The organism is Leisingera sp. ABM4_103 (assembly GCF_056158685.1).
Window position 1 is genome coordinate 2,996,550 of record NZ_JBSWTU010000005.1, and the last position, 113,490, is coordinate 3,110,039.

The following is a 113,490-nucleotide window of genomic DNA, read 5'->3' on the forward strand; positions in this document are numbered from 1 at the left end:
AGAAATCAGTCGCTTGCCGTCAAATTGGACGGACCCGGAATATCGGTGGATAGAACCATGAAGAGACGGCTTCCCCCTTTCGCTGCAGTTAAGGCTTTTGAGGCGGCGGCGCGCCACTGCAACTTTCAGCTGGCTGCCGAGGAACTGGGCATCTCGGCCTCAGCCGTCAGCCATCAGGTCAAGGCGCTGGAGGATTTCGTGGCGATGCCACTGTTCATCCGGCGCAACAACCGGCTGATCCTGCGTGAAGAAGGCCAGGCCTATTTCGAACGCCTGAGTGTTGCGCTGGATGGGATCGAGATGGCGACAGATGTGCTGGCGCGCTCAACCGGGCGGTCGCAGCTGACGCTGAACCTGTTCCCATCGCTGGCCGATGTGTGGCTGATTCCGCAGCTAGGGGATTTTCATCAGAAGCACTCCGATATCGCCGTCCGGCTGAGCACCTCCGAGCTGGCGGGAGATAGTTTGAACCGGGAGGCGGATTTTGCCCTGGTCTATCTGCCGAAGGAGAACGTGCCGGAGAATGCCGCGGTGCTGTTTTCCGATGATATCGTGCCGGTGGCGTCGCCGGAGTATCTGGCGGCGCACGGGCAGATCGAAGGCCCGAAGGATTTGCTGCAGCACACCCTGATTGCCAGCCTGTCGGAAGATGAGGAATGGAAGACCTGGTTCGAGGCGCAGGGGGTCGCGGATCACCGCAATGCCCAATACTTGGAGCTGGACATGTGCTCCAGCTGCCTGAAAGCGGCCAAGGAAGGGCTGGGAATCACCATGGGCCGCAGGCCGTACCTGGATCATGATCTGGCGGCCGGCCGTCTGGTGGCGCCATTGCCGGCGGTTGTTTCCACCGGCTGGTGCTTGGCGCTAGTGACCACCCCCCGCGGCGCTGGCTTGCCGTATGGACCGCGCTTCCGGAATTGGATGATCACGGTGAGCGGCGAGTTCGGGAAATCCTGGGCGGCGCTTGGTTGAGCCAGGCAGGCTGCGGGACACATTACTGTACGATTGAGCAATAAGGATTGCGCGGGGTTAAGTTTCGTGCTTACTTATTGTACAAGTGAACAGTAGATAGCTCTCCGCAGGAAGGAAGCCATGACCCGAACCTCTGCACGCAGACGCGCCCGCGGCGGCGCCCGGCCGGACCGCAGCGGCGGTGCTGTGACCCAGTCGCCCTGGACCCAGGTCCGCTACCGCACCGCCCCCACAAATGTGCTGAGTGCCGATCAGGTGGAGGCGATCCACGAGGCCTCGCTGACGATCCTGGAGGAGATCGGCGTCAAGGTGCTGGACCCGGAGGCGCGGCGCTATCTGCAGGAGGCCGGGGCCAAGGTGGACCACGGCGAGGAAATGGCCTGGCTCGACCGCGGGCTGGTGGAAGAGAAGCTGAAGCTGCCGCCGTCGTCCTTTACGCTGCACGCCCGCAACCCGGCGCGCAATGTGCAGCTGGGCGATGACTGCGCGATCTTTGCCTCAGTCGGCGGCCCGGCCTTTGTCTCCGATCTCGACAAGGGGCGGCGTCAGGGCACCTATGCGGAGATGTGTGATTTTATCCGGCTGGTGCAGAGCCTGAACATCCTGCATCAGGAGGGCGGCGGCCCGTTCGAGGCGCTGGATCTGCCGCAGGAGAGCCGCCACCTGGACCTGCATTTCGCGCAGATCACCCTGACCGACAAGAACTGGCAGCCCTGGGGGCTGGGAGCCGACCGGGCCCGTGACGGGCTGGAGATGGCGGCGATCTCCTTGGGCTGCTCGCGCGAGGACTTGATCGGCAAGCCGGTGTTCACCACCGTGATCAACACCAACTCGCCGTTGCAGATCGACGGGCCGATGGGGGAGGGGCTGATCGAGATGGCCAGGCATGGCCAGCCGGTTATCATCACGCCCTTCACGCTGGCGGGGGCAATGTCGCCGGTGACGATTGCGGGTGCGCTGACCCAGCAGAACGCCGAGGCGCTGTCTGGCATCGTGCTGGCGCAATGCGTGCGGCCGGGCACTCCGGTGATCTATGGCGGCTTCACCTCCAACGTGGACATGAAGACCGGCTCACCGGCCTTTGGCACGCCGGAATACACCCTGGCGGCGCAGGCCACCGGGCAGCTGGCGCGCCGCTATGGCATCCCGTTCCGCTCCAGCAATGTGACCGCCTCCAACGCGGTGGATGCGCAGGCGGCCTATGAAAGCCAGATGTCGCTGTGGGGCGCGATGAGCGGCCATGTGCATCTGCTGAACCAGGGGGCTGGCTGGCTGGGCGGCGGGCTGGTGGCCTCCTTCGAGAAGCTGATCATCGATGCCGAGATGCTGCAGATGATGGCGGCGGCGCAGCAGCCGTTCGAGGTGTCCGATGCCGCCATCGGGCTGGATGCGATCCGCGAAGTGGGCCCGTGCGGCCATTTCTTTGGCACCCAGCACACGCTGGACCGCTATGAAAGCGCCTTTTACACGCCGCTGGTGTCGGACTGGGACAATTACGAGAACTGGACCGACCGCGGCAGCAAGGACACCGCGCAGCGCGCCAACGGGATCTGGAAGCAGATGCTGGCCCAGTATGAGCAGCCGCCGATCGATGCGGCCATCGAAGACCAGCTGAAGGACTACATGGCCCGCCGCAAGCAGGAGATCCACGGCAGCGCGGCCTGACCTGCAAACATCTCTCCCAGCCTTGTGCGGCAGCGGAGCTGCATGAGGTCTTACTGCCCGGCTTCCCCATGGCCGGGCAGCTTTTTTATGGGGTGCTGCAGGCTGCTTGTGCCTGGCACCCCCTTTCCGCACTCCTTCCGGAATTGGCCCTCAGCCGCAGGCTGCGGCTGCGCTGCCTTGCGGCGCATATGGCGGCAGGCGCGCGCAGTCCGGAAACGAAAAGAACCGGAGCAGGCCCGATTGGCGCTGCTCCGGTTCGCGGGGCTGGATGCGGTGAGGATAGTGCCCCAGCCCCTTCCGGTACTGGCGGCGTGTCAGCTGCGCATCCGCAGGCCCTCGGGGTCGACCGGCGGGGCGGTCAGCAGGCGCGCCTTGCACCGTTTGCCCACGATGTCGATTTCGTATTCTGCGGCTGGGTCGATGGCATTGGGGTAGAGGTAGCCGAGCGCCAGGCTGGTGCCCGCGCAATAGCCGTAGCCGCCGGAGCTGGTGTAGCCCGCCAGCTTGCCATTGAGAAACACTGGCTCGCCGCCGTAGGCGTCGGCCTCGCCCGCATCGACAGCGAATTGCACGAAGCATTCCCGCGGCCCGGCCTCTTTGGCGGCCAAAGCGGCCTCGCGGCCGATGAAGTCCCCCTTGCCGTAGCGGACAAAGCGCGCCAGCGCGGTTTCATGGGCGTAATAGTCGGAGGTAAGTTCCATGTTCCAGCCGGCAAAGCCCTTTTCCAGCCGCAGCGCCATCAGCGCGTGCCCGCCTGCGAGGGTCAGACTGTGGGGTTCGCCCGCTGCCAGGATCTCCTCGAAAAGCGTGCGCTGGTATTCCATCGGCATGTAGATCTCGTAACCGCATTCGCCGGTGTAGGAGACCCGGATGACAAAGGCGCCGGGGCAGGGGCCCAGCCCCATCTCGCGGCCCGACAGGAAGGGGAAGTCGGCGCTGTTGAAGCTTACGCCCGGGGCGACGGCAGCCATGATGGCCTTGGCGTTGGGGCCGGCCACATGCAGGCCCGCATAGCGGTTGGTGAGGTTTTCATAAGCGACGCCGGTTTCGGGCATGGTCTCCAGGAACCAGCGCTCGTGGATTTTCTCCATCGACCCGGAGCCCAGCACCAGGCAGCTGTCCGCGCTGAGGCGGGTGACAGTGAAGTCGCCGATTACCTTGCCCTGATGGCTGAGCATCGGGCAGAGCGCTGTTTTACCTATCGCCGGGATCCTGTTGGCCATGATGCGGTCCAGATAGGCCACGGTACCGGCGCCGCTGAAGCGGTATTTGCCATAGCTGGTCAGCTCGAACAGGCCGGCGGTCTCCCGCACGGAGTGCGCCTCCCGGGCTACGGCTCCGAACCAGGCGGGGCGCTCGTAGGAATAGCTCTCCTGGCGCTCGGCGTCGTTTGCCGCGTACCAGTAGGCGTCTTCCCAGCCGCAGGTCTCGCCGAAGACCGCGCCTGCGGCTTTCAACCGGTCGTAGATGGGCGAGGTCTTCACCGGGCGGGCTGCCGGGAAGGTCTGGTAGGGGTAGATCCGGCGGGAGCGGTTTTCGTACCAGTATTTGGTCATCTGCTTGGCATAGCGGCTGCCGGCATAATCGCCGTAGCGGGCCACGTCCCAGAAGCTGACGTCCAGCGAGGGCTCGCCGTCGATGATCCATTCCGCCAGCACCTTGCCGATGCCGCCGCCCTGGTTGAAACCGGTCATCACGCCGTTGGCGCAGAAGTAGCCGGGCTTGCCGGGGTAGGGGCCGATCAGCGGGCCGAGGTCGGGGGAGAAGATCATCGGGCCGTTGATGACGCTCTTGATGCCGGCGTCGGCCAGGCTGGGGATCAGTTCGACCGCCTGCAGGAATTCCTCCTCCATGCGGCTGAGGTCGTCGGGCAATAGCTCGTGGCCGAAGTCCAGCGGGGTGCCGTCTTCGGCCCAGTGGATGCATTTGCTCTCATAGGCGCCGATCAGCAGGCCCTTGCCCTCTGGGCGCATGTAGAGGTTGGCATCGGCGTAGGAGAGCAGCGCGTGATCGCTGCCGATTTCGGCCATTTCGGGGATTTCTTCGGTGATCAGGTAATGGTGCTCGACCGGCATCAGCGGCAGCGTGATGCCTGCCAGTGCCGCCACTTCGCGGCCCCAGAGGCCGGCGGCATTGACCACGTAATCGGCGGTGATGGTGCCGTGTTCGGTCACCACGTCCCACTTGCCGTCGTGGCGCTGGTTGGTTTCCAGCACCGGGGTGTGGCGGTGGATGGTGGCGCCGTAGTTGCGCGCTGCCTTGGCGAAGGCATGGGTGACGCTGGCTGGATCGCAGTAGCCTGCGGTCTTTTCGTGCAGGATCGCGGTCAGATCATCGGTTTTCAGCGTCGGCGCCAGCTCCTTGGCGCGTTCCGGGGAGATGAACTCGGAGTCAATGCCATAACGCTTGCCGAAGGCATGGGCGATGGCGAGCGTCTTGACCTCTTCCTCATCCTTCGCGACCAGCAGCTCGCCGTTGTAATGCAGGCCGCACTCCTGGCCGCTTTCACGCTCCAGCTCCGGGTAGAGGTCGATGGTGTACTTTTGCAGAACAGCAGCATTGCCTGGGGCAGTCAGGGTGAACAGGTTGCCGGCCGCGTGCCAGGAGGAGCCTGCGGTCAGTTCCTGCCGTTCCAGCAGCACCACATCCTTCCAGCCCCGTTTGGCCAAGTGGTAGAGGATGCTGCAGCCGACGACCCCGCCGCCGATAATGACCACTCTTGCTTTTGTTTCCATTACGCTCGCCCTGCCGTCGCTGAGGTTTCGGTTGAAAAACTGTCGAGCAGGGGGCGGGTGAACTCAAACAAATTAAATTGCGGGGTCCTCAAATTTGATTCTGCGGCCGAATCCGACGGTGTAATTTTCTTGGTGACGAACGAAATTTATTTAGTTGAGATGAATCCATTGCTGCCGGATCGTTAGGGGACCACGACCCGACGGCCGGGCAGGGAACGGCATCACGGCAGCTCGCAGGACAAGGCCGTTCCGGGTGCCAGGGCGGCAGTTGGTCACCGGAGTGTCCAATTCTAGCGCCTGCAAGATTCTGCGGTGCCTGCTGAAGATACCTACACGGCGCTTGGGAGAAATTGGGGCGCTTTCTCCAACCGGAATTAGCGTCGATGCCAGGGAGGATTGAAAATTGTACATTCAAAGCGAAGCTGGCAAAGGCCTGGCGCTCAGCGCCCCGGCTTCGCTTTATGTGGGGCTGCTGGTGGCTGCGCCGCTGGGGATCCTGGTGGCCTACAGCTTCTGGACCCAGACCTATGTCGAGATCGACAAGACGCTGACCTGGGCCAACTATCTGGAGGCCGCCACCGACCCGCTGGTGCGCCATCTGATGCTGCGCTCGATTGCCATTGCCGGTGCCGTGACCATGGCGACAGTGGCGCTGGCCTATCCGATTGCCTATTTCATCGCCTTCCGCACCCGCAAGAAAACCCTGTGGCTCTTGCTGATCACCATCCCGTTCTGGTCAAGCTACCTGCTGCGGGTGTTCAGCTGGAAACTGATCCTCGGCTTCAACGGGGTGATGAACTCGGCGCTGATCTCATTGGGGCTGATCGAGGAGCCGCTGACCTTCCTGCTGTACAATGAATTCGCGGTGGTGCTGACCCTGGCCCACGCCTGGGCACCCTTTGCGATCCTGCCGATCTATGTCTCGCTGCAGAAGATCGACCGCTCGCTGCTGGAGGCCGCCACCGACCTCGGCTGCTCCAAGCTGGAACGCTTTGTCCGCGTCACCCTTCCCCTGACCGTGCCCGGCATCATCGCTGCCAGCCTGATCATCTTCATCCCTACCGTCGGCGACTACGTGACCCCGTCGCTGGTTGGCGGCTCGCAGGGCAAGATGGTCGCCAACCTCATCCAGGTGCAGTTCGGCCCGGCCAACAACTGGCCCCTGGGCGCCACCCTCTCACTGGTGGCCATGGCCTCGGTCGGCTTTGTCGCCATCCTGTTCGTCATCCTGGCCACCGCCCTGGGGAGGAGGATCCGTTGAGCACACCGATGAGCGAACCCCTGAACAAACCGCTGAACCCTGATGTCAGCAAGCCCCGGCGCAAACCCTTCCGCTTCCCCTGGCTCTTGGTCTATGCCATCGGCTACCTGATTTTCCTGTACCTCCCGGTGCTGCTGCTGCCGCTGTTCTCCTTCAATGACGGCACCATCGTGGCCTTTCCGATGAAGGGCTTCACGCTGAAGTGGTACGCCCAGCTGGGCGAACAGGACACGCTCTTGCAGGCGATGGCCAACTCGCTGATCGTTGGTGCGGTGACCGCAATTGTCGCCACCTCTCTGGGGCTGTTCGCCGCCCGCGCCTATGTCCGCTACCGCTTCAAGGGGCGTGAGCTGTCGGAAGGGCTGGTGATGCTGCCGCTGGTCATTCCCGGCATCATCGTGGCGTCGTCGATGCTGGTGCTGTTCATCTCGCTGGGGCTGAAGCCGTCGCTGACCACGGTGATCCTGGGCCACGTTTTTGTGGCGCTGCCCTTTGCAGTCTCGATCATGAAATCGGCCTTCGACGACTTCGACCAGTCGCTGGAGGAAGCCGCCTTCGACCTTGGCGAAAGCGTCATCGGCACCTTCCGCCGGGTGACCCTGCCGATCGTGGCGCCGGGGATTGTCGCCAGCCTGCTGGTCACCTTCACCGTGTCATTCGACGAGTTTGTGCTGGCCTTCTTCCTGTCGGGCAACCAGCCCACCCTGCCGGTCTACATCTGGAGCCAGATCCGCTTCCCGGCCAAGCTGCCGAACACGCTGGCGCTTGGCTCCTTGCTGCTGCTTGCCTCGGTGCTGCTCTTGCTGACCGCCGAATACTTCCGCCGCCGCTCCACCAAATCCGCCTGATGAAGGATACGCAGATGACCAGTCAGAACATCATCGAAATCTCCGGGGTGGAAAAGCGCTTTGGCACCTTTGTGGCGGTGCGCGACCTGAACCTGGAGCTGAAGGAAGGCGAGTTCTTCTCGCTGCTCGGCCCCTCCGGCTGCGGCAAGACCACGGCGCTGCGGATGATTGCAGGCTTTCAGGACCATGATGCCGGCACCATCCGCATCGCGGGGCAGGAGATGGCGCATATTCCGGCCAACAAGCGCCCGACCAACATGGTGTTCCAGTCCTATGCGATCTTCCCGCATCTGAACGTCGGCGACAACGTTGCCTTTGGCCTGCGCAAGCTGAACCTCGGCAAGGCAGAGGTTAAGGACCGCGTCGCCGAGGCGCTGGAAATGGTCGAGCTGGGCGGCCTGCAGTCGCGCAAGGCGGATGAACTGTCGGGCGGCCAGCGCCAGCGGGTGGCCTTGGCCCGCGCCCTGGTGATGCGGCCCAAGGTTCTGCTGCTGGATGAGCCTTTGTCGGCGCTCGACAAGAACCTGCGCGAGGCGATGCAGCTGGAAATGCGCCGCCTGCAGCAGAAGCTGGGCATCACCTTTGTGATGGTCACGCACGACCAGTATGAGGCGATGACCATGTCCGACCGCATCGGCGTGATGTTCGCCGGCAAGCTGGAGCAGGTCGACCGCCCCGAGGTGCTCTATGCCCGGCCCTGCAACCGCCGGGTCGCGGCCTTCATCGGCGGCATGAACTTTCTGGATGCGCGGGTGACCGCTGACAATGGCAAGTCGGTCAATGTCGATCTGCAGGGCTTTGGCCCGCTCACCATCGACGTGAACCCCAATGTGCTGGCCCGCAGCCCCGACCTGCTGGCAGGCATCCGCCCCGAACAGCTGGAGATCAGCGCCACCCAGCCGCCCGGCTATGACGCCTGCCTCCAGGGCAGCGTCAGCGACATCGCCTTCTACGGCGAGAGCGTCCACTACTACGTGCGCGCCGACGGGGTGGAGGAGCCGATCTCCGTCGCCGTCCCGAACTACTTCCACACGGTGGATCACAAGCGCGGCGACCGCGTCTGGCTGGGGGTGCAGAACGCCTCGGTCATCGACCTCGGCGCGCGGGAAGCATGAGAATAACAGGGAGGAAGGAAATGAAACATTTTGCTTTGGGGCTGACGGGCGCTCTGGCCGCCGCCACCGCTTTGACCGTCCCGGCCGGCACTGCCCAGGCCGGGGCCGGCAGCCTGTCGGTCTTCGACTGGTCCGGCTATGAGGACCAGGGGTTTTACGGCGACTATGTCGAGAAATACGGCGGCGCGCCCAGCTACACCTACTTCGGCAGTGTCGAGGAGGCCTTCACCAAGCTGCAGTCAGGCTTTGCCGCCGACATCGCCCACCCCTGCACCGACGCGCTGCGCAAATGGGTGGCCGCGGATCTGATCAAGCCGATCGACACCTCCAGGATCGACAACTGGGACAAGCTGCTGCCGCAGATCAAGGATGTGGACGGCGTCACCATCGACGGCCAGACCTACATGGTGCCGTTCGAGTGGGGCAACACCGGGCTTATCTACCGCACCGACCAGATCGACGAAGCGGACGTCTCGCTGCAGCTGCTGGCCGATCCCGCCTACCAGGGCAAGATCGCCATCCCTGACGCAGCTTCCTCGGCCTATGCGATGGCGGCGCTGGCCACCGGCGCCTCCAGCTATACCGACATGAGCGAGGAAGAGTTCCAGAAGGCCTCCGATTTCCTGCGCCAGATCCATCCCAACGTCCGCTTCTATTGGTCCGACGCGGGCCAGCTGGACCAGGCCATTGCCAGCGGCGAGGTGCTGCTGGGCTGGGGCTGGAACCAGTCGGAACTGAACCTGATCTGGAACGAAACCCCGGCCAGGATGATGCGCGACGTGGACAAGGGCATCGCCACCTGGGTCTGCGGCTATGTGCATCTGAACTCCTCCACCCAAAGCGATGAGCAGGTCTATGACATGCTGAACGCGCTGAGCGCCGAGGACAGCGGCAAATACATCATCGAGAACTGGGGTTATGCCCATTCCAACGCCGAGGCCTTCAAATCCGCCGACCAGGAGCTGATCAAGACCTATGGCTTTGCCGATGTGGACAGCTTCTTTGACGGCAGCCTGTTCTTTGACGCGGTCAACCCTGAGCTCGAAGGCCGGATGCTGAAGGAATTCGAACGCATCAAAGCAGGCTTCTGATCCCCGCAAGCGGCGGGCCATGCGGCCCGCCGTCCTGCCGTTTTTTCCGCTAGAACCTTCTGCCAGCTAATTGCCAATCAATGCGCGTACACGTCAGTCGTCCGTACTTGTTTTGGCGGCGCAGGGAAGCTCAGAGCCGGCATCACGTTGTTCAACGGCGGTTTTAACACTGATTGGCCTTGTTGCACAAATCGGGTGAGGGATTCATTGCGTGAATCCAGCAAGGTAGCTGGGATGCATGAGCAGTTGGGCTCCTACGAGATACAAGTCCACGAACTGGTCGTCTTGCAATGGAGCGCTGAAGCAACGCGGATGCTCTGAGCATCTGGTTTGATCCGAGGATGATCTGGACGCCGCCGCCGGCTGGCAAGCGCGGTCGCCGGTGCCAATTCAGCAACGCCGCGATCCAAACCTGTCTGACCCTGAAAGTACTGTTCGGGATGCCACTGAGGCAGACGACGGGATTCGTGCAAAGCCTTCTGCGGCTGGTCGGTCTGCACTGGGCCGTGCCGGAATTCAGCACACTGTGTCGCCGCCAGCGGCAGCTGAACGTGGCTATCCCGCACCGTGGCGGTGTGGGTTCGTTGAATTTGCTGATCCCCTCTCGGGACATTGCTGCGCAATGCCCTGCCGGGAAGCGGACAGCACCGGCATCAAGGCCGAGGGTGAGGGCGAGTGGAACGCCCGTAAGCCCCCTCTCGCACATGCTATGCATGTGCTGCCGGGCAGCGGGTGGCCCCAAGCGGCGCATCTGGCGCAAGGTACACATCGGCATCGATGAGGAAACGCTGGAGGTTCGGGCCGTCGAAGCCACCGGAAGCAACATCGGCCCCTCCCGGCAGATTTGCCATGCAAATCGCCTGCCGGGCAGTGGATACGCCCATTCTGCCTGATCTCCTTGATCAAATCCCGGCAGGCGAAGAGATCAGTTCCGTGACCGCGGACGGGGCTTACGACACTTGCAAATGCTACGAGGCGATCGCCGCCCGTGCCGCCGCCGCTGTTATCCCGCCCCGCAAGAATGCCACGCCCTGGAAGCCAACGAGACCGGGCGCGGTGGCACGAAACGAAGTCCTGCGAGCATCATAGTATCTCGGCCGCGCCATCTGGCGACGGTGGAGCGGATATCACAGCCGGAGCCGGGTCGAGTTGAAGATGAACTGCATCAAGCCGCTCGGCCAATCCCTGATGGCAAAAGACTTCGAACGCCAGGCCGCCGAACTGCAAGTTCGTATCGCCGTTCTGAACGGCTACACCGCTCTCGGTATACCTGTTACATTGCCCGTATAGCAAATCCGTCCGGGCAACGGGCCCTGCGGTCAGCCCCGGATTTGTACAACAGCGCCCAACCGATACACTAGGCAGGCGCGTCTGCACATGCCTCGCCTGCTCAGTGACATCGGGTCGAGTTACATCTCGGGCGAGTTGGCCGATTGGCTGGAAGGCCGGCAGATGGAGCAAGTCTGCGGTGCCCCATATCACCCGCAAACCCAGGGCCAGATCGAGCGCTGGCACCAGACCCTAAAGAACCGCATCCTGCTGGAGAACTGCGTCCTGCCCAGCGATCTCAGGCAGAAAACCGACGCCTTCGTCGAGCATTACAAGCACCGACGAAACCACGAGAGCCTGCCGAACCTCACCCCGGCCGATGTGTACCTTGAGCGCTGCCAGACCATCCTAAAACAAGGAGAAAGTATCAAACGAAAGACTATCGAAACCCGGCGCTTGCTTCACCGAAGATCCGCAGCAAAATCAAACCAACCAGATGAGTCAGACCCTCTCTTAGCTCAGGCGGCCATCTGTCCCAAAATCTCTGACGACGGACATGTGAACCCACCCTGCCAACAAGTCTGAAACATAGCACTTGTGTCGGCCTGCAATCTCATTTCGTCATCAGCCCCGGCAGCCATGTGCCTACGGCGGGCTGCCACACAATCAGTGCCAGCACAGCCAGCTTGATCACCAAGAAGGGCGTGACAGCGGCATAGATATGCTTCATCCCGATGCCCTCGGGGGCGACCCCCCGCATCACGAAGAGCAATAGCCCGAAGGGTGGAGTCAAGAGGCCGATCTCCATGGTCAGCAGATAGACAACACCAAGCACCAGCTCGTTGATGCCCATCTGCGCTGCCAATGGCACAAACACCGGCACGGTCACCATCAGCATCGAGACCTGATCGACAAAGCAGCCAAGCAGCAGCAGGATCACGATCATGCCGACCAGCACTGTGGTGGGGGTCGGATCCACCGCGTTGATAGCCTTGATCAGCCCATTAGTGGCACCGCTGAAAGATAGCACCTGGGCAAAGGTCTGGCTGGCGGCCATGATGAACAAAATCATCACCGACAGCTTCACGGTTTCCATCAGCGCCCTGCCAACTTTTTCAAAAGACAGCGACCGGTAGGCGGCGCCGGTGGCAAGCGCGGCCAGACAGCCGAGCGCGGCAAACTCCGTTGGGGTTGCGAACCCCAGCAGCAGGCTGCCGATCACCACGGCGAACAGCAGCGACAGCGGCGCCACATAGATCAGGAAGGGCCGCCAGCGCTGTCCCAGGGTCATCTGCGGCAGATCGTCGGGCGGTGCCGCCTTCGGGTCGAGCAGGCTGCGGGTCACGATATAAACCACAAAGGCCGCGGCCAGCAGCAGCGCAGGCATGACACCCGCCACCAGCAGGCCGGCGATGGAAATCCCCGCCAGGCTGCCGACCAGAACCGCCAGCGCTGACGGCGGGATGAGCATGGCAATGGCGCCCGAGGCCATGATCGGCCCCATTGCCATGGTCGGGTGATAGCCGCGCTGCAGCATCCCTGGCATCAGGGTCGACCCCAGCATGGCGGTATTGGCGATAGTCGATCCGGACAGGGCAGCAAAGATAGTGCCCCCGAACACGGTGACCACCGACAGCCGCCCGGGCACCCGTGTGACCACCCGCTCGATCGCATCGATGGCGCGGTGGGCGATGCCGGTCTGGAACAGGATTTCCCCCATCAGGATGAACAGGGGGATCGGTGCCATCTGGAAATTGGCCACCGACTGGGTCGCGTTGCGCGCCAGCTGCAGCAGGCCGCGGTCGCCGCCCAGCACCTCGTACGCGCCGATCATGGTGACGGTGATGAAGGCAAAGGCCACCGGCAGGCCGATCAGCAGCAGCCCGGCCAGGCCGCCCAGCATCAGCGATAGGGTGAGGATCCAATCCATCGGCAGTCCTTTCAAAGACCGGAGAGCGGCGTGTCTTCCGTCGCGGGGCAGAAGATTTTGCGCAGGAATTCGAGCGTGCACAGCGCCATCGACAGCGGCAGCACCGTCAGCGTCCACCATTCGGGAAAGGTGAAGGCGGTGCGCACCATGGAGCCGCGGGCGAAGGACTGCATCAGCGCCTGCATCCCGGCCCATCCCAAGACGGCACAGGTGGCGGCGCCCAGCAGGCAGGCGGCCAGCACCACCTTGCGGCGGGCGCGCGGCGGCAGGCCGTGGGTCACCAGGTCGACCTGCACATGGGCATTCTGGCGCAGCACCCAGGGCGCGCCGAGAAAGGCTGCAGCCATCAGCCCGTATTCGATGGCATCAAGCGCGCCGTAGATCACCGGCAGTCCAAGGTTGCGCAACAGGACATTGAGCGGGATCACCAGGGTGATTGCGGCGAGGATGGCAGCGCTGAGCACGGCCAGGCCGGTGAGCAGGGTGCCGAAGCTGCGGTCAAAGCGGATCATGGGGAAAATTTCGGGGCGGCACCAGGCCGCCCCGGTCCCGTCACTTGAGCAGGCAGGCCTGCAGCTGCTGTGCCAGCTGCGGGTCTGTCTTCGTCACTTCGCCCCAGCCTTCGGCCTGGGCGGTCGTGCTCCACAGTTTGCCGTTCTCGCCCTCCAGGGTGATGGTCTTGATCCCGGCATCGGCCTGGGCTTTGGCCTCGGCCTCGTTGCGGGCGATGTTCTCGGCGTTCTGCTCCTCGATCCAGGCGGCGCCTTGTTCCAGCAGGGCGCGCTGCTCATCGCTGAGCCCGTTCCAGCTGTCGAGATTCACCAGGAAGTTCACGTCCACCTGGTAGAATCCAGGATCGACGCGATAGGCGGTCTGCTCGTGCCAGCCGAGGTCCAGCACGCCCTGGCTGGGCCAGCCGTAACCGTCGATCGCTCCGCGCTCCAGCGCGGTATAGACCTCGCCCGGTGCCGTGCGCACCAGGGTGGCGCCCAGTTTTTCGAACATGGCGCGGTAGACCGGCGTGGTGCGGATGGTCAGGCCGGTCAGATCCGGCCCCTCCAGCGGCTTGGTCAAATATAGATGATAATTCATGTGATCACCCACGCGGGCGAGGTATTTCACACCCATCTGGTCCTGGTGGATCTGGTCGATCAACTCGTAGCAGCCATTGGCGCGCTGGTCCTGAATGGTGTTCTGCGCCAGGTGCAGCGCGTCGCCTGCGGGCAGCAGGTTCGGGTAGTAGGCGGTGGTGTTGTTGGCGATGTCGACGATCCCCGCCTGCACCGCATTGCCCAGTTCAAAGGGCGGCACGGCTTCGGGGCCGCCGAGCAGGTCGATCTGAACGACTCCCTCGCCGTTTTCGTTCACCCAATCAACGAACGCTTCGAAATCTCGGGAAAAAGTTGTCCCGGTGGCAAAGGCGGTCACCGCTTTCAGCGTGACCTCCCCGGCCTGCGCGGAAGCGGCGGCGAGTGTAGTAGCCCCCAGAAGGGCGGCTGCGGCAAATCTGCGGATGGTCATGTCGGTCTCCCTGGCTGTGTGGCGGCGCGCGGACCGGGCGGTTTGCAGTCCCTTGTTATTCCGGACGCCGTGGGAAAAGCCTAGGTTTAGGCTGTCTCACCTTCAAGCATGAAGTTTTAAGCTTCAAGTAAGTTTATATGTAAACGCATAAAAATTCTTCGTGCGGCGGCTTCGGCGCGGCCTGAGAGGGCAAGTGATTCGGGCTTTCTGCGGCCGCGGACAGCCGGAAAAGACGTCCGCGGCCGGCTGCGGTTATGCCGCAAAGCTCTCCACCGTCTTTATTGCCCCGTCCAGGGCCTCTCCCTTTTCGTCCTGCAGGGCGGCCTCGCGCAGGCGGGCGACCCATTGGGGGCCGTCTTCGCGGTCGGCCACCAGTGCCGCGCCCGCCAGTACCCTGTCGAACTTGGAAAGGCCCCGGGCGTGGGTGTCGGAGTAGCCCTTGATCAGGCGGCGGCAGCGGATCACCTCCACCGCCATGCCATAGCTGTGCGGCAGGTGGCCGAGCGCGGTGGCAAGCCACTGATCAAGATGCGCCTGCTCCTGCGCGTGGCGCAGAGTGCGGCGGCGCCAGAACTTGAGCCCGCCCAGCGCGTAGAGCATCAGGAAGCCGCGCAGGCTGTCGGTGCGGATGCGGCGGCCCTTGCCGAAGAGTTTCTCCAGCCGCGCCATCTTCCGCGGGCTGGCCTCGACCCTTGCTCCCAGCCCGGCGGGCAGGAGGCTCGCGATCTCCTCGGCCCGCGGGTGCAGGTAGTCGGTGAGCGTCATCAGCTTGCCGTCCGCCTTCATCTCGCTCTCGATCCGGCCAAAGCGGCTGGAACGGGTCTTGAGGTCGGCAACCCGGATCACGTCGTCATAGGCCATTGCATTGGCGATGTATTTCGCAGCCTCGCGGCTCAGCTCATAACCTTGCTCGGCATTGTCCTGCGCCAGCACCTCGCCGAGGCGGGAGAGGTATTCGCGGCCATAGGCCAGGTCCTGGAACTCCACCACTTTCTGCAGGCCGGGCAGGGCCATCTCCTGCACCGCCTCCGGCATTTCCGCCACGCGCGCGGCGAGCTTTTGCCACTTGCGCAGCTTGGCCGCGGGTCCTCGCGGTTGCGCGGGGGTGGCTTGCGCGGGGGCTTCCGCGGGCCGCGGCTCGCCCTGCTGCGCCAGATCGAAGCCGGCGGCAAAGGCGCGCAGGCTGGGCTCCACGCCCTTGCCAGCGGCGCGGATCGCATCTTCGAAGGCCGAGCGCGGGAAGGGCAGGGCGCCGGAGCCTGCAAGCGCACCAAAAAGCGAGGCGGAAATCACCGATCCGGCCCCGGTGGCGGCGCGCTCCATGTCGGCCATCACCAGCTTGCGCGCCGCGGTCTCCGCTGCTGCGCGCACTTCGGAAGCATCCGCCATGCCGTCGCCCGGCACCATCTTCTCCGACACTGCCAGCGCGCGGTGGGTGGAGGCGATCAGCGTGGTGCGGTCCGGTGTCACAAAGCCGCGCAGGATCGACCGGCCGGCCTCCATCATCTCCGCCGCGATCATGATATCGACGTCGCCGGGCGCGGGCGCGAGAGAGAACACCGGGTTCTCGACCGGGCCCGGCGCCATCTCGATGTAGTAGATCGTCGCACCGGTTCGCTGGGCCACGCCCGCGACGCTGGTGGCCTGCGCGTGGTAACCTTCAGCGCGGGCCAGCGCCTCGATCCAGCTTGTCAGCACCCCGCCGCCCTGGCCGCCAACGGCGAGGATGGCGAGCTTGATCACCTCGGCGGCTGCGGGCTGGCTGCCTTGCGGGTTGATGGGCAGTTCCAACGTCATCAGGCGGCCTCCCCCGCATTTTCGCCGGCGAAGGTGAGCTGCCGGGCGCTGCGGCGTGCCTGCAGCCAAGCGATCACCTTGCTGCGCAGGCCCGCCCGGCGGCGCTCCCGCTCGGAGGGGTTATGCACCACCCGCGCCTCGTAAAAGGAGGGGCAGAGGATCGCCGCATCGGCCACCTCGCCGCAGTTACCGCAGCCGACGCAGGTCTGGTCGATATGCGCAACCGGGTCGTCGCGCAGCGGGTCGTCCAGCTTCTTCAGCGACAGCGACGGGCAGCCCGAAAGCCGGATGCAGGCGTGGTCGCCGGTGCAGACGTCCTGATCGACGCCAAAGCGGGGGATCTCCACCCGCGCGCCGTCCTTGATCGCCTTGTTGCGCTGCGGCTTCTCGCGCCGCTGCCGGTTCAGCATGCATTCCGAGGAGGCGACGATCACCTTGGGGCCGTCGTAGTCGGTCGTCAGCGCCTCGCGGATGGTGGCGCGCATCTGTGTGACGTCATAGGTCCGGTCGATCTGCCGGATCCATTTGACGCCGGCACCTTCCAGCGCCTTGGTGATCGGGTTGTTGGTCGACTTGCTGGCGTTCTTGGCGCGGCTCGACGGAATGTCCTGCCCGCCGGTCGCGGCCGAATAGTAGTTGTCGACGATGATCGCCACGCTGTCCGACTTGTTGAACACCATGTTGCCGATCGAGGTGCTGAGGCCATTGTGCCAGAAGCCGCCGTCGCCCAGGATCGAGATCGCCCGCTTCTCGCCGCCGCCGTCAAAAGCCGCGTTGGAGGCTGGGCCCAGCCCGTAGCCCATGGTCTGCCCGCCGATTTCAAACGGCGGCAGCGCGGCAAACAGGTGGCAGCCGATGTCGGCGGAGATCTGGTGCTTGCCCAGTTCCTGCTCGACCAGCTTCATCGAGGCAAAGATCGGCCGCTCCGGGCAGCCGGTGCAGAACCCCGGCGGGCGGATCGGGACGGTTTGGCTCAGATCCGGGATCTCGGGCGCGGGCGCATTGGGGGCGCGCACCTGGCCGGGCAGCAGGTGGGCGGCGTATTTGCGGAAGAAGTCATCCAGCCCGTCCATCATCACCTTTCCGGTGTATTCGCCCGCCTTGGGGAAGATGCCCTTGCCCTCAAGCTTGGTCTGGCTGCCCGCCTTGAACAGCATGTTGCCCAATTGCTGTTCGATGAACTCCGGCTGGCCCTCCTCGACCATCAGCACCGCGTCCTTGCCCGCGCAGAAGTCCAGCAGATCGCCGTGCACCAGCGGGTAGGCCACGTTCATCACGTAAAGCGGCACCTCGGTATTGCCGCTGAGATCGGCCAGCCCCAGCCGCTGCAGTGCGCGGATCACGCTGTTGTACATGCCGCCCAGACAAATCAATCCGACTTTGCCGTCCTGCGGTCCGAAGCGTTCATTCAGCCCGTTCTCAAGAATGAATTTCTCCGCCGCGGGCCAGCGGTTTTCGATCTTGTCGTGCTCATGCTGATAGGACATCGGCGGCAGGACCACGCGTTTGAAATCGCGCTGCGGATTGGCCAGCGCGTCGCGCACAGTGAGCGGCGGGCGCATATTGTCGCGGCACTCGAAACTGCCGGTCACATGGCACGAGCGGATCCGCACCATCATCATCACCGGTGTGTTGGACGCCTCCGACAGGGCAAAGCCGTCGCCCACCGATTTCACGATCGACGGAAGGTTGGGGCGCGGGTCCAGCAGCCAGAACTGCGACTTCATCGCAAAGGCGTAAGACCGCTCCTGCATGATCGAAGAGCCTTCGCCGTAATCCTCACCCACGATCACCAGCGCGCCGCCGGTGACGCCCGAGGAGGCGAGGTTGGCCAGAGCATCGGACGCCACGTTGACCCCGACAGAGCCCTTGAAGGTAACCGCACCGCGGATCGGGTAGTGGACGGAGGCGGCAAGCATCGCCGCGGCGGCGGCTTCCGAGGCGTTGGCCTCATAGCGCACGCCGAGTTCGCCCAATAGCTCCTCGGCATCGGCCAGCACATCCATCAGATGCGAGATCGGCGCGCCCTGATAGCCGCCGACATATCCCACCCCATTCTCCAGAAGAGCCTTGGTGATGGCCAGGATGCCCTCACCGGTGAAGGTGCTGCCCGCCCCCTTCCGCAGATGCTCAACCTCAGCCTTGAATGATCGTTCGGCCATTTGCGCCTCCGTGGATTTCCCAGAGAGAGGTTTCCGGGGTCAAAACTGGTTCACACGCACGTTGCGCAGGATCTTCTGCAGCGTGGCGGTAAAGGCGCGCTGTTCGTCCGGCTCGATGCCCTTGAACATCTGCGTGCAGGCCTCTGCCACATGCGGCCATAGCCCCTCGTGGGTTTCCCGGCCGTTTCTGGTCATGAAGATGCGGGTGGCGCGGTTGTCGTCGGGATCTGACTTGCGCTCTATCAGGCCGTCGCGTTCCAGCGCGTCAAGGGCGCGGCTGAGGGTGGATTGCTCCACCACAGCATAAACGGACAGGTCGCGGATCAGCAGCCCGTCCAGCACCGAGAGAACCGCCAGCGTGCGCATCTTGGCGGTGGTCAGCCCGTGTGCGGCCATTTCCTCCCGCAGGGCGGCGTTGTAGCGGCCCATGATGCGGTTCATCAGGTAGGGCGGAAAGTTTTCCAGTCCAATTTCCCCCAGCCGCGGCAAGGGTTTTCTCTCTTCTGCAGGTGCGTGCGGGGGGGCGGTTTTTTCTGTCGTCATGCATTCATCCTTCCTGCCGGCTTCAGGCCGGGCCGGCTGCCCGGCCGTTGATGCCGGTCCGGGCGCCATGTGGGGCGCGGTGCCCGCCAGGCTCAGCTCCGCGGCACCAGGGCCAGGGCCCGGATCGGGCTGCCGGTGCCGCGCTTGATCTTGAGCGGGGCCGCAATCAGCAGCGCGCCCTTGGGCGGCAGCTTGTCCAGATTGGCAAGAGAGGCAAGGCCGAAGCAGTTGTCGCGGTGCAGCAGGTTGTGGGCAGGGTAGGGCGGTTCCATGCGGCCGGCCTGGCCGGCGTCGGTGCCGATGCACTGGCTGCCCCAGCCGACGATTTTCTTCGACAGCAGGTATTCGACCGCATCCGGGGTCGGCCCGGGGCTGTGCGGGCCTGTGTCGTCTGTGTTCAGGAAGGCCTGTTCGTCGTGCGCGCGCTTGTCCCAATCGGTGCGCATCACCACCCATTCGCCCTCGCTGATGCCGCCGTGCTCTGCCTCCCATGCCCTGATAAGGTCTGCGGTCAGCAGGAAATCCGGGTTTTCGGCGCTCTCCTTGGAGCAGTCTATCACGTTGACCGGCGCCACCAGGCGCTGCACGTCCAGCGTGTCGGTATAGCCGTCGCTGTATTCCTTGCCGGTGATCCAGTGGTGCGGGGCGTCGAAATGGGTGCCCGAGTGTTCGCCCAGAATCATCCAGTTCCAGGCGAAAAACGGGCCGTCCTCGTCATATTCGCTGATTTTGTGGATTTCGACCTTGGGCGTGTTCCTGGCGAAGTCCTCTGGAAGGCGCAGGATCGGCGTCTCGGGGCCCAAAGTGCCGGAGCAGTCCACCACTTCGACCTTTCCCGACAGGATCATGGCGCCCAGACCGTCCAGTGCATTGGCTGCAGTCATGTTGTCTCTCCTGTTGCGCGCGGTCTGTATGCCGCTTCGTGCTTCCGGTGAAGCACTTCTAAACAGGATATACATGTGTTTGCAAGTTTCCAAGAGGGTGAGATTCTGGCGCTGCCCCTTGGCAGTGCGTTTCGAGCGGATCGATTGCGGCAAGCGGCGGGTTTCCGGGCTGCGCAGCGCGGCAGGCCGCAAGGGGCTGGCGTGTGGGGCAGGCGGGTCCCGCGCTTGGCCTGATTTCCGCTGCGGCCTGGTGGTGGCGGTTCTGTCTGCTTTTTGCTTAATTGCAGTAATTTGCGTCCGGTTTGAGTGGTGCGGTGGCCTTTGATGCCGCATCCAGCTGCGCTGCCGTGATGGTTCCAGGAAAGCTGCTCCGATAAGCAAGCATTGAGAAACGGCGCTCGCAAATCTCATTTGCACGACACATCGGCGGCGCAAGCCGTGGAGAGCCGCTAATGTGATATGTCGTGGTGCGGGCGCGTCTCCTTTCGGGCGGATTGCTGTCAGGGGTATTTAACATGCGTATGCATGCAGTATTGCGAGGCTGATGCGTTGGTCTTGCACTGGCATCCGTCCAGGGCTTTGCCTGTACGCCATACGGTCCGTCACTTAGTGGTCGAACGGCATTGTTAAACTAGGACTTGGTTTGCGGCATGTGAACCTGACACGCTTTAGTGCTGTCAATCGGCATGGAGCTTTGACCCCCTATAGGCATCCAAACATGCATGCCTGTTCACACATGACCGGCTGTCCTCGTCGCCAGCCATCACAATCCAGTTCTCAAAACCTTTTCAGAACGCCTTCGATCCGCGGGAACACCGCACACGGTCATCATCACTGCGGTCGCCCGAGAGCTGGTTGCATTCATAAACGCACTCGTCAAAGTGTGCCGGAAATGGTCGCCTCAGGCCACCTGAGAAATACAGTTGCTAGGACGAACCGGCCCTACCGCTTCATCACGACCGGCCCCACGCTGCGAGGCCGCGTGTCTTGGACGGCTGCGGGGCGCGCGGCGCATCAGTGCGAAAGCGACGCCGCTTGGGACAAATGCTCTGGCGACAGGGGTTTGCACAGGAACTTCTTAATCAATGGGACCTCGGCGGCGCGGTCCAGGTCCACCGGATTGACCGTGGTGCTGACAATGACAACAACAGGCACCGGATCCAGTGCCTGAATCTGACCGGCGTTTTGTTCAAGAAATTCGAACCCGCCAATGGGCGGCATGTTGATGTCCAGAAAGATGAGCTCCGGCGGCCGTCCGCCATCCTGGAGAAACTCCATCGCTGCCAGCGGCCCGTCAGACAGCTCGAAATTTTCGAACACCTGCGACCTGCTGATAATGCGTTCCGCGAACTTCCGGTCCATCCTGTCATCATCTTGGACCTGTCGCATTTTAGTGTCGCCTCAATTGCTTGTTTAGGCCAATTTCCGCTCAGCACCCGCCAGTCATCGAACCGTGGCTTACCATAGCTGTTGGGAAAGTAGAGTCCCAACCGAGCCGTCTGCTCGCCGGTCGATCTAAACAAGCTGCTCACCACGCCTCCTGGAATTCAGAAGCCTGGATCAGGCCGGAGCAGCAGCTTTAACCAAATCAATGAGTTTAGAATTTACGACATCAATCCGGTTGGCCGCAGGTTCTTTGAACAGGGTATTCTGGGTTGATTGTCCAAGCCGCGCTAAGCGGCGGCCCAGTCACTCCTGCACGTGCTCCCAGACTTGCGAGATTACGACGGAACCCTCCCCAACTGCGGATGCTACTCGTTTGACCGATCCGGCACGGACATCCCCAACGGCGAACAGCCCCGGGCATGACGTTGCAAAGGTTGAGGTTGTTCCAGCCTGAGAGCCCGTCAAAACAAAGCCCTTTTCGTCCAGCTGACAGGTGTCTGCCAGCCAGCCGGTGTTGGGAGCCGCACCGACCATGATGAAAGCGGCAGGGCAGTCCAGCTGCCAATCCGTTCCGTCGCGGTCGACAGTGACGCTGTTCATGGCATCGCCGCCATGCAGGCTCTTGAGTTGTGACCGGTAGTGGATGGTGATCCGAGGATCAGCGTTCAGCCTCGACAGCAGGTAGTCGGACATCGACGCGGCCAGACTATCCCCGCGCACCAGAACATGAACATGTTTCGCAGTCCGCGACAGGTACATTGCGGCTTGCCCGGCCGAATTGCCGCCCCCCACAACGATGACGTCGGAGTCCTTGCAGTAACGCGCCTCCATCTCGGTCGCGGCATAGTAGATGCCAAGCCCTTCAAATCCCTCTAGCCCCTCCAAGGGCAGCCGCCGGTATTGAACACCCGTTGCAACGACAACTGTTCTGGCGCACAGCTGTTGCTCATTATCCAGCGTCACGCAGAAGATGCCGTCTTTGCGATGCTCTAACCGGGTGGCGCGCCTGGGCCTGAGGAAGCGAGCTCCAAACTTCATGGCTTGAACCTCACCGCGCCAAACAAGGTCGGCCCCGGAGATGCCTGTCGGGAACCCCATGTAATTCTCGATCCGGCTGGATGTGCCGGCCTGGCCGCCAACAGCAAGGTCTTCCACCAGAACAGCGGAAAGCCCTTCTGCCCCGGCGTAGACCGCCGCCGCCACGCCCGCTGGCCCGCCGCCCACAATCAGCACGTCGACGGTTTCATCGCATTCAAATGCCTGCTCAAGGCCCAAAAGCTGCGCAACCTTAGCCGGCGTCGGGTCGTCAACGACACGGTTGTGGCCGAATACCACGGCTGGTTTTTCCCCGATAAGGCGGCAAGTTTGCCTGACATCATCGGCGTCGGCCGATCCCAGTTCCAAGGTCTGGAAAGGGATTTTGTTTCGGATCGCAAACTCGGCAATACGGCGAATGTTGCGGTCCTGGTCGACGCCGATGAGTGTGAGCGAGCTGTCCCCATCCTCGATCTGCCGCCGTCTGCGTGCGGCAAAAACCGAAATCACGATGTCCGACATTTCCGGGATGCGGGACATCGCATCCAGCATCAGATTCCGGGGGACCGCAATGACACGGGTATCCTCCTTGGCGCGCATCGGCAGCGTATACGCACCGCCGCTGAGGAAGGCGATTTCTCCCAGGAACTGCGTTGGCCCGAGGGAGTCCGGCAGGTAGGCCTCCCTGGTGTAGGGATCGATCACTTCAATTCTGCCGTCCAGAATGTATAGAAACGTGTCCATTGGATCGCCGACTTCGGCGATAATCTGGCCAGCTGAATATGTGAGTTCGTTTCCCAATTCCCTCAAGGTGTCGACATGGCTTTGATGCAGGGGCGTTCGGGTCATTTCACGAAGGTTGGCTGCCAGACTTTCCATAGATCGGTCTCCTTTGGCTTGGCCCCGCCGTGCTGTCTGCGGATTTCTCGAACTTGTGCAGTTATAACCGCGATGAGAGGCGCCTCGAGATTGGAACCGCGTAGCTGGCGAACAGGTCTGCTCCCGTGCAAACTTGCTGAAACCAGCTTCGTTGGTGAACGGATGTAGCTCAGATTGGAAAGACTGCAAGCATCCGGCCTTCTTGGCAGGTGACGCGGTTCGGCTGCTATTCGCGTCAGCCGAACCGCATCAAAGCACTCTGAATGCGCGGTATTGGGAAGGCATGTCAGGATCCTGAAATCTTGTTCCGCTGAGCAGAACTATTCTTGTTTCGAGCCGGATCCCGACATGTTCTTTAAATTTCCAATGCTATTGGCACTACCGGCCACACAATATTGCAACTACAGTGTTTAGCGCTGCTGAGCTCCACTTCTCCTGATCGGTGCGTAACTGGTCGATGTCTTTATCATAGCTGTACGGGCTTGCCCGTAATATGCTCGATTTAGCGCTGCGGACTGGATCCCAAGCTAAGGTATGACCCGGTAAGAACTTACATTAAAATTCAACAGACGGGCAGTGACAGCTTGAGCTAGCGTCCGCGCAAGGCGCTGAAGGGCCCACGTCAACCTTTCGGCCACTGGGAACATCACACGCTGGTTTTAAATCGATGCGGTCCGATATCCATTATATGCTGACAACGACCTTGCCCACTGCCTCGCCTCCGGTTAGCCGCGCATAGGCGTCACCAACCTGCTCGAACGCAAACTCCTGTACGTCGACAACAGGTTTGAGGGCTCCGCCATCGGCGATCTTGGCCAATTCGCGCAGGATTGTGCCATGTGCCTCGCGGCCCTGATCATGAAGCATCGGGATGAGCATGAAAACGACGTGAATCGACAGCCCTTTGAGATGCGCGGATGTAAGATCGACAGATTGAAGAGCGAGGGTCGTCGCCACATGGCCGTTGAGCTTAGCTGCGTCAAAAGATCCCGGAAGGTTTGCGCCCCCGACCGTGTCGAACACAACGTCGAACCCTTCGCCATCTGTATACTCAGCTACCAGATCGGGCGTACTCTTCGCCTTGAAGTCGATCGGGGTGGCACCCAGCGATTGAATGGTCTGCAAGCGTTTCTGACCCGTGTCGGTTGCGTACGCATCCGCACCCCAGTGCTTGGCAATCTGCACAGCGATATTGCCGACGCCGCCGGATCCGCCTTGAACCAGGACTTTATCGTCTTGAGAAAGCCCGGCCCGGCTCAATGCCTCATACGCCGTTATCCCAACCAATGGTAAGGCTGCCGCCTCGCGCATGGACAACGCGGCCGGCTTATGAGCTATCAACCGTGCATCCGCCGCGATGTATTCAGCCAGCGCGCCTTGCAGGTCGGCGAGCCCTCCTGCGCAGCCATAGACCTCATCACCGATGCTAAAGTCCGAAACACCGGCGCCTACCTCCTCGACTGTTCCCGCAAAATCCATGCCAAGGATCGCCGGAAGCGCAGGCGCAAAGCCAAGATCCGTCCCCATGTTGCGGATCATTGTGTCAATCGTATTGACGCTTGTTGCGGCAATGCGGATCAGGACCTGTCCTTCCGCGGCAGAAGGCTTTGGCCGGTCGGCAACCTTGAACGGTGCAGTTTCGCCATATTGCTCGAGTATCATCGCGCGCATCGACGTGCTCCTGTGTCAGCTTCGGCTGTTGCAAGTATGACCTGAAAAATTACCGGCAAAAGCCTGAACATCGAAGTTCAGTTTTCGTCATTTCGATATAATAGACAGTGCGCTACTGAATCAGCCAATCAAGCTCGCAGCCATGGCGGGTCACTGCCTATGCGCTCGATAAGGAAATCAATCAGGGCACGTACCTTCGGTGAGATGACATTTGATTTTGGATAGACAAGGGCGAGCACAGCCTGGTCATCAATGACATAGTCAGGCAGCACACGTTCGAGCCTGCCAGCACGCAGATCGCGGTCTACTCCCCATAGCGAATTCATGGATATTCCCGCTCCGGCAACTGTTGCCGCTCTCTGACTTGCGCCGTCATCGACGATTAGGCGGCATCCTGCCGCTGCTGGGTCAAAGGCGGTTTCCTTGCCATCAAGACCGCGAAGCGGGCGTGGTGCATCATGGCGGAATCCGATCAAATGATGGTCCGCCAGATCGTCGGGCGTAACGGGGGATCCATGTTCGGCCAGGTATCCAGGAGCCGCCACAAGGATACGCGTATCGTCTGCGAGCTTTCGCATTTTGAACGATGAATCTGTCAAAGGCGCGCTTCGCAGCGCCAGATCGAACGATCCCTCTATAAGATCCAGCGGCAAATCAGACAGCCGGAGGTCAAGCTTCAAATCCGGATAGAGTGCGAGAAGTTCGGGAAGCAGGGGAGCTATGTATTCCTTGGCAAATGTGGACGAGGCTGCGAAGCGCAGCGTGCCCGCTATCCTTGGCTTACCCCGTCCCAAAGCTGCCAAACCCGCCTCGTGCTGCGCCAGAATTTCGCGAGCAAAAGGCAAAAACTCCGCGCCTTCAATCGAGATAGACACTTTGCGCGTCGAGCGATGCAGCAACTGCGTGCCAAGTTCGTGCTCCAGCTTCGCCAGGCGAGCGCTCGACGCGGCCGGCGCCATGCCAAGGGTACGGCCGGCTGCGCTGATGTTCAGCATCTCGGCCGAAAGCACGAAGAGGCGCAGGCTGTCTGTGTCCATTTGATTATATCTATTTTGTGAAAACTGAACTCAATATTGAGGCCTTTATGCCGTCTTCTCAACTGCCAACATAGGTGACGCAGCGGAAAGGAGAGCATGCCGCAGAGAGGAGAAAATTATGGAACCTTCAAAAGACCAGCAGATTTGGATGTATCGGACGATGGTGACCAGCCGTCGTTTTGATGAAGCGATTGGCGAGATCTACATGGAGGGCAAAGAGCCCAAAATGGATTTCTCCAAAGGCCCCCTGCCGGGCGAAATGCACCGCAGCGATGGTCAGGAACCGACCGCCGTTGGCGTCTGTGCGCACCTGAACGATGGCGACGTGGTGACCGGATCGCACCGCCCCCACCACGAGGCAATCGCCAAAGGAGTCGACCTCAACATGATGGCAGCAGAGATTTTCGGCAAAGAGACCGGCCTGTCCAGCGGCATGGGCGGACACATGCACCTGATCGATTCCGAAAAGAACTACAGTTGCTCTGGCATCATTGCCCAAGGCGTCGCGCCCGCGGTTGGCGCCGCACTAAGCCGGAGCATTCAGGGCGTTCCCGGTGTTGCTGTCGCCTTTATCGGCGAAGGCGGGGTGAATGAAGGGGCCTGGCACGAGGCCATGAACCTCGCAGCTGTCTGGAAGCTGCCTTTCGTCTGTGTGGTTGAAGACAATGGATGGAGCATTTCCACTCCGAAGAAGACTTCGACATCGGTTCAACGGAACAGTGATCGCGCCGCGTCCTACGGCGTCCCTGGTTACTATGTCGAAGGCAACGATCCTTACGAGATCTTTCGCGTCTCGGGCGAGGCGATTGAACGGGCCCGCCGGGGCGAGGGACCGTCAGTCATCGAAATTGAAACCTACCGCCTGGAAGGTCACTTTGTCGGCGATGATTTCAGCTACCTTCCCGATGGCGAGCTCGAAGAACAGCGCGGCAAGGATCCGATCCCGAAGATGCGGGAGAAGATGATCGCGGACGGAGTGGCGACGGCCGAAGAGCTTGATGCAATCGAGCAGGAGGCCAAAGCCAAAGCCGAACAAGCCGTCAAGTTTGGCAATGAAAGCGCGTATCCCTCGCCGCAATTCGCGCGCGATGCGGTCTTTGCAGCCTAAATCTCAAGGAGGATACAATGAGTACGCAAAAGGAGCGCGCGCTCACCAGCGCGCAAGCCATCGCTGAAACCCTCAAACAGGAGATGCAGCGCGACGAGAAAGTCTTCGTCATGGGCGAGGACGTCGGTACATTCGGCAGCCTTTACGGAAACACTCAAGGGCTTCTCGACGAGTTCGGCAAAAAACGTGTCCGTGACACGCCGATTTCCGAGACCGCGATCATTGGTGCTGCTGTGGGCGCGGCGGCAGACGGAATGCGCCCTGTCGTGGAGCTGATGTTCGTGGACTTCTTCGGTGTCTGTTTTGATGCGATCTACAACCTGATGGCCAAGCACCATTTCCTGTCGGGCGGAAAGGTCAAGGTGCCGATGGTGCTGATGACGGGGACCGGCGGCGGATACGCCGACGGTGCGACCCAGTCGCAAAGCCCTTATGCCGCCTTCGCGCATTTTCCGGGCATGAAGGTGGTCTCGCCGTCCAATTCCCATGATGCCAAAGGGTTGCTCACAGCGGCCATCCGCGACGACAATCCGGTTGTCTACATGTTCGACAAGCGGCTTCATGGACTGGCCTGGCTGTGGTCCGAAGACGCTGCCGCGGTCCATGTCCCTGAAGAGAGCTATACCGTGGAGATCGGCAAGGCGAAGGTCGCTCGCGAAGGCAGTGACGTCACCATCGTTGGTATCGGCATGGGCGTTCATAATGCGTTGAAAGCAGCGGATCAGCTCGCAAGCCAGGGCGTCAGTGCGGAAGTTGTCGACCTGATGAGTCTTGTGCCGCTGGATCGCGAAACGATCGGCAAGAGTGTCGCAAAAACCGGACGTCTGATCGTCGTGGATGATGACTACCTGAGCTACGGTATGACGGGCGAGATCATCGCCTCGGTCACTGAGCACGATATCACTATGCTCAAGTCCGCGCCAAAACGGATCGCTCACCCGGACGTTCCGATTCCTTGCGCGCGCGAGGCCGAAGCTGCGTTCCTGCCGGACGCGAACAAGATCGTCACCGCCTGGAGCGAGATGACAACGGCCTAGGCACGAGTTTGCCCCATGCGCCGCCGGCGTTCGAGACGTTGGGCGGCGCGAACTCTCTACCGCTCGTCCAGTGCAATCCTGAACTGGCGAAACCGGTCATAGCAAACACGTCCCTGATGGAGGTTCATTCCCATGACTGCCTACTCTGTTCTCGAAGTTACCCCGACCAACGAAGACTGGATCGAGGACTATCTGCCAACCGCCAACAAAGTGATTGCCCGGCACGGCGGAAAATACCTCGCCCGCACGGAAACTCATGAGGTTCTGGAAGGGGACAACCGCGAAGTTGGCCTGCGCATTGTTATTGAATGGCCATCGATGGATGCCGCCAGAGTTTTCGAGAACGATCCTGAATACAGGCCGCATCTTGAGACGCGCCTCGCGAACTCGCGCAGCCACCATGCGCTTATCGAAGGCAAGGATGACCTAAGTTGAGGAGTATCGCGCCCCCTATCAGTCGCGCCGGATGCACTTCGGACCGTGAAACGCGCAGCGGCAAGAAACCGCAGGTCAACGATTTGAATCGCGGGTTTCGCAATACGTTCCGATCCGGCCGGCTGAGTATCGGGCTCGTGGCGCCGATCGAGGCGTATCCAAATAGCTCGGTCCCCGCCCTTGAACGGCACGTCGAGCGGGCGCAGCTTGCCGACCGGCTTGGCTTTGCGGCCATCTGGGTGCGCGATGTGCCCTTCAACGTGCCGTCGTTCGGCGACGCCGGTCAGATCTTCGATCCGTTCACCTATCTTGGCCTGCTCGTCGGCAAGACGCAGCGCATTGCGCTCGGCACCGCTTCGATCATCTTGCCGCTGCGTCATCCCGCGCATGTGGCGAAGGCTGCGGCGACGGTGGACGCCCTTTCGGGAGGGCGTCTGCTGCTCGGTGTTGCGTCCGGCGACCGACCGGAGGAATACCCGGCCATGGCGGCAGATTTCGAGCAGCGCGGCGCGCTGTTCCGCCAGGCGTTCGAGTACATCCGCCATATGGCCGAGCCATTTCCCACGGTCGCAAACACCTTCGGTTCATTGAACGGAGGTGCCGACTTGCTGCCGAAACCTGCAGCCGGACGCGTCCCCCTACTCGTGACCGGCAGCTCCCGTCAGGACACCCGCTGGACAGCGGAGCATGCAGATGGGTGGATGACCTATCCGCGCGATCCAGCGGCGCAGGCGAACATTGTGCGCGTCTGGCGTGAGCAGGTTGCAGACGTAAGTCTCATGGTCAAACCGGTAATGCAGCCGCTTTACGTGGATCTCGCTGACGACGAAGAGCGGCCAACGCCGATCCACCTGGGCTTCCGCGCCGGTATGAGCTTCCTGCGCGATTACATTGCGCAGTTGCAGGATGCAGGCGTGAACCACGTCGCCCTTAACTTGCGCTTCAACCGCGCCAGCATCGAAGAGACGCTGCACCGGCTGGCCGAAGAGCTGCTTCCCGGGTTCCATACGGGCGAGGGCAAATACAAAGACACTGTCAGCGACTAAGACCAGAAAGGACACATCATGACCGATACGAAAACAATAATGATCACTGGCTCGACCGACGGTATTGGCCTCGCGACCGCGCGCACGCTTGTGGCGGAAGGGCACAAAGTTCTCATCCACGGGCGCAGCGCGACCAAGTTGGAGAGCGTGCAAGCCGAGTTGGGTGAGAAGGTGGAAACGCATCGAGCCGATTTATCGGATTTGGATGCGGTAAGGGCAATGGCCGGTGTCATACGAGAGCACCACGGCCACCTTGATGTGCTCATTAACAATGCGGGCGTCTATAACGTCCCCGCGGAGCGCACGCCGTGTGGTCTTGATATGCGCTTTGCGGTGAATACGATCGCGCCTTATGTGCTGACGCGTGCGCTGTTGCCGATTATCCCTTCTGGCGGACGTGTTGTAAATCTGTCGTCTGCTGCGCAGGCCCCTGTCGACCTCAAGGCTTTGCGCGGCGGGATTTCCCTTTCCGCTGGCGCGGCCTACGCCCAAAGCAAACTTGCCCTAACCATGTGGACCAACGCTGTTGCTGACGAACTCAGCAGCGGCCCCGTCGTTGTGTCGGTCAATCCGGGCTCTTTGCTGGCCACCAATATGGTGCGGGACGCCTTCAACACAGCTGGTCAGGACATAGGTATCGGGGTAGACATCTTGGTGCGCTCGGCCACGTCTTCCGAATTTGCAGACGCCACAGGCCGTTACTTCGATAATGATGCTGGTCGTTTCGCGCAACCGCACCACGATGCAACCGACCTTGCGAAGTGTCGAGCCGTCGTGCAGACGATAGAGGATGTGTTGGCCTGATGCACTTGTCGGTAAGCGCACCATGAGCAGGCCCCGCACGGCGCGCCGGAAGATCTGCCTATCCATCGCGAACCTCCAGTGTCAACCTGTGTGGTTTCGCCTCGGCCGTTGCAGAACGCCGCCATTGAACGTCGCAGGAAAGCACTTCGCCAACTCAACCAGAATTGCATCATCGATACGGGGTACATGTTAGGAATGTTCATATGTTGGATACGATCGACCCGCGCGATGTTGTCTATACGATCGTTGGGCTGGCCCTGTTCGGCCTTACACTCGAGTCGGCGCTGTCCCGATATCGGATAGTTAATCTGCCTGCGCTCTACGTCCTATTGGGAGCGCTAGCAGGTTGGCTTGGACTGGCAGAAATCAACCCGCTCAAAGGTGGTTGGCAAACCAGTGTGGTCGAACATGCGTCAGAGTTGATAGTGATCATTTCTCTGGCCGGTGCCGGGTTAGCAATTGACACACTGGGAAGTTGGCGCAACTGGAAGCCTACCTGGTGGCTTCTCATAATTGCGATGCCCTTAACGATTGCGGCGGTTGGCTTGAGCGGCTTTCACATCCTAAGTCTTTCGATCCCGGGAGCTTTGCTTCTCGCCGCTTCGTTGGCACCAACGGATCCTGTCTTGGCACGCTCCGTTCAAGTATCTCCACCAGGCCAAGACGAAGAGCCGATGCAGGTCGCGCTTACCGCAGAGGCAGGAATGAACGACGGTCTGGCTTTTCCCTTTGTCTACCTCTCAATTCATGCCGCCGTGCTCGGTGCCGGGCAAATGACTTCAGGCGAAATTTGGCTGTTGGACTGGATTGGCTTTGATGTCTTTTATCGCATCACGGTCGGGTTAGGATTGGGATACGCGGTAGGCTGGCTTGTTTCAAAGATCATATTTAGTTCGTTCGGAGATGGATCGCAGGGTGCTTGGAACGCCGTGGTCGTCATCCTATCGGCGACACTTTTGAGTTACGGCATTGCGGAAGCAGCAGATGGTTACGGCTTTCTGGCGGTTTTCGTAGCCATGCGCGCTGGGCGCTCCAATTCTCGCGGAACTGACGGCGAGGGGTACGAAAAATATGCACACCACGGAGCGGAGCAATTGGAAGCCATTCTGCTCGCAGTCCTTTTGTTGTGGCTCGGGACTTTCATCAGCGCTGGCGCTCTAGAAGGTCTTGTCTGGGCCGAGGTGGCTTTCGCCGTCGTTCTAATCTGCGTGATCCGGCCAGCCGCAGGACTACTTGCTCTGCTTATGGTAGACTGCGATCGGATCAGCCGCTTCAATGTGGCCTTCTTCGGAATTCGAGGAATGGGAACGGTTTTCTACATTGCCTACGCTCAAACGCATGCAGAGTTCAGTGACATCGACGCTGTTTGGCGTATCGCAGTTCTAACCATTCTGCTCTCGATCATAATCCACGGTTATGCGGCGAATTTTATTTTGAAAGACGAGACCTCTACGGCTGACCGAAGACATCCCCTCAAATCTGAAGGCAGGTCCAACTAAGGTCTGAACTTCGTTAACGGGGCGTCCCAGTCAAGCGGATTTAGGCAGGAAGATTGATCCGCTAAAGCGGTTTCTCTGGTTCCATTCTAGCCCGTTCTGCTTCCTCCCGTGGCATTCGGCTGAGGTCTTTCGGGTACATGCTTTCATCCGTGGTTAGCGCGAGCCGTCTGCCGAAGGCAGGTTCTCTGCACCCGCGCGCCCGGCCAGCCGCCTGAGGCGGCGGCCAGCCTCCAAGACCACCACCGCATAAAGCCCCCAAAACAGCGGATGCAGCGTGTATCGCATGCGCTCCTGCTCGGGACCGTTCACCGCGTGCGCCACCCCCAGGAACAAGACCACGGACAGCAGCATCACCTGGAAGAACGCCCGCCGTGCCTCTTCCTGGTCCCGGCGGGCAAGCTCCGCCAGCGCGATCAGTGCAAACAGGTTCAGCGCCAGGGTCAGGAACCGCGACAGGCTGGGATCAATCACGATCTTGTTGTCTCCGGTCAGCACCCGATGGGTGTCGGGCAGCTTGGGGAAGCGGTCCCAATTGAGCGGCGGGAACAGGTATTCGTTCGGCCACAGCGACAGGCTGGTGGAGGCGCGCACGACCACACCGGCGGCATACTGCAGGGGGCTGGCCGAAATCACCTCCAGCGATTTCTTCAGGCAGGACTTGGAATAAGTGATCATCCGCGGATCATTCAGTGCGCTGCCCACGTGCTGGCCGATCAGCCCATGGGTCTCGGCAAAGGTCTTGAAGGAACAGCCCTCAATCCGCTCAGGCGCCACTTGCGAGACGTTCAGACCCAGCCAGCTGCCCGAGCTGAAAATGCCAAAGACCGCCTTGTTCTTGACCGATGGCAGCAGCGACACCGCCAGCGTCAGGGCCAGAATGGCGGCGCGCAGCGGTCCGGCACCGGCCTTGTACAGCACCAGGCCGCCAACCAGCAGGATGTATATCGGGTGAAACAGCGTCCAAGTCAGTGACAGGACCGCCAGAAAGGCACAGAACAGCAGGAAGTACAGCGTCCGGCGCGTTTTCAGCAGCATCAGGACGCAAAGGCAGGACAGGGCAAAAAGCGCTGCAGTGAAATGGGCATAGAGGATGAAGTTCTCGTAATAGAACACGGCCGGCGACAGCACGTAGGCCAGCGGCAGCAGCCAGGCCATCCACCGCGACGGGGTCAGCAGGCGCAGGGCTGCGAACATGCTGGCTGCGGTCACGACCGTCAGCAGCACATGACTGCCCCAGATCAGCTGGATCATGCAGGCCTCCTGCGCATTGCAGGCCTTGGCCGCCAGCCCCAGCAGGAAGTTCCAGAACGGCGGCTGCGAATGCAAGGTTATCAGCGCATCCAGCAGCCCGTCATGCAGCTGCTGCACCGGCAGGTGCTGGTACGCCTCGGAGAGGTGGACGGGATCGGGGCGGATCTCCAGCAGCAGCGCCGCCAGGGCCCGGGAGACCAGCACGATCACCGCAGCGGCAAGGGTGAATACCTTGGTTTCACGCGGCAGCGAAGCCGGCCCGAGCGCCGGTGAAGGCGCCGTGCCGGGAGCGTGTGGAGGAGTTGTCATGCCAGACCTCAAAGCTTTTTCCCGGTTATATGCGACCCGGCACGTGCAGGAAATTCCCCGAGCCGGACAACACCTGCGGCGCAGGCATCGGTGCAACAGGCGGTTCCGGCGCTGGCAAGTTGACACCTAGCCAAAAAGCAGAGCTGCTGGTACAAGCGGGGCAGGGACAAAACCTTCTTTCGGTTGACTTAATTTGACGACAGTTTCATCGCTTCCGGCCGGGCAGCCCGGCATGCTCGCCGTCGACCTGGATGGCACCCTGCTGCGCAGCAATATCCTCTATGAAAGCTTTTGGTCGTCCTTCGGCCGCGACTGGAAAAGCCCCCTTACCGCGGCGGTCGCGCTGCTGAAAGGGCGGGCCGCTCTGAAGCGGCATCTGGCCGGCACGTCCCGGATTGACGCGGCAAGCCTGCCCTATGACCCGGAGGTGATGGAGTATGTCAGGGACTGGCGGCAGCGCGGCGGCCAGACCGCGCTGGTGACCGCCAGCGACCAGTCCATCGCCGATCAGATTGCGGCCCACGTGGACCTGTTTGACGAGGTGCATGGCTCCACCGGCACCGAAAACCTGAAAGGCCCGGTCAAGGCGGAGTTCCTGCAAGACCGGTTCGGCGCGGGCGGTTTTGCCTACATGGGCGACTCCCCTGCCGATCTGCCGGTCTGGCGGCTTGCGGCCAAGGCGGTCACCGTGAACGCCGCGCCGGCGCTCCGCAAGAAGGCAGAGCAGGCCGCAGCCGAGACGGAGCATCTGGCGACGGCGGAGCCTTCACCGTCGGCCTATGTTAAGGCGCTGCGGCCGCATCAGTGGCTGAAGAACGTCCTGGTCTTCCTGCCGATGCTGGCCGCGCATCAGCTGGACATGGTCACCCTGATGCAGTCACTGCTGGCGTTCCTCTCGTTCAGCCTGATCGCCTCCAGCGTTTATGTGGTGAATGACCTGCTGGACCTGAACGCCGACCGCGCTCATCCGCGCAAACGCTTCCGGCCCTTTGCCGCAGGCCGCATCCCGATCGAGCATGGCAGCTGGATGGCGGCGGCGCTGTTTCTGGGCGGATTGGCGGCGGCCCTGCCGCTGGGTCTTCTGTTCCTTGGAGTCATCCTGCTTTATTATGCGATGACAACCGCTTACTCCCTGCATTTCAAGCGGATGATCGTGATGGACATCTGCCTGCTGGCCGGGCTTTACACCATCCGCATCGCCGCGGGCGGCGCGGCCACAGGGATTCCGCTGTCGGTCTGGCTGCTGGCGTTTTCCATCTTCTTCTTCTTTTCGCTGGCCGCTGTGAAACGCCAGGCGGAGCTGGTCGACAGCGCCAAGCGCCAGCAGCTGACTGCCAAGGGGCGCGGCTACCATGTTGACGACCTGCCAGTGATCTCGATGATCGCCATCGCCGCGGGCTATGTCTCGGTGCTGGTTCTTGCGCTCTACCTCAACTCGCCCGCGGTGGCCGGTTTGTACACCACGCCGCAGGGGCTGTGGGGGATTTGCTGCGTGCTGCTTTACTGGATCACCAGCACGGTGATGCTGGCCCACCGCGGTCAGATGCAGGACGACCCGGTGGTCTATGCGGCGCGCGACCGCGGCAGCCAGTTGTGCTTCCTGATCGCGATCTCCTTTGCGGTCTGGAGCAGCGCGATATGACCCTGCAGCAGCTCCTGGTCCGCTACACCGCATTTGCGGCGGCCGCCACTGCGGTGAACCTCGCCACCCAGCGCGCGGTGCTGCAGGCGGGGGAGACCGGTGCCTATTTCATCGCCGCCATGGCCGCAGGAACCCTGGCCGGGCTGGTGGTCAAATACCTGCTCGACAAGCGCTGGATCTTCTTTGACCAGCAGGGCGGCCTGAAACACCAGGGACGGACATTTTTGCTGTACTCGGTGATAGGGATTGCGACCACGGCAGTGTTCTGGATCACCGAGACGCTGTTCTGGCTTACCTGGGGCACCGACGCGGCGCGCGAGACCGGGGCGATACTGGGGCTGGTGATCGGCTACACGGTGAAATACCAGCTGGACCGGCATTTCGTTTTTGCCAGCCGAATAGCGGAGGCGGAATGAGGCGGCTGTCCGGCTGGGGCAACTACCCCGTGACCCAGGCGCAGCTGCTGGCGCCGCGCAGCGAGGCTGAGCTGCAGCGGCTGATCACCGGAAACCCCTCTGTCATCGCCCGCGGCAATGGCCGCGCCTATGGCGATAGCGCGGTCGGTGTGCCTGCGACCCTGCACATGCGCCATTTCAGCAAGATGATCTCCTTCGATGCCAAGACCGGCCTGCTGGTGGCGGAAAGCGGCGTTCTGCTCGGCGATATCATCTCTGCCTTCCTGCCGCGCGGCTGGTTTCCGGCGGTGGTGCCGGGCACCAAGTTCGTGACCCTGGGCGGTGCGATTGCCGCCGATGTGCATGGCAAGAACCACCATAAGGACGGCAGCTTCCGCAGCTGCCTGGAGTGGGTCGATGTTATGGGGGCGGATGGGACGGTCCGCCGCTGCTCTGCCTGGGAAAACAGCGAGTTATTCAACTGGACCGCTGGCGGCATGGGGTTGACAGGCGTGATCCTTCGGGCCGCCATCCGCCTGCGTAGGGTGCCCTCTGCCTGGATCCGCCAGGAGACGCTACCGGCGGCAAATCTCGACGCTGCCATCGAAATCTTCGAACGCTCCGCCGCCGCAACCTATTCGGTTGCCTGGATCGACTGCCTGGCAGGCGGGGACACGCTGGGCCGGTCGCTGGTTATGCTGGGGGAACATGCCGGACTTCAGGATCTCAGCTATGAACAGGCGGCGCGGCCCTATGCTGTCCCCAGCGCAGGCAAGCGCACCGTGCCGCCGGTGTTCCCATCCTTTGCACTGAACCGTTTCACCGTGCGCGCATTCAATGCTGCCTATTACTGGGCGGGTGCCCGCAAAGCCGGGCGGCATATCACCGACTATGACAGCTACTTCTTCCCGCTAGACGCGCTTTTGGGCTGGAACCGGATCTACGGGCGCAAGGGCTTTGCCCAGTTCCAATGCGTGCTGCCGCTCAATAGCGCGCGGCCGGGCTTGCGCGCGCTTCTGCAGGCGATCTCCGCCGCCGGGCAGGGGTCCTTCCTGGCGGTGCTCAAACGGCTGGGGCCGCAGGACAGCCCCTTTTCCTTCCCGATGGAGGGCTACACGCTGGCGCTGGACTTCCCGGTCAACCGCCGCAGCCTGCCGCTGATGCAGGAGCTCGACCGTATCACCATAGCCCACGTCGGCCGTTTCTACCTGGCCAAAGATAGCCGGATGAGCCGGGACACGCTGCGCGCTGCCGACCCCAGGGCTGCAGAATTTGCCGGGATGCGGCAGATGTCCGGGCTGCACCCATCCTTCCAGTCCGCCCAGTCGCAAAGGCTTTCGCTATGACCAAATCCCCCGTTCTGATCCTTGGCGCCCGGTCTGACATCGGCCTGGCGGTCGCTCATGCCTATGCTGCGCAAGGCCACCCGGTGCAGCTGGCCGCCCGCAATGCCGACGATCTGGACCCTCAGAAGACCGATCTGGAACTGCGCCACGGCGTGCCGGTCACCTTGCATGAATTCGACGCCCTGGCGCTGGAGGATCACGAGGGCTTTGCCGACGCGCTGCCTGAGCTGCCGGGTATTGCGGTCTGCGCGGTTGGGTTCATGGGAGAGCAGGCCGAGAGCGAAACCAGCCCCGCCGCCGCGGCGCGCGTGCTGCGCAGCAACTTAGAAGGCCCGGCCAGCATCCTGTCGGTTCTGGCCAGCCGGTTCGAGCAGCGCGGTTCCGGCACACTGGTCGGCATCAGCTCGGTTGCCGGCGACCGCGGCCGCGCCACCAATTACGTTTACGGCTCCGCCAAGGCAGGTTTTACCGCCTTTCTGTCCGGCTTGCGCAACCGGCTGGCCCGCAAGGGCGTGCATGTGGTCACCGTTCTACCGGGCTTTGTCGCCACGCAGATGACCGAAGGCATGGACCTGCCGGAAAAGCTGACCGCCCAGCCCGAGGAAGTCGCCCGCGCCATCACCGATGCCACCGCCAAGCAAAAAAGCATCGTCTATGTGCGGCCGGTCTGGCGGCTGATCATGCTGATCATCCGCAACATCCCGGAAGGCGTGTTCAAGAAGCTGAGCATCTGACCGGCGCGGCACCCACGCTGCATGGCGGGTTTGCTTCAGGCTTATAAGTTTTAAGCTTGAAATAAATCCCGCCGCGGCGCTATTGTCGGCAGCAGGCATTATCAGTAAAGGAGCCCCGCCATGCCGGCCATCAGTGTGCATCCCGAAGGGTGGAAGCCCGCCAAAGGTTACGCCAACGGCATGGTTGCAGAGGGCAAGCTGCTGTTTGTCGGCGGCCAGATCGGCTGGACCGCGGAACAGGTTTTCGAGGCGCAAGATTTCATCGGCCAGATGAGCCAGGCGCTGCGCAACATTCTGGAGGTGGTCGAAGCCGCAGGCGGCACCGCCGAAGACATCACCCGGTTGACCTGGTATGTAACTGACAAGGCGGAATACCTCGCCCACCAGGCGGAAGTCGGCAAAGCATACCGCGCGGTGATGGGCTATCACTTCCCGGCCATGACCATGGTCGTCGTCTCGGCGCTGGTCGAGGACGAAGCCAAAGTGGAAATCGAAGCCACAGCGGTGCTGCCCGGCTGACGCTGCGGATCAAGCACGGTTTCGTGAACGCTCTTCCCTTGCCCCCGGCCAGCCGCCACATTGGCTGGCGCAGTCAGGGGAGAGAGACATGCGTATCAATGCCGACTTCACCAAACGCGCCGCGGTGCATTTCGAGGACACGCCCTGGGTGCCCAGCCCGGCTCCGGGGGTAGAGCGCAAGATGCTTGACCGCATCGGCGAGGAGGTTGCCCGCGCCACCACCATCGTCCGCTTTGCGCCGGGCTCCGCCTATGATCCGCATGTGCACGACGGCGGAGAGGAGTTTCTGGTGCTGGACGGCGTGTTCCAGGACGAGCACGGCGATTTTCCCGCGGGCTCCTATGTCCGCAATCCACCCACCACCAGCCACACGCCCGCCGCGGCAGAGGGGGCGGTGATCCTTGTCAAGCTGCACCAGTTCGACCCCGCGGACCGCACCGAGGTCAAATCCCGCACCGATGACAGCACCTCTCAGCAGCAGCTGTTTCAGGACGCGGTCGAGACGGTGATGCTACAAGCTTGGGAACCCGGGCAGGCGGTCAGCCTGGAGGCGCCCGGCGGGCTGGAGGTTTTTGTGGTCGAAGGCAGCTACAGCGAAAACGGCGAGGAATTCGCCCGTTGGGATTGGCTCCGTCTGCCGCCTGGCAGCCGGCTGGAGGCCCTGGCCGGTCCCGGCGGCGCGAAAGTGTGGATGAAAACGGGCCATCTTGCGCAAATGACTGCTGAATAGGCATCGCGGTTTTATATTTGCAAAACAGTTTCTTGCATGCCGCTCCTCCGGGGGCGGCAAAATTTTTGCCTGCCTGAAAAATTTTACCAGTTGATAAAAAATAAGACTGTGGCACTCTGAATAGCAAGAACAACCGAAAATCAGGGAGACACCCAATGGCGACCAGCCATCAGGCATCCGGCATTCAGGCAGCGCGGCTTGACGCTGCCGGGATCGCTGAGAATTTCTCGGACTTGCACCCGCCCTATGACGCGCATGAGGCCGCCGTGGCCGCCGACCGCTGCTATTTCTGCTATGACGCGCCCTGCATGACGGCCTGTCCGACCAGCATCGACATTCCCCAGTTCATCCGGGAAATCCAGGCAGGCCATCCCGAAAGCGCGGCCCGCACCATTCTGGAGCAGAACATCCTGGGCGGCATGTGCGCTCGGGTCTGCCCAACGGAAACCCTGTGCGAAGAGGTTTGCGTGCGGGAGACGGCAGAAGGCAAGCCGGTCGAGATCGGCCGCCTGCAGCGCTATGCCACCGACACACTGATGGCGAAGGGGGAACATCCCTTCACCCGCGCTGCCGCGACCGGCAAGAAGGTGGCCGTTGTGGGCGCGGGCCCTGCGGGCCTCTCTGCGGCGCACCGGCTGGCGATGCTGGGCCATGACGTGGTGGTCTATGACGCCAGGTCCAAGGCCGGCGGCCTCAATGAATTCGGTATTGCCGCCTATAAGACTACCAACGACTTTGCGCAGCGCGAAGTTGACTGGCTTCTGCAGATCGGCGGCATCACGATGGATTTCGGCAAAAAGCTGGGCGAGGACCTGTCGCTGGATGCGCTGAAGGAGGCGTATGACGCGGTGTTCCTCTCCATCGGTCTGGCCGGGGTCAATGCCCTGCGCGCGCCGGGCGAGGATATGGACGGTGTCCGCGACGCGGTGGACTTCATCGCTGAGTTGCGGCAGGCGGACGACCTCACCGCGCTGCCCGTGGGCCGAAACGTGGTGGTGATCGGTGGCGGTATGACCGCCGTTGATGCCGCGGTGCAGTCCAAGCTTTTGGGCGCCGAAAACGTTACCATCGCCTACCGCCGCAGCCGCGAGGAGATGGGCGCGAGCCGGTTTGAGCAGGATCTGGCGGCCTCCAAAGGGGTGAAGCTGATGTTCAACGTGATGCCGGTTGCGGTGCACGGCAATGGCGCAGCAGCAGAGGTGGAATTGGAGTATACTCAGGTCGCGGACGGCAAGGTTTCCGGCACCGGTGAGACCGTTCGCTTGGCCGCGGATCAGCTGTTCAAGGCGATCGGCCAGACGCTGGAAGGCCAGCCGGACGCGCTGGCGCTGGAGGGCCGCAAGATCAAGGTGGACGCCAACGGGCGCACTTCCGTGGCTGGAGTTTGGGCCGGGGGCGATTGCGCATCGGGCGGCGAGGACCTGACCGTGACCGCCGTGGCCGAGGGCCGCGACGCTGCAATGGACATTCACTCCAGCCTGATGGGCTGAGCCAGTCAGGAACGGGAAACCGTTCCGAGCTAGCCTTAAGAGGAGAGATCAAATGGCTGATCTGAAAACAGAATTTCTGGGGATCAAATCCCCCAACCCGTTCTGGCTGGCCTCCGCGCCGCCGACCGACAAGGAATACAACGTCCGCCGCGCATTTGAGGCCGGCTGGGGCGGTGTGGTCTGGAAGACCCTGGGCGCCGAAGGCCCGCCGGTGGTCAATGTGAACGGCCCGCGCTATGGCGCGATCTGGGGCGCCGACCGCCGCCTGCTGGGGCTGAACAATATCGAACTGATCACCGACCGGCCGTTGCAGACCAATCTGGAGGAGATCACCCGGGTCAAGAAAGACTACCCGGACCGGGCCGTGATCGTCTCGATCATGGTGCCCTGCGAGGAGCAGGCCTGGAAAGACATCCTGCCGCAGGTGGAGGCCACCGGCGCCGACGGGATCGAGCTCAACTTCGGCTGCCCGCACGGCATGGCCGAACGCGGCATGGGCTCCGCTGTGGGGCAGGTGCCGGAATACATCCAGATGGTCACCGAGTGGTGCAAGAAATACTACTCCAAGCCGGTGATCGTGAAGCTAACCCCGAACATCACCGACATCCGCCACCCGGCGCGGGCGGCGCATGCAGGCAATGCCGATGCGGTCAGCCTGATCAACACCATCAACTCGATCACCTCGGTGGACCTGGACAATATGGCACCGGAGCCGACGATTGGCGGGAAGGGCACCCACGGCGGCTATTGCGGCCCGGCGGTAAAGCCGATTGCGCTGAACATGGTGGCGGAAATCGCCCGCGACCCGCAGACACAGGGCTTGCCAATCTCCGCCATTGGCGGCGTCACCACCTGGCGCGACGCGGCAGAGTTCATGGCGCTGGGTGCAGGCAACGTGCAGGTCTGCACCGCGGCGATGACCTATGGCTTCAACGTGGTGAAGGAGATGATCTCCGGCCTGTCGAACTGGATGGACGGGAAGGGCTACACCTCCACCCGGGACTTCATCGGCATGGCGGTGCCGAATGTGACCGACTGGCAGTACCTGGACCTGAACTATGTGACCAAGGCCAAGATCAATCAGGACGACTGCATCAAATGCGGCCGCTGCTATGCGGCCTGCGAGGACACGTCGCACCAGGCGATTGCGATGAGCGAGGACCGGGTGTTCACCGTGAAGGACGACGAATGCGTCGCCTGCAACCTCTGTGTGAACGTCTGCCCGGTGGAAGGCTGCATCACCATGGAGGAGGTGCCCGCAGGCCAGATCGACGAGCGCACCGGCGAGGTGGTCTCGGGCGAATATGCCAACTGGACCACGCATCCGAACAACCCGTCGGCCACGGCCGCGGAGTGAGAAAAACGCGCCCTGACGGGCATGTGCCTCCGGCGGGGGTGTTTGGAGCAAGAGGAAAGGGCGGTCCATCCGGACCGCCTTTTTCATGTCAGCTTTTGGGCGTAAGCATCCGCCGGTACAGGGTTTCCAGATACTCCGGCGCGGCGTCGAACGGGTCTTCTTCCCCCATCAGCGTGCGCACCTGGGCGTCGAAATCTGCATAATGCTGGGTCAGCGACCAGATCGAGAACAACAGGTGCTGGGGGTGCGCCCGGTTGATCCGCCCGGCATCCATCCAGTCCTGCAGCAGCTGCGCCTTTTCCTCCACCAGCACCTTTAGGTCGGTCGCGATCACCTCGCGCAGCCGCGGTGCACCCTGTACGATTTCATTGGCATAAAGGCGGCTTTCGCGCGGGAAATCCCGGCTCATCTGCAGCTTGCGCTGCACATAGGCGAGAATCTCCTCCAGCGGATCGCCCTCAGGGTTCAGGCTTCGCAGCGGGTCCAGCCAGGTGTCCAGCAGCCCTGCCATCAGTTCGTTGAAAATCGCTTCTTTGGAAGGGAAGTAGTAAAGAAGGTTCGGTTTCGACAGCCCCGCCGCCTTGGCGATCTGATCCACGGTCGCGCCGCGGAAGCCGTGGCTGGAAAACACGTCCAGCGCCGCTTCCAGGATGGCAGCGCAATTCTTCTTCTGAATGCGGGTGGGCGCGCGGTCTGCGGGCATGGTCGTCCTTGTCTGGTTCTGCCGCCTGGGGCCGGCGAAAGCACGGAATTTCACCTGTTTCCTGCATCGGGGCCGTTTTTTGCAGGGCTCTTGCGGCAATTTCTTGACTGATGGTGAACCCGTGATAGCGTGAGTTTGACCAGTTGGTCAAATCAATGTCCGGATAGCGAACAGACCGGCTTGGTGAAGGACCAGCATTCGAAGCCACCTAACACGGCGTCAAGCCGGAGCAAGCCTGCAAAGACGGGCGCACAGGGAAGGAAGCTCGAGATGACGTCGCTTGGACAGAATCTGAAAATCAATGGCGACAGGCTGTGGGACAGCCTGATGGAGATGGCCAAAATAGGCCCCGGCGTGGCGGGTGGCAACAACCGCCAGACGCTGACGGATGAGGACGGCGAAGGCCGCGCGCTGTTCCGGAAATGGTGCGAAGAGGCTGGCTGCACCATGGGGCTGGACCAGATGGGCAACATGTTTGCAATGCGCGCAGGCTCCGACCCGGACGCGCTGCCGGTCTATGTCGGCTCGCACCTGGATACCCAGCCGACCGGCGGCAAGTACGACGGTGTTCTGGGGGTGCTGGCGGGGCTGGAGCTGATCCGCTCGCTCAACGACATGAACATCAAGACCAAGCACTCGATCGTGGCCACCAACTTCACCAATGAAGAAGGCACCCGCTATGCGCCGGCCATGCTGTCGTCGGGGGTGTTTGTCGGCATACACACCCAGGACTGGGCCTATGACAGGGAAGACGCGGAAGGCAAGAAATTCGGCGATGAGCTGAAGCGCATCGGCTGGCGCGGCGAGGAGGAAACCGGTGCCCGCAAGATGCACGCTTTCTTTGAGCTGCACATCGAACAAGGGCCGATCCTGGAGGCCGAGGGCAAGGATATCGGTGTCGTGACCCACGGCCAGGGCCTCAGCTGGACACAGGTGACCATCACCGGCAAGGACGCGCACACCGGCTCCACCCCGATGCCGATGCGCCGCAACGCGGGCCTTGCGATGGCGCGGATCCTTGAGGCGGTGGACGAGATCGCCTGGAGCCACGCGCCCCATGCTGTAGGCGCCGCGGGCCATATCGACGTTTACCCGAACTCGCGGAACGTGATCCCCGGCAAGGTGGTCTTTACCGTCGATTTCCGCAGCCCGGAGCTGGATGTGATCACCGATATGGAAAACCGCCTGCGCGAGAAGGGCACCCGGATTGCCGAGGAAATGGGAGTAGAGATCGAATTCGAGAAGGTCGGCGGCTTTGATCCCGTGGCCTTTGACGACGGCTGCGTGAGTGCAGTGCGCAATGCGGCGGAGCGGCTGGGCTATTCGCATCTGGATATCATCTCGGGCGCAGGCCACGATGCCTGCTGGATCAACCGGGTGGCGCCGACCGCGATGGTCATGTGCCCCTGTGTCGATGGCCTTAGTCACAACGAGGCCGAGGAGATCAGCAAGGAATGGGCCGAGGCTGGTGCCAATGTGCTGTTCCACGCGGTGGTCGAGACAGCGGAAATCGTGGAGTAGGGGGCGCTGCCCCCGCGGCCCCTTGGGCCGCTCCCCCAGAGTATTTCCGGAAAGATGAAACACGCTGCGGCAGACTGCGGAAGAGATAAGTGGAGGCGTGAAAATACGCCCCGATTTAGGGAGTTAAAACCATGAGTAAAGTCATCAAGAACGGCACCATCGTGACTGCCGATCTGACCTACAAAGCCGATGTTCTGATCGAAAACGGGGTCATCACGCAGATCGGCCCGAACCTGAAAGGCGATGAGGAATTGGACGCCACCGGCTGCTATGTGATGCCGGGCGGGATTGATCCGCACACCCATCTGGAGATGCCCTTCATGGGCACCTACAGCTCGGACGACTTTGAGTCCGGCACCCGCGCAGGGCTGGCGGGTGGCACCACCATGGTGGTGGACTTCGCGCTGCCCAACCCGGGCGAGAGCCTGCTGGACGCGCTGAAGCGCTGGGACAACAAATCGACCCGCGCCAACTGCGACTACTCTTTCCACATGGCGGTGACCTGGTGGGGCGAGCAGGTCTTTGACGATATCAAGACCGTAATCCAGGAGCGCGGCATCAACACCTTCAAGCATTTCATGGCCTACAAGGGCGCGCTGATGGTGAATGATGATGAACTCTATGCCTCTTTCCAGCGGCTGGCAGAGCTGGGCGGCATCGCCATGGTGCATGCGGAAAACGGCGACGTGGTGGCGGAATTGTCGGCCAAACTGCTGGCACAGGGCAACACCGGCCCGGAGGCGCATGCCTATTCCCGCCCGCCGCAGGTGGAGGGCGAGGCGACCAACCGTGCCATCATGATCGCCGATATGGCGGGTGTGCCGCTCTATGTGGTGCACACCTCTTGCGAGGACAGCCACGAGGCCATTCGCCGCGCCCGTATGCAGGGCAAGCGGGTTTGGGGCGAGCCGCTGATCCAGCATCTGACCCTGGATGAGAGCGAGTATTTCAACAAGGATTGGGACCACGCCGCCCGCCGGGTGATGTCGCCCCCGTTCCGTAATAAACAGCATCAGGACAGCCTGTGGGCCGGTCTGCAGTCGGGTTCGTTGTCGGTGGTGGCGACGGACCATTGCGCCTTTACCACCGAGCAGAAGCGCACGGGTGTTGGCGATTTCACCAAGATCCCGAATGGCACCGGCGGCCTGGAGGACCGGATGCCAATGCTGTGGACGCACGGTGTCGAAACCGGCCGCCTGACCCCGAACGAGTTTGTTGCCGTTACATCAACAAACATCGCTAAAATACTGAATTGTTACCCGAAAAAGGGCGCGGTGCTGGTTGGCGCCGACGCCGACCTGGTGGTCTGGGACCCGGAAAAGCGCAAGACGATTTCGGCGGATACCCAGCAGTCCTCGATCGACTACAACGTGTTCGAGGGGCATGAGGTGAAGGGCCTGCCGCGCTTTACCCTGACCCGCGGCCATGTGGCGGTGCAAGACGGCGAGATCAAGTGCCAGGAGGGCCACGGCAAGTTCGTCGCCCGGGAGGCCAACACCACGGTGAACAAGGCGCTGTCGACCTGGAAGGAACTGACGGCGCCGCGCCCGGTGGAGCGCACCGGCATCCCGGCAACAGGCGTGTAAATCAGGAGCGGGCTGCCGGAAACGGCGGCCCGTTTTCCTGCGTGAAATCAAGGCGAAGATATGAATATGGAACCGACCACCCAGGCAATCCGTCCCGAGGCCGCCGCGTCCGCACCAGCCCCCGCTGACTGCGTGATCGAGGCCCGGAACCTGGACCTGACCTTCCAGACCAACGACGGGCCGGTGCATGCGCTGAAGGATGTGAGCCTGGAAATCAACAAGGGGGATTTTGTCTCCTTCATCGGGCCTTCGGGCTGCGGCAAGACCACCTTTCTGCGCTGTATCGCGGCGCTGGAGACACCGACCGGTGGCAGCCTGTCCGTCAACGGCATGACCCCGGATGAGGCGCGCCGCAACCGGGCTTATGGCTATGTGTTTCAGGCGGCGGGGCTGTACCCGTGGCGGACTATCTCAAAGAACATCAAGCTGCCGCTGGAGATCATGGGGTATTCCAAGGCGGAGCAGGAAAAGCGCGTTAACCAGGTGCTGGAACTTGTTGAATTATCAAGCTTTGGCGGCAAGTTTCCCTGGCAGCTGTCGGGCGGGATGCAGCAGCGGGCCAGCATCGCGCGGGCGCTGGCGTTTGATGCCGATATCCTGTTGATGGATGAACCTTTCGGGGCGCTGGATGAGATCGTGCGCGACCATCTGAACGAACAGCTCTTGAAGCTGTGGGCGCGGACTAACAAGACCATCGGCTTTGTCACCCACTCGATCCCGGAGGCGGTGTATCTGTCGACCAAGATCGTGGTAATGTCGCCGCGGCCGGGGCGCATCCATGATGTCATCGACAGCACCTTGCCCAAGGAGCGGCCGCTGGATATCCGCGACAGCCCGGAATTTATCGAGATCGCCCACCGGGTGCGCGAGGGCCTGCGGGCGGGGCATGGCGATGACTGAACTTGCCAGAACGACCCGCCGGAATTGGGGGGTGCCATCCGTGCACCCCCTGTACACCCCCTGTGCACCGGTTGGCTGCCGTTTGCGGAGGGTGCAGCGATGAAGAACCTTGTTGCCGTCCTTACCGTTGTCGCGGCCATTATCGCCCTTTGGTATGCGGCCTGCGTGCCGATGAACATCAAGGGCGTGCTGGATCAGGCAGAGCGGGCAGGGGCGGAAGTGGTCCCGGCCACCGCCAAGGCGCGCCGGGACATGAGCGAGATCGGGCTGGTGGCGAAGAACACATTTGCCATCAATGACACCTGGGTGCAGGACCGCCCGCGGCTGCCCGCGCCGCATCAGGTGGCGGTGGAGCTGTGGGAGACCACGGTGGAGAAGAAGATCACCTCCAAGCGCAGCCTGATCTACCATGCGCAGGTGACGCTTTCGGCAACCCTGCTGGGGTTTGCCATCGGCACTGGCCTCGGCATCCTGCTGGCGGTGGGCATCGTGCATAGCCGGGTTATGGATATGTCGGTGATGCCCTGGGCGATTGTCAGCCAGACCATCCCGATCATCGCGCTGGCACCGATGATCATCGTGGTTCTCTACTCCATCGGGGTGCAAGGGATCATCCCCAAGGCGGTGATCTCGGCCTACCTCAGCTTTTTCCCCGTCGTTGTCGGCATGGTGAAAGGCTTGCGCGCGCCGGATGCGATGCAGCTGGATCTGCTGAAGACCTACAATGCGAATACCTCGCAAGGGTTCTGGAAGCTGCGGCTGCCGTCCTCGATGCCGTATCTGTTCGCGTCGCTGAAAATCGGCATTGCGGCGTCGCTGGTTGGGGCCATTGTCGGCGAACTGCCGACCGGCGCGGTTGCAGGGCTTGGTGCGCGGCTGCTGGCGGGCAGCTACTACGGGCAGACGGTGCAGATCTGGTCGGCGCTGTTTGCGGCGGCGATCCTGGCGGCGGCGCTGGTGGCCTTGCTGAGCTTGATCGAGAAGCTGGTCCTGCGCCGGATGGGGGTGCGGGCATGATGGATGTTTGGAAAGAGGGCTCTGCCCTCGCCGCTGCGCGGCTCACCCGGGATATTTTTGGCCAGAAGAACAGGGGGATCCTGTCATGGTGATGGTAGTCCTTGCCGTTCTTGTCTGGTGTCTGGGGTGGTGGCTGAACAGCCGGCTGGCCAATAGCCCGGCGTCGAAGACCCGTGCGGTGCAGCTCTTGGTGCCGGCCATATTCGGCATTACCGTGCTGCTGGTCTGGGAGCTGCTGGTGTGGGGGCTGGAGGTGTCGCTGGTGATCCTGCCTGCGCCTTCGGTGATTGCGGAGCGGTTCATGGCGAGCCTTCCCATTCTGTGGGCAGATTTTGCCCAGACGATCCTGAAGGGCGCGCTTGGCGGCTATGTGATCGGCTGCGGCGCGGCCTTCCTGACCGCGATCCTGGTCGACCGCAGCGATTTCCTGCGCCGCGGGCTGCTGCCGGTGGGGAACTTTGTCGCTGCGCTGCCGATTGTCGGCACCGCGCCGATCCTGGTGATGTGGTTCGGGTTCGACTGGCAGTCCAAGGCCGCCGTGGTGGTGGTCATGGTATTCTTTCCCATGCTGGTGAACACTGTGGCAGGCCTGCGCGAGACTTCGGCGATGCAGCGCGATCTGATGCAGACCTATGCGGCGACCTACTGGCAGAGCTTCTTTAAGCTGCGGCTGCCTGCGGCGCTGCCGTTTGTGTTCAACGGCCTCAAGATCTCCACCACCCTGGCGCTGATCGGTGCGATTGTGGCGGAGTTCTTTGGTTCGCCCACAGTCGGGATGGGGTTCCGGATTTCCACCAGCGTCGGCCAGCTGGCGCTGGATATGGTCTGGGCCGAAATCGTGGTGGCCGCGCTGGCGGGATCGGCCTTTTACGGGCTGGTGGCACTGGTCGAGAAAAGCTTCACCTTCTGGCACCCGTCGCAGCGGGGCTGACAGGAAGAAGCCATCCCGCCAGACGCGGGGCGGCTTTGCCGGAAATTTGCGCGGGGCGCCCGCAAGGGCAGGCCTGATAAAGAAAAAACTTTGAATGGATGGCCGAACCCGGGCAAGCTTCACATCATAATCAATAGGGAGAAATGAGACATGAAACATATTTTGACTGCGGCGGCTTTGGCGCTGGGGGCAACCGGGGCGGCGCAGGCGGCGGATGATGTGACGCTTCAGCTGAAGTGGGTGACCCAGGCGCAGTTCGCGGGTTATTACGTGGCGCTGGACAAGGGGTTCTACGAGGAAGAAGACCTGAATGTTACCATCCTGCCGGGCGGCCCGGATATTGCGCCGACCCAGGTGATTGCCGGCGGCGGCGCCGATGTGACGGTGGAATGGATGCCTGCGGCGCTGGCGGCCCGCGAAAAGGGCCTGCCGCTGGTCAATATCGCCCAGCCGTTCAAATCCTCCGGCATGATGCTGACCTGCTGGAAAGATACTGGCATCGCAGCACCGGAAGACCTGGCCAACCGTACCCTGGGTGTCTGGTTCTTCGGCAATGAGTTCCCCTTTATGAGCTGGATGAGCCAGCTGGGCATCTCCACCGAAGGCAAGGGCGAGAGCGGCGTGGAAGTGCTGAAGCAGGGCTTTAACGTCGACCCGCTGCTGCAGCGCCAGGCGGACTGCATTTCGACCATGACCTATAATGAATACTGGCAGGTCATCGACGCAGGGGTGTCGCCGGATGAGCTGATCACTTTCAAGTATGAGGACCAGGGCGTCGCCACGCTGGAAGATGGGCTTTATGTGCTGGAGGAGAACCTCGGGAACCCTGAGTTCGCGGACAAGATGGAGCGCTTTGTGCGGGCCTCGATGAAGGGCTGGAAATATGCCGAGGAGAATCCTGACGAGGCGGCGGAGATCGTGCTCGACAATGACGCCTCCGGCGCCCAGACCGAGGAGCACCAGAAACGGATGATGGGCGAGATCGCTAAGCTGACCGCAGGCAGCAACGGCGCGCTGGACCCGGCGGACTATGAGCGGACCGTTTCCACGCTGATGGGCGGCGGGTCCGACCCGGTGATCACCAAGGAGCCGGAAGGCGCCTGGACGCACGCGATTACCGATGCGGCCCTGAAATAAACCGCCGTTGCGGCTGACAGGAAAAGCGCAGGCCCGCCGGCTTCTGCCCGGCGGGCCCATTTTTTGCTTTGAGAGAACTTTGTAAATACTCCGGCAATTCTGCCAGGATGGTGAATTACACGTATGAGGAGCAGATATTCGTGTTAGCATCCCCTCATGGGAGAGATCCACGCTCATACCCCTGAGGGGCAGAGGCCAGACGGAAACCCGCCGCAATACGTGTGTTTCTGCCAGCGGCCCGAGACTCCGGATTGCACAGTGCGCCACGCGCCGTGCGGGCGTGCAGCCCTGTTGGATGTGGCCAGCAGCAGCTGCGAGCTGCCGCTGATGGAGCTGTGTGAGGCGGCGCACCGGCGCAAGCATGAAACCGGCCGTGCCCAGGTCCTGATCCTGTTTGAGGCCGAACCGGTTGCTCCGCCGCTGGCGGCGCCGCCGCAGGAAGCAGAGGGCGGGGCGGATATGACCCCTGTTCTCGTCTGCTGCCTGGAGAAAATCGGCCACGCCGACCTGCTGCATGCGCTGGCTTGCGGATTTGACGTCATTCACCTGCAATCTTGCCCTGGTTCTGCCGCCAGGACGCACCAGCAGCAGCAGGTGGAATTGGCCCGCGTTCTGGGCGGGCTGGGCAGGGTCCTTCTGTTCGAGGATGCCGGTATTCTCGCACGGCGTCTGGAGGCGGGGATCTTTCCGTTCCCCTCCGTCGCACCCGACGTGCTGGCGGTGGGCAACCGCAGGGATACCGCGCGGGCCAGCGCCGCGGCGCTGCTGCCGGCCAGGGCCGTCACTATCGCGCTGCCGGAGCAAGCCCCGTATGGGGCGGTCAGTCTGGACGAAACCCGCTGCACCCATTGCAGCAGCTGTGTCTGGGTCTGCCCGTCGGACGCGCTGAGCCTGACGGAAGACGGCAGCGCGCTGAGCTTTGTGGAATCCTTGTGCTTTCAGTGCGGCCTCTGCGTTTCGATCTGCCCGCAGCGTGCGCTGAGCATGGAGCCCGGCATGGATCTGACCGCGTCAGCGGTTTTGCCGCATCTGCTGTCGGGGCAGGACGATCGGGCAGGGGACAGCAGCGCAGAGGAAGGGCACACGGGCGTGCCGCCGGTTCAGCCCGCGGGATAGCTGTGGCTGCCTTGCGCGGGCTTGGCGGCGCTCAGCTCTGTTCCAGGAAACCGCCGTACTGGCCGCGTTTGAAGATCAGCCCCTTGCCTGGACGGGTGGTCACGCTGGCCACCTCACCGATCACGATAGTGTGGTCGCCTGCCGGATGGGCTGCAAAGCGGCGGCAGTCGAACCGGGCAATCACCCCCTCCAGCGCCGGTGCGCCTTGCGCGTTCGGCTGCCAGGCGGCGGCTGCGAAGTCCTCGCCGTTGGCGGCAAAATGCTTGGCCAGGCCGAGCTGGTCCTCTGCCATCACGTGAATTGCGAAATGCTCTGCCGCGACAAAGGCGCCGTGGCGCAGCGAGGCCTTGGCCGGGCACCACAGCAGCAGCGGCGGCTCCAATGAGACCGATGTGAAGCTGTTGACGGTGATCGCCAGCGGGCCGCGCGGGGTCTGGGTGGTGATAACCGTCACCCCGGTGCCGAAGCAGCCGAGCGCATCGCGGTAGGCCCGGGCGGTGTCCGGCCCGGGGATGAAGCTGGTGTCGGCCATATCGCGCGCCTTTTGTTCGTTCCGGCCAGTGACCTGCCACGCATGGGCGTGATTGTCTAGCCAGGGTCAGAGCACTAATTCATGTCCTCGATAAGGCGGCCGTGCTTGCGGGTCTCCTCCAGCACCGCGCCAAAGGTGGTGAGGCCGCGGGCCTCCAGCATGGGCAGCATCTTGCAGAACACTTCCGCTGTGGCCTGGGCATCCCCCATTGCAGTGTGGCGCAGAGCCGGCGGTATCGTCACCTCCAGCCGTTCGCACAGCGCATCCAGCGTGTGGCTCTGCGAGGCGCCGAACAGCACCGCGCTCAGCAGCACGGTGTCCAGGACCGGCTGCTCCCAGGTAACGCCCGCGCGCTTAGCGTGGCGGCGCAGAAAGGCCATGTCGAAAGGCGCGTTATGCGCGACGATCACAGCGTCCGAGGCAAAGCGGTGGAACCCGCGGGCGGCTTCACCAATGTCCGGCGCGCCTTGGACCATGGCATCGCTGACGCCATGCACCTTGGTGGAGGCAGCGGGGATTGGCGTGCCGGGATCGACCAGCGTCTCGAACTGCTCGCCCTGGATGATGCGGTTGCGCACCACCCGCAGCGCGCCGATCTGCACGATCTCGTCCTTATGCGGCAGCAGGCCGGTGGTTTCGGTGTCAAACACCACATAGCTGAGGTGCGAGAGTTTGCGGTGGTCCAGCTCTGCGTGCTCCGTGTCCAGCAGGGCAAAATCATAAACCAGCGGGCGCGAGTCATCAGGGGCGAGGCCCGCATGGGTGCCTTCGAACAGGATAATATAGCCGGGCGCGCCGCCCAGCGGTTTCAGCCGCAGATCGAACACTTGGGCGCCGCTGGCGCTTTTCACCTCGGCCTTAACCTCCATGCCGCTGCGCACCAGCCGGCCATAGGCGGCCTCCAGCCCGGTCAGGTCCAGATAATCGGACAGCGGCGCATTGAGCCGCGGCGGCGCTTCCTGCGCCAGCACCGCGGCGGCCTGGCCGTCATAGAGCACGATCTGATGCGCGGGGCTGGCCATGACAGTGGCGATGGGAATATCCGTCAGCAGTGCGGCGAGGCGGGTTTTCTCCGCTTCCAGATGCTCGGTCTCGCGGGCGATGGCCTCCGCCGCGCTGAGGGCAGAGTCGCCCAATTGGCCCGCCAGCCCCTCGGCAGCGGCCGCCAGATCGCCCAGGTAGCGGGCGCCGTGGGTGTCCAGCTCCTTGTTCACCCCGGCATGGGCCCGGGCGCGCATCCCTGCTGCCAGCCGTTCGATCGGCTTGGCCACGTTTTCGTCGAACAGCAGCCAGACCCCGGCGCACAGCCCAAGCATGGCAAAGCTGCTGAGCAGGCCGGAGAAGATGAAGGCATCGGTCAGACCCGGCTGGCCCGCGCGGCTGTAACCAAGCCACAGCGCGCCGCCGGTGACGGCGATGCCGCCCAGCGCCAGCAGGCAGAAGAACAGGAAAACCCGCAGGCGCAGGCTGAGACGTGACAGCATCGCTACTCTCCGCAGGCCGTGTTCAGAAGCGCGTCTTCCGGGCCGCCGGCAACCCAGTCGAGTCCCGTGGGCAGGCTGTTGCCGGAAAAGACGGTGCCGCTTGCCACCAGCGCGCGGCGCCATTTGCCGCAGTCCAGCACCGCAGGCCGCTTGCTCACCGGCGCCCAGCGGCCAAAGAAATAGACCTCGGCCAGATAGACCTGCGGATGCGCCTCGTGGCTTTTCATGGTGGCGGTGTCGAGTGCGGCAAAGCGGTCCACGTAAGGCACGGCATAGGTCCAGGGGCGGTAAAAGCTCTGGTTGTGAACTGTTTCCGCCACTTCCAGCCCCTCAGGCAGGGCCGCTTTGGTGCGCCCGTACCAGCCGTATTCCGAGGCGATGGTGACGCCGATCATCGCAAGCCCCGCAGCCACCGGCGCCATCCAGCGCGGCAGCCGCCCTTTCAGCGTCCGGTTCAGCAGCATCACCACGCCCGCCGCGGCGATGCCTGCAAAAATCACCGCAATCAGTTCCAGAAACATCCCAACTCCCCGATGGCCCCCGGCCTTTTCATCTTTCCCAAAATACTCCCGCCGGAGGCTCCAAGGCTCTCCGCAGGCGCTGCCGTCAGCTCAGCATTCCCTTACCGTGCCCAACCGCCGATTGCATTGTCTTTACCACAACAAAGGCGTCGCGCAGATGACTTCGCTCAAAATCCGACAGATCCGACGGCGCCAGATAATTGTCCGGCGCCTGGCCGCTGCGGATCTGCGCCGCCTGATGCTCAAGCCGGGTCTGGGCAATCAGGTCGTAGGCGTCCAGCAGATCGCGCGCGCCGGAGGGGCTGAGCACGCCCGCGGCCTCTGCCGCTTCCAGCCGGGCGCGGGTGTTGACCTCCGCCAGCTGGCCTTGCAGCGCGTAGATGCGGCCCAGGTCCACCACCGGCACGACGCCATTGTGCTTCATGTCCAGCGTGTTGCGGTGCTCGCCCGAGCGGATGGTGGCCAGCCCGCGCAAGAGGCCCAGCGGCGGGGCGTGCTTCAGCGAGTTGGCGATCATGTGGGCAGTGAAAATCGAATTGGCGCTGGCGGCCTTCAGGGTCTCCTGCTGCAGATCGGCAAACAGCGCGGTATCGCCGCCGATGGGGCGCAGGTCAAACATCACAGAGGCCAGCATCTGCGCCTCCGGGTTCGGCTTGGCGATCCAGCCGCGGAAATAGTCGCGCCAGACCCGCAGCGGCTGCCGCCAGCGGGGATTGGAGGCCATCATGTCACCCGGGCAATAGACATAGCCGCAGGTGTTGAGCCCGTCGCAGACAAATTTGGCGAGCTGCTCGAAATAGGCCTCGTCGCCTTCGTCCAGGTCGTCGGACAGGATCAGGCAGTTGTCCTGATCTGACACCCCGGTCTGCTCGCGCCGCCCTTGCGAGCCGCAGGCGAGCCACAGGTATGGCACCGGGGCAGGGCCCAGTTTTTCCTCGGCCAGTGCCAGCAGGCGGCGGGTGGCGGTGTCGGCGATGTCGGTGATCAGCCGTGTCACCACCTCATGCCGGTTGCCGCCCGCCACCAGCTGCACCAGCAGGCGGGGGATTTCGGCGGTGACCTTGGCCATGTCCTCAGCCGAGCCGGCACGGGCGATGGCAGAGACCATCTCGCCCGAGCTGACCGCCTGGAAGCGGGTGAGGTCGGTCTGGGTGACGATGCCGGCCAGCCGCCCGGCCTCGACCACCGGGATGTGGCCGATGCCGTGCTCCATCATCATGTGCAGCACGTCCGAACCAATCGCGGAGGGTGCCAGGGTCAGAGGGTCCGGGGTCATCACGTTGCAGACGGGGGTGGAGATCGGTTTGCCCGCGGCGAGGATTTTGGCGGTCAGGTCGCGGGTGGTGAGGATGCCTTGCAGGCTGTCCCCGTCGGTCACGCAGACGGAGGAGATGCGGCGGTCCCGCATCAGCTGCGCCGCGCCCTGGCAGGTGAGGCCGCCGGAACAGGTGACGGGATCGCGCGCCATGATCGCCTCGACCCGTGTGGTGGCCAGGCTGCCGGTATCCGTGCTGCCGGGGCGGCGGCGGTCGAAGAATTTGGCGACTTTGGGCTGGCTGGCCATCAGGGCATGAAAATCCGCCTTGGGCAGCAGCAGCAGGATTGTGTCCTTGGTTGTCCGGGCAGAGGTCACGGCCCGGCCGCCGCGGGTCAGCCCGCGTTCGCCAAAGGAATTGCGGGGGCCGAGGATGGAGACGGGGATGCTGTTCTCATCAGTCACTTCCACCTCGCCGGTATGGACCAGGTAGAGCCCCTGCAGCTCTTCGTTCAACGCATAGACGGGGGTGCCGGCATCGGCCTCGATCTGGCGGAACTTTGGCGCCAGATCCTGCAGCAGCGCGGGTTCCAGGCTGTCGTAGGGGTGGACCGAGGTCAGGAAGCGGAGCAGTGCGGCGTCAGATAGGGGCATTTGATTGTGTCCTCTCGAACTGTCTTTCCCGGGCCGCAGGCCCGGATTGCCCCCGGCCTGACCCCCAGGGCGGGGGCAATCCTGAGTGTTTCCTTATGACCGCTGTTTCAGGCGGCCTAGCAAAAAATGGTCCCGCCGAGTGTGAACCGGACGGGACCATGAGGAAAGTGGCGGGCCGCTGGGAGCAGCCCGCCCAGGGGAGTTTAGTGGTCCTGTGCGGCCCCGGCGCCGCGCGGGATGCGGACGCTTTCCACCAGCTCTTCGATCTCGGCGGGGATCGCCTCGCTCGACTTCGATACCATGAAGGCCACCGCGAAGTTCACCATCGCGCCAATCGCACCGAAGGAGGTGGATTTGATGGTGCCCAGAAGCGGGTCCGCATCGGTGAAGGAGTTGGTGCCCGGGATGAACAGCCAGCCCTTGTGCAGGAAGATGTAGACCAGGGTCACGATCAGGCCTGCCAGCATGCCGGCCACGGCGCCTTTGTTGTTCACCTTGGTGAAGATGCCCATCATCAGCGCCGGGAAGATCGAGGCTGCGGCCAGGCCGAAGGCCAGTGCAACAGTCTGCGCGGCAAAGCCCGGCGGGTTCAGACCCAGGTAGGTTGCCACACCGATGGCCACGGCCATGGCGATACGGGCCGACAGCAGCTCGCCTTTTTCCGAGATGTTCGGGTTGATCGAGCCTTTGATCAGGTCATGCGACACAGCCGAGGAAATCGCCAGCAGCAGGCCCGCAGCGGTCGACAGTGCAGCCGCCAGGCCGCCAGCCGCCACCAGACCGATCACCCAGCTGGGCAGGTTGGCGATTTCCGGGTTGGCCAGAACCAGGATGTCGCGGTTGAACTTGGTCAGCTCATTGCCGGCCCAGCCGTTTGCCGCGGCAGTCGCCTGCAGCTCTTCGGACTGGTCGTTGTAGTACTGGATCGCACCGTCGCCGTTCTTGTCTTCCCAAGCCAGCAGGCCGGTTTTCTGCCAAGTGGCCATCCAGTCGTACTCCGGATCGTTTTCGATCTGCTGCACGGTCACGGCACCGCCTTCGATGCCGCCGTTCGGCCACATCATTTCGGTGATGTTCAGGCGCGCCATGGCGCCAACAGCCGGAGCGGTCAGATACAGCAGCGCGATGAACACCAGGGTCCAGCCGGCCGACCAGCGGGCGTCAGCCACGCGCGGCACGGTGAAGAAGCGCATGATCACGTGGGGCAGGCCCGCGGTGCCGATCATCAGCGACAGGGTGAACAGCACCATGTTGAAGGTGTCGGCGTGGTGCAGAGTGTACTCCTTGAAGCCCAGCTCGGTCACGATGGCGTCCAGCTTGGCCAGCAGCGGCTCACCCGAAGCGGCGTGGTCGCCGAACAGGCCCAGGGCCGGGATCGGGTTGCCGGTCAGCTGCAGCGAGATGAAGATCGCCGGGATGGTGTAGGCGGTGATCAGCACGCAGTACTGGGCCACCTGGGTGTAGGTCACGCCTTTCATGCCGCCGAACACGGCGTAGGCAAAGACCACACAGGCACCGATCAGCAGGCCCGCGGTGTTGGAGACCTCCAGGAAGCGGCCGAAGGCCACGCCGACGCCGGTCATCTGGCCGATCACGTAGGTGGTCGAGGCCACGATCAGGCAGATCACGGCCACCACGCGCGCGGTCGGGGAATAGAACCGGTCTCCGATGAACTCGGACACGGTGTACTTGCCGAACTTGCGCAGGTAGGGGGCCAGCAGCAGCGCCAGCAGAACGTAGCCGCCGGTCCAGCCCATCAGGAAGGTGGAGTTGTCATAGCCGGTAAAGGCGATGAGGCCCGCCATCGAGATGAAGGAGGCCGCCGACATCCAGTCGGCTGCGGTTGCCATGCCGTTGGTGACAGGGTGAACACCCCGGCCCGCGGCATAGAACTCAGATGTGGAGCCCGCGCGGGCCCAGATCGCGATGCCGATGTAGAGCGCAAAGGACGCGCCCACAAACAGCAGGTTGATGGTAAACTGGTCCATCTTATTCTTCCTCCACGCCGTATTCGCGGTCCAGCTTGTTCATCCGGAACGCGTAGAAAAAGATCAGCCCCAGGAACACCAGGATCGAGCCTTGCTGGGCGAACCAGAAGCCCAGATCGCTGCCGCCGACCTTGATGCCCGCAAGCATCGGGCGCAGCAGAATGCCGAAGCCGAATGAAACAACAGCCCAGATCACCAGGCTGACTAGAATGATGCGCACGTTCGCCGCCCAGTAGCCTTTATCGGCTTCGGCGGTTTTTGCCGCATTTGTGGTTTGATCCGCCATGGCGGCTCCTCCTTCTTCCTCCTGAGCCGCCGCGGGGGACCGGGCAGGCTCTCTCCGTTTGCCTGGCTCCGTGTCAGGGGGGCGCAGGCATGACTCCTCCGGTCCGCCAAGGCGGTGCCGATGGGTATTCCAATGTCCGGGAGACGGGGTCCTGCCGCTAGGGCAGGCCCCGTTTCTTGTTCGTTAGCTGGTGGCCTTGGTCACGATGGCCGCCATATCCTGGGCGATGTCGTCGATACCGCCCATGGCATCTGTGGTTTGCAGCACGCCCTTGCCGCCGTAGTAGGCAATCAGCGGCGCGGTCTGCGCGTGATAGGCCTCCAGCCGGCTGGCAACGGTCTCTGCATTGTCATCGGCGCGGCGCTTCATTTCGGTGCCGCCGCACTTGTCGCATTTGCCCGCCTCGGCAGGCTGCTTGAAGCTGTCGTGATAGCCCTCGCCGCAGCCGCCGCAGGTGTAGCGGCCGGAAATCCGCTCGACCATCGCGGCGTCGTCCACCTCCAGGCTGATCGCGGCGTTGATCTTCTGATTGGTCTCCGCCAGCAGGCCGTCCAGTGCTTCGGCCTGCACGGTGGTGCGGGGGAAGCCGTCGAGGATCACGCCCTTGGCGCAATCCGGCTCTGCCAGGCGGTCGCGCAGGATGTTGATCACGATCTCATCGCTGACCAGCTGGCCTGCTTCCATCACCGCCTTGGCGGCGAGGCCGGCGGGCGTGCCCGCGGCAACCGCCTCGCGCAGCAGGTCGCCGGTCGAGAGCTGCACGTAGCCGAATTTCTCTTCAAGCATCCGCGCCTGGGTGCCCTTGCCGGCGCCCGGAGGCCCCAGCAGGATCAGAACGGCGGGACGGGTCATAACTGCCACATTCATCGTTCAATCACCCCTTGTTCGCACGGTTTTCAATCAGGTCTTCGACCACCGACGGATCGGCGAGGGTCGAGGTGTCGCCCAGGGAGCCGAAATCGTTCTCGGCGATCTTGCGCAGGATGCGGCGCATGATCTTGCCGGAGCGGGTTTTCGGCAGGCCCGGGGCCCACTGAATGACGTCCGGGGAGGCAATCGGGCCGATCTCGGTCCGCACCCAGGTGCGCAGCTCCTTCAGCAGCTCATCCGAAGGCTCGCGGTCGTTCATCAGGGTGACATAGCAGTAGATGCCCTGGCCTTTGATCTCATGCGGGTAGCCGACCACCGCGGCCTCGGCCACGGCGGCGTGGGCCACCAGGGCGCTTTCGACCTCGGCGGTGCCCATGCGGTGGCCGGAGACGTTGATCACGTCGTCAACGCGGCCAGTGATCCAGTAGTCGCCGTCCTCGTCACGGCGGCAGCCGTCGCCGGTGAAGTAATAACCCTTGTAGTCGGAGAAATAGGTTTTCTCGAACCGCTCATGGTCGCCCCAGACGGTGCGCATCTGGCCCGGCCAGCTGTCTTTGATGCACAGCACGCCTTCGACGCCGTTGCCTTCGATCTCAATACCGGACTGCGGGTCCAGAACCACCGGCTGGATGCCGAAGAAGGGTTTCATCGCTGCGCCCGGCTTCATCGCGTGTGCGCCCGGCAGCGGGGTCATCAGGTGGCCGCCGGTCTCGGTTTGCCACCAGGTGTCGACGATCGGGCATTTGCCCTTGCCGACGACCTCATTGTACCAGGTCCAGGCTTCGGGGTTGATCGGCTCGCCCACGGTACCCAGCACCTTGAGATCGCTCAGATCGCACTTTTCGACCCATTCATTGCCTTGGCCCATCAGGGCCCGCAGCGCGGTGGGGGCGGTGTAGAACTGGTTCACCTTGTGCTTTTCGCAGACCTGCCAGAAGCGGGAGGCATCGGGGTAGGTCGGCACGCCTTCGAACATCAGGGTGGTGGCGCCATTGGCCAGCGGGCCATAGACGATATAGCTGTGGCCGGTCACCCAGCCCACGTCCGCGGTGCACCAGTAGATGTCGCCGTCATGGTAATCAAAGGTGATCTCATGGGTCATCGCGGCATAGGTCAGGTAGCCGCCGGAAGTGTGCACCACGCCCTTGGGCTGGCCGGTGGAGCCGGAGGTGTAGAGGATGAACAGCGGATCCTCGGCGTTCATCTCGGCCGGCTTGCAGTAGTCGTCCGCCTCCAGCGCCATCTCGTTGTAGTCGTAGTCGCGGCCGTCGACCCAGGTGGTCTGGCCGCCGGTGCGCTTGACCACCAGGCATTTCACCGTGTCCTTGGTGTGCAGCAGGGCGGCGTCGGCGTTCGATTTCAGCGGGGTCTTGCGGCCGCCGCGCGGTGCCTCGTCGGCGGTGATGATCACCTTGGCGTCGCAGCCGTTGATGCGCGCGGCCAGAGCGTCGGGGGAGAAACCGGCGAAGACGATGGAATGAATGGCGCCGATGCGGGCGCAGGCCAGCATGGCATAGGCCGCTTCCGGGATCATCGGCAGATAGATAACAACCCGGTCGCCCTTGCGCACGCCCATCTCTTCCAGGATGTTGGCCATCCGGCAGGTGCGGCGGTGCAGCTCCTTATAGGTGATGTGCTGCGCGTCCTCGTTCGGATCATCCGGCTCCCAGATGATTGCGGTCTGGTCGCCGCGGGTGTCCAGGTGGCGGTCGATGCAGTTGGCGGAGACGTTCAGGGTGCCGTCGGCAAACCAGTTGATCGAAACATTGCCGAAGTTGTAGTTCACGTCCTTCACCTGGGTGAAGGGTTTGATCCAGTCGATGCGCTTGCCTTGCTCGCCCCAGAAGGCTTCCGGGTCGTTCAGCGAGGCGTCATACATCTCCTGGTATTTCGCGGCATTGACATGCGCGCGGGCAACGGTTTCGTCGGATGGCGGATAGACAGCGTCTGCGTGCAGCGCGTTCATTCGGTTTCCTCCCAGAAATTTTATTGGCAAGACAAACGACACCGCAGTGCCGTGGCTGTCAAACCGTTTCCTCCTGGGCATTGATAATACCGCGTGCTGAAAATTTGTGAATAAGCGACCGGTTTTTAAGCATTTCATTGTCAACGAATTTCCCCTTGGGTTGCGGTTCTGTAAATGTTTTGACAGCCGCATACGCTGCATTTGGGAAAAACAAAGGTTTAGGTGTAAACGCTTTTGCGGTCGTTTTGCGGGTGAAACCAGGGCGGATTGACCAAAGGGCAGCCTGGGCAGCGGAAACAGGCCCAGCCGTGCTGCGGCATATTGTGCCAGGCCGCCCGGCGGCGGGCCGCACGCAGGCGCCCCGTGGCTGAACGCGAGTTGCTGCGTCACCTTTTTGCCGGGGGGTTGGCAGGGCGCGGCCTTGCGGCTAGCCTGTCGGGCAAGCGTCCGCCTGCCGCACGTGCAGCGGGCAAAAAGGGCGCAATCCGGGAGAGTTACATCATGAACAGATTTCTGACCGCCGCTGTGGCGGCGACTGCTGGCATTGCAATGGCGGGCGAGGCTGCCGCAACGGAGTGGAACGTGTCCCTGTGGGGCAAGCGCCGCGCCTTTACCGAGCATGTCGAGAAACTGGCAGAGCTGGTTTCTGAAAAGACCAATGGCGAGTTCACCCTGAACATCAGCTATGGCGGCCTGTCCAAGAACAAGGAAAACCTCGACGGCATCTCCATCGGCGCCTTTGAGATGGCCCAGTTCTGCGCGGGCTACCACCGCGACAAGAACCCCTCGATCACAGTGCTGGAGCTGCCGTTCCTGGGCGTGAACACGCTGGAGGAAGAGGTGGCCGTGTCCCACGCGGTCTATGCCCACCCGGCGGTTGAGGCCGATCTGGCGCGCTGGAACGCCAAGCTGCTGATGACCTCGCCGATGCCGCAGTACAATATCGTCGGTACCGGCGAGCCGCGCGATGAACTGGCAGAGTTCAAGGACATGCGGGTGCGCGCCACCGGCGGTATCGGCCAGGCGTTTTCCGCCGTTGGCGCAGTCCCGACCTCGGTGACCGCGACCGAGGCCTATAACGCGATGGAATCCGGCGTTGTCGACACCGTCGCCTTTGCCCAGCACGCGCACCTCAGCTTTGGCACCATCAACAAGGCCGACTGGTGGACCGCCAACCTGAACCCCGGCACCGTGAACTGCCCGGTGGTGGTCAACACCGATGCCTATGAGGCCCTCAGCGACGCCGAGCGCGAGGCGCTGGACAGCTCGGTTGAGGAGGCGATTGCCCATTACCTCGACAACTACGGCGCGCTGCTGACCAAATGGGACAGCGTTCTGGAGGAAAAGGGCGTCGAAAAGGTGATGATCTCCGACGACCAGCTGGCCGAGTTCCGCAAGGTTGCCGCCGACCCGATCCGCGAGCAGTGGATCAAGGACATGAGCGGCCAGGGCCTGCCGGCGCAGGAGCTGTACGACCTGGTGCAGAAGACCCTCAGCGACCACCGCTCGGGCAGCTGAGCCTGACATGATACGGAAGGGCCGGGCGACAGTTCCGGCCCTTCCTGTCTTTGACTTTCGGAAAGATGGGGGCAGGGCATGGCGGCAGGAGCAGCAGTCCTGGAGGATGGCAGCCTGGTCAGCAGGCTGGACCGCGGGTTATTGAAAGCCGAGCGCCTGCTGGCGCTGCTGAGCGGGATTGCGGTGTTCTCGCTGATGATCCTGGCGGTGGTCTCGGTCGGCGGACGCAACGCGATGAACGCGCCTTTGCCAGGCTATGTCGACTGGATCGAGCAGATCATGCCGCTGATTGCCTTCATGGGCATCGCCTATGTGCAGCGCGAGGGCGGTCACATCCGCATGGACATCTTCATCGGCGCCCTGCGGGGCCGCGCGCTGTGGCTGTTCGAGCTGGTCTCGGTGGTGCTGATACTGTTGCTGATCCTGGCGCTGGTCTGGGGCAGCTGGGCGCATTTTCAGCGTTCCTTCGACTTTGCCGCGCCGCTGTGGAGCCGCGACAGCTCCATTGACATCGGCCTGCCGATCTGGCCCGCCAAGCTGCTGGCGCCGGTGGCCTTTGCGGTGCTGGCGTTGCGGCTGGTGCTGCAAATCTGGGGCTACGGCCGTGCCTTCGTCTTGGGGCTGGAGGCACCGGTGGCAGTGCCGCTGGTCCAGAGCGCGGCGGAGCAGGCGGCGGCCGAGGCGGATCAGCTGGCCGGCCATGACAGCAGCACTGGTGATAATTCTACTGGCGGGCAGGGGTAAGGCGCATGGAACCCATTGAAATCGGCCTGTGGGTCACGGGCGGCCTGCTGGCGATGGTGGTCCTGGGGATGCGGGTGGCCTTTGCGGCCGGCCTGGCAGGGCTTATCGGCCTGATTTGGATCTTCTGGGCCAAGTTCGGTTATGACCCGACCCGGTTCGGCAAGGCGCTGACCGTCTCCGTCAAGATCGCAGGCCAAGTGCCGCATTCCAAGGTGTCCAGCCAGGCGCTGAGCCTGATCCCCACCTTCATCCTGATCGGCTATCTGGCGTATTATGCGGGGCTGACCCGGGCGCTGTTCACCGCCGCCAAGCGCTGGATCGCCTGGCTGCCGGGCGGGCTGGCGGTCTCCACCGTCTTTGCCACCGCAGGCTTTGCCGCGGTATCGGGCGCCAGCGTGGCAACTTCCGCCGTATTTGCCCGCATCGCCATTCCGGAGATGCTGGACATCGGCTACAACAAGCGCTTCGCCGCAGGCGTGGTGGCAGCAGGCGGCACGCTGGCCTCGCTGATCCCGCCCTCGGCCATTCTGGTCATTTACGCCATCATCGTCGAGCAGGACGTGGGCAAGCTGCTGCTGGCGGGCTTCATCCCCGGTGCCTTTTCGGCGGTGATCTACGGTCTGTTGATCGTCGGTATTGCGGTAATCTTCAAATCCGTCGGCCCGCCCGTCAAAGGCTTCACTTGGGGCGAGCGGTTCGCCGCGCTGCCCGGGGCACTGCCGATCATCCTGGTGGTCGTGATCATAATCTGCTTTGTCTACAACCCCTTTGGCGGCGACGCTTGGGGCACCCCGACCGAAGGCGGTGCCATCGGGGCCTTCATCGTGTTCCTTTACGCGCTGAAGGAAGGCATGAAATGGGCGGAGCTGAAATCAGCGCTGCTGGAGACCGCCAAGCTGACGGTGATGATCTTCACCATCATCTGGGGGGTGCTGATCTATGTGCGCTTCCTGGGCTTTGCGGACCTGCCGGGAGCGTTTTCGGATTGGATCACCTCCTTGGAGATGAGTCCGATGGTGATCCTGATCTGCATCCTGCTGGCCTATGCGGTCTTGGGCATGTTCATGGACGCGATCGGCATGCTGCTGCTGACGCTGCCGGTGGTTTACCCGGCGGTGATGGCGCTGAATGGCGGTGAAAGCGTTGCGGCTGCTGACAGCGCCTTTGGCATGAGCGGCACCATGTGCGCGATCTGGTTCGGCATTCTGGTGGTGAAAATGGCCGAGTTCTGCCTGATCACTCCGCCGATCGGGCTGAACTGTTTCGTCGTGGCAGGCGTGCGCCCTGACCTGAGCGTGCAGGATGTGTTCCGCGGCGTGATGCCGTTCTTCGTGGCGGACGCGGTGACCATTGCGCTGCTGGTCGCCTTCCCGGGGATTGTTTTGTACCTGCCGTCGTTGGCTGGGTAGAGGACGGGTGGGAAAGGCGCTCAGGGCTCACCAAAGCAGATGCAAGCGTCAGACCCGCCTTCACATGATCCCTGCCTGCCAGCGCCAGCCGCCGGCCTCAAGCAAAACAGCCGCATCCCCGCCTTAGGACGGGGCCCCTCGGCGGTTTTCCTTGATCCCGCCGCCTGTCCCCGGCTGTCTGTGCTCACGCGAAGGCGGCTCCGAAGCAGATCGGCTTGGCAGGCGGCGGCGCAGGGCCTATATGGCGCGGCATGAGAGATTTTGCCCCCCTGCACCAGGCCGCGCGTTTGAGCGTTGCACCGATGATGGACTGGACCGACAAGCATTGCCGCTATCTGCACCGGCTGCTGAGCCGCGAAGCGCTGCTTTATACCGAGATGTTGACCGCGCCGGCGCTGGTGCGCGGCGGGGCGCTGCATTTGCTGGAGTTCAATCCGCAAGAGCATCCGGTGGCGCTGCAGCTGGGCGGCTCGGACCCTGCGGAACTGGCAGAGGCGGCGCGGCTGGGGGCGGACGCCGGTTACGACGAGATCAACCTCAACTGCGGCTGTCCCAGCGACCGGGTGCAATCCGGTGCCTTCGGGGCGGTGCTGATGCAGACGCCGGAACTGGTCGCGGACTGCGTGGCGGCGATGCGCGGGGCGGTGGACGTCGAGGTCACCGTCAAGTGCCGCATCGGCGTTGATGAGCAGGAGCCGGAGGACGTGCTGCCGGATTTCCTGGAGAAGATCCGCGCGGCGGGCTGCAGCCGGGTGACCATTCACGCGCGCAAGGCTTGGTTGCAGGGGCTTTCGCCGAAGGAGAACCGGGATATTCCGCCGCTGGACTATGATCTGGTGCACCGGATGAAGGTGGCTTTTCCGGATCTGCATGTCTCGATCAATGGCGGCATTGCCACGCTGGCGGAGGCCAAGGCGCATCTGGACCGTGGTCTGGACGGGGTCATGGTGGGCCGTGCGGCCTATCACCAGCCCGCCGATGTCCTCTGTGCGGCGGACCCTGAAATCTACGGCACCGGCGCGGTGAGTGATGCAGGGGACGCTGTACGGCAGATGCTGTCCTATATCGAGGCGCGGCTCAGCGAGGGCGCCAAGCTCAACCAGATCACCCGGCACATGCTGGGGCTGTTTGCGGGCAAGCCGGGGGCGCGGCAGTGGCGGCGGATGCTGTCCGAAGGCGCTTGCCGCACCGGGGCCGGGCCGGAGCTGGTGCAGGAGGCGCTGGCGCAGGTGGAGAACCGCGCCGCGGCGTGACGGAACGCCTCACACGCTAGTGCCTTGTGCAAGCGGGGAACCGCCGCTAACCCTTTGCCGGTGAACCAAAGCCGGAGGCGCCCCGCATGACCGATCCTGCCCTGACTGCCGCCCTGTGGCCAGAGCCTGCCTTGCTGATGCAGATGGGTGCGCTTCTGGTGGTGATCGGAGCCTTTGCAGGTGTTCTGGCCGGCCTTCTGGGCGTCGGCGGCGGCATCGTGCTGGTGCCCGCGTTTTTCTATGCCTTTCAGACGCTGGGGTATGGCGGCGATCAGCTGATGCAGATCTGCCTCGCGACCTCGCTGGCGACGATCATCGTGACCTCGCTGCGTTCTGTCATGAGCCATAACAAGAAGGGTGCTGTGGATTGGGAGATCCTGCGCGGCTGGGGGATCGGCATCGCGCTTGGGGCTGTGGTGGGCGTGCTGGCGGCCTCCGCCTTGCGCTCCACCGTGCTGCAAGGCGTCTTTGGCGGGCTGGCGCTGGTGATCGGCTGCTACCTGGGGCTGGGCCGGTCGGAGTGGCGGCTGGCCGAAGCGATGCCCAAGGGCGTCAAGCGGATGGCGCTGTCGCCTGCGGTCGGTTTCCTGTCGGTGCTGATGGGGATTGGCGGCGGCAGCTTTGGGGTGCCGCTGATGACCCTGCACGGGGTGGCAGTGCACCGGGCGGTGGCGACCGCTGCGGGTTTTGGCGTGATCATTGCGGTGCCCTCGGTTGCCGGTTTCCTGCTGCTGGAGGTGGACCCCTCCGCGCGGCCGCCCTTCACCATCGGCGCGGTCAATCTGGTGGCGTTCTTCATCGTGATTGCGATGACGCTGATCACCGCGCCCTGGGGGGTGAAGCTGGCCCATGCGATGGATCCGAAGCCGTTGAAGCGGGTGTTCGGGGCCTTCCTGGTGCTGGTGGCGCTCAACATGCTGCGCAAGGCCTTTGGCTACTGAGGGTATGAAGATGCAAGATCCGTTTGCGCAGTATCAGGACAAGGGCTGGGTGCGGTTCGGCCATGATCCGCAGGTGGCTGCCTGGGCGGCAAATGCTTTACCGCATGGGGTAAAGGCGCTGGACGATCCGGCAAACGCCGAGTGGTTCCAATGCGAGCGCACCTGGTTCATCGGGGTGGATGCGCTGCCAAATGATGCCTCGGGGCGCTTGCCGGACGGGCCGCCGCTGGCCGGTGCGCCGGTGGCGTTCATCACGCGACACCTCGGGCCTATCCCGGAGCTGCACCGGGCGCAGGTGTCCTCGGTCTTTCCCGGCTATCCGCGCCCGCGCCCGGGCGAGGGCGAGGCCGCTTTCCGCTACCGTGTCAAACGCGATGCCGCGCATGTGGACGGGGTCAAGATGTACGGCGGGCACCGCCGCCGCAAGGTGGAGGAGCCGCATGCCTGGGTGCTGGGCATCCCGCTGAATGAAAGCAGCCCGGATGCGGCGCCGCTGTCGGTCTGGGAGGGCAGCCACAGGATCATGCGCCGCGCCTTTGCCGCCGCGTTCGAGGGTATGCCGCCGCAGGACTGGGCGGATGTGGATGTGACCGATGCCTACACGGCAGCCCGCGCCGAGGTGTTCGAGACCTGCCCGCGGATCACGGTGCACGCCAAGCCCGGCAAGTCCTATCTGATGCACCGGCTGTGCCTGCACGGGGTTGCGCCCTGGGCTGAGGGAGCTTCCGCGCCGGCAGAGGGCCGCATGATCGCCTATTTCCGCCCGGAGCTGGCGGATTGGACTAATGGTTGGCTGGCGGAGGGGTAAGGGGTGGCTTCCGCAACGTTTCGCACCAGAGCTCACTCGATCCAAAGGCCCAAAGATGAGAAAGCTTCACATATACCTCGGTGAGGAAGAATGGCACGGTTTTTCGGTCGAGAGCCTATGGGCTGTCGAAGTTGGAAAAGGGCTTTACAAGCTTGCTAACTCACCTTTCTTTGCGAAAAATCTGAGTTTCGGAGATGTGGTCGAAACCGTTGAAAGGGACGGCCAACTGCACTTGGGTGCGCTTGCAAACGCGGCTGGGCGGTCAACTTACCGGATCATTCCCGCAAAGGATTGTTCCGAACATCTTCTTAACGAGCATCTTGGCTTGTTAAACGAAGCCGGGTGCACTTACGAACACGGCAATTTTGGGTTTGAGCTCTTTGCGCTAGATGTCCCGGCGGAGGTTGACGTCTTGAAAATATATGCTCTGCTCGAAAAGGCGGAACAGCTCGAAGTGTGGGGTTTTGAGGAAGGAAACTGCGGTCACCGCATAACCCCGCATTGAGGCTGGCCGCGAAAGGCATCTAGTTTCTTGGAACAAATCTAGGATTAACGTTCCCTGTAAATAGGTCAGCAATCCTGCCTGAATGTTTCGCGCGCGAAACATTGGGTCAGCACCTGTTCCGCATGATTTGCAAACGGTTACCTCACCGCGCGCCGCGTTAGCTGCGCTTTAACCTCGCGCCGCGGCCTCCTCGGCGCTTGACCAGTTTGCTGGCGCGGACGGGCAGGTCGTTCATGATGCCGGCGCGCTCGTCATTGGTCATTTTCGACCAGTCGCGGATTTCGTCAATGGAGCGGTAACAGCCGGTGCAGATGCGGGCCTCGGGGTGGACGACGCAGATCTTGATGCAGGGGGACTGGATTTCGTCCCGTTTCCAAACGTCGTCAGTCATCTGTTCACCCGTTCTTCAAATGCCGCATCCGGTCCAATGCGCCTTGCAAGATATAAGAGGCCGCGACGTGGTCGATAACCTCTGCGCGGCGTTTGCGTGTCGTATCTGCCTCAAGAAGCGCTTTTTCTGCCGCCACGGTGCTGAGGCGTTCGTCCCAGAAGCTGATCGGCAGATCGGTGAGCTGGCCAAGATTGCGGGCAAAGGCGCGTGTGGATTGGCAGCGGGGGCCTTCGGTGCCGTCCATGTTGCGGGGCAGGCCCAGAAGGACGCCGCTGATGTCGCGCGCCTTGATGATCTCCAGCAGCCGAGCGGCATCGAAAGAGAACTTCTTGCGCTTCACTGTTTCCAGAGGTGTTGCCACCGCACCGATGCGGTCGGAGACGGCAACACCGATGGTCTTGGTGCCCAGGTCCAGCCCCATCAGCGCGCTCATCGGCGGCAGGGCGGCGGCGAAGTCTTCGAATGCGTCGTGGATCATTCTGTAAGTCCTGCCTGCGCAGCGATGGTTTCCAGCAGCGCCAGCGCTTCTGCGTCAGCCTCGAATGCGCCGCGGGCCTCGTCATAGACAGTGCGGGCGCGGTCGGTTTCACCCAGAACCGACAGGGCGCCAATCAGCCGGGCCCATTCCTCGGCGCTGCCGCCTTCGGTTGCCAGCCGGTCCGACAGGCGGGTGACCATGCCGCGGATCATTTCCTGCTGCTCTTCGGGGCTGAGTTCGCTGGCGGAGGACATGTCCTCGGCGCTGGGGCCGGGCAGAGCGGGAGCGGTACCGCCGCCGGGGGTGATCGGGCGGTACTCAACACCGGCGCGGAAGGCCATCTCCTCGATCTGGCCCTGGATGCCTTTGATCCAAAGAGCGTCCGCCGGGCCGTCGCGCAGGGTTGCGGCCCATTCGCGGTAGGCGAGGTCCGGGCGGCCGATCTGGCCCAGCATCAGGCCCCAGTAATAGCGGGCAGGCCCGTGGGTCGGATCAATGGCGCGCGCTTTCTGCAGATCGGTCTGCGCCTCGGGCGAGACATAGCCGCCGGCCGCCATGATCTTGAGCTCGGCCAATTCGGTGAAGTCGCGGGCGTTGACCTTGCCCTCGGCCAGGCGGATGTAGTTGGTCTTGGCCTCATAAGCGGCCTTGAAGTTGCCGAGGTTGGCCTCGTGCTGGGCCAGCAGCGCCTGGCCCTGGGCGTCGTTCTCGCGCTCGCCCGCGGTCTTGCGCAGCTGTTCAACCAGCTTGACGTAGCCTTCCTCCACCTGCGGGTTCGGCAGGGCGGGGACTTCGGCCTCGGCCTCAGCCTGCGAGGGGCGGTTTTCGGCGCGCTCGCCCGCCAGTCGGATACGGTCCTTGAGGCCGAGGTCGCCATAGCCGGGTGCGCCGAGCTGCCAGTAAAGGCCCAAGGTGCCGCCCGTGATCAGCAGCGCTGTAGCAACTGCGGAGATCAGCGACAGGGACCTGGGCTGGGCGGGGCCGGACTTGCGCTTTTGCAGCTGGGTGTCGGCGGCCAGGATGCGGCGCGAGATTTCGGTGCGGATGCGCTCTGCGTCGCCCTCATTAATGACGCCGCGGGCCAGGTCCTTGTCGACCTCGCGCAGCTGCTGCCGGTAGACGCGCAGGTCGTAGGCCGCTGCGGGTTCGCCTTGCTCACGGGCGCGAATGATGATCATTGCCAGCAGCAACGCTGCCGCAAATGCGATAAGGGCGGTGACTGTCCAGAAAACCATGCCGTCTCCGAAGTTTGGTTTTCATCTATATGCGGGGGGCGGCGAACAAAAGGGCCAAACTGCCGCGGGATGCCGCAATGCGTCATGGAGTTATGTCGCAATAACGCAGAAAGAGGACGATAAACGGCACTGGTCAGCCATGCGTTTCGGGCATACCCGCTATCAGACACGAACCATCGGATTCGCTCATGAAACGCTATTCAGTCTTTGCTGTCGCGCGGGAAGCCCTGCGCTATCACACCGGATGGGAGCGCGCCTGGCGCTCGCCGGAACCCAAACGCCACTACGATGTCGTCATCGTTGGTGCGGGCGGGCACGGCCTCGCCACCGCCTACTACTTGGGCAAGAATTTCGGCATCACCAATGTCGCAATTATCGAGAAAGGCTGGCTGGGTGGCGGCAATACGGGCCGGAACACCACCATCATCCGCTCGAACTACCTGCAGGATCCTTCCGCTGCGATCTATGAAAAGGCGCGCAGCCTGTATGAGACCATGTCGCAGGACCTGAACTACAACGTGATGTTCAGCCCGCGCGGCGTGATCATGCTGGCCCAGACCGAGCATGAGATCCGCGGCTACAAGCGCACCGCGCATGCCAACCAGCAGCAGGGTGTGCAGACCGAGTGGATCACTCCGGGACGCGTCAAGGAGCTGGTGCCGATCATCAACCTGCACGGCCCCCGTTACCCCGTTCTGGGCGGCCTGTGGCAGGAGCGCGGCGGCACCGCCCGCCACGACGCCGTGGCCTGGGGCTATGCCCGCGCATGTTCCGACATGGGCATGGACATCATCCAGAAGTGCGAAGTCACCGGCGTGCGCACCGAAAACGGCCGCACCGTGGGCGTCGACACCACCAAGGGCCCGATTGATTGCGACAAGCTGGGCATGGTCGTGGCCGGCAACGCCTCGGTTCTGGCGGAAATGGCAGGCTTCCGTCTGCCGATGGAATCCGTGGCGCTGCAGGCGATGGTGTCCGAGCCGATCAAACCCTGCATGGACGTGGTTGTGATGGCCAACACCGTGCACGGCTACATGTCCCAGTCCGACAAGGGCGAGATGGTGATCGGCGGCGGCACCGACGGGTTCAACAACTACACCCAGCGCGGCAGCTTCCACCACATCGAGGAAACCGTCCGCGCGCTGGTCGAAACCTTCCCGATGGTCAGCCGCCTGAAAATGCTGCGCCAGTGGGGCGGCATCGTGGATGTGACCGGCGACCGCTCGCCGCTGATCTCGAAAACCCCGGTCCAGAACTGCTTTATCAACGCAGGCTGGGGCACCGGCGGCTTCAAGGCGATCCCGGGCTCCGGCTGGGCGATGGCGGAGCTGATGGCCACCGGCCATTCGCCGCTGACAGAGGAGTTCTCGATGATGCGCTTCAAGGAAGGCAAGTTCATCGACGAGAGCGTCGCCGCCGGTGTGGCGCACTAACGCTGCAGACTTCAATTTTACGGAGCAAGCACCATGCTGATCCTTGAATGCCCCTATTGCGGCGTCAAAGCCGAAGAAACCGAACTGGCCGCGGGCGGCGAAGCGCATCTGAAGCGCTTTGGCCCCGGCTCCTCGGATGATGAGTTCCATGACTACCTGTTCATGCGCGAAAACCCCAAAGGCGTTCACTTTGAGCGCTGGCGCCATGCCAACGGCTGCGGCAAGTGGTTCCACGCCGCCCGCTGCACCATGACGCTGGAGGTCTTTGGCACCTACACCGCCCAGACCAGCGTGCCGACGCAGGAGATTATGGACAAGATCGCTGCCAAACGCCCGGGCTGGACCTGGCGCGAATTTGCGGACGGCCAGAAATGATCCGCCGCCTGACTGAAACACCCGCTTTTCTTTTGAAAGGTCTGCGCCCATGAGCACGCGTCTTGCCAAGCACGGCCGGCTGATCGACCGCTCCAAACAGATCGACTTCACCTTTAACGGCAAGCGCATGAAGGGCTTTGCCGGCGATACGCTCGCATCCGCCCTGCTGGCCAACGGCCAGGTGATGATGGGACGCTCGTTCAAGTACCACCGCCCGCGCGGCGTGGTGGCGTCGGGCGCCGAGGAACCCAATGCGCTGATGCAATTGGGGGTCGGCGACCGTTACGAGCCGAACCAGCGCGCCACCACCACCGAGCTGTTCTCGGGGCTGACCGCGCAGTCGCAGAACCACTGGCCGAGCCTGGAGTTCGACGTCCTGTCGATCAACAACAAGCTCAGCCGGTTCCTGACCGCCGGCTTCTATTACAAGATGTTCATCCACCCGCGTCCGCTGTGGAAGCACGTCTATGAGCCGATCATCCGGAAATCCGCCGGTCTGGGCGCTGCGCCCGACAAGGAGCTGAAGGACGCCGACACCTACGAGCACTTCTACTTCTTCGCGGACGTGCTGGTTATCGGCGGCGGCGTTGCCGGCCTGCAGGCAGCCAAGGCGGCTGCGGTGTCGGGCGCCAAGGTTCTGGTGATGGAGCAGAACAACCACTGGGGCGGCCGCGCGCCGGTCGACGGCGGCACCATCGACGGCGAGGCACCCGAGGTCTGGATCGAGAAGACTCTGGCTGAGCTGAAGGCGATGGACAACGTCACCCTGCGCGACCGCTGCATGGGTTCCGGCGTCTATGACCACGGCTATGCCCTGGGCTATGAGCGCCTGACCGACCACGCGCCGGGCCAGGGCGGTCCGCGCCACCGTCTGTGGCGGGTCCGGGCTGGCCAGATCGTCACCGCAACCGGTGCCATCGAGCGTCCGCTGTCCTTTGCGGGCAACGATGTGCCGGGCGTGATGCTGGCCGGCGCGATGCGCGACTATGTGGTGAACTGGGGTATCACTCCGGGCCAGAAGGTCGTGGTTGCCACCAACAACGACGACGCTTACCGCACCGCGCTGGTGCTGCATGACGCAGGCGTCGAAGTGGTCCGCGTGGTCGACACCCGCGAAACCGGCGGCGGCGCGCTGATGGAAGCGGTCCGCGAGAAGGGCATCCGGGTTGAGCTGGGCCGTGCCATCGCCAAGGTGAAGGACGGCAAATGCGTGACCAAGGTCGCCATCTGCGCCCAGAACGGCGAAGGCGGTGCCCGTGAGGAAGTTGAAGCAGACGCGGTTGCCATGTCCGGCGGCTGGTCGCCGGTGGTGCACCTGTGGTCCCACTGCGGCGGCAAACTGATCTGGGACGAGGTGAACGCCAACTTCCGCCCCGATGCCTCTCGCCCGCCGCTGAACCAGGATGGCGAAGGCTTTGTGGTTCCGGCTGGTGCTGCAAACGGCGAGTTCGGCTTGGGCGCGCTGCTGGAAGACGCGGCGGCGGCTGGTGCCAAGGCGGCTGAGGCAGCCGGCTTCCCAGCGAAATCCGTGGCGGCTGCCAAGGGTGTGTCCGAAGAGGAAGCCCGCATGGAAGCGGTCTGGCTGATGCCCGCCAAGGCGGAAATTCAGCTGCGCATGAAGTCCTGGCTGGACTACCAGAACGACGTCAAAGTGTCGGACGTGCAGCTGGCTGCGCGCGAAGGCTATGAGAGCGTCGAGCATACCAAGCGTTACACCACGCTGGGCATGGCCACCGACCAGGGCAAACTGTCGAACATCAACGGCCTGGCCATTCTGGCCGACAGCCTGAACTCGGAAATCCCGCAGGTGGGCACCACCACCTTCCGTCCGCCGTACCACCCGATCTCGCTGGGCGCGATCGCTGGCGAGGCACGGGCCGAGATCTTCCAGCCTGTGCGCAAGACGCCGATCTACGACTGGTTCGACAAGAACGGCGCGGATTGGGAACCGGTTGGCCAGTGGCGCCGCCCGTTCGCGATCACCCGCCCTGGCGAGGACCGTCATGCCGCGGTGAACCGCGAGGTGAAGAACACCCGCGAGAACCTCGGCCTGCTGGACGCCTCGACCCTCGGCAAGCTGATCGTCAAGGGCCCCGACGCCGGCAAGTTCCTGGACATGCTGTACACCAACATGATGTCCACGCTGAAGGTTGGCAAATGCCGTTATGGCCTGATGTGCACCGAGAACGGCTTCCTGATGGACGACGGTGTGGTTGCCCGCATCGACGAGGACACCTTCCTGTGCCACACCACCACCGGCGGTGCCGAGCGCATCCACGGCTGGATGGAAGAATGGCTGCAGACCGAATGGTGGGACTGGAAAGTCTACGTTGCCAACGTGACCGAGCAGTACGCCCAGATCGCGGTGGTCGGCCCCAACGCCCGCAAGGTGCTGGAGAAGCTGAACGCGGCTGCCGGCGGCGGCATGGATGTCAGCAAAGAGGCGCTGCCGTTCATGGAATGGCGCGACGGTAAGATCGGCGAATTCGACGCACGGGCTTACCGGATCTCCTTCTCGGGCGAGCTGTCCTACGAGATCGCTGTTGCGGCCTCCGAAGGCCAGGCGTTCTGGGATGCGCTGATGGAAGCGGGCAAGGAATTCGGCGTCATGCCTTATGGCACCGAGACCCTGCACATCCTGCGCGCCGAGAAGGGCTTCATCATGATCGGCGATGAGACCGATGGCACCGTGATCCCGCAGGATCTGGGGCTGCACTGGGCGCTGTCGAAGAAGAAGGACGACTACCTGGGCAAGCGTGCGCAAGCGCGTTCGCACATGGTCGATCCGGACCGCTGGCAGCTGGTTGGCCTGGAAACCGTGGACGGTTCGGTGCTGCCGGACGGCGCCTATGCGGTGGGCGAGGGCGTAAACGCCAACGGCCAGCGCAACATGATCGGCCGCGTGACCTCGACCTACCACTCCGCGACCCTGGGCCGCGGCATCGCTATGGGCCTGGTCAAGCATGGTCCCAAGCGGATGGGTGAAGTGATCGAGTTCCCGGGCACTGACGGCAAGACCTACAAAGCCAAGATCGTTGACCCGGTCTTCTACGACAAGGATGGAGAGAAGCAGAATGTCTAAGGCTGTTTCCGTACTGAACGGCGCCCAGTATTCCGGGCTCGCAAAGGTCGAGGATGCCGGTCTGCAGGGGATGATCACCCTGCGCGGCGATTTGGACTCCGCTGCGCTGAAGGCGGCCGTCAAGGCTGCCACCGGCGCCGGGGTCCCGGTACAGGGCGCTATCTCGGTTGCCGAAAACGGCGCTGCGGCTTGGATGTCTCCGGACGAGCTGCTGCTGCTGGTGCCCTATGAGGATGCGGTTGCCAAGACTGCCGAAGTGGCCGAGGCGCTGAAAGGCGAGCACGCGCTGGCGGTGAACGTCTCCGACGCCCGTGCCTTCTTCCGCCTGTCGGGTGAGGGCGCGCGCGAGGTGCTGGGCAAGGTGAGCCCGGTGGACTTTGACGCCGCGGCCTTCACCCCCGGCCAGTTCCGCCGCTCGCGCCTGGCGCAGGTGGCCGGGGCGTTCTGGCTGAACGAGGATGGCAGCTTCTATATCGTCTGCTTCCGCTCTGTGGGCGAGTATGTGTTCAAATTGCTGAGCGCAGCTGCCCATCCGCAAAGTAAAGTGGGTGTTTATTAAAATTATCACTCGCTTTTTGCTTGTGACGCCATCCCGCGTCATTTACGGTGCCCTGGAGTTGTTCCGGGGCACTGTTTTTTTGCGGTTGGCACTCTTGGAACCTTTCCTTTGCAGTGATTGCAATTGTTTGATTTTACAGCCAGTTCTCTGCCTGGGGAGCCGGCTGCGTGAAGATGTTTCAGGGGGCGGCTTATGGGTCTGCGAAACAGCGGGGTAGGAGCATTGATTTTAACGCTTGCCGGGGCGGCTGCCGCGGCTGGCGCCAGCTTCCGCTGCCACCTGCAACCGATCTCGGGGGAGGACTGGGTTCCTAGTCGGATCTCGGTTGAGTTTTCTGATGATTTTACCTCGGCGGAGGTCACCGATACCGCATTTGGCGTGTCTGTTCCCGCCAAGGTCGCCAAGCGCAGCGAAACTTCATACGCGCTCAGCTGGTCATTGCCGGGGCTTGCCGTTCTGTTGGAAAACGGGCAGGCCGAACCGCGGTTCCGGGCGGTGCTGAACACGTCCAACCTGAAGATGAGCATTCAGTCCATCCGGCTTGAGGAAGGGACACAGCTGCCGCGCGGTTCAGGCAGCTGTCAGCAGCTGGAGACGCTGTCGCAGCTGGCGCAGTACCAAGCCATTTTGCATTAGCCTGCAGGTAAGACTGCCAGCGGGAGGCGAGCCGGCGCCGGGACAATCTCCAATTCAACCCAGGCAGCTCATCAATACCCGGCTTCTGTGGGAACATGGTTGTTTTCTGCGCAAGCAGGTTGCATTCCGGTGCCGGGAATTAATTTGAGGATACTGGAAAATAAATCGTTTTGCTTTGGCGGGCTATATTGCGGCTGCAGGTTTTCTTGGTCAAACGGTCTCGGCTGAGACCGTTTATGATTGCGACATCAAGATGTTTACAAACAAGGGCTGGATTGCGCCGCGGGTTCTGGTGCTGTGGGAAGACAGCACCAAAACCGCAAAGATCTATGATGGCTACATTCAGGAACTGGTCGGTGAACCCTTGGCTGCCAAGGTCGAGCACCGGAAAGGGAACTCCTATGACCTGGCGTGGCGGGTGAATGACATTCCGGTTGCCAACGCCCGGACCAAGGTGGACGGGTTGTACTCGGCTGTCTTCAATATGGACAAAAACACGCTGTCGATCCGGGGAGTGATCACCGGCTTTGCAAATGCGCCGCGCGGGCGCGGGAAATGCAAGGTGAAGCAGGACTAGGCGGCGTGCGCCGGGCCTGCCTTGTCCGGAAAAGCCGCGGGACGGCGGGGGACACCGCTGGTTGAGGCAAAAGCGGCAGAGCTGTACGCATGCCAGTTGCGCCGGCCGCACAGCCGGTCTTCGGTCCAGCCGCCTTAACTGCGCAATTGCACATAGGCCCCGCGCGGATTTCGCGGCTTGGCCTCTTGACCTGATAGCGCACACACAGCATGTATCTGCGCAGGAACGCAAACAATTTTGACAGGGGGCCCAAAATGGCTTTTGAACTTCCCGATCTTCCTTATGCACATGACGCACTGGCCGCCAAAGGCATGTCGGCAGAAACCCTGGAATACCACCATGACCTGCACCACAAGGCGTATGTCGACAACGGCAACAAGCTGATCGCCGGCACCGAGTGGGAAGGCAAGTCGCTGGAAGAAATCATCAAGGGTACCTACGACGCCAATGCGGTTGCCCAGAACGGTATCTTCAACAACATCTCCCAGCTGTGGAACCACAACCAGTTCTGGGAAATGATGGGCCCGGGCGAAAACAAGATGCCGGGTGAGCTGGAAAAGGCAATCACCGAAAGCTTCGGCTCCGTCGACAAGTTCATGGAAGAATTCTCCGCCGCGGGCGCAGGCCAGTTCGGCTCCGGCTGGGCTTGGCTGGTGAAAAACGCCGACGGTTCGCTGGCGGTGACCAAGACCGAAAACGGCGTGAACCCGCTGTGCTTCGATCAGACCGCGCTGCTGGGCTGCGACGTGTGGGAGCATTCCTACTACATCGACTTCCGCAACAAGCGCCCGGCCTACCTGACCAACTTCCTGGACAACCTGGTGAACTGGGAAAACGTCGCTTCCCGCCTGGGCTAAGACCGCAGGAGCGGAAGCCGGTTTCCAAGCTGGCACCGCATCAAAAGATTTCCGCCCGTGCAGCGTTGCTGCGCGGGCTTTTTCGTGGTTGTCTCAGGAACAAGTGCCTGCTGCTGCGCGTTGAACTTCTACATGTGCAACACGAGGAGGCTCCCATGGCTGAACGCGAGAGATCGACGGACGAACGCCGCGAGACGGAAGAGATCCCCGGTGCGAAAGGCAGCGTTTCGCAGCAAGGCCGGACTGGCGGCGGACTGCAGCGCGACATCGCCTCTGAAGACGAGCTGAAACGGGCCAAGGAGCGCCCGGCGGGCTCTACACGCGTGACGAAATCCAAGGAGGAGGAATGACATCATGACCTTTCTGACGCAGGGCACCTGGGTTCTGGTTGCGGACAGCGAGAAAGCGCTGTTCCTGGAGAACACCACGGACGCGCAAAATCCGAACCTGAAGGTGCGGCGCAAGGATGAGCAGGAAAACCCCTCTGACCGCGAGCAATCGGCCAACCGGCCGGGGCGGTTCAACGACGGGCCAAGCGTGCACCGTTCGGCTGTGGACGATACCGACTGGCACCAGCTGGCCAAGGAGCGTTTTGCCTCGGATCTGGCGGACCGGCTGTACAAGATGGCCCACAAGGGAAAGTTTGATCGGCTGGTGCTTGTGGCAGCCCCGGAAGTACTGGGGGAGCTGCGCAAGAACCTGCACAAGGAAGTTGCCGACTGTGTGGTCGGGGAGGTCGCGAAGAACCTGACCAACCACGAGACCAGCAAGATTGAGGAAATGGTGAAAGAGGCGCTTGAGAACGCCTGACGGTTAACTCCCGGGTCTTGACCCTCGCCCCTGTCCGGTGTCTGTCAGCAGATACAAGGGCAGGGGCAAATCATGCGGGAAACACATCTGGGCGTCATGGCGATGATCGCGGCCTGCGTGGTCTGGGGGCTGTCGGGGATCTATTACAAGGCCCTGTCGCATGTGCCGCCGGAGCAGGTGCTGTCGCACCGGGTGCTGTGGTCGTTTCTGTTCTTTGCAGGTGTGCTGCTGGTGCAGGGGCGGATCAGAGCGCTTGGCGCGGCCTTCACCAGCGGGCGCGGCGCGCTGCTTCTGGGTTTCGCTACGGCGATGATCTCGCTCAATTGGTTTGTGTTCATTTCCTCCGTCCAGACCGGCCATGCGACTGAGGCGAGCCTGGGCTATTACATCTTTCCCTTGCTTAGTGTGCTGCTGGGGCGGCTGGTCTTTGGTGAACTGCTGGCCCGGGCGCAGCTTGTGGCGGTTTTACTGGCAGGGATCGCCGTGGCGGTTCTGTCCTTCGGATTGGGTGCAGCACCCCTGATCCCGCTGGTGCTGAGTGTGAGCTTTGCTCTCTATGGCGTTGCCAAGAAACAGCTTTCTTTGGGACCTGTCGTGTCGGTGACCGCGGAGGTTCTGCTAGTCCTGCCGGTGGCGCTGACGGTGATCTGGCTGACCGGCGGCGCAGGCTTCCTGGGCAGCCCGGCGGATGCGGCCATGCTGGCGTTTTCTGGTATCCTGACGGGGCTGCCGCTGATCCTGTTCAGCTATGCCGCCAAGCGGGTGCGGCTGGGCACCATCGGCGTGCTGCAATATCTGAATCCCACGCTGCAGTTCCTGGTGGCGGTGCTGCTGTTCGCCGAACCGTTCACCCCCTGGCACGGGGCCGCCTTTGCGCTGATCTGGAGCGCGGTTGCGGTGTTCTCCGTCTCGGCGCTGCGTCAGGAGCGGGCGTCGCGCAGGGCGGCGATGGCGGCCACCGGGGTGTCGGCCCAGATCAGGTAACCCGCCAGGTCCTGTCCGGCGAACCCTTCGCCTATAACCTGCTCCAGCAGCGCACGCAGCTTGTCCCAGTAGCCGTCGGTGTTCAGGATCACGATCGGCTTGGAATGCAGACCAAGCTGGCGCCAGGTGAGCGCCTCGAACAGCTCATCCAACGAACCAGCCCCGCCGGGCAGCACGATCACGGCGTCGGCATTCCACAGCATCACCTTCTTGCGCTCGTGCATCGTTTCGGTAACCACATAGGTGGTGAGATCCGACTTGCCGACCTCGCGCCGTTCCAGGTGGCTGGGGATCACCCCGAAGGTTTCGCCGCCCGCCTGCTGCGCCGCGCGGGCGACTTCGCCCATCAGCCCCACATCACCAGCGCCATAGACAAGCCTCATTCCGCCTGCGGCGAGTGCGGTTCCAAGTGCGCGAGCGGCCTCGGCATAGGCGGGCTGCGCACCTGCGCGCGATCCGCAATAGACACAGACGGATTTGATGCTCATCGGCCAGCCTTTCCTTGGAATTTCAAGATGAAACGCAATTGGTGTTTTGACCCGTGATAGCGGGATTGCTAGGTTTGCTCAACTAAGCGGAAGGGAACATTCCGCAAACGTCAAAGGGAAAGACATGGCGGATGCATCTGGAAGCGGGGGTCTGGGGACCCTCACACTTGGCGCTGTTGCCGGGGTGGCCGTGGTGCTGGGCGGTGTGATGCTGTTCCAGCTTGGGGTGTTCGGCTCCAGCGAGCAGGGGGACGGCCCCGCCAAAAGGCAGGCTGGCGGACAGGCGGCAAACGGCGGCGTGGAGTTTACAGGCGATGGCGAGGAGTCCGGCCAGCCGCTGCAAAACCGGGCGTTGTCCGAAGCTGCGGAGGCTGAAGCCCCAAGCGTTGCACAGCAGATCGCACCTGTTGAGAGCGGTGCGGTTCCCCAAGAGCCCAAGGCAGACGAGGCCGAGGCGGTTGCGGCTGCTGATGTGGCGGTTCCAGTTGAAGATGAGCCGTTAACCGGCTCTGACGAAAGGGAAATGGCGCAGGGCGGCGATGCCGCAGCGGAGCTGAGCGAGGAAGAAACCGCCTTGATAACGCCCGCCGATCCAGCGCTGGCGCCTGGCGCTGCCTCCTCAGCTGGTGAGAGCAAGGAAGACATCTTTGTCCTGCAAGCGCCAGAGCTGGATCTGGTGCGTGTGGACCGTGACGGCGCTGCCGTGATTGCCGGGCGGGCGCAGGAGGGTGTCCGGGTTTCGGTGCTGCTGGATGGAGAGGTGCTGGAACAACTGGACGTGCCGGCTGGCGGCGAGTTTGTGTCGCTGACCACGATTGCGCCGAGTTCTGACGCCCGGGTCGTTACGCTTCTGGCAGAGCATGATGGCCGGCAGAGCGCATCTGGCGGGTCCTTCATTCTGGCGCCTGTCAGCCCGGTGGCATCCTTGCCGGCAGAGCGGGTTGGAGACGCGGCGGACGATCCGGCAGAGACCGCAGCGGCATCATCGGCGCCGGTCAGTCAGGCTGAGGCGGATCAGGCCGCGGAACAGGTTGCGGTAGCCCTGACACCGGCGGCTGAAACTCCCGCTGTCGCCGCCGACCCTTCTGCGCCGCAGCCGCAGGGTCAGGCTGTAGCCGTGCTGCGCGCGGATCAGGACGGGATCGAGGTGGTTCAGCCTGCGATCCCGGACGATCCGGAGCTGAGCGACGAGGTGGCGCTGGATGCAATCAGTTACAACGGCGCCGGCGGGGTAGAATTGTCGGGCCGGGCCCGGCCTAAATCACGGGTTCGGGTGTACGTCGACAATACGCCGGTGGCAGAGCTTGACGCGGCCGAGGATGGCCGCTGGAAAGGGGAACTGGCGGATGTGAAGCCCGGTATCTACACGCTGCGTGTCGATGAGATCGAGCCGGGCAGCGGCAAGGTTGTGAGCCGCCTGGAAACCCCCTTCAAGCGCGAGGCCCCGGAGGCCTTGCCGCAGCCAGGCGGCGATGCGGCACCGGAGCAGCCGGCGCCGCTGGTGCGGGCAGTGACGGTGCAGAAGGGCGACACGCTCTGGGCGATCTCACAAGAGAAATTCGGCAGCGGTTTCCTGTATGTGCGGGTGTTTGAGGCCAACCGCGGCGCAATCCGCAATCCGGACCTGATTTATCCGGGTCAGGTCTTTACCATCCCCGAGTAAGCCTTGGGAAAACGCGACCTTGCGGCGCGTTTTTTCTGCCTGCCCCTCGCAAATCCGTGAACAGGTGAATATCTGAAGGGGTCCAGCCAGGATTAGCCATGACCCAGACAGATCAGGCCGCCGTGCCGAGCCAAGCAGACATCGCCAAGGAAGAACGCCGCTCGGGCCTGCGCACCCTGCGCAAGGTCGGGCCGTATCTGTGGCCTGAAGGAAACCGTGCGGTAAAGGTGCGGGTGGTTCTGGCGCTGGCGGTGCTGGTTCTGGCCAAGCTGATCGCGGTTTACACGCCGATGCTGTACAAGGGCGCGGTGGACAGTCTGGCGGGCGAAGGCGTGCCGCCGCTGGCGCTGGGGGCTGTCGGCCTCACGGTGGCTTACGGGGTGTCGCGGATCCTGACCACCGGGTTTCAGCAGCTTCGCGATGCGGTGTTTGCACCGGTGGGCCAGCGGGCGCTGCGCCGCCTGGCGCTGGAGACCTTTACCCATATCCACCGCCTATCGATGCGCTATCACATCACCCGCAAAACCGGCGGGCTGAGCCGGATTATCGAGCGCGGGGTGAAGGGCGTCGAGTTCCTCCTGCGCTTCATGCTGTTTTCCATCGGTCCGCTGATCCTGGAGCTGACTCTGGTGGCAGTGATCCTGACGGTGCTGTTTGACGCCTGGTACCTTGTGGTCGTGGCCGTCACCATCGGCCTCTATGTCTGGTTCACCTTCGCGGTCACCGAATGGCGGGTGAAGCTGCGCCGGGAGATGAACCAGCAGGATACCGACGCCAACCAAAAGGCCATCGACAGCCTGCTGAACTTTGAGACGGTCAAGTATTTCGTCGCAGAGGAGCGGGAGGCCGAGCGCTATGACGGTGCCATGCGCGGCTATGCGCGGGCGGCGCTCAAGACCGCCTATTCGCTGGCGGCGCTGAATTTCGGCCAGAGCGTTATCATCACCGCAGGCCTCATCGGGGTGATGGTGATGGCGGCTATCGGGGTGGAGCAAGGCAGGCTGACTGTGGGCGATTTCGTTATGGTCAACGCCTACATGATCCAGATTACCGTGCCGCTGAACTTCCTTGGCACCGTCTATCGCGAAATCCGCCAGAGCCTGGTGGACATGGGCGAGATGTTCGATCTGCTGGAGCAGCCTGCCGATGTGAGCGACCGTCCCGGTGCCGGGGAGCTGAAGGTCAATGGCGGGCGTATCACGCTGGAGAATGTGCGGTTCTCCTATGATGCGGGCCGGGAGATCCTGAAGGGCATCTCGCTGCAGGCGGAACCTGGGCAAACGGTGGCCATTGTCGGCTCCACCGGGTCCGGCAAGTCGACCATCGGGCGGCTGCTGTTCCGGTTCTATGACGTGACCGGCGGGGCGCTGAAGATAGACGGCCAGGACGTGCGCGATGTGACCCAGAAGAGCTTGCATCAGGCGATCGGCGTGGTGCCGCAGGACACGGTGCTGTTCAACGATACGATCCGCTACAACATCGCCTATGGCCGTGACGGCGCCACCCAGGAGGAGGTAGAGCAGGCGGCCCGCGATGCTCAGATCCACGACTTCATCATGGCGCTGCCGGAGGGGTATGACACCCAGGTGGGGGAACGCGGCCTGAAATTGTCGGGCGGTGAGAAGCAGCGGGTCGGGATTGCCCGGACGCTGCTGAAGAACCCGCCGGTGCTGCTGCTGGACGAGGCGACTTCGGCGCTGGACACCGATACCGAACAGGAAATCAAGGAAGCACTGGCCCGGGCAGGGCAGGGGCGCACGGTTCTGACCATTGCGCACCGGCTGTCGACCATCGCCGAGGCTGACCGGATCGTAGTGCTGGAGCAGGGCGAGATTGCTGAAACCGGCACCCACGAGGAGCTGCTCGCCAAGGATGGCCGTTATGCCCGTTTGTGGCAGCGCCAGCAGGCGGATCAGGACGCGGCCTGACTTTCCCGCGCAGCCTTACCGGGGGGAAACCATTACCGGCATTCCCCATTGACCGGCTGCCAGCCGTTCTTAAGCTGCGTCCATTCCGGGAACCGGCCGCATCTGCGCTGGGCGCCTTGCAGACGAGGACAAACGAATGAAGACCCATCTGACTGCTGCCTCCGTGGCTGTACTGCTTGCCTTTCAAGCACCTGTCTATGCCGAAGACTTGGAGTTTCTTCTTGTAAACGACAGCAGCGTTGATCTGGTTGGCTTCAATGTATCGCCCGCGTCTTCTGACAATTGGGAAGGCAACCTGATGGCGGGCGGTTATCTCGCGCCCGGCTATGAGATCGGTGTGCTGATTGCCGATGGCGCAACCACATGCGTCTATGACATTCGCGGCAGCTTTGCCGACGGGTCCGAAGCAGAAGACTATGGCCTCGATTTGTGTGATCTGGGCGAATACGCCTTTACCGAGTAATCAAGGGCCTGCCGGAGGGTCCGGCGTGTTGTAATGAAAAGCCCCGCCGGAGCGGGGCTTTTTTGTTTATTCCGCAGCACGCAGGCGTCCGCGCGAGGCGGGCGGCTGCGGCTCGTCTTCTTTGGCCTCGCCTTCGCTTGTCTCAGGCGCCGCGTCCTCCACCCACTGGATCTCCGTGGTCGGCAGCTGGCGGGCCTTTTTGAACAGCTTGGAGTCCTGCGCGATGCGGCTTGAACGGCCGCGGGTAAGGCGGGACAGCATCCGCCCCAGCGATTGCATATAGGTGGAGAACCACACCCGGATTGCCAGCAGCGAGGGGGTCACCACCAGGGTCAGCACGGTGGCGATGCCCAGGCCGAAAACCACGGCGGTTGCCAGCTGTTTCCACCACAGGGCAGTGGGACTGTCGATCGAATAGCCGCCGTTGATGAAGTCGAGGCTGACGCCGAACATCATAGGGGTGAGGCCCGCCATCGTGGTGATGGTGGTCAGCAGAACCGGGCGGATACGCGCCTCAGCCGTGCGGATGATCGCCTCGATCCGGGGCATCTTCTGGCTGAACTCCTGATAGGTGTCGATCAGCACGATGTTGTTGTTCACAACGATCCCCGCCAGCGCCACGATGCCGGTGCCGGTCATGATGATCGAGAACGGCTGCTGCATCACCATCATGCCGATCAGCACGCCGGTGGTGGAGAGAACCACCGCCAGCAGCACCAGCACCGAGTTGTAGAAGCTGTTGAACTGCGCCAGCAGGATCACGAACATCAGCGCCAGCGCGCCCAGGAAAGCCTTGGACAGGAAGGCGCCGGACTCCTCCTGCTCCTCCTGGTCGCCGGTCCATTCCCAGCTGATGCTGCGCGGCAGCGGCTCGGTTTCCAGCCATTCGGTGATGACGGCGATCCGCTCGTTCGGGTTCACCGGCGCAATTCTGGCTCCGTCCTCCAGCGCTGTTTGCAGGGCGTCGAAGCTTTCGGCGCCGGTCAGCTGCACCAGCTCCAGAGTGCTGCCGTTGGGAGCGGTGATGGTTTCGCCATTTGCTGACGCGCCTTCTGGAACTTCTTTGAGCAGTGCCAGGCGGGTCTCCTCGCCGGTGTCCGCGTCTTCGATAACAACCTTGCTCAGGCCAGCATCCACATCCGCTTTCACGTCATAGAAACGCTCCTGGCCGATGCGGTTGATCTCTGCCAGTTTCGGCACCGGCTGGCGGGACACGAAGTTCGACAGCGGCACCAGCCCGTCGGAGGTGCGGACCTTGAGGTTGTCGAGCGTCGACAGCACGCGGTCCTGTTCCGGCAGGCGGACGCGGATCTCTATCTCCTCGTCCGAGCTGTCGACGCGCATGGTGTCCAGCAGAATGCCGCGCGTGACCAGCTGCACCATCGCGCCGACGGTCGCCACATCGGCGCCATAGCGGCCGGCCTTTTCCACGTCCACGTTGATTTGCCAGTCGATGCCGGGCAGCGGCAGGCTGTCTTCGATCAGGATCAGGCCGGGCGTGTTCTCAAAGTGCTTCCGTGCTGTCAGGGTTGCGCTTGTCAGATCCTCCCAGCCGTCGCCGCGCAGGCGCAGGTGAACCGGCTTGCCGGTGGCGGGGCCTTGCGCCAGGGCGCGGACCTCTACCTCGAACCCGGGCAGCTTGGCCAGTTCGGCGTTCAGTTCATCCAGGACCGTATTGCCGTCGTATTCCTCGGCGATGATTTCCTTTTCAAAGCCCAGGTACTTGCTCAGCAGCCCGCCGAACCAGCCGTCCAGCGGCTCGCTTTCGGTGGGGCGGTCTTCCCAGGGGATGATCTCGAACTGGACCTGGCCGATGGTGTCTGGCGGCAGCTGCGCGCCGGAGCTGTCGGTGTTGAGGCCGCCGTCGCCGGCAAAGGAGAAGACGTTGATCACCGCGTGGTGCTGCATGATGATGTCTTCAGCGGCGCGGACCATGTCGTCCTTTTCGTGCAGCGAGATGTTGCCGCGGGCGCGGACATAGGCCGAGGCCTGTTCCGGTTCCGAGTCGACGAAGAATTCAACGCCATAGTTGTTTTCGCTAAAGGTGGCGAAGACCGTCACGATGGCAAAGCCCACCGCGCCGACGGTGACCACCGGCATGATCGGGTTGCCGGCGATGAACTTAATTACATGGCCGAACGGTGTGTGGTGGTAGCCGGCGGCGACCTCCTTTTCCTCGCGTTCAATCTTGGCCGCACTGAGGGTGATGGATGCGCCAAAGGCCGCCAGGGCAAAGACCAGCCCGCCGAACAGCACCCCGCCGATACCGCCTGCGCCTTCGCCCAGCAGGTAGGCCGGATTCAGCATCTGCATGGCGCCTGCGAACATGCCCCACATCGCCACCGGAACCAGGGCAGCGCGCAGCCACCAGGGGGCGGCCATGCGCAGCGCGCGGGAGGCGCCCTCAAACGTGCGGCTGATGCGGCCGGTGACGCCGCCCATGACCGGCAGATAGATCAGCGCCACCACCAGCGAGGCGGACAGCACGAAGATCATGGTGACCGGCAGCATGCCCATGAATTCCCCGGGCACACCAGGCCAGAACAACAGGGGCAGGAAGGCACAGAGCGTGGTCGCGGTGGAAGACACCACCGGCCAGAACATCCGCTGCGCCGCCTCGACATAAGCGTGCATCGGGCCGGTGCCCTCCTTGATGCGCTTGTCGGCATACTCCACGATCACAATGGCACCATCGACCAGCATGCCCACGGCCAGGATCAGACCGAACATCACCATGTTGGAAATGGTGACACCCATCAGGGCGAGGAAGGCAAAGCACAGCAGGAAGGAGGTGGGGATCGCAAAGCCCACCAGAAGGGCAGCGCGGCTGCCAAGCGCGGAGAGCACGACGATCATCACCAGCGCGATGGCGGTCAGAACCGAACCTTCGAGCTGGCTGACCATTGAACCGACCACGCGGCTCTGGTCGTTGGATGTGCCGACCTCAACCGCGGCCTGCAGTTCCGGCGGCCATTTGGACTTGGAGTCCTCCACGGTCGCCTTCACCAGGTCCACGGTGTCGATCAGGTTGTAGCCCTTGCGCTTGACCACCTGCAGGGCGACCGTGTCCTCGCCGTTGAAGCGGGCGGTGCCTTCGCGGTCCTCGAAGGTGAAGTTGATCTGCGCCAGCTCTCCCAGGGTAACCACGCGGTCGCCGTTGGTCTTAACCGGCAGCTGGTAGATGTCCTTCACTTCATCGAAAGAAGAGGGGATCTTGACCGAAAACGCGCCTTGGCTGGTCTCGACCTCACCCGCTGCAATCAGCTGGTTGTTGTTCTGCACAACAGTGATCAGCTCAAGTGCTGTGACGTTGTAGGCCTCCAGCCGCAGCGGGTCGATCAGCACTTCGACCATCTCGTCGCGGTTGCCTGCAATGCCTGCCTCCAGCACCGCGTCCAGCGCCTCAAGGTCGTCCTGCAAGTCCTTGGCTATGCGCGCCATCGTGCGCTCCGGCACGGCACCGGTCAGGTTCACGATGACAATCGGAAATTCCGAGAAGTTGATCTCGGTGATCGAGTATTTCTCGGCTCCTTCCGGGAATTCTGCCTCCGCCTTGTCCATGGCGTCGCGCACGTCGGCCATGATGGCGGTCTTGTCCCAGCCGAATTCGAACTCAAGCGCCACCCCGGCATAGCCTTCGGCGGCAGTGGAGGTCATCTTGTCGAGCCCGTCCAGGTCGGCAAGCTCTGTCTCCATCACCTTGACCATCAAGGATTCGGCGTCCTCGGCGGAGATGCCGGGGAAGGGGACCGAGATAAACAGGGCGGGGATCTCGATGTCCGGCTCGCCCTCCTTGGGCAGCATCGAGTACGCGAAGCCGCCGACAAGCAGCGAGATCGCGATGAATGCGAGGACCATCCGGGCGCGGCCGGCAGCCCAGTCGACGATGCCAATCACTGTTCAGTCTCCCGGTAGGTGGCCGCCACGGCGACGCCTTCGGTTACAAAATCCTGACCCACGACGATCACGTCCGCGGTTTCGGGCAGGCCGCCGACCCAAACGCCATCGGCCTCATCCCGCAGGAGCTGCACGGGGTAGAATACCACGGTGCTGTCCCCGCCGACAACGCGCACGCCCAGCTGGCCCTCGTTGTTCAAGGTCAGGGCCGATTGCGGCAGCTTGTGGGCCAGCCGTCCGGCGGAGGAGATTGCGATGTCGGCGGTCTGGCCGTCGCGGATGCTTAGATCCGGGTTCGGCACCGTAATTTCGACCTCAAAAGTGCGGGTGGTGGGATCGGCGGAGCGGCTCAGGAAGGTGACCTTGCCCTGAACCTGCTGGCCGGTGGACAGTTCCGCGCCTGCGGTTGCGCCCAGTTCCACCTTGTTGACCTCCGCCTCGGGCACATAGCCCACCAGCTTGATGGTATCGAGCTGGATCACCGTGCCGCACAGGCTGCCGGGCTGCAGCAGGCTGCCCAGTTCCGCGGTGTCGCTTTCCAGCAGGCCTGCGAAAGGCGCGGTGATCGTCAGCCGCTCCAGTTCCTTCGTCGCGGCGGCAACTGCGGCAATGGCAGTGCGTTCCGCTGCTTCAGATGCGGCTAGCCGGGTTTCCGAGGCATAGCCGCCTTCGGACAGTTTGGAGGAGGCGGTAAGATTGATCTTGGCTTCCTTCAGCCGCGCTTGCGCTTCCTGCAGTGTTGCGTCGCGGGTGCCCGGGTCCAGCTGGCACAGGACATCGCCCTTCTCAACTTGGGCGCCCTTGCGCAGCGGCTCGGAGATCACGGTCGAGGTGGTCTCGGCCCGCACGTCCACCTGGCGGATGGCCTGGGTCTGGCCGCGCAGGATCACTGCGCTGCCGATGGTGCGCGCCTTGCTTTGCAGTGCAACGACGCCCACGCGCGTTTCATCCGCCTGGGCCAGCTCCAGCCCCTCGGTGGTTTCCGCTTCACTCTGGGCAGCGTCAGGGGCATCCTCGCCACGGGCAAAGGCCATCAGGTCGTCACGCTGGATAACCACCATGTAGAGGCTGGCTGTCACCACCACTGCGGTCAGCATCGGGATGATACGCATGTCGGGCCTTTCCTTATTCTTGCCGTCTCCCTGCGCGCTGTGCTCCTGGGCCGCCGGACGGCCGGGCCTGAAAACAAGGGGAGTCGCGCGTATGTGATAGGCCTGATATAGGATATGTCCATTCTAAACTAAGTGGTTTAGTTCACATTTCTTGCTTTTCCGGCCTGAATACCGATGTTTCTGGTGCAAACGGGCCACTTGGCTTGGCGTTTGAGCCGGGGTAAGAGGGGCGCGACGCATTCAATACCGGCAAGGGCGCAGGCCCGGGCCGCGCATATCAGGGGCTTTTCATGAGCGATACCGACAGCTTTATCGATGAGGTGACCGAAGAGGTCCGCCGTGACCGGCTTTTCCTGATGCTCAAACGTTATGGCTGGATTGGCGGCGTGGCTGTGGCGCTGATTGTCGGCGGCGCGGCGTTCCGCGAATACACCAAAGCGCAGGAGCGCGCGGCGGCGGAGGATCTGGGCGACCAGATAACGGCGGCGCTGGAGATTGACGGCAGCGAAGACCAGGCCGCGGCACTGGCGGCGGTGACGGCTCAAGGCGCTGGCGGCGCCGCGGTCGCCGCGATGCTGGAAGCGGGCGCGCTGGCCGAAGCGGGCAAAACAGCCGAGGCCGTGGCCCGGCTCGAGGCCGTGGCCGTTGATGGCGAGCTGCCGCTGATCTACCGCCATATCGCCAGCTTCAAGGCGCTGTCGCTGCAGGCGGACACTCTGAGCGTGGCGGACCGCCGCCTGCAGTATGAAGCACTTGCCCAGCCCGGCGCGCCGCTGGCACTGCTGGCGTCCGAACAGCTGGCGCTGCTGGACATTGAGGACGGCAACAGCGAGGCCGCGATTGCCCGGCTGCGGGACATTGCAGCCGATGCCGCAGTAAGCGGAGACTTGAAAGACCGGGCATCTCAGGTGATTGTGGCGCTCGGCGGCTCCTTGGAGGGGGACGCTGCGCCAGAGGGGTAAGGCGTTCCGCGGATGGGAACTTGCGGAAGACTACGGCAGACAGGGCAGGGCAATGACAATAACCAAGACTTTCTCCCGGGCACGGGGTCTTCTGTGCACAACTGCAGCTTTGGCCGTGCTGGCCGCTTGCGGGGAAGAGGAAATCATTCTGCGCGGCGAGCGCGAGGATATCCGGCCCGACGCAGCTGTGGAGGTGGTCAACCAGGCCCGTCCCATTTCGCTGCCCGCGCAAGCCGCCAATGCAGAGTGGGCCCAGGGCCATGGTGCTGAGGCGGGCCGCACCGCGCATCCGGCCCTGTCTGCCGCGCCGCAGCGTATCTGGTCTGCCTCAATCGGTGAGGGCGACAGCCGCCGCCAGCGCATCATTGCGACGCCGGTCGTCGGCGGCGGGCGTATCTATACGCTGGACAGCGCCGCGCAGGTTTCTGCGGTCTCGCCGCAGGGCCAAGTCCTGTGGCAGAGCGAACTGATCCCGGCGGTGGATGACGAGGGGCAGGCAACGGGCGGCGGCTTGGCCTATGATAACGGCGTACTGTATATCTCCTCCGGTTTCGGGGTGCTGACCGCTTTGAACGCCGCTGACGGCAGCCTGATCTGGCGTCAGGAACTGGGCGCGACCGGCTCCGGCCAGCCGCGTGTCAGCGGCGGGCTGGTTTATCTGGTTGCAGGTGACGACACCGGCTGGGCGGTAAACGCCAAGAATGGCCGCATTGCCTGGCAGATCGAGGCGTCGCCCTCGGCCGCCAATATCCTGGGCGCGCCGGCACCCGTGGTCACCAGCGACCTTGCAATCTTTGCCTTTGGCTCTGGCGACCTGATCGCCACATTCCGCCGCGGCGGCCTGCGCCGCTGGAGCGCGTCGGTCGCCGGTCAGCGCACTGGCCAGACCCTGTCGCGGATTAGCGATGTGACCGGGGCGCCGGTGGTGGCGGGCAAGCGGCTTTATGCGGGCAACAACTCTGGCCGGACCGTGGCCATTGACCTGGACACCGGCGACCGTCTTTGGACCGCGCGCGAAGGGGCCTCGGGCACTGCCTGGCCTGCGGGGGGCAGCCTGTTTCAGGTGAGCGACCTCAATCAGCTGCTGCGCCTGGATGCCGGCACGGGCGAGGTGATCTGGGCGGTGGACCTGCCGGGCTTTGTGAAAGACAAGCCGGGCAAGCGCGGGAAGATCTATGTGCATCACGGCCCCGTGCTGGCGGGCGGACAGATCGTTCTGGCCTCCAATGACGGGCTGCTGCGCTTTTTTAACCCGGTCGACGGCCGCCTGACCCGTACAGCCGATGTGCCCGGCGGTGCCACCACCGCGCCGGTGGTTGCGGGGCGTACGCTGTATGTGGTTTCCTCCAACGGTGAATTGCTGGCGTACCGCTGATCCGTGTTTCCGGGTGGCGGAGGCCGTACGAATACGCTATGAGCCGCGTCTGAATCGCAGAAAGCTGGTCTGATGTCCTTTACCCTCGCCATCGTGGGCCGTCCCAATGTGGGCAAGTCCACCCTGTTCAACCGCCTTGTGGGCAAGAAGCTGGCCCTGGTCGACGACCAGCCGGGCGTCACGCGCGACCTGCGCGAGGGCGAGGCACGGCTGGGGGACCTGCGCTTTACGGTGATCGACACTGCGGGTCTGGAAGACGCCACCGACAACTCGCTGGAGGGCCGCATGCGCCGCCTGACAGAGCGGGCGGTCGATATGGCCGACATCTGCCTGTTCATGATCGACGCCCGCACCGGCGTCACCCCGACCGATGAGATCTTTGCCGACATCCTGCGCCGCAAGTCCGCGCATGTGATCCTGGCCGCCAACAAGGCCGAGGGCAACGCCGCCGAGGCGGGCGTGCTGGAGGCCTATGGCCTGGGCCTGGGCGAGCCGCTGCGCCTGTCGGGCGAGCATGGTGAGGGGATGCCGGACCTTTACGGTATTTTGCAGCCGCTGGCGGAAAAGTTCGAGGCCGAGGCCGAAGACCACGCGCCGGTCACCGATGTCGAGGTCTATGAAGAGATCGGCGAGGACGAGGAAGAGGTCATTCCGGTTCCGACCGATGCCAAGCCCTTGCAAGTCGCAGTGGTGGGCCGCCCGAACGCGGGCAAGTCGACGCTGATCAACAAAATCCTGGGCGAGGAGCGGCTTTTGACCGGGCCCGAGGCCGGGATCACCCGCGATGCGATCTCGCTGAAGATCAACTGGAAAGACACCCCGATGCGGGTGTTCGACACCGCCGGCATGCGCAAGAAGGCCAAGGTGCAGGAGAAGCTGGAGAAGCTCTCTGTCTCCGATGGCCTGCGCGCGGTGAAATTCGCCGAGGTCGTGGTGGTGCTGCTGGATGCCAGCATCCCGTTTGAACAGCAGGACCTGCGGATTGCCGACCTGGCCGAGCGCGAGGGGCGCGCGGTTGTGGTGGCGGTCAACAAATGGGACGCCGAAGAGCATAAGCAGGAAAAGCTGCGCGATCTGAAGGAAGCGTTCGGACGCTTGCTGCCGCAGCTGCGCGGGGCGCCGCTGGTCACGGTTTCGGCCAAGACCGGAAAGGGTCTGGACCGGCTGCATGAGGCGATCATGCGCGCCTATGGCACCTGGAACCGGCGTGTCCCCACCGCGGCGCTGAACCGCTGGCTGGTCGGCATGCTGGAGCAGCACCCGCCGCCAGCCCCGCAGGGCAAACGGATCAAGCTGCGCTACATGACCCAGGCCAAGAGCCGCCCGCCAGGGTTTGTGGTGATGTGCTCGCATCCCGACAAGCTGCCGGACAGCTATACCCGCTATCTGGTCAACGGGCTGCGCGAGGATTTCGACATGCCCGGCACGCCGATCCGCCTGTATATGCGCGGGCAGGGGGACAAGAACCCCTACAAAGGCAAGCGGGCCAAGAATGCGGGCGCGCTGGCCAAGCACCTGAACAAGCGCGGCAGCTGAACCGCCGGGGCGGGGGCGCTCCCGCCCGGCCTGCGGCATTCACAGAATACCTTGGCCCGTTGGGCCCGGCGCCGCCCTGACGGGCGGCGTTTTTGCGTCGTGCGAAACGGCGCCCTTTCGCCTGTCCCGGCCCGGGGCAGCGGACGGTCTTCCCATTCTGGTGGCGGCTTGCTAACCTTTAGGTTGAGCATCTTGCAATGCGGCGGCCTTGTCTTTGAGGCTGGCGGGATTATCTGAGATTTTACCTTGGACAGCCTGTGTGTTTCGCACGCCTGTCACGAAACGATTTTATGGACGTTTTCATGGATCTGAGGGCACATACGCGAAAGTTCATCGAGAAGGATAACAGGCTGGCCGCGGTCAGCTATTTCGGGACATTTGCGGTTTATTTCCTGTCACTTTATCTGGCCATTGTCCATGCGGACCGCTGGTATGTGCTGCTGCCCGCGGGCGTGGTCTTTGCCTTTGCCGCGGTGCGCCTCTATGTGCTGCAGCATGACACCGGGCACCACTCGTTGTTTGAGACCCGCCTGCAGAACGAAATCGCGGGCCATGTGCTGTCTCCCTTCACCTTTGCGCCGTTCGAGGTGATGAAGCAGAACCACAACCTGCACCATTCCAACATCGGCAACCTGGAGCACCGCGAAACCGGTGAGATCCACACGATGACGGTGCGGGAGTGGAAGGCGGCCGGGTTCTGGGAGCGGCTGGGCTACCGGCTTTACCGCAACCCGTTTGTGCTGGTGCCGCTGGGCTCTGCCTTTACCTATTTCATCCGCTACCGCTGGCCCAAGAACACGGTCCGCTTTGGGGCTTGGGGGGTGATTCTGCACAATCTGGTGATTGTGGCGATGCTGGCGCTTCTGTACCGGGTGGCGGGGATGACCGGCATCTGGGTGTGGCTGGCGTTCTCCTTCCTCGGCGGCATGATCGGAGTGTTCCTGGTCTACCTGCAGCATAATTTCGAGGACACCTACTGGGACCGCCGCCCGGACCTGAACCCGCAGGTGGCGGCGCTGCAGGGCTCCTCATGCCTGGATTTCGGATGGTTCTTCGACATGGCTGTGGCGAATATCACCTTGCACGACATCCACCATTACAATGCCCGCATTCCGTCCTACCGGCTGCGTCAGTGCCATTACAGCCTGCCGCCGGAATTGGGGCTGCGCCGGATCAAGTTCCCGGAGGCGGTGCGCGCTTTGACGCTAAAGCTTTGGGATGAAGAGAAAAAATGCCTCGTGCCCTTTCCTGCCTAAGCTGTTTCGTGCAAGTCTGACACGATTAAAGGTGCGAATGATTTGAGAAACCGGCGAAGGGCGCGGACATGACACCAATTCACAAACTGCGCGGGGTTGGGCCGGCGCTGGCCAAGGTGCTGCAGGAAAACGGCATTCAAACCGCCGAAGACCTTGCCGCGGCGGAGGAGTCCAGGCTGCGCAGCATACCCGGGATTGGCGCAAACCGTGCGGCGGCGCTGAGAGCGCTTGCAACGGAAGCGGCAGGTGCAGAGACGCCGGATGGCCCGGCTGGGTCAGGCGGCGCGCCGGTGAAGGGGGAGCTTGCCGGAAAGGCTGCGGAGCCGCAGGCGCAGATTTCGCAGGAAGAGATGGACAGGAAACTGGCCGAAGCCGAAGCAGCCCGTAAGGCCGCGGAGGACAAGGCGGCCAAGGCCAAGGCCAAAGCCGCAAAGGCCAAGCGCAAGGCTGCAAATCTGGCGGAGGAATTTGCTGCGGCCAAGATCAAGGCCAAGCAAAAGGCCAAGAAGATGAAAGCCAAGGCCAAGAAAGCCATCGAAAAAGAGAAGGCCAAGGCGCAAGCGATTTTGGACGGGAAGACTGCGGAGAAAAAGAAGAAAAAGGCGAAGAAGTAGTGTCAAGCCTTTGAGTGTAAAGAAAAACCGGCGCCGTATGGCGCCGGTTTGTTTTTGTCTGGCTGGGGTGGATCAGACCAGATCACCGTCAGCGGTCAGGGTCAGCTTACCGCCCAAATATGGCGCCAGAACTTCCGGCAGCTTGACCGAACCATCTGCCTGCTGGCCGTTTTCCAGCACCGCGATCAGGCAGCGCCCGACGGCCAGGCCGGAGCCGTTCAGCGTATGCACGAACTGCGGCTTGCCGCCGTCGGCAGGCTTGAAGCGCGCGTTCATCCGGCGGGCCTGGAAATCGCCGCAGACCGAGACCGAGGAGATCTCGCGGTAGGTGTTCTGGCCGGGAACCCAGACCTCGATATCGTGGGTCTTGCGGGCGCCAAAGCCCATGTCGCCGGTACAGAGCACAATGGTGCGGTAGGGCAGGCCCAGACGCTCCAGAATGTTCTCGGCGCAGCGGGTCATGCGCTCATGCTCCTCGACGCTTTTGTCCGGGTGGGTGACCGAGACCATCTCGACCTTTTCGAACTGGTGCTGGCGCAGCATGCCCGCGGTGTCCTTGCCGGCCGAACCGGCCTCGGAGCGGAAGCACTGAGTGTGCGCCACATAGCGGCGCGGCAGGTAGCCTTCCTCCACCGTCATGCCGTTCACGATGTTGGTCAGCGTGACTTCAGCCGTCGGAACCAGCCACCAGCCATCGGTGGTCTTGTAGCTGTCCTCGCCGAACTTGGGCAGCTGGCCGGTGCCGTACATCATTTCTTCGCGCACCAGAACCGGGGTCCAGGTCTCGGTCAGGCCGTTCTCGTCAACATGGGTGTTGATCATGAACTGCGCCAGAGCGCGGTGGATGCGGGCGACCGCGCCGGACAGCACAACGAAGCGGCTGCCCGAAAGCTTGGCCGCGACCTCGAAATCCATGCCGGGCTTCACGCCTTCGATTTCGAAGTGCTCCTTGGCTTCGAATTCCAGCGCCTTGGGCTCCCCCCAGCGGCGGATTTCGACGTTGTCGTCTTCATCCTCGCCCAGCGGCACATCTTCGAATGCAAGGTTCGGAATGGTGCCGAGCATATCGGTCAGCTGCTGGTCCAGTTCCTTGGCCTCGGTGTTCATGGCCGCCACTTCGGCCTTCTTCTCGGCCACCAGTGCGCGCAGGCGCTCAAACTCGGCCTCATCGCCGCGGCCCTTGGCAGCGCCGACTTCCTTGGAGGCCTTGTTCTGCTCAGCCTGAGCGGTTTCCGCAGCCAGGATCTTGGCGCGGCGCGCCTCATCCAGCGCCAGGATCTCGGATGACACGCCCGCATCCCCGCGCCGCGCCACAGCGGCGTCGAATGCGACAGGGTTTTCGCGGATAGCGCGGATGTCATGCATGAGAGTCTCTCCTAGCGTTGAATGATATTTGAATCAGTAGGCCCATCCTATGACGCAAGGGTGAACAAAGGGGAAGGGGGGCGAACGGTCTGCGTGCAGGTTGGGGATTCCGGGCACAGCCCCAGCCACGCAGTCTTCACCGGGAAAGCCCCTTGGACAGGCCGTTGAGGGCAATCCTGCAACGGCGTTTTGCGCTCGCGCTTTTGCGCCGCGTGAGCCTTGCGCTCCATCCACCCAGCGCATAGGTTCCGCTGCAAATTTCCGGCGTGACACCCATGCCGCTTTGACAGAAGGAATATCCCATGGACGGTGGCGCAGTCGCCCAATTTCTCCCGCTTATCTTGATCTTCGCGATCATGTACTTCCTGCTGATCCGCCCGCAGCAGAAGAAGATGAAACAGCATCAGGCGATGGTGGACGGCCTGCGCCGCGGCGATCAGGTGGTGACCCAAGGCGGTGTGATCGGGAAGGTGGCCAAGGTCAAGGAAGACGGCGAGATCGAAGTGGAGATCGCCGAGGGCGTCAAGGTGCGCGTGGTCAAGGCGACCATTGCCCAGGTTCTGAACAAGACCGAGCCGGCTGCCTGATCGCCCTTCGCAACTATCTGAAAAGGCAGGGCAATGCTGCAAATTGATCTCTGGAAGAGGGTGCTGATCTGGCTGGTATGCGCAGCTGGATTGATGCTTGCCCTGCCAAACGGTTTTTACACCCGCGTCGAACAGGCCAATGACGCGGCCGCCGACATCATCGCCAAGGGCGAGACGCCGGAACGGCTGGAAACGGCAGGCCAGTGGCCGTCCTTCCTGCCGTCGGGGCTGGTGAACCTGGGCCTCGACCTGCGGGGCGGTGCGCATCTGCTGGCCGAGGTGCAGGTTGAAGACGTCTATGAAGCGCGGATGGACGCGCTGTGGCCGGAGGTGCGTGATGCACTGCGGCCAGAGCGCAGCACCGTCGGCACCTTCCGCCGTCAGCCGGGGCCTGCGGATGAGATTCGCCTGAAGCTCTCCAAGCCCGATGGCATGGCCCGTGCGCTGGAAGTGGTGCGCGGCCTGGCCAACCCGATCACCACGCTGACTGGCGTCGGCGCAAATGATATCGAGGTTTCGGCCGAAGGCGATATCCTGGTGGTGCGTCTGAGCGAGGCGGAAAAGGTCGCCTCCGATGACCGCACCGTGCGCCAGGCGCTGGAGATCGTGCGCCGCCGGATCGACGAGGTAGGCACCCGCGAGCCGACCATCCAGCGCCAGGGCGCTGACCGGATCCTTATTCAGGTGCCGGGCATCGGGTCCGCGTCTGAACTCAAGGCGATCATCGGCACCACCGCGCAGCTGACCTTCAATCCGGTTGTGGGCCGCGGCAGCGATCCGGACGCCGCCCCTGGCATCGGCAACAAGGTGATCCCGTCACTGGATGAGCAAGGCGCCTACTACACCATCGAGGCCGCGGCGGTTGTGACCGGCGAAGACCTGGTGGATGCACAGCCCTCGTTCGACCAGAACGGGCGGCCTGCGGTGACTTTCCGCTTCAACACCTCCGGCGCGCGGCGGTTCGGCGACTACACCGCTGAAAACATCGGTTCGCCCTTTGCGATCGTGCTGGATGACGAGGTGGTGTCCGCCCCGGTGATCCAGTCGCACATCCCTGGCGGCTCCGGCATCATCACCGGCAACTTCACCATTGAGGAAAGCACCAACCTGGCGGTTCTGCTGCGCGCAGGCGCGCTGCCCGCGGGGCTGGAGTTCCTGGAAGAGCGGACCATCGGCCCCGAGCTGGGCCAGGACAGCATCGACGCGGGTAAGGTGGCGACTGCCGTGGCCTTCGTTGCTGTGCTTGTCTACATGGTCGGCAGTTACGGAATGTTCGGCATGTTTGCCAACGTGGCGCTGGTGCTGAACATCGCGCTTATCTTTGGCATGTTGAGTTTCATCGGCGGCACCCTGACACTGCCGGGCATTGCCGGTATTGTTCTGACCGTTGGTATGGCGGTGGACGCCAACGTGCTGGTTTTCGAGCGTATCCGCGAAGAGCTTAAGTCCGGCCGCGGCCCGGCCAAGGCCATCGACGAAGGCTACTCCAAGGCGCTGAGCGCCATCCTTGACGCCAACATCACCACCTTCATCACCGCGGTGATCCTGTTCGCGATGGGCTCCGGCCCGGTGCGCGGCTTTGCGATCACCCTGGGGCTGGGCATCATGACCTCGGTATTCACCGCGATCTTTGTCACCCGCCTGATGATCGTCATGTGGTTTGAACGGCGCCGTCCGAAAACGATTGAGGTGTAAGATGCGGCTGAGACTTGTTCCCCAGGAAACCTCTTTCGATTTCTTCAAGCGTTCCAAGCTGTGGCTTGGCATCTCCGCGCTGCTGATGGTGCTGGCATTGGGTTCTTTCCTTTGGCAGGGGCTGAACTTCGGCATCGACTTCCGCGGCGGAACCACCATCCGGACCGAGGCCGCCGAGGCCGTGGACGTCGGCGCCTACCGCGATGCGCTGGCAGTGCATGAACTGGGTGACGTGTCGATCACCGAGGTGTTCGACCCGGCCTTCGAGGAGGACCAGCACGTTGCCATGATCCGCATTCAGGCGCAGGACGACGGCGAGGCGATCTCGGGTGAGATGATCGAAACGCTGAAAGCCTCGCTGGAAGGCGTGGCGCCAGGCATCAAGTTTGTGTCGGTCGAATCCGTGGGCCCCAAGGTCTCGGGCGAGCTGATCCAGACCGCGGTGATTGCCGTTGTGCTCGCCATTGCGGCGGTGCTGGTCTACATCTGGCTGCGGTTCGAATGGCAGTTCGCGCTCGGCGCAGTGGCGGCGCTGGTGCATGACGTGGTGCTGACCATCGGCGTCTTCTCGGAGCTTCAGATCAAGTTCGACCTGGCGATCATCGCGGCGTTGCTGACCATCGTTGGCTATTCGCTGAACGATACCGTGGTTGTCTTTGACCGGGTGCGCGAGAACCTGCGCCGCTACAAGAAGAAAGACCTGGCCGAGGTTCTGAACATCTCGATCAACGAGACCCTCAGCCGGACGATGATGACCTCTGTCACCACTTTGCTGGCGCTGGTTTCGCTTTATGTGCTGGGCGGAGACGTGATCCGCGGCTTTGTGTTTGCGATGATCTGGGGTGTTCTGGTCGGGACCTATTCGTCCGTGTTCGTTGCCTCCACCATCCTGCTGAAGCTGGGAGTGAAGCGCGATTGGTCGAAGCAGGCGAATACCGCCGGCAATCAGTTCGGCAACATTGATGCTTGAGGCCTTTCAGGCAGCCCTGCAAACGCCGGGGCTGTTCTGGCTGCTGGTCACCATCGGAGCCGCGGGTCTAGTCCGCGGCTTCACTGGTTTTGGCACCGCGATGATCTTTGTCCCCGTCGGGGCGCAGTTCCTGCCGTCGGCGGATGTAGTGTTCCTGATGGTGCTGATGGGGGTGTTCTCCACCATCACCCTTTTCCCGCAGGCCTGGAGCAAGGCCGACAGGGCAGAGGTCGGGGCGTTGTCCATGGCCGCCGCTGTGACCGTGCCTGTTGGTTTGTGGATCATGTCACAGATGGATCCGCTGACCCTGCGCTGGGTTGCGGCCGGGGTGATCGGCGTAACACTGGCCGCCGTGATCTCCGGCTGGCGCTGGCAGGGCAAGCTCGGCTGGCCGGGGCGGTTCGCCATTGGCGGCGCGGCGGGCATCGTTGGCGGCATGACCGGTCTGACGGGACCGGTGATCATCGTCTTCTACCTGGCCAACGTGCGCGACGTGGCGCGGGTCAGGGCCAATACCATCGTGTTCCTGGCGGCGCTGGATGTGGTGATCGCGGTCAACCTGATCTTTGGCGGCATGGCCAGCCTCAAGGCGTTCATCCTGGCTGCGCTGCTGGGCGTGCCTTACGTGATCACCACGTTGACCGGCAAGGCCCTGTTTGATCCCAAACTGGAGAAGCTCTACCGCTTCGCCTCCTATTCCGTGATTGCGCTGGCCGTGTTATCCAGCCTCCCGGTATTTGACTGAAAGGACCCCAGATGCGCCTGAACGAAGTAAGCTATTCCGACGCGCAGCCGGTTGACGGCTATGGTGAAGGGTTCTTCCGGATTGGCGGACAGGTCCATCAGGGGGCGGTGCTGACCTCGGCGGGGGGCACTGCGGCTTGGGGCGGTATGGCCGATGCGCAACCGCTGCTGGCACTGGCCGGAGAGATCGACGTGCTGTTCATCGGCACCGGGCCTGACATCGCGCATATCCCTGCAGAGCTGCGCGAGGCGCTGGAGGAGGCCGGGCTGGGCGTTGAGATCATGAACTCGCCCGCCGCATGCCGCACCTACAATGTGCTCCTGTCCGAGGGGCGCCGGATTGCCATGGCGGCGCTGCCGGTCTGACTTCCTGATTTTCATTTGACCTGCCGCAAAGCGGGCATTTCGAAAACAGGCTTTTCATGCGCCGGAGCAATGGGATATGCGGGCTTAATGACATTAACTGTGACGGATCTGGGCGTGGCCCGCGGTGGCATCCCGGTGCTGGAGGGGCTCAGCTTTACGCTGGCGCCCGGCAAGGCGCTGATCCTGCGCGGCCCCAACGGCATCGGCAAGACCACGCTGCTGCGCACCGTTGCAGGCCTGCAGCCGCCGCTAAAGGGGCAGGTCGAGGGCGCTGAGGACCAGATCGCCTATGCTGCCCATTCCGACGGGCTGAAGCCGACGCTGACGGTCGCGGAAAACCTGACCTTCTGGGCCAGTGTTTTTGGCCGTAACGGCATTGAACAGGCGCTGGACGGCTTTGATCTGCAAACTCTGCGCGACCGTCAGGCAGGCGCCTTGTCTGCGGGGCAGAAACGCCGCCTGGGCCTCAGCCGGATGCTGGTGACGGGCCGCCCGATCTGGATCATGGATGAGCCGACAGTGAGCCTCGACAAGACCTCGGTCGCGATGTTTGCAAACGCGGTGCGGGCGCATCTGGGGCAGGGCGGATCTGCCCTGATCGCCACACATATCGACCTGGGGCTGGAGGCAGAGGTGCTGGACGTCGGCCCCTACAAGGCCAAGCCGCCCGAGATCGACGATTTTGACGGAGGCTTCCTGTGATTGCGCTTCTCCTGCGGGATCTGAAGCTCGCCTTCCGGGCTGGCGGCGGTTTCGGGTTGGGCCTTGCATTCTTTCTGATCGTAACGGTGATGGTGCCGTTCTCCGTCGGCCCGCAATCAGAGCTGCTGTCCCGGATCGCGCCGGGGGTTCTGTGGCTGGGGGCGCTGCTGGCCTGCCTCTTGTCGCTCGACCGGCTGCTGGCGCTGGATTGGGAAGACGGCTCGCTGGACCTGCTGGCCACCGCGCCGCTGCCGCTGGAGAGCACGGTGACCATCAAGGCGCTGGCGCATTGGATCACCACCGGGCTGCCGCTGGTGATGGCGGCGCCTGTGCTGGGGGTGCTGCTGAACCTGCCGGTGGCTGGTTTTCAGTGGCTGGTGGTCTCCCTGCTGCTGGGCACGCCTGCGCTGTCTGTTATCGGCACCTTTGGCGCCGCGCTGACCGTGGGGCTGAAGCGCGGCGGCCTCTTGATGTCTTTGCTGGTAATGCCGCTCTATGTGCCGACGCTGATCTTCGGCTCCGAAGTCGCCCGCCGCGGGGCCGAGGGCATGGCGGTGCAAACGCCGCTGCTGCTGCTGGCCGGGATCTCCGCCGCCTCCATCGCCCTTCTGCCCTTTGCTAGTGCGGCCGTCCTGCGCGTCAATTTGCGCTAGGATGATTGCCGTGACCAAGAATTGAGAAATCCGGAAGCAGGACCTAAATAGCCACCATGTCGATCTGGGAATACGCCAATCCGAAAAAGTTCCTGGCCACCACCGAAAAGGTGATGCCGGTCTTGTGGGTCAGCTCAGCGGTGCTGATCACCGTGGGGCTGATCTGGGGCTTTTTCTTCACGCCTGATGACTTCCGTCAGGGCTCTACCGTCAAGATCATCTTCCTGCATGTGCCCTCAGCGCTGATGGCGATCAATGCCTGGTTCATGATGCTGGTCACCTCTCTGGTCTGGGTGATTCGCCGCCACCATGTCAGCGCGCTGGCCGCCCGGGCCGCAGCGCCTGTGGGTGTTGTGATGACCGTGATTGCGCTGGTGACCGGGGCAATCTGGGGCCAGCCGATGTGGGGCACCTGGTGGGCCTGGGACCCGCGGCTGACGTCCTTCCTGGTGCTGTTCCTGTTCTACCTCGGCTACATCGCCCTTTGGGAGGCGATCGACAATCCCGACACCGCGGCGGACCTGACCTCGATCCTGTGCTTGGTGGGGTCGGTCTTTGCGGTGCTCAGCCGCTATGCGGTGAACTTCTGGAACCAGGGGCTGCACCAGGGCGCATCGCTGTCGCTGGATGAGAAGGAAAACGTGCATGATGCGTTTTCCACCCCGCTCTATGTCTGCATGGCAGGATTTGTTCTGCTTTTCATTGCGCTGGTGCTTTACCGCACCGGTACTGAAATCCGCGCCCGCCGTATTAAGGCGTTGATGGCACGCGAACGTCTGGAGGCCTGATGCCCGATCTTGGAAAATACGCCGATACGGTGCTGTCGGCCTATGCCGCCTCTCTGGTGCTGCTGGCGGCGCTGGTGGTGCTGACAATCTGGCGCGGCCGAAAGGTTCGCCGGGAGATGGAAACGCTGGAAACCCGGATGAAACGGAATGGCTAAGATCTCTCCCCTTATGGCGATCCCCGGTCTGGTGTTTGCTGGCTTTGTCGGCCTTGCGCTGGTGGGCATGTTCCGCGAGGACCCCAACAGCCTTCCGTCCGCCCGCGAGGGCCAGCCGGCGCCGCCAGTGGTGCTGGAGGCGTTTCCGGGCAAGGAGATGTTCAGCGACGAAACCCTGCGCGACGGCACGGTGAAACTGGTGAACTACTGGGCCAGCTGGTGCGCGCCCTGCCGGGTCGAGCATCCCAATCTTGAGGCGCTGTCCAAGGAAGGCATCCCGATATACGGCATCAACTACAAGGACCAGCTGGCCAATGCCGAAGCCTTCCTGGAGGAGCTCGGAGATCCCTACACCGCCATTGGCCGGGACGAAAAGGGCCGGATGGCTATCGACTGGGGCCTGTATGGCGTTCCGGAAACCTATGTGGTGGATGGCGACGGCAAGATCGTGCTGCGCTTTGCCGGGCCGATTACGCAGCGCGTGATCGAAAGCACCCTGCGCCCGGCCATGGAAAAGGCGGCGGGCCAGTAACCGGGCAGCCAAAGCTGGCCGGGTGCGTTACTCCGCTGTGCCGAGGGTGAAGCTTCTGAAGTCCGGCTCCGATGCCAGCAGCTTGTGAAGCTGTTCGAAGTCCTCCTGCTTGGAGCGCCAGATCAGGTAGTCGCTAAAGGCTTCCGCGTCTTGCCAGCGCTGGAAAATGGCGACCTCGTCCCGGTCCGGGGCAAGCAGGGTGTCGGCTTGCAGGCAGCCCGGATACTCCCGGACTTGCGCCACCATCTGTTTCACCAGAACCGCCAGCCGGGTGTATTGCCCCGGCAAAGGCTGCAGCTGAATAATTACCGCTTCGGTCAAAGAAAGCTCCGCGAGTCAAAGGGGCAACGGTCCTGCCAGCTGCCCGGAAATTTCTGCTGGAGGCGCCGCATATCAGCCGAAAATGCTGAGATCCAGAGCCAGACCGGTCCCCAGCCAGATTCCGTGGTCACGGTGGTCTGCCAGCTCGTCGCCGGTTTCAGGATGCGCAAACACGATCAAACCCTGCCGGTTCAGGGCCAGCCAAGGCAGCAGGCCTGTGAATTCTTCCGGGGTGGCCGCCAGCTGACAGGACCACATTGGGTGCGGGCCGGCGTTTTTTTCATGCATACGGCCCATCTGGACCCCGAACTGATCTGCGGCGTGTCGGCAAAGGGTCCGGGCCTGTTCAACGGTGGTTTCGTCAAAATAGATGTGGGCGTGGTAGCCGGTGATGCTGCTGGTCTGTTTCATGGTCTCAAGATTGGCGCCAAGTCCCCGGCAGCGCAATCTGGCGTATGCGAACATCAGATGTGCAGCACGGTCCATCCTGACCGGTCAGGGGACTGAATAGGTGCGGAAGTCCTGTTCACGCCGCATCGTGGCACTGCGGGCGTCCAGGTCGCCGCGTTCGGCACGCCAGGTCAGGTACTGCTCAAGGTGTTCATTTGATTCCCAAATGTGGAACACACAGATTTCATGGCGCTCGCGGTTGATACCGGCGTGTGCGTCAATGCACCCCGGGAAGCGCCGGGTCTCGCGTATCATTGCCAGCACCGTTGCAGCGTGGTCGTCGAATGTGTCTGCAGCCGGATAAATAACGGCAACTACGGCTTCTTTCATACTTTTGCGTCTGGCCCTTCAATGCGTTCAGGATGAGAAAAGATTTATTTAATATTAACGTTTACACGCCAACTGCCTCCGGTACAGCCGATTACGCAACGGGAGATGAAAGCTTTTCCTCGCTCGGCCGGTGCCGCGGCCAGAGACGGCGGGTTTCCTTGCAGACGATTTCAATTTTTTGTTGAATGCCGGGGGATCAGGCTGTTGAGAATTTGAGAGTTTTGAGGCACTGCCTGCGTGTCACGCACAATTGTTGGGAAAGAGTGGAAAGTGGCTGATCTGGCGCGTTTCCTTAAGTCAGGCCTAAGCTTTGCTGCTGCCCTGGGTCTGTTTGCTGCGGCGGCACATGCGAAGCCCGTGCTCACCTTCTGCTATGATCACTACCCTCCCTACACCGTAGGGGACGGTGGTATTCCTGAAGGCGGTCTGAAGGTTGAGCTGCTGCAAAAGGTCATGCAGCGGATCGACGGCCTGGAGGCCGTAACCGTGTTGCTTCCGTGGCAGCGGTGCCTGGCTCACGCGAAAACGGGGGAGGCGGACGGAATCCTGCCGCTGTTCAAGTCCCCGGAACGGGAGGCATTCCTGGCCTTCACCGAGGGCACGTTCCGGCAGACCAATACCTTCTGGTACAACAGGGAGCGCTTTCCGGATGGGCTGGACTGGGGCGAAGGATACGCTGGAGTGTCCCGCTTGAGGCTTGGCATGGTGAATGGCAGCGTCATCGACCCTGAAATGGAGGCGGCGTTCAGCTCCCGCAACCGGATCATCAGAGGCAGCGATGTGACGGGGCTGATGCAAATGCTTATGTTCGACCAGTTGGACCTGATCGCAATTGACGACGCCGTGGGGCGTTATCACGTGCGCCTGAACGGCTGGCAGGACCGGATTGCCGCTGCCGGGACACCCGTTTCCAGCCGCACGTCGCACTTCGGATTGTCCCGCGCCAGCGGCGCCGGAGCCTATCTGGAAGAGTTCGACCGCGCGATCAGGGAGCTGAAGGCCGAGGGGGAGATCGGCCGGATCCTGTACAGCCGCAGCTACAGCCATTAGCCGGAACCGGCCGGGCGGCAGGCGGTGCTGCCCTTTTGCAGACTTAGGATACATCAGAAAAGGGCGCCCGGCAGGGCGCCCTCAATGGTCTGGCGGTGACCGGGCTTATTGCTTTGCCAGGTTGCGCAGCACGTAATGCAGCACGCCGCCGTGTTCGATGTATTCGATCTCCGGTGCGGTATCGATACGGCACTTCAGCGTGATGGTTTTTTCCGTTCCATCGGCAAAGGTGATATCGCACGGCACTTCCTGCAGCGGCTTGATGCTGTCCAGACCGCGGATCGAGACGGTTTCCTCGCCTGTGAGACCCAGCGTCTTGCGGGTGTCGCCGCCGGCGAACTCAAACGGGATCACGCCCATGCCCACCAGGTTCGAGCGGTGAATGCGCTCGAAGTTCTCGGCGATCACTGCCTTGACACCCAAGAGCGCGGTGCCCTTGGCCGCCCAGTCGCGCGAGGAGCCGGCGCCGTACTGCTCGCCGCCGAACACCACCAGCGGGGTGCCGTTTTCCTGATGCGCCATCGAGGCCTCGTAGATTGAGGTCTGCTCGCCGTCGGGGCCTTTGGTATAGCCGCCCTCGACGCCGTCCAGCATCTCGTTCCTGATGCGGATGTTGGCGAAGGTGCCGCGCATCATGATCTCGTGGTTGCCGCGGCGCGAGCCGTAGGAGTTGAACTCACGCGGCTGAACCTGGCGCTCTAGCAAGTACTGGCCTGCGGGCGTGGTGGTGGCAAAGGAGCCCGCGGGTGAGATGTGGTCGGTGGTCACCATGTCGCCCAGGATAGCCAGAACCTTGGCGCCCTCGATATTCTCGATGGTGCCCGGCTCGGGGCCCATGTCCTGGAAGTAGGGCGGGTTCTGGATGTAGGTCGAGCTTGCGGGCCAGTCATAGGTCTCCGCGTCGGTGACCTCCACCGCCTGCCACTTCTCGTCGCCCTTGAAGACATCGGCGTATTTCGACTGGAACGCCTCGCGCGTCACGGTCTGCTCGACCAGATCGGCGATTTCCTTCTGGCTCGGCCAGAGGTCCTTGAGGAAGACGTCGTTGCCGTCCTGGTCTTGGCCCAGCGGCGCGGTGGTGATGTCGATGTTCATGTCACCGGCCAGCGCATAGGCCACCACCAGCGGCGGCGAGGCGAGGTAGTTGGCGCGCACATCAGGCGAAATGCGGCCCTCGAAGTTGCGGTTGCCGGACAGCACCGACACACCGATCAGGTCGTTGTCATTGATGCATTTGGAGATTTCCTCCGCCAGCGGACCGGAGTTGCCGATGCAGGTGGTGCAGCCGTAGCCGACCAGGTTGAAGCCGATGGCATCCAGGTGCTCCTGCAGGCCGGCGGCCTCAAGATACTCCGACACCACCTGCGAGCCCGGCGCCAGAGAAGTCTTGACCCAGGGTTTGCGGGTCAGGCCGCGCTCATGCGCCTTCTTTGCCACAAGCCCCGCACCGATCATCACATAGGGGTTCGAGGTGTTGGTGCAGGAGGTGATCGAGGCGATCACGATGGAGCCGTCGTGCAACTGGTACTTGCCGTCGTCCGTTGTCACAAAGCCGGACTTGTGATGACCCTTGTCGCCGGGGATGTCCTGCGGTTCGGGCTGGCCGCCCTCGGCCTCCCAGCGGCCTTCGGCACGTTCGCCTGCGTCCTTGGCGCTGCGCTGGCCTTCGACATAGTCGTGGAAAGTGGTGGCCGCCTTGTCCAATGCGATGTGGTCCTGCGGCCGTTTCGGGCCGGAAATCGCGGGCACGACGGTGCCCATGTCCAGATGCAGCGTGTCGGTGTAGACCGGGTTGTAGCTCTCGTCGCGCCAGAAACCGTTTTCCTTGGCATAGGCCTCGACCAGCGCGATGCGGTCCTTGTCGCGGCCGGTGTTGCGCAGGTAGCGCAGGGTTTCATCGTCGATCGGGAAGAAGCCGCAGGTGGCGCCGTATTCAGGCGCCATGTTGGCGATGGTTGCGCGGTCCGCCAGCGGCAGCCGGTCGAGGCCTTCGCCGAAGAATTCCACGAACTTGCCGACCACGCCCTTGGCACGCAGCATCTCCACCACCTTCAGCACCAGGTCGGTGCCGGTGGTGCCTTCGGTCATCTCGCCGGTCAGCTCAAACCCGACCACTTCGGGGATCAGCATGGAAATCGGCTGGCCCAGCATCGCGGCCTCGGCTTCGATGCCGCCAACGCCCCAGCCCAGCACCGCGGCGCCGTTCACCATGGTGGTGTGGCTGTCGGTGCCGACCAGAGTGTCGGGGTAGGCGACTTCCTCGCCGTTCTGGTCGGTGTCGGTCCAGACGGTCTGGGCCAGGTATTCCAGGTTCACCTGGTGGCAGATACCGGTGCCCGGCGGCACCACGCGGAAGTTGTTGAACGCCTTCTGGCCCCACTTCAGGAACTGATAGCGCTCCATGTTGCGCTCATACTCGCGGTCGACGTTCATCTGGAACGCGCGCGGATTGCCGAATTCGTCGATCATCACCGAGTGGTCGATGACCAGATCCACCGGCACCAGCGGGTTGATCTTGGCGGCTGAGCCTTTGAGGCCCACGATGCCGTCGCGCATGGCGGCGAGGTCGACCACGGCGGGAACGCCGGTGAAATCCTGCATCAGCACGCGGGCCGGGCGGTAGGAGATCTCGCGCGGGTTCTTGCCGCCCTTGCCGGCCCATTCGCCAAAGGCCTTGATGTCATCGGTGGAGACTGAAAAGCCGCCATCCTCGAAACGGAGCATGTTTTCCAGCACGACCTTCAAGGCGGCGGGAAGCTTGGAAAAGTCGCCAAATCCTGCTTCGGTGGCAGCGGGAATGGAGTAGTAGGAAATCGTTTTGCCGTTCACGCTGAGTGTGCGGCGTGCGCTGGCATTGTCCTGTCCGACGGTGATAGGCATGTCTGGCCTCCCTCAAGAAATTGAAACTTGGGAATTCGCTGACTGTTACATGCATGAGGAATGTTTGCCATTCAATAGTTCAATCGCCGCAGCGTGTCATTTTGTATGCGATTGTACACAATTTTCGGGTGGCGCCGGTTCAGGACGCCTCAAAAATGATTGATTGGCCTAACTTGCAGCACATCTTTAGACCAGAGGGCTAAGAAACTGAGAAGGCAATTCATGAGAATTCTGGCGTCATTGATAGCGGCTCTGGTTCTGGCGCTGCCGGTTCACGGCCAAACCGCAAGGGAACCTGTGGTGGTGGAGCTGTACACGTCGCAGGGCTGTTCGTCCTGCCCGCCGGCGGATGCCCTGCTGCACGAACTGGCAACCCGCGATGACGTGCTGCCGCTGGCGCTGCATGTGGATTATTGGGATTACATCGGCTGGAAGGACAAGTTTGCCCGGCGGGAGCATACCCGGCGGCAGAAAGGCTATGCCCGTGCTGGCGGGCGCCGGATGATTTACACGCCGCAGATGATCATCATGGGTCAGGAAGATGTGGTCGGCGCCGATGCGATGCAGGTGGAGAGCGCCATCCAAAAGCATCAGAAGCAGCCGCGGCCGGTGTCGCTGAAACTCCGGCGGGACGGCGGGCAGCTGGCGATCCGTCTGCAGCCGGGGGCGCAGATGGCGGAAGCCCGGCTGCTGGTGCAACTGGTGCGCTTTACCCCGGAGCGCACTGTCAGCATCACCCGCGGAGAGTTGGCGGGGAAGACTTTCACCTATGCCAATGTGGTTGAGGACTGGCAGGTGGCGGCAGAGTGGAACGGCGCCGAGGCGCTGGAGCTGACGGTGCCGCTGGGCGGCAGTCAGCCCGCCGCTGTGCTGGTTCAGGAAGCGCCCTTTGGCCGGATCATCGCCGCCGCGCGGGCCGACTGAGCCGCTGTTCGGCAGCGGATGCTCAGGTTTTCCAGCGGCGGTGGATCCAGAACCACTGGCCGGTGTGCTTACGCACGATGGATTCCAGGTCAGCCGTAAGCGCCTTGGTCATCGTCAGCGGGTCCGAAGCGGGGACTTCGCCGTTCATGATAATTTCGAAATCGAGGCCGTTTTCCTGGCGCACCGCATAGACCGGAATCAGTGCCGCGCCGAATTTAAGCGCGAGTTCCGCCGGAACGGTTGACGTGACAGCAGGCTTGCCGAAAAAGTCGATCGGCTCTCCGCCCTGGGCATAGAGGTCGGTGACAATGGCAGCGATGCCGCCCTTCTTCAGATGCCGCACCAGTTCGACCATGCCGCGCTTGCCCTGTTCAAACATCGGTTCACCGGTGCTCTTCATGGCTGCGACGTAATGCTCGTTGAAGTAGGGGTTCGCCATCCGCCGGTACAGCGCGCCCATCTCGTGGCCGCGGGCGATCAATGCAGCGCGGGCGGCGTCGTAATTACCAAAGTGTGCGGTGGCCAGCAGCACCGGCCGTCCGGCTGCGCGGGCTTTTTCAAGCGCTTCCAGTCCCGGGCCGGTGATGGGCGCCGATTTCGCCTTCTCATGGAATGTCTCGCAATCATAAAGCTCGGCAATCATCCGCCCGGCATTATTGCTCACATCCCGGTAAAGCTGGTCAGGATCCAGGCCGGAGAGCTCAGGGCTGACCAGTTCCAGATTGTTGCGAACCCGCTTGTCAAAGCCTGCAAGCCGCCCCATGGCGGTGACCAGGCGGCCCATCAGCGGCACGCGCAGCCGGTAGGGGATCAGCCCGGCGCCCAGCAGCAGCCCGCGCAGAAACAGGTTGCTGCCAAAATATTTGACATGGCTCCAGGTGGAGAGCTCGGATGGGTCTACAGGCATGGCTTCTGGATGGCTGCGGCGCGAAAATGCGACTGGAAACCCGCATCATAAGCAGGCGCACCGGCGGGCACAAGCATGTCGAAGGCGGCGTCCGCCCTGTCAGTTCAGGGCGGGTGCCGCAGGCGCAGGGCGCGCCGGTTTCCGGACGCGCGGTGTCAGTCTTCGGCGCTGTCGTCGTCGTCGTCGGTTTTCAGTTCAATTTCACCGGTCGCTACCAGGTCGCGCATGGCCGAGATGATCAAGCCAAAGGCGGCCTCGCCATCGCTTCGCTTGACTTTGCCGCGCTCCGCCACTTCTTCGCGGATGTTGTCGGCCATCCGGCTCGACATGTTCTTGAGCAGGAATTCATTAGTGGCAACATCCTCCTCGTCCGAGGCGAAGGCCATGGCGGTGACCAGATCCGGCTGAGACAATACCCGCATCAGCTTGGGCACGTCGACGGGCTGCATCCGCTCGCCGATCAGCGCATAGGTAAAGATCGCCTTGCGCACCTTGATGGCGAATTCCTCGTCCTCTTCGTCCAGCGCGGTCAGAACCTCGTCGCGCTTGGCTGCCGCGGCTTCGGTCAGGATTCCGCCCAGCCGCTGGCCGGGGGTGTCGTCAAAGGCAAGCTCCGGCCGGGCCTCGACCTGGGCGGCCAGCGACAGGCCGATCCGGTCGACGGTTTCGGGTGTCACTTTGGCCGTCTGGCTGACCGCATAGGTGATGCGGCGGGCAATCGGGCCCGGCAGATGCACCAGCATCTGCGCGGCCTTGGCGGTGTCCAGCTTGGACAGCAGCACAGCGGCGACCTCAGTGCTTTCAGCCTCTGCCAGCGATGCCAGGTCTTCCGGCGGCAGCTGCTTCAGCCGCTGCCAAGGGTCGCCGAACTGGCGCACGCCGGCCTCCTTGCGCAGGCGGCTGTGGGTGTAGCGGCTGATCTTGCCTTCCATCGCGTTCAAGGCACCGGCCAGACCGTTGGGGAAATGCAGGCCGACATTGTCCAGCAGGTCGGCAAATTCTCCCGCCACCGCATTCAAGGTGTCGCGGTCGACAATCCGCATCCTGCCCATCTGCTGGGTCAGTTCCAGCTGCAGGTCATCCGGCAGCTCCTCCAGCGGGATTTCGGCGCCTTCGTTCAGCAGCAGCCGGACGATTATCGCGGCCTTGGCCTTGCCGCTCAGGCCGCTGCTGTTCCCCGCACCCATCGGCGCCGGGGCGGAAAACCCGCCCAGGTCGGGGCCGCCAGTTGCCATTGGAAGCGCCAGCATGTTGTCTTGAGGCATTCTCGCACCCTACCAAAGATTCTTCTCGATCATGGAAGGGCAGGATAAGCCGCAAGCCGTAAAGAAAGGCTGAAGCCTAGTAGCTATGGGACGCTCCCGTTTCGAGCGCGCTGCGCAGCGATGCTTCGGCCCATGTGCCGTCGCCGCCCCGTGCCTTGATCTCTTTCCACTGTATCAGGGCGGCGCCGAAATTTCCCTGTTCCACAAGGCCTTGTCCCATATACGAACGGGCAAGGATATTATCCGGATCGCGTGCGAGGGCCTGATCGTAATAGTCCTGCGCAAGTTCTGAATTTCCCAGCTTGCGATGGGTGAAACCCCAGTAGGTCAGCACCACGGAATCCTGCTGATCCGCCATCGCGCTAAGCACTGCCTGAGCATCCTCCTGGCGGCCGGCATAGGCCAGCTCGCGGGCAGCGCCCAGCAGCTGCTCCTGGTTCAGTGAGGACTTCCGGGGCCGAACGCAGCGTTTCTTCTGCTCATCCCAGACCCGCTTGCCCTTGCAGGTCTTGGTGGTCTCGGTGGGTTTGGGCGGGTTCCAGTCGTTGCCGCTGGCAGCAAGGGCAGCAACCGGGAGGGTCAGGGCGGCGGCCAAGGCAAGAAATCGCATATCGGAAACTCCAGACGCAGAATGTTCTGACCACTCTAACCCCGGAACCCCGGTCTGGATCTGCATTTTTGTTCACAAAGGCGTTTGTCCGGCGGCAGAACGCAAAACGCCCCGCCAGTCCGGCGGGGCGTTGTTAACACCATGCGCGGGCAGGCTTACTCGCCGAACACGCGCTTGAAGATCGTGTCGACGTGCTTGGTGTGATAGCCCATGTCGAATTTTTCGTTGATCGCTTCTTCGCCGAGGGCGGCGACCACATCGGCATCGGCCAGCAGCAGCTCGCGGAAATCAACGCGCTCTTCCCAGACCTTCAGGGCGTTGCGCTGCACCATCGCATAGGCGTCTTCGCGGCTGACGCCAGCCTGGGTCAGAGCCAGCAGAACCCGTTGCGACATCACCAGACCCGGGAATTTGTTCATGTTTTCCAGCATGTTTTCCGGGAACACCAGCATCTTGTCGACAACGCCGGCCAGGCGGTTGAGCGCGAAGTCCAGGGTCACAGTGGCGTCCGGGCCAATGCCGCGCTCGACGGAGGAATGCGAAATATCGCGCTCATGCCACAGCGCCACGTTCTCCATCGCCGGGATCACGGCCATGCGCACCAGGCGCGCCAGACCGGTGAGGTTCTCGGTCAGGACCGGGTTTTTCTTGTGCGGCATCGCGGAGGAGCCTTTCTGGCCCATCGAGAAGAATTCCGCGCCTTCCAGCACCTCGGTGCGCTGCATGTGGCGGATTTCCACGGCAATGTTCTCGATCGAGGACGCGATAACGCCGAGGGTGGCAAAGAACATCGCGTGACGGTCGCGCGGGATCACTTGGGTGGAGATTGGTTCGGGGCGCAGGCCCAGCTGCTCGCAGACGTGCTCTTCAACAGCCGGGTCGATGTTGGCAAAGGTGCCGACCGCGCCGGAGATCGCGCCGGTGGCCACTTCCCAGCGGGCCTTTTCCAGGCGGTTCTTGTTACGGTCCATCTCGGCATAGAAACGGGCAAAGGTCAGGCCCATGGTGGTCGGCTCGGCGTGGATGCCGTGGCTGCGGCCGACGCGCACGGTGTTCTTGTGCTCCAGCGCGCGTTTCTTCAGGGCTGCCAGCACCTTGTCCATACCCTCCAGCAGGATGTCGGCAGCGCGCACCAGCTGCACGTTCAGGCAGGTGTCCAGCACGTCAGAGGACGTCATGCCCTGATGCACAAACCGGGCTTCTTCCGAACCCACATGCTCAGCCAGGTGGGTGAGGAAGGCGATCACGTCATGCTTGGTCACGGCCTCGATTTCGTCGATGCGGGCGACGTCGAACTCCACGTCCTTGGCTTTCCACACCGCGTCTGCGTTCTCGCGCGGGATCACGCCCAGATTGGCCATGGCTTCGCAGGCGTGGGCCTCGATCTCGTACCAGATCTTGAACTTGGTCTCGGGCGACCAGATTGCGACCATCTCGGGGCGGGAATAGCGGGGGATCATGGGCGAAAGCACCTTTATGTGATTGTGCAGCAGATGCCCGGCCTCTTAGATCAGCAAAGGCAAGACAGCAAGGCTGGGAGGGTAGCATGAGGCAGATTGCCCTGATGATTGCGGTATCATTGGCGGTTTCACAGGTCTGCGCGTCGGAATGGCTGGTGCTGACTGGGGATGAAGTGCAAGCGGCGCTGGAAGGGCGCAGGCTTGTGTATGGCGACGGTGCTTGGCAGGAGTTCAGTGCGTCGGGCCGCACGCTTTATCATATGGGCCACGACAGCTGGGGCTATTGGGGAGTGCGCGATGGAAAATATTGCTCCAGCTGGCCGCCGTCGGACCTTTGGGCCTGTTATACGCTGGAAAGCGACGGTCAAGCGGTACGGTTTTCCGGCGAGGGCGGGGACATCGCCACGGGGCGCTATGCTGACCCTGAGGGCTGAGCGGGCGCAAGGGCATAATCGCGTCAAGATCCAGCGGCGAGCGGCTGTCTTGAATGGCCGGGCAGGCCGCGGTCAGCTTTCTCGCAAATGCGCCAGCAGCCGGGCATTGCGGCAGTAGGGCGGCGGCGCGTCCAGGTCTGTCACCTCACGTTGCAAACTGCTGCAGCCGTCCTGATTGCTGCAGGTGCTGCAGCGCAGGACTGCGCGCATGTATTTCCGGCCCTGCGCCTGCGGGTCCGCGGCAACGATGTCGCCATAGTCTATGCCCAGACGGCTGGCCATGCCCTGCACCAGGTCGCCGCTCCGGGCTAGTCTTGCAAAAAGTCCCATGTCTTTCCTCCCGTGCCCGGCCAGCGCCGGACTGGAAACAGCATGGGCGGGAATGCGCGGCGGCACGTTGATTTGGCGCAAACTTCAACGGCAGGCTGGGGCTCCCGCCTGCG

General features: G+C 62.9%; 103 protein-coding genes and 2 pseudogenes. 67 read left to right on the forward strand and 38 right to left on the reverse strand.

Annotation, left to right across the window (positions count from 1 at the left end; genetic code table 11):
- Positions 1 to 57 precede the first annotated feature (57 nt).
- Both ACXAED_RS16495 and ACXAED_RS16500 read left to right on the forward strand, forming a co-directional pair.
- The gene (locus ACXAED_RS16495; protein ID WP_475051473.1) at positions 58 to 972 is read left to right on the forward strand and encodes a LysR substrate-binding domain-containing protein; all 915 of its coding nucleotides are present in this window, start codon (positions 58 to 60) and stop codon (positions 970 to 972) included.
- Positions 973 to 1,092: 120 nt separating this feature from the next.
- Positions 1,093 to 2,637: a trimethylamine methyltransferase family protein gene (locus ACXAED_RS16500; protein ID WP_475051475.1), complete on the forward strand. Its 1,545-nt coding sequence runs from the start codon at positions 1,093 to 1,095 to the stop codon at positions 2,635 to 2,637.
- A 314-nt stretch (positions 2,638 to 2,951) separates the two neighbouring features.
- Here ACXAED_RS16500 and ACXAED_RS16505 read toward each other — a convergent pair whose 3' ends face one another.
- Positions 2,952 to 5,372 carry an FAD-dependent oxidoreductase gene (locus ACXAED_RS16505; RefSeq protein WP_475051476.1) on the reverse strand — a complete coding sequence of 807 codons (2,421 nt, stop codon included), beginning with the start codon at positions 5,370 to 5,372 and terminating at the stop codon, positions 2,952 to 2,954.
- A gap of 403 nt (positions 5,373 to 5,775) precedes the next feature.
- Between ACXAED_RS16505 and ACXAED_RS16510 the strand changes: the two genes are divergently transcribed.
- The 6 genes and pseudogenes from ACXAED_RS16510 to ACXAED_RS16535 form a co-directional block, all read left to right on the forward strand.
- On the forward strand, positions 5,776 to 6,633 hold the full coding sequence (locus ACXAED_RS16510) for an ABC transporter permease (protein ID WP_475051477.1): 858 nt from the start codon (positions 5,776 to 5,778) through the stop codon (positions 6,631 to 6,633).
- An 8-nt stretch (positions 6,634 to 6,641) separates the two neighbouring features.
- The gene (locus tag ACXAED_RS16515) at positions 6,642 to 7,481 is read left to right on the forward strand and encodes an ABC transporter permease (protein ID WP_475051479.1); all 840 of its coding nucleotides are present in this window, start codon (positions 6,642 to 6,644) and stop codon (positions 7,479 to 7,481) included.
- Between the two features lie 14 nt (positions 7,482 to 7,495).
- Positions 7,496 to 8,596 (forward strand): ABC transporter ATP-binding protein, encoded by a 1,101-nt coding sequence (locus ACXAED_RS16520; RefSeq protein WP_475051481.1) that lies wholly within the window; start codon positions 7,496 to 7,498, stop codon positions 8,594 to 8,596.
- Between the two features lie 20 nt (positions 8,597 to 8,616).
- Entirely contained in the window at positions 8,617 to 9,687 is a 1,071-nt protein-coding gene (locus tag ACXAED_RS16525; RefSeq protein WP_475051483.1) for an ABC transporter substrate-binding protein, read from the forward strand.
- Positions 9,688 to 9,925: 238 nt separating this feature from the next.
- Positions 9,926 to 10,977, forward strand: a pseudogene (locus ACXAED_RS16530) (IS5 family transposase).
- 81 nt (positions 10,978 to 11,058) lie between these two features.
- Positions 11,059 to 11,436, forward strand: a pseudogene (locus ACXAED_RS16535) (integrase core domain-containing protein); the annotation flags it as partial.
- Positions 11,437 to 11,569: 133 nt separating this feature from the next.
- Here the strand turns inward: ACXAED_RS16535 and ACXAED_RS16540 are convergent.
- The 11 genes from ACXAED_RS16540 to ACXAED_RS16590 all read right to left on the reverse strand — a co-directional run bounded on the left by ACXAED_RS16540 (position 11,570) and on the right by ACXAED_RS16590 (position 25,801).
- Positions 11,570 to 12,886: a TRAP transporter large permease gene (locus tag ACXAED_RS16540; RefSeq protein WP_475051485.1), complete on the reverse strand. Its 1,317-nt coding sequence runs from the start codon at positions 12,884 to 12,886 to the stop codon at positions 11,570 to 11,572.
- Positions 12,887 to 12,897: 11 nt separating this feature from the next.
- Positions 12,898 to 13,398 carry a TRAP transporter small permease gene (locus ACXAED_RS16545; RefSeq protein ID WP_475051488.1) on the reverse strand — a complete coding sequence of 167 codons (501 nt, stop codon included), beginning with the start codon at positions 13,396 to 13,398 and terminating at the stop codon, positions 12,898 to 12,900.
- 40 nt (positions 13,399 to 13,438) lie between these two features.
- Complete coding sequence (dctP, locus tag ACXAED_RS16550) at positions 13,439 to 14,407, reverse strand: TRAP transporter substrate-binding protein DctP (RefSeq protein ID WP_475051491.1); 969 nt, start codon at positions 14,405 to 14,407, stop codon at positions 13,439 to 13,441.
- A gap of 252 nt (positions 14,408 to 14,659) precedes the next feature.
- The gene (locus tag ACXAED_RS16555; protein ID WP_475051493.1) at positions 14,660 to 16,204 is read right to left on the reverse strand and encodes an indolepyruvate oxidoreductase subunit beta family protein; all 1,545 of its coding nucleotides are present in this window, start codon (positions 16,202 to 16,204) and stop codon (positions 14,660 to 14,662) included.
- Positions 16,204 to 18,366: a thiamine pyrophosphate-dependent enzyme gene (locus tag ACXAED_RS16560; protein WP_475051495.1), complete on the reverse strand. Its 2,163-nt coding sequence runs from the start codon at positions 18,364 to 18,366 to the stop codon at positions 16,204 to 16,206. The genes ACXAED_RS16555 and ACXAED_RS16560 overlap by 1 nt, the downstream gene beginning before the upstream one ends.
- A gap of 39 nt (positions 18,367 to 18,405) precedes the next feature.
- Entirely contained in the window at positions 18,406 to 18,909 is a 504-nt protein-coding gene (locus ACXAED_RS16565) for a MarR family winged helix-turn-helix transcriptional regulator (RefSeq protein WP_475051497.1), read from the reverse strand.
- A 92-nt stretch (positions 18,910 to 19,001) separates the two neighbouring features.
- Positions 19,002 to 19,793: a cyclase family protein gene (locus ACXAED_RS16570; protein ID WP_475051500.1), complete on the reverse strand. Its 792-nt coding sequence runs from the start codon at positions 19,791 to 19,793 to the stop codon at positions 19,002 to 19,004.
- 1,014 nt (positions 19,794 to 20,807) lie between these two features.
- Positions 20,808 to 21,182 (reverse strand): response regulator, encoded by a 375-nt coding sequence (locus ACXAED_RS16575; RefSeq protein WP_475051502.1) that lies wholly within the window; start codon positions 21,180 to 21,182, stop codon positions 20,808 to 20,810.
- Between the two features lie 300 nt (positions 21,183 to 21,482).
- On the reverse strand, positions 21,483 to 23,093 hold the full coding sequence (locus ACXAED_RS16580) for an FAD-dependent oxidoreductase (RefSeq protein WP_475051505.1): 1,611 nt from the start codon (positions 23,091 to 23,093) through the stop codon (positions 21,483 to 21,485).
- A gap of 684 nt (positions 23,094 to 23,777) precedes the next feature.
- Entirely contained in the window at positions 23,778 to 24,764 is a 987-nt protein-coding gene (locus ACXAED_RS16585) for a zinc-dependent alcohol dehydrogenase family protein (protein WP_475051508.1), read from the reverse strand.
- A 128-nt stretch (positions 24,765 to 24,892) separates the two neighbouring features.
- Positions 24,893 to 25,801 carry a LysR family transcriptional regulator gene (locus ACXAED_RS16590; RefSeq protein ID WP_475051511.1) on the reverse strand — a complete coding sequence of 303 codons (909 nt, stop codon included), beginning with the start codon at positions 25,799 to 25,801 and terminating at the stop codon, positions 24,893 to 24,895.
- Between the two features lie 118 nt (positions 25,802 to 25,919).
- Between ACXAED_RS16590 and ACXAED_RS16595 the strand changes: the two genes are divergently transcribed.
- The 6 genes from ACXAED_RS16595 (at position 25,920) to ACXAED_RS16620 (ending at position 31,730) form a co-directional block, all read left to right on the forward strand.
- Complete coding sequence (locus ACXAED_RS16595) at positions 25,920 to 26,909, forward strand: thiamine pyrophosphate-dependent dehydrogenase E1 component subunit alpha (RefSeq protein ID WP_475051514.1); 990 nt, start codon at positions 25,920 to 25,922, stop codon at positions 26,907 to 26,909.
- 17 nt (positions 26,910 to 26,926) lie between these two features.
- Complete coding sequence (locus tag ACXAED_RS16600; protein ID WP_475051516.1) at positions 26,927 to 27,946, forward strand: alpha-ketoacid dehydrogenase subunit beta; 1,020 nt, start codon at positions 26,927 to 26,929, stop codon at positions 27,944 to 27,946.
- Between the two features lie 132 nt (positions 27,947 to 28,078).
- Complete coding sequence (locus tag ACXAED_RS16605; protein WP_475051518.1) at positions 28,079 to 28,381, forward strand: DUF1330 domain-containing protein; 303 nt, start codon at positions 28,079 to 28,081, stop codon at positions 28,379 to 28,381.
- Positions 28,378 to 29,427 (forward strand): LLM class oxidoreductase, encoded by a 1,050-nt coding sequence (locus tag ACXAED_RS16610; protein ID WP_475051520.1) that lies wholly within the window; start codon positions 28,378 to 28,380, stop codon positions 29,425 to 29,427. The genes ACXAED_RS16605 and ACXAED_RS16610 overlap by 4 nt, the downstream gene beginning before the upstream one ends.
- Positions 29,428 to 29,445: 18 nt before the next feature.
- Entirely contained in the window at positions 29,446 to 30,231 is a 786-nt protein-coding gene (locus tag ACXAED_RS16615) for an SDR family NAD(P)-dependent oxidoreductase (RefSeq protein WP_475051523.1), read from the forward strand.
- Positions 30,232 to 30,434: 203 nt separating this feature from the next.
- Entirely contained in the window at positions 30,435 to 31,730 is a 1,296-nt protein-coding gene (locus ACXAED_RS16620; RefSeq protein WP_475051526.1) for a cation:proton antiporter, read from the forward strand.
- Positions 31,731 to 31,883: 153 nt separating this feature from the next.
- Here the strand turns inward: ACXAED_RS16620 and ACXAED_RS16625 are convergent, their stop codons facing one another.
- Entirely contained in the window at positions 31,884 to 33,290 is a 1,407-nt protein-coding gene (locus ACXAED_RS16625) for a hypothetical protein (protein WP_475051528.1), read from the reverse strand.
- Between the two features lie 232 nt (positions 33,291 to 33,522).
- Between ACXAED_RS16625 and ACXAED_RS16630 the strand changes: the two genes are divergently transcribed.
- From ACXAED_RS16630 to preA, 8 genes are all read left to right on the forward strand, one after another.
- A complete protein-coding gene (locus ACXAED_RS16630) occupies positions 33,523 to 34,932 on the forward strand; it encodes a UbiA family prenyltransferase (protein WP_475051530.1) in 1,410 nt (469 codons plus the stop codon).
- A complete protein-coding gene (locus tag ACXAED_RS16635) occupies positions 34,929 to 35,348 on the forward strand; it encodes a GtrA family protein (protein ID WP_475051532.1) in 420 nt (139 codons plus the stop codon). Before ACXAED_RS16630 ends, ACXAED_RS16635 begins: the two co-directional genes overlap by 4 nt.
- Positions 35,345 to 36,673 carry an FAD-binding oxidoreductase gene (locus ACXAED_RS16640; RefSeq protein WP_475051534.1) on the forward strand — a complete coding sequence of 443 codons (1,329 nt, stop codon included), beginning with the start codon at positions 35,345 to 35,347 and terminating at the stop codon, positions 36,671 to 36,673. Before ACXAED_RS16635 ends, ACXAED_RS16640 begins: the two co-directional genes overlap by 4 nt.
- Positions 36,670 to 37,407: an SDR family oxidoreductase gene (locus tag ACXAED_RS16645; protein WP_475051536.1), complete on the forward strand. Its 738-nt coding sequence runs from the start codon at positions 36,670 to 36,672 to the stop codon at positions 37,405 to 37,407. The genes ACXAED_RS16640 and ACXAED_RS16645 overlap by 4 nt, the downstream gene beginning before the upstream one ends.
- Positions 37,408 to 37,527: 120 nt before the next feature.
- Complete coding sequence (locus tag ACXAED_RS16650) at positions 37,528 to 37,926, forward strand: RidA family protein (RefSeq protein ID WP_475051537.1); 399 nt, start codon at positions 37,528 to 37,530, stop codon at positions 37,924 to 37,926.
- 88 nt (positions 37,927 to 38,014) lie between these two features.
- The gene (locus ACXAED_RS16655; RefSeq protein ID WP_475051539.1) at positions 38,015 to 38,656 is read left to right on the forward strand and encodes a cupin domain-containing protein; all 642 of its coding nucleotides are present in this window, start codon (positions 38,015 to 38,017) and stop codon (positions 38,654 to 38,656) included.
- A gap of 155 nt (positions 38,657 to 38,811) precedes the next feature.
- On the forward strand, positions 38,812 to 40,146 hold the full coding sequence (locus ACXAED_RS16660) for an NAD(P)-dependent oxidoreductase (protein WP_475051540.1): 1,335 nt from the start codon (positions 38,812 to 38,814) through the stop codon (positions 40,144 to 40,146).
- Positions 40,147 to 40,198: 52 nt separating this feature from the next.
- On the forward strand, positions 40,199 to 41,503 hold the full coding sequence (gene preA / locus ACXAED_RS16665) for an NAD-dependent dihydropyrimidine dehydrogenase subunit PreA (RefSeq protein WP_475051542.1): 1,305 nt from the start codon (positions 40,199 to 40,201) through the stop codon (positions 41,501 to 41,503).
- Between the two features lie 88 nt (positions 41,504 to 41,591).
- On the opposite strand, the gene ACXAED_RS16670 is transcribed toward preA, so the two are convergent.
- Positions 41,592 to 42,206 carry a TetR family transcriptional regulator C-terminal domain-containing protein gene (locus ACXAED_RS16670; RefSeq protein WP_475051545.1) on the reverse strand — a complete coding sequence of 205 codons (615 nt, stop codon included), beginning with the start codon at positions 42,204 to 42,206 and terminating at the stop codon, positions 41,592 to 41,594.
- Between the two features lie 270 nt (positions 42,207 to 42,476).
- On the opposite strand from ACXAED_RS16670, the gene ACXAED_RS16675 reads away from it, so the two are divergent.
- From ACXAED_RS16675 to ACXAED_RS16705, 7 genes are all read left to right on the forward strand, one after another.
- Complete coding sequence (locus ACXAED_RS16675) at positions 42,477 to 43,727, forward strand: Zn-dependent hydrolase (protein ID WP_475051548.1); 1,251 nt, start codon at positions 42,477 to 42,479, stop codon at positions 43,725 to 43,727.
- A 131-nt stretch (positions 43,728 to 43,858) separates the two neighbouring features.
- Positions 43,859 to 45,313: a dihydropyrimidinase gene (gene hydA, locus ACXAED_RS16680; protein WP_475051551.1), complete on the forward strand. Its 1,455-nt coding sequence runs from the start codon at positions 43,859 to 43,861 to the stop codon at positions 45,311 to 45,313.
- A 60-nt stretch (positions 45,314 to 45,373) separates the two neighbouring features.
- Positions 45,374 to 46,213, forward strand: coding sequence for an ABC transporter ATP-binding protein (locus ACXAED_RS16685; protein WP_475051554.1), 840 nt, complete (start codon positions 45,374 to 45,376; stop codon positions 46,211 to 46,213).
- 99 nt (positions 46,214 to 46,312) lie between these two features.
- On the forward strand, positions 46,313 to 47,230 hold the full coding sequence (locus ACXAED_RS16690; RefSeq protein WP_475051556.1) for an ABC transporter permease: 918 nt from the start codon (positions 46,313 to 46,315) through the stop codon (positions 47,228 to 47,230).
- Positions 47,231 to 47,315: 85 nt separating this feature from the next.
- Positions 47,316 to 48,161: an ABC transporter permease gene (locus ACXAED_RS16695; RefSeq protein ID WP_475051557.1), complete on the forward strand. Its 846-nt coding sequence runs from the start codon at positions 47,316 to 47,318 to the stop codon at positions 48,159 to 48,161.
- A 150-nt stretch (positions 48,162 to 48,311) separates the two neighbouring features.
- Complete coding sequence (locus ACXAED_RS16700) at positions 48,312 to 49,298, forward strand: ABC transporter substrate-binding protein (protein ID WP_475051559.1); 987 nt, start codon at positions 48,312 to 48,314, stop codon at positions 49,296 to 49,298.
- Positions 49,299 to 49,556: 258 nt separating this feature from the next.
- Positions 49,557 to 50,414, forward strand: a complete 858-nt coding sequence (locus ACXAED_RS16705; RefSeq protein ID WP_475051562.1) for a 4Fe-4S dicluster domain-containing protein — start codon at positions 49,557 to 49,559, stop codon at positions 50,412 to 50,414.
- A 31-nt stretch (positions 50,415 to 50,445) separates the two neighbouring features.
- Here the strand turns inward: ACXAED_RS16705 and ACXAED_RS16710 are convergent, their stop codons facing one another.
- The 8 genes from ACXAED_RS16710 to acs form a co-directional block, all read right to left on the reverse strand.
- Positions 50,446 to 50,946 (reverse strand): flavin reductase family protein, encoded by a 501-nt coding sequence (locus ACXAED_RS16710; RefSeq protein WP_475051565.1) that lies wholly within the window; start codon positions 50,944 to 50,946, stop codon positions 50,446 to 50,448.
- A gap of 74 nt (positions 50,947 to 51,020) precedes the next feature.
- Complete coding sequence (locus ACXAED_RS16715; protein WP_475051568.1) at positions 51,021 to 52,430, reverse strand: 3'-5' exonuclease; 1,410 nt, start codon at positions 52,428 to 52,430, stop codon at positions 51,021 to 51,023.
- 2 nt (positions 52,431 to 52,432) lie between these two features.
- Complete coding sequence (locus ACXAED_RS16720; RefSeq protein ID WP_475051571.1) at positions 52,433 to 52,951, reverse strand: hypothetical protein; 519 nt, start codon at positions 52,949 to 52,951, stop codon at positions 52,433 to 52,435.
- Between the two features lie 85 nt (positions 52,952 to 53,036).
- Positions 53,037 to 54,860, reverse strand: coding sequence for a DUF294 nucleotidyltransferase-like domain-containing protein (locus ACXAED_RS16725; protein WP_475051573.1), 1,824 nt, complete (start codon positions 54,858 to 54,860; stop codon positions 53,037 to 53,039).
- Positions 54,861 to 55,063: 203 nt separating this feature from the next.
- The gene (locus ACXAED_RS16730; protein WP_475051575.1) at positions 55,064 to 56,848 is read right to left on the reverse strand and encodes a sodium:solute symporter family protein; all 1,785 of its coding nucleotides are present in this window, start codon (positions 56,846 to 56,848) and stop codon (positions 55,064 to 55,066) included.
- A gap of 1 nt (position 56,849) precedes the next feature.
- A complete protein-coding gene (locus ACXAED_RS16735) occupies positions 56,850 to 57,134 on the reverse strand; it encodes a DUF4212 domain-containing protein (protein ID WP_222503016.1) in 285 nt (94 codons plus the stop codon).
- 183 nt (positions 57,135 to 57,317) lie between these two features.
- Complete coding sequence (locus ACXAED_RS16740) at positions 57,318 to 58,001, reverse strand: adenylate kinase (protein WP_475051578.1); 684 nt, start codon at positions 57,999 to 58,001, stop codon at positions 57,318 to 57,320.
- A 7-nt stretch (positions 58,002 to 58,008) separates the two neighbouring features.
- Positions 58,009 to 59,970: an acetate--CoA ligase gene (gene acs / locus ACXAED_RS16745; RefSeq protein WP_475051579.1), complete on the reverse strand. Its 1,962-nt coding sequence runs from the start codon at positions 59,968 to 59,970 to the stop codon at positions 58,009 to 58,011.
- Between the two features lie 501 nt (positions 59,971 to 60,471).
- On the opposite strand from acs, the gene ACXAED_RS16750 reads away from it, so the two are divergent.
- From ACXAED_RS16750 to ACXAED_RS16780, 7 genes are all read left to right on the forward strand, one after another.
- On the forward strand, positions 60,472 to 61,488 hold the full coding sequence (locus ACXAED_RS16750) for a C4-dicarboxylate TRAP transporter substrate-binding protein (RefSeq protein WP_475051580.1): 1,017 nt from the start codon (positions 60,472 to 60,474) through the stop codon (positions 61,486 to 61,488).
- 78 nt (positions 61,489 to 61,566) lie between these two features.
- Complete coding sequence (locus ACXAED_RS16755; protein ID WP_475051582.1) at positions 61,567 to 62,232, forward strand: TRAP transporter small permease subunit; 666 nt, start codon at positions 61,567 to 61,569, stop codon at positions 62,230 to 62,232.
- 5 nt (positions 62,233 to 62,237) lie between these two features.
- Positions 62,238 to 63,641 (forward strand): TRAP transporter large permease, encoded by a 1,404-nt coding sequence (locus ACXAED_RS16760; protein WP_475051584.1) that lies wholly within the window; start codon positions 62,238 to 62,240, stop codon positions 63,639 to 63,641.
- A 251-nt stretch (positions 63,642 to 63,892) separates the two neighbouring features.
- On the forward strand, positions 63,893 to 64,894 hold the full coding sequence (gene dusA / locus ACXAED_RS16765; protein ID WP_475051587.1) for a tRNA dihydrouridine(20/20a) synthase DusA: 1,002 nt from the start codon (positions 63,893 to 63,895) through the stop codon (positions 64,892 to 64,894).
- 86 nt (positions 64,895 to 64,980) lie between these two features.
- Positions 64,981 to 65,835 carry a sulfite exporter TauE/SafE family protein gene (locus ACXAED_RS16770; RefSeq protein ID WP_475051588.1) on the forward strand — a complete coding sequence of 285 codons (855 nt, stop codon included), beginning with the start codon at positions 64,981 to 64,983 and terminating at the stop codon, positions 65,833 to 65,835.
- A gap of 10 nt (positions 65,836 to 65,845) precedes the next feature.
- A complete protein-coding gene (locus tag ACXAED_RS16775) occupies positions 65,846 to 66,643 on the forward strand; it encodes a hypothetical protein (protein ID WP_475051591.1) in 798 nt (265 codons plus the stop codon).
- A 55-nt stretch (positions 66,644 to 66,698) separates the two neighbouring features.
- Entirely contained in the window at positions 66,699 to 67,148 is a 450-nt protein-coding gene (locus ACXAED_RS16780) for a DUF4265 domain-containing protein (RefSeq protein WP_475051593.1), read from the forward strand.
- A 157-nt stretch (positions 67,149 to 67,305) separates the two neighbouring features.
- Here ACXAED_RS16780 and ACXAED_RS16785 read toward each other — a convergent pair whose 3' ends face one another.
- From ACXAED_RS16785 to ccmI, 3 genes are read right to left on the reverse strand one after another with little or no spacing between them, the layout of a single operon-like run.
- Positions 67,306 to 67,539, reverse strand: a complete 234-nt coding sequence (locus tag ACXAED_RS16785) for a DUF1289 domain-containing protein (RefSeq protein WP_475051595.1) — start codon at positions 67,537 to 67,539, stop codon at positions 67,306 to 67,308.
- Between the two features lie 4 nt (positions 67,540 to 67,543).
- The gene (gene ruvX, locus ACXAED_RS16790; protein WP_475051597.1) at positions 67,544 to 68,017 is read right to left on the reverse strand and encodes a Holliday junction resolvase RuvX; all 474 of its coding nucleotides are present in this window, start codon (positions 68,015 to 68,017) and stop codon (positions 67,544 to 67,546) included.
- Complete coding sequence (ccmI, locus tag ACXAED_RS16795) at positions 68,014 to 69,252, reverse strand: c-type cytochrome biogenesis protein CcmI (protein ID WP_475051598.1); 1,239 nt, start codon at positions 69,250 to 69,252, stop codon at positions 68,014 to 68,016. The genes ruvX and ccmI overlap by 4 nt, the downstream gene beginning before the upstream one ends.
- A gap of 188 nt (positions 69,253 to 69,440) precedes the next feature.
- Between ccmI and ACXAED_RS16800 the strand changes: the two genes are divergently transcribed.
- The 10 genes from ACXAED_RS16800 (at position 69,441) to rarD (ending at position 78,565) form a co-directional block, all read left to right on the forward strand.
- A complete protein-coding gene (locus ACXAED_RS16800) occupies positions 69,441 to 70,685 on the forward strand; it encodes a sarcosine oxidase subunit beta family protein (protein WP_475051600.1) in 1,245 nt (414 codons plus the stop codon).
- 33 nt (positions 70,686 to 70,718) lie between these two features.
- Positions 70,719 to 71,060, forward strand: a complete 342-nt coding sequence (locus ACXAED_RS16805; RefSeq protein ID WP_421055665.1) for a sarcosine oxidase subunit delta — start codon at positions 70,719 to 70,721, stop codon at positions 71,058 to 71,060.
- A gap of 49 nt (positions 71,061 to 71,109) precedes the next feature.
- A complete protein-coding gene (locus ACXAED_RS16810) occupies positions 71,110 to 74,142 on the forward strand; it encodes a sarcosine oxidase subunit alpha family protein (protein WP_475051602.1) in 3,033 nt (1,010 codons plus the stop codon).
- The gene (locus tag ACXAED_RS16815; RefSeq protein WP_475051603.1) at positions 74,135 to 74,701 is read left to right on the forward strand and encodes a sarcosine oxidase subunit gamma; all 567 of its coding nucleotides are present in this window, start codon (positions 74,135 to 74,137) and stop codon (positions 74,699 to 74,701) included. The genes ACXAED_RS16810 and ACXAED_RS16815 overlap by 8 nt, the downstream gene beginning before the upstream one ends.
- 222 nt (positions 74,702 to 74,923) lie before the next feature.
- Entirely contained in the window at positions 74,924 to 75,337 is a 414-nt protein-coding gene (locus ACXAED_RS16820; RefSeq protein WP_475051605.1) for a hypothetical protein, read from the forward strand.
- Positions 75,338 to 75,590: 253 nt separating this feature from the next.
- Positions 75,591 to 75,914 (forward strand): hypothetical protein, encoded by a 324-nt coding sequence (locus tag ACXAED_RS16825; protein WP_475051606.1) that lies wholly within the window; start codon positions 75,591 to 75,593, stop codon positions 75,912 to 75,914.
- Between the two features lie 254 nt (positions 75,915 to 76,168).
- Positions 76,169 to 76,771, forward strand: a complete 603-nt coding sequence (locus ACXAED_RS16830; RefSeq protein ID WP_475051608.1) for a superoxide dismutase — start codon at positions 76,169 to 76,171, stop codon at positions 76,769 to 76,771.
- 155 nt (positions 76,772 to 76,926) lie between these two features.
- Entirely contained in the window at positions 76,927 to 77,121 is a 195-nt protein-coding gene (locus ACXAED_RS16835) for a hypothetical protein (protein WP_475051610.1), read from the forward strand.
- A 4-nt stretch (positions 77,122 to 77,125) separates the two neighbouring features.
- On the forward strand, positions 77,126 to 77,581 hold the full coding sequence (locus ACXAED_RS16840) for a host attachment family protein (RefSeq protein WP_475051612.1): 456 nt from the start codon (positions 77,126 to 77,128) through the stop codon (positions 77,579 to 77,581).
- A gap of 72 nt (positions 77,582 to 77,653) precedes the next feature.
- Complete coding sequence (gene rarD / locus ACXAED_RS16845) at positions 77,654 to 78,565, forward strand: EamA family transporter RarD (protein WP_475051614.1); 912 nt, start codon at positions 77,654 to 77,656, stop codon at positions 78,563 to 78,565.
- Here the strand turns inward: rarD and ACXAED_RS16850 are convergent.
- Complete coding sequence (locus ACXAED_RS16850; protein ID WP_475051615.1) at positions 78,502 to 79,053, reverse strand: LOG family protein; 552 nt, start codon at positions 79,051 to 79,053, stop codon at positions 78,502 to 78,504. The genes rarD and ACXAED_RS16850 overlap by 64 nt on opposite strands.
- Before the next feature lie 124 nt (positions 79,054 to 79,177).
- Between ACXAED_RS16850 and ACXAED_RS16855 the strand changes: the two genes are divergently transcribed.
- The 3 genes from ACXAED_RS16855 (at position 79,178) to ACXAED_RS16865 (ending at position 83,107) form a co-directional block, all read left to right on the forward strand.
- Positions 79,178 to 80,716, forward strand: coding sequence for a LysM peptidoglycan-binding domain-containing protein (locus tag ACXAED_RS16855; protein ID WP_475051617.1), 1,539 nt, complete (start codon positions 79,178 to 79,180; stop codon positions 80,714 to 80,716).
- A gap of 98 nt (positions 80,717 to 80,814) precedes the next feature.
- The gene (locus ACXAED_RS16860) at positions 80,815 to 82,644 is read left to right on the forward strand and encodes an ABCB family ABC transporter ATP-binding protein/permease (RefSeq protein ID WP_475051619.1); all 1,830 of its coding nucleotides are present in this window, start codon (positions 80,815 to 80,817) and stop codon (positions 82,642 to 82,644) included.
- Positions 82,645 to 82,780: 136 nt separating this feature from the next.
- Positions 82,781 to 83,107 (forward strand): hypothetical protein, encoded by a 327-nt coding sequence (locus tag ACXAED_RS16865; RefSeq protein ID WP_475051621.1) that lies wholly within the window; start codon positions 82,781 to 82,783, stop codon positions 83,105 to 83,107.
- A gap of 66 nt (positions 83,108 to 83,173) precedes the next feature.
- Here the strand turns inward: ACXAED_RS16865 and ACXAED_RS16870 are convergent, their stop codons facing one another.
- On the reverse strand, positions 83,174 to 87,004 hold the full coding sequence (locus ACXAED_RS16870; protein ID WP_475051624.1) for an efflux RND transporter permease subunit: 3,831 nt from the start codon (positions 87,002 to 87,004) through the stop codon (positions 83,174 to 83,176).
- Positions 87,001 to 88,116: an efflux RND transporter periplasmic adaptor subunit gene (locus tag ACXAED_RS16875; protein ID WP_475051626.1), complete on the reverse strand. Its 1,116-nt coding sequence runs from the start codon at positions 88,114 to 88,116 to the stop codon at positions 87,001 to 87,003. Before ACXAED_RS16875 ends, ACXAED_RS16870 begins: the two co-directional genes overlap by 4 nt.
- 290 nt (positions 88,117 to 88,406) lie before the next feature.
- On the opposite strand from ACXAED_RS16875, the gene ACXAED_RS16880 reads away from it, so the two are divergent.
- The 5 genes from ACXAED_RS16880 to ACXAED_RS16900 all read left to right on the forward strand — a co-directional run bounded on the left by ACXAED_RS16880 (position 88,407) and on the right by ACXAED_RS16900 (position 93,859).
- On the forward strand, positions 88,407 to 89,078 hold the full coding sequence (locus ACXAED_RS16880; protein WP_475051627.1) for a hypothetical protein: 672 nt from the start codon (positions 88,407 to 88,409) through the stop codon (positions 89,076 to 89,078).
- A gap of 52 nt (positions 89,079 to 89,130) precedes the next feature.
- On the forward strand, positions 89,131 to 90,453 hold the full coding sequence (locus ACXAED_RS16885) for a PQQ-like beta-propeller repeat protein (protein ID WP_475051629.1): 1,323 nt from the start codon (positions 89,131 to 89,133) through the stop codon (positions 90,451 to 90,453).
- Positions 90,454 to 90,525: 72 nt separating this feature from the next.
- A complete protein-coding gene (gene der, locus ACXAED_RS16890) occupies positions 90,526 to 91,989 on the forward strand; it encodes a ribosome biogenesis GTPase Der (RefSeq protein ID WP_475051631.1) in 1,464 nt (487 codons plus the stop codon).
- Positions 91,990 to 92,291: 302 nt separating this feature from the next.
- Complete coding sequence (locus ACXAED_RS16895; RefSeq protein WP_475051633.1) at positions 92,292 to 93,245, forward strand: fatty acid desaturase; 954 nt, start codon at positions 92,292 to 92,294, stop codon at positions 93,243 to 93,245.
- Positions 93,246 to 93,313: 68 nt separating this feature from the next.
- Positions 93,314 to 93,859, forward strand: a complete 546-nt coding sequence (locus ACXAED_RS16900) for a helix-hairpin-helix domain-containing protein (RefSeq protein WP_475051634.1) — start codon at positions 93,314 to 93,316, stop codon at positions 93,857 to 93,859.
- Between the two features lie 72 nt (positions 93,860 to 93,931).
- Here the strand turns inward: ACXAED_RS16900 and serS are convergent, their stop codons facing one another.
- Complete coding sequence (serS, locus tag ACXAED_RS16905; RefSeq protein ID WP_475051637.1) at positions 93,932 to 95,224, reverse strand: serine--tRNA ligase; 1,293 nt, start codon at positions 95,222 to 95,224, stop codon at positions 93,932 to 93,934.
- 302 nt (positions 95,225 to 95,526) lie between these two features.
- Here serS and yajC point away from each other — a divergent pair, with 302 nt between their 5' ends.
- From yajC to ACXAED_RS16955, 10 genes are all read left to right on the forward strand, one after another.
- Positions 95,527 to 95,811: a preprotein translocase subunit YajC gene (yajC, locus tag ACXAED_RS16910; protein ID WP_008556864.1), complete on the forward strand. Its 285-nt coding sequence runs from the start codon at positions 95,527 to 95,529 to the stop codon at positions 95,809 to 95,811.
- 33 nt (positions 95,812 to 95,844) lie between these two features.
- Positions 95,845 to 97,506 (forward strand): protein translocase subunit SecD, encoded by a 1,662-nt coding sequence (gene secD, locus ACXAED_RS16915; RefSeq protein WP_475051639.1) that lies wholly within the window; start codon positions 95,845 to 95,847, stop codon positions 97,504 to 97,506.
- 1 nt (position 97,507) lies between these two features.
- Positions 97,508 to 98,476 carry a protein translocase subunit SecF gene (secF, locus tag ACXAED_RS16920; protein ID WP_475051642.1) on the forward strand — a complete coding sequence of 323 codons (969 nt, stop codon included), beginning with the start codon at positions 97,508 to 97,510 and terminating at the stop codon, positions 98,474 to 98,476.
- Complete coding sequence (locus ACXAED_RS16925) at positions 98,469 to 99,221, forward strand: TSUP family transporter (RefSeq protein ID WP_475051643.1); 753 nt, start codon at positions 98,469 to 98,471, stop codon at positions 99,219 to 99,221. The genes secF and ACXAED_RS16925 overlap by 8 nt, the downstream gene beginning before the upstream one ends.
- 11 nt (positions 99,222 to 99,232) lie before the next feature.
- Positions 99,233 to 99,586 carry an Mth938-like domain-containing protein gene (locus ACXAED_RS16930; protein ID WP_475051645.1) on the forward strand — a complete coding sequence of 118 codons (354 nt, stop codon included), beginning with the start codon at positions 99,233 to 99,235 and terminating at the stop codon, positions 99,584 to 99,586.
- An 87-nt stretch (positions 99,587 to 99,673) separates the two neighbouring features.
- A complete protein-coding gene (ccmA, locus tag ACXAED_RS16935) occupies positions 99,674 to 100,288 on the forward strand; it encodes a heme ABC exporter ATP-binding protein CcmA (RefSeq protein WP_475051647.1) in 615 nt (204 codons plus the stop codon).
- A complete protein-coding gene (ccmB, locus tag ACXAED_RS16940; RefSeq protein ID WP_435659656.1) occupies positions 100,285 to 100,941 on the forward strand; it encodes a heme exporter protein CcmB in 657 nt (218 codons plus the stop codon). The genes ccmA and ccmB overlap by 4 nt, the downstream gene beginning before the upstream one ends.
- Positions 100,942 to 100,997: 56 nt before the next feature.
- Positions 100,998 to 101,729, forward strand: a complete 732-nt coding sequence (locus ACXAED_RS16945; RefSeq protein ID WP_475051650.1) for a heme ABC transporter permease — start codon at positions 100,998 to 101,000, stop codon at positions 101,727 to 101,729.
- Entirely contained in the window at positions 101,729 to 101,884 is a 156-nt protein-coding gene (ccmD, locus tag ACXAED_RS16950) for a heme exporter protein CcmD (RefSeq protein WP_475051651.1), read from the forward strand. The genes ACXAED_RS16945 and ccmD overlap by 1 nt, the downstream gene beginning before the upstream one ends.
- The gene (locus ACXAED_RS16955) at positions 101,877 to 102,416 is read left to right on the forward strand and encodes a DsbE family thiol:disulfide interchange protein (RefSeq protein ID WP_475051652.1); all 540 of its coding nucleotides are present in this window, start codon (positions 101,877 to 101,879) and stop codon (positions 102,414 to 102,416) included. The genes ccmD and ACXAED_RS16955 overlap by 8 nt, the downstream gene beginning before the upstream one ends.
- 27 nt (positions 102,417 to 102,443) lie before the next feature.
- Here the strand turns inward: ACXAED_RS16955 and ACXAED_RS16960 are convergent, their stop codons facing one another.
- The 3 genes from ACXAED_RS16960 to ACXAED_RS16970 form a co-directional block, all read right to left on the reverse strand.
- Positions 102,444 to 102,737 (reverse strand): putative quinol monooxygenase, encoded by a 294-nt coding sequence (locus tag ACXAED_RS16960; RefSeq protein WP_475051654.1) that lies wholly within the window; start codon positions 102,735 to 102,737, stop codon positions 102,444 to 102,446.
- 72 nt (positions 102,738 to 102,809) lie between these two features.
- Positions 102,810 to 103,148 (reverse strand): DOPA 4,5-dioxygenase family protein, encoded by a 339-nt coding sequence (locus tag ACXAED_RS16965; protein WP_475051655.1) that lies wholly within the window; start codon positions 103,146 to 103,148, stop codon positions 102,810 to 102,812.
- Between the two features lie 84 nt (positions 103,149 to 103,232).
- Complete coding sequence (locus tag ACXAED_RS16970) at positions 103,233 to 103,517, reverse strand: antibiotic biosynthesis monooxygenase (RefSeq protein WP_475051656.1); 285 nt, start codon at positions 103,515 to 103,517, stop codon at positions 103,233 to 103,235.
- Positions 103,518 to 103,787: 270 nt separating this feature from the next.
- Between ACXAED_RS16970 and ACXAED_RS16975 the strand changes: the two genes are divergently transcribed.
- A complete protein-coding gene (locus ACXAED_RS16975; protein WP_475051658.1) occupies positions 103,788 to 104,567 on the forward strand; it encodes a substrate-binding periplasmic protein in 780 nt (259 codons plus the stop codon).
- A gap of 105 nt (positions 104,568 to 104,672) precedes the next feature.
- Here the strand turns inward: ACXAED_RS16975 and acnA are convergent, their stop codons facing one another.
- Complete coding sequence (gene acnA, locus ACXAED_RS16980; protein WP_475051660.1) at positions 104,673 to 107,447, reverse strand: aconitate hydratase AcnA; 2,775 nt, start codon at positions 107,445 to 107,447, stop codon at positions 104,673 to 104,675.
- Positions 107,448 to 107,669: 222 nt separating this feature from the next.
- Between acnA and ACXAED_RS16985 the strand changes: the two genes are divergently transcribed.
- Positions 107,670 to 108,371 (forward strand): DUF1223 domain-containing protein, encoded by a 702-nt coding sequence (locus tag ACXAED_RS16985; RefSeq protein WP_475051662.1) that lies wholly within the window; start codon positions 107,670 to 107,672, stop codon positions 108,369 to 108,371.
- A gap of 22 nt (positions 108,372 to 108,393) precedes the next feature.
- On the opposite strand, the gene ACXAED_RS16990 is transcribed toward ACXAED_RS16985, so the two are convergent.
- The 4 genes from ACXAED_RS16990 to purB all read right to left on the reverse strand — a co-directional run bounded on the left by ACXAED_RS16990 (position 108,394) and on the right by purB (position 112,613).
- Positions 108,394 to 109,278, reverse strand: coding sequence for a lysophospholipid acyltransferase family protein (locus ACXAED_RS16990; RefSeq protein ID WP_475051664.1), 885 nt, complete (start codon positions 109,276 to 109,278; stop codon positions 108,394 to 108,396).
- Positions 109,279 to 109,433: 155 nt separating this feature from the next.
- Positions 109,434 to 110,543, reverse strand: coding sequence for a flagellar motor switch protein FliG (locus tag ACXAED_RS16995; protein ID WP_475051666.1), 1,110 nt, complete (start codon positions 110,541 to 110,543; stop codon positions 109,434 to 109,436).
- A 76-nt stretch (positions 110,544 to 110,619) separates the two neighbouring features.
- The gene (locus ACXAED_RS17000; protein ID WP_475051667.1) at positions 110,620 to 111,153 is read right to left on the reverse strand and encodes a tetratricopeptide repeat protein; all 534 of its coding nucleotides are present in this window, start codon (positions 111,151 to 111,153) and stop codon (positions 110,620 to 110,622) included.
- 155 nt (positions 111,154 to 111,308) lie between these two features.
- Complete coding sequence (purB, locus tag ACXAED_RS17005) at positions 111,309 to 112,613, reverse strand: adenylosuccinate lyase (RefSeq protein WP_475051670.1); 1,305 nt, start codon at positions 112,611 to 112,613, stop codon at positions 111,309 to 111,311.
- Between the two features lie 86 nt (positions 112,614 to 112,699).
- Here purB and ACXAED_RS17010 point away from each other — a divergent pair, with 86 nt between their 5' ends.
- Positions 112,700 to 113,047 carry a hypothetical protein gene (locus ACXAED_RS17010; RefSeq protein ID WP_475051671.1) on the forward strand — a complete coding sequence of 116 codons (348 nt, stop codon included), beginning with the start codon at positions 112,700 to 112,702 and terminating at the stop codon, positions 113,045 to 113,047.
- A 72-nt stretch (positions 113,048 to 113,119) separates the two neighbouring features.
- Here ACXAED_RS17010 and ACXAED_RS17015 read toward each other — a convergent pair whose 3' ends face one another.
- Positions 113,120 to 113,377 carry a DUF6455 family protein gene (locus ACXAED_RS17015; RefSeq protein ID WP_475051672.1) on the reverse strand — a complete coding sequence of 86 codons (258 nt, stop codon included), beginning with the start codon at positions 113,375 to 113,377 and terminating at the stop codon, positions 113,120 to 113,122.
- Positions 113,378 to 113,490: the final 113 nt, after the last annotated feature.

Bases quoted from the DNA above. Each gene is read 5' to 3' on its own strand.
- ACXAED_RS16495 (WP_475051473.1), top strand. From the start codon at position 58: ATGAAGAGACGGCTTCCCCCTTTCGCTGCAGTTAAGGCTTTTGAGGCG.
- ACXAED_RS16500 (WP_475051475.1), top strand. From the start codon at position 1,093: ATGACCCGAACCTCTGCACGCAGACGCGCCCGCGGCGGCGCCCGGCCG.
- ACXAED_RS16505 (WP_475051476.1), bottom strand. From the start codon at position 5,372: ATGGAAACAAAAGCAAGAGTGGTCATTATCGGCGGCGGGGTCGTCGGC.
- ACXAED_RS16515 (WP_475051479.1), top strand. From the start codon at position 6,642: ATGAGCGAACCCCTGAACAAACCGCTGAACCCTGATGTCAGCAAGCCC.
- ACXAED_RS16520 (WP_475051481.1), top strand. From the start codon at position 7,496: ATGACCAGTCAGAACATCATCGAAATCTCCGGGGTGGAAAAGCGCTTT.
- ACXAED_RS16525 (WP_475051483.1), top strand. From the start codon at position 8,617: ATGAAACATTTTGCTTTGGGGCTGACGGGCGCTCTGGCCGCCGCCACC.
- ACXAED_RS16540 (WP_475051485.1), bottom strand. From the start codon at position 12,886: ATGGATTGGATCCTCACCCTATCGCTGATGCTGGGCGGCCTGGCCGGG.
- ACXAED_RS16545 (WP_475051488.1), bottom strand. From the start codon at position 13,398: ATGATCCGCTTTGACCGCAGCTTCGGCACCCTGCTCACCGGCCTGGCC.
- dctP (WP_475051491.1), bottom strand. From the start codon at position 14,407: ATGACCATCCGCAGATTTGCCGCAGCCGCCCTTCTGGGGGCTACTACA.
- ACXAED_RS16555 (WP_475051493.1), bottom strand. From the start codon at position 16,204: ATGACGTTGGAACTGCCCATCAACCCGCAAGGCAGCCAGCCCGCAGCC.
- ACXAED_RS16560 (WP_475051495.1), bottom strand. From the start codon at position 18,366: ATGGCCGAACGATCATTCAAGGCTGAGGTTGAGCATCTGCGGAAGGGG.
- ACXAED_RS16565 (WP_475051497.1), bottom strand. From the start codon at position 18,909: ATGACGACAGAAAAAACCGCCCCCCCGCACGCACCTGCAGAAGAGAGA.
- ACXAED_RS16570 (WP_475051500.1), bottom strand. From the start codon at position 19,793: ATGACTGCAGCCAATGCACTGGACGGTCTGGGCGCCATGATCCTGTCG.
- ACXAED_RS16575 (WP_475051502.1), bottom strand. From the start codon at position 21,182: ATGCGACAGGTCCAAGATGATGACAGGATGGACCGGAAGTTCGCGGAA.
- ACXAED_RS16580 (WP_475051505.1), bottom strand. From the start codon at position 23,093: ATGGAAAGTCTGGCAGCCAACCTTCGTGAAATGACCCGAACGCCCCTG.
- ACXAED_RS16585 (WP_475051508.1), bottom strand. From the start codon at position 24,764: ATGCGCGCGATGATACTCGAGCAATATGGCGAAACTGCACCGTTCAAG.
- ACXAED_RS16590 (WP_475051511.1), bottom strand. From the start codon at position 25,801: ATGGACACAGACAGCCTGCGCCTCTTCGTGCTTTCGGCCGAGATGCTG.
- ACXAED_RS16595 (WP_475051514.1), top strand. From the start codon at position 25,920: ATGGAACCTTCAAAAGACCAGCAGATTTGGATGTATCGGACGATGGTG.
- ACXAED_RS16600 (WP_475051516.1), top strand. From the start codon at position 26,927: ATGAGTACGCAAAAGGAGCGCGCGCTCACCAGCGCGCAAGCCATCGCT.
- ACXAED_RS16605 (WP_475051518.1), top strand. From the start codon at position 28,079: ATGACTGCCTACTCTGTTCTCGAAGTTACCCCGACCAACGAAGACTGG.
- ACXAED_RS16615 (WP_475051523.1), top strand. From the start codon at position 29,446: ATGACCGATACGAAAACAATAATGATCACTGGCTCGACCGACGGTATT.
- ACXAED_RS16620 (WP_475051526.1), top strand. From the start codon at position 30,435: ATGTTGGATACGATCGACCCGCGCGATGTTGTCTATACGATCGTTGGG.
- ACXAED_RS16625 (WP_475051528.1), bottom strand. From the start codon at position 33,290: ATGACAACTCCTCCACACGCTCCCGGCACGGCGCCTTCACCGGCGCTC.
- ACXAED_RS16630 (WP_475051530.1), top strand. From the start codon at position 33,523: ATGCTCGCCGTCGACCTGGATGGCACCCTGCTGCGCAGCAATATCCTC.
- ACXAED_RS16635 (WP_475051532.1), top strand. From the start codon at position 34,929: ATGACCCTGCAGCAGCTCCTGGTCCGCTACACCGCATTTGCGGCGGCC.
- ACXAED_RS16640 (WP_475051534.1), top strand. From the start codon at position 35,345: ATGAGGCGGCTGTCCGGCTGGGGCAACTACCCCGTGACCCAGGCGCAG.
- ACXAED_RS16645 (WP_475051536.1), top strand. From the start codon at position 36,670: ATGACCAAATCCCCCGTTCTGATCCTTGGCGCCCGGTCTGACATCGGC.
- ACXAED_RS16650 (WP_475051537.1), top strand. From the start codon at position 37,528: ATGCCGGCCATCAGTGTGCATCCCGAAGGGTGGAAGCCCGCCAAAGGT.
- ACXAED_RS16655 (WP_475051539.1), top strand. From the start codon at position 38,015: ATGCGTATCAATGCCGACTTCACCAAACGCGCCGCGGTGCATTTCGAG.
- ACXAED_RS16660 (WP_475051540.1), top strand. From the start codon at position 38,812: ATGGCGACCAGCCATCAGGCATCCGGCATTCAGGCAGCGCGGCTTGAC.
- preA (WP_475051542.1), top strand. From the start codon at position 40,199: ATGGCTGATCTGAAAACAGAATTTCTGGGGATCAAATCCCCCAACCCG.
- ACXAED_RS16670 (WP_475051545.1), bottom strand. From the start codon at position 42,206: ATGCCCGCAGACCGCGCGCCCACCCGCATTCAGAAGAAGAATTGCGCT.
- ACXAED_RS16675 (WP_475051548.1), top strand. From the start codon at position 42,477: ATGACGTCGCTTGGACAGAATCTGAAAATCAATGGCGACAGGCTGTGG.
- hydA (WP_475051551.1), top strand. From the start codon at position 43,859: ATGAGTAAAGTCATCAAGAACGGCACCATCGTGACTGCCGATCTGACC.
- ACXAED_RS16685 (WP_475051554.1), top strand. From the start codon at position 45,374: ATGAATATGGAACCGACCACCCAGGCAATCCGTCCCGAGGCCGCCGCG.
- ACXAED_RS16690 (WP_475051556.1), top strand. From the start codon at position 46,313: ATGAAGAACCTTGTTGCCGTCCTTACCGTTGTCGCGGCCATTATCGCC.
- ACXAED_RS16695 (WP_475051557.1), top strand. From the start codon at position 47,316: ATGGTGATGGTAGTCCTTGCCGTTCTTGTCTGGTGTCTGGGGTGGTGG.
- ACXAED_RS16700 (WP_475051559.1), top strand. From the start codon at position 48,312: ATGAAACATATTTTGACTGCGGCGGCTTTGGCGCTGGGGGCAACCGGG.
- ACXAED_RS16710 (WP_475051565.1), bottom strand. From the start codon at position 50,946: ATGGCCGACACCAGCTTCATCCCCGGGCCGGACACCGCCCGGGCCTAC.
- ACXAED_RS16715 (WP_475051568.1), bottom strand. From the start codon at position 52,430: ATGCTGTCACGTCTCAGCCTGCGCCTGCGGGTTTTCCTGTTCTTCTGC.
- ACXAED_RS16720 (WP_475051571.1), bottom strand. From the start codon at position 52,951: ATGTTTCTGGAACTGATTGCGGTGATTTTTGCAGGCATCGCCGCGGCG.
- ACXAED_RS16725 (WP_475051573.1), bottom strand. From the start codon at position 54,860: ATGCCCCTATCTGACGCCGCACTGCTCCGCTTCCTGACCTCGGTCCAC.
- ACXAED_RS16730 (WP_475051575.1), bottom strand. From the start codon at position 56,848: ATGGACCAGTTTACCATCAACCTGCTGTTTGTGGGCGCGTCCTTTGCG.
- ACXAED_RS16735 (WP_222503016.1), bottom strand. From the start codon at position 57,134: ATGGCGGATCAAACCACAAATGCGGCAAAAACCGCCGAAGCCGATAAA.
- ACXAED_RS16740 (WP_475051578.1), bottom strand. From the start codon at position 58,001: ATGAATGTGGCAGTTATGACCCGTCCCGCCGTTCTGATCCTGCTGGGG.
- acs (WP_475051579.1), bottom strand. From the start codon at position 59,970: ATGAACGCGCTGCACGCAGACGCTGTCTATCCGCCATCCGACGAAACC.
- ACXAED_RS16750 (WP_475051580.1), top strand. From the start codon at position 60,472: ATGAACAGATTTCTGACCGCCGCTGTGGCGGCGACTGCTGGCATTGCA.
- ACXAED_RS16755 (WP_475051582.1), top strand. From the start codon at position 61,567: ATGGCGGCAGGAGCAGCAGTCCTGGAGGATGGCAGCCTGGTCAGCAGG.
- ACXAED_RS16760 (WP_475051584.1), top strand. From the start codon at position 62,238: ATGGAACCCATTGAAATCGGCCTGTGGGTCACGGGCGGCCTGCTGGCG.
- dusA (WP_475051587.1), top strand. From the start codon at position 63,893: ATGAGAGATTTTGCCCCCCTGCACCAGGCCGCGCGTTTGAGCGTTGCA.
- ACXAED_RS16770 (WP_475051588.1), top strand. From the start codon at position 64,981: ATGACCGATCCTGCCCTGACTGCCGCCCTGTGGCCAGAGCCTGCCTTG.
- ACXAED_RS16775 (WP_475051591.1), top strand. From the start codon at position 65,846: ATGCAAGATCCGTTTGCGCAGTATCAGGACAAGGGCTGGGTGCGGTTC.
- ACXAED_RS16780 (WP_475051593.1), top strand. From the start codon at position 66,699: ATGAGAAAGCTTCACATATACCTCGGTGAGGAAGAATGGCACGGTTTT.
- ACXAED_RS16785 (WP_475051595.1), bottom strand. From the start codon at position 67,539: ATGACTGACGACGTTTGGAAACGGGACGAAATCCAGTCCCCCTGCATC.
- ruvX (WP_475051597.1), bottom strand. From the start codon at position 68,017: ATGATCCACGACGCATTCGAAGACTTCGCCGCCGCCCTGCCGCCGATG.
- ccmI (WP_475051598.1), bottom strand. From the start codon at position 69,252: ATGGTTTTCTGGACAGTCACCGCCCTTATCGCATTTGCGGCAGCGTTG.
- ACXAED_RS16800 (WP_475051600.1), top strand. From the start codon at position 69,441: ATGAAACGCTATTCAGTCTTTGCTGTCGCGCGGGAAGCCCTGCGCTAT.
- ACXAED_RS16805 (WP_421055665.1), top strand. From the start codon at position 70,719: ATGCTGATCCTTGAATGCCCCTATTGCGGCGTCAAAGCCGAAGAAACC.
- ACXAED_RS16810 (WP_475051602.1), top strand. From the start codon at position 71,110: ATGAGCACGCGTCTTGCCAAGCACGGCCGGCTGATCGACCGCTCCAAA.
- ACXAED_RS16815 (WP_475051603.1), top strand. From the start codon at position 74,135: ATGTCTAAGGCTGTTTCCGTACTGAACGGCGCCCAGTATTCCGGGCTC.
- ACXAED_RS16825 (WP_475051606.1), top strand. From the start codon at position 75,591: ATGTTTACAAACAAGGGCTGGATTGCGCCGCGGGTTCTGGTGCTGTGG.
- ACXAED_RS16830 (WP_475051608.1), top strand. From the start codon at position 76,169: ATGGCTTTTGAACTTCCCGATCTTCCTTATGCACATGACGCACTGGCC.
- ACXAED_RS16835 (WP_475051610.1), top strand. From the start codon at position 76,927: ATGGCTGAACGCGAGAGATCGACGGACGAACGCCGCGAGACGGAAGAG.
- ACXAED_RS16840 (WP_475051612.1), top strand. From the start codon at position 77,126: ATGACCTTTCTGACGCAGGGCACCTGGGTTCTGGTTGCGGACAGCGAG.
- rarD (WP_475051614.1), top strand. From the start codon at position 77,654: ATGCGGGAAACACATCTGGGCGTCATGGCGATGATCGCGGCCTGCGTG.
- ACXAED_RS16850 (WP_475051615.1), bottom strand. From the start codon at position 79,053: ATGAGCATCAAATCCGTCTGTGTCTATTGCGGATCGCGCGCAGGTGCG.
- ACXAED_RS16855 (WP_475051617.1), top strand. From the start codon at position 79,178: ATGGCGGATGCATCTGGAAGCGGGGGTCTGGGGACCCTCACACTTGGC.
- ACXAED_RS16860 (WP_475051619.1), top strand. From the start codon at position 80,815: ATGACCCAGACAGATCAGGCCGCCGTGCCGAGCCAAGCAGACATCGCC.
- ACXAED_RS16865 (WP_475051621.1), top strand. From the start codon at position 82,781: ATGAAGACCCATCTGACTGCTGCCTCCGTGGCTGTACTGCTTGCCTTT.
- ACXAED_RS16875 (WP_475051626.1), bottom strand. From the start codon at position 88,116: ATGCGTATCATCCCGATGCTGACCGCAGTGGTGGTGACAGCCAGCCTC.
- ACXAED_RS16880 (WP_475051627.1), top strand. From the start codon at position 88,407: ATGAGCGATACCGACAGCTTTATCGATGAGGTGACCGAAGAGGTCCGC.
- ACXAED_RS16885 (WP_475051629.1), top strand. From the start codon at position 89,131: ATGACAATAACCAAGACTTTCTCCCGGGCACGGGGTCTTCTGTGCACA.
- der (WP_475051631.1), top strand. From the start codon at position 90,526: ATGTCCTTTACCCTCGCCATCGTGGGCCGTCCCAATGTGGGCAAGTCC.
- ACXAED_RS16895 (WP_475051633.1), top strand. From the start codon at position 92,292: ATGGATCTGAGGGCACATACGCGAAAGTTCATCGAGAAGGATAACAGG.
- ACXAED_RS16900 (WP_475051634.1), top strand. From the start codon at position 93,314: ATGACACCAATTCACAAACTGCGCGGGGTTGGGCCGGCGCTGGCCAAG.
- serS (WP_475051637.1), bottom strand. From the start codon at position 95,224: ATGCATGACATCCGCGCTATCCGCGAAAACCCTGTCGCATTCGACGCC.
- yajC (WP_008556864.1), top strand. From the start codon at position 95,527: ATGGACGGTGGCGCAGTCGCCCAATTTCTCCCGCTTATCTTGATCTTC.
- secD (WP_475051639.1), top strand. From the start codon at position 95,845: ATGCTGCAAATTGATCTCTGGAAGAGGGTGCTGATCTGGCTGGTATGC.
- secF (WP_475051642.1), top strand. From the start codon at position 97,508: ATGCGGCTGAGACTTGTTCCCCAGGAAACCTCTTTCGATTTCTTCAAG.
- ACXAED_RS16925 (WP_475051643.1), top strand. From the start codon at position 98,469: ATGCTTGAGGCCTTTCAGGCAGCCCTGCAAACGCCGGGGCTGTTCTGG.
- ACXAED_RS16930 (WP_475051645.1), top strand. From the start codon at position 99,233: ATGCGCCTGAACGAAGTAAGCTATTCCGACGCGCAGCCGGTTGACGGC.
- ccmA (WP_475051647.1), top strand. From the start codon at position 99,674: ATGACATTAACTGTGACGGATCTGGGCGTGGCCCGCGGTGGCATCCCG.
- ACXAED_RS16945 (WP_475051650.1), top strand. From the start codon at position 100,998: ATGTCGATCTGGGAATACGCCAATCCGAAAAAGTTCCTGGCCACCACC.
- ccmD (WP_475051651.1), top strand. From the start codon at position 101,729: ATGCCCGATCTTGGAAAATACGCCGATACGGTGCTGTCGGCCTATGCC.
- ACXAED_RS16955 (WP_475051652.1), top strand. From the start codon at position 101,877: ATGGCTAAGATCTCTCCCCTTATGGCGATCCCCGGTCTGGTGTTTGCT.
- ACXAED_RS16965 (WP_475051655.1), bottom strand. From the start codon at position 103,148: ATGAAACAGACCAGCAGCATCACCGGCTACCACGCCCACATCTATTTT.
- ACXAED_RS16970 (WP_475051656.1), bottom strand. From the start codon at position 103,517: ATGAAAGAAGCCGTAGTTGCCGTTATTTATCCGGCTGCAGACACATTC.
- acnA (WP_475051660.1), bottom strand. From the start codon at position 107,447: ATGCCTATCACCGTCGGACAGGACAATGCCAGCGCACGCCGCACACTC.
- ACXAED_RS16985 (WP_475051662.1), top strand. From the start codon at position 107,670: ATGAGAATTCTGGCGTCATTGATAGCGGCTCTGGTTCTGGCGCTGCCG.
- ACXAED_RS16990 (WP_475051664.1), bottom strand. From the start codon at position 109,278: ATGCCTGTAGACCCATCCGAGCTCTCCACCTGGAGCCATGTCAAATAT.
- ACXAED_RS16995 (WP_475051666.1), bottom strand. From the start codon at position 110,543: ATGCCTCAAGACAACATGCTGGCGCTTCCAATGGCAACTGGCGGCCCC.
- ACXAED_RS17000 (WP_475051667.1), bottom strand. From the start codon at position 111,153: ATGCGATTTCTTGCCTTGGCCGCCGCCCTGACCCTCCCGGTTGCTGCC.
- purB (WP_475051670.1), bottom strand. From the start codon at position 112,613: ATGATCCCCCGCTATTCCCGCCCCGAGATGGTCGCAATCTGGTCGCCC.
- ACXAED_RS17010 (WP_475051671.1), top strand. From the start codon at position 112,700: ATGAGGCAGATTGCCCTGATGATTGCGGTATCATTGGCGGTTTCACAG.
- ACXAED_RS17015 (WP_475051672.1), bottom strand. From the start codon at position 113,377: ATGGGACTTTTTGCAAGACTAGCCCGGAGCGGCGACCTGGTGCAGGGC.